The 113317-nt window shown below is 68.4% G+C and carries 106 protein-coding genes and 2 tRNA genes (2 of these 108 cut by a window edge); 36 read left to right on the top strand and 72 right to left on the bottom strand.

The features are described from left to right. Both ACSVC7_RS04965 and ACSVC7_RS04960 read right to left on the bottom strand, forming a co-directional pair. Positions 1–389, bottom strand: partial view of an ABC transporter permease gene (locus ACSVC7_RS04965; RefSeq protein ID WP_448203315.1) — the 5' portion only. The gene continues 415 nt to the left of window position 1, outside the view; 389 of the gene's 804 nt are visible here — the first part of the coding sequence; it begins with the start codon at positions 387–389; its stop codon lies off the left edge, out of view. Between the two features lie 234 nt (positions 390–623). Next, positions 624–1214: an ABC transporter ATP-binding protein gene (locus ACSVC7_RS04960; protein WP_448203314.1), complete on the bottom strand. Its 591-nt coding sequence runs from the start codon at positions 1212–1214 to the stop codon at positions 624–626. A 145-nt stretch (positions 1215–1359) separates the two neighbouring features. Between ACSVC7_RS04960 and ACSVC7_RS04955 the strand changes: the two genes are divergently transcribed. After that, the gene (locus tag ACSVC7_RS04955) at positions 1360–2904 is read left to right on the top strand and encodes an MDR family MFS transporter (RefSeq protein WP_448203313.1); all 1545 of its coding nucleotides are present in this window, start codon (positions 1360–1362) and stop codon (positions 2902–2904) included. Positions 2905–2906: 2 nt separating this feature from the next. Here ACSVC7_RS04955 and ACSVC7_RS04950 read toward each other — a convergent pair whose 3' ends face one another. The 8 genes from ACSVC7_RS04950 to ACSVC7_RS04915 form a co-directional block, all read right to left on the bottom strand. Beyond that, entirely contained in the window at positions 2907–3998 is a 1092-nt protein-coding gene (locus tag ACSVC7_RS04950; RefSeq protein WP_448203312.1) for an AI-2E family transporter, read from the bottom strand. A gap of 239 nt (positions 3999–4237) precedes the next feature. Continuing rightward, complete coding sequence (locus ACSVC7_RS04945) at positions 4238–5689, bottom strand: sensor histidine kinase (protein ID WP_448203311.1); 1452 nt, start codon at positions 5687–5689, stop codon at positions 4238–4240. A 10-nt stretch (positions 5690–5699) separates the two neighbouring features. Further along, positions 5700–6377: a winged helix-turn-helix domain-containing protein gene (locus ACSVC7_RS04940; protein WP_448203513.1), complete on the bottom strand. Its 678-nt coding sequence runs from the start codon at positions 6375–6377 to the stop codon at positions 5700–5702. 119 nt (positions 6378–6496) lie between these two features. Then, complete coding sequence (locus tag ACSVC7_RS04935) at positions 6497–8023, bottom strand: DegQ family serine endoprotease (RefSeq protein ID WP_448203310.1); 1527 nt, start codon at positions 8021–8023, stop codon at positions 6497–6499. Between the two features lie 108 nt (positions 8024–8131). Then, the gene (locus ACSVC7_RS04930; protein WP_448203309.1) at positions 8132–8656 is read right to left on the bottom strand and encodes a tetratricopeptide repeat protein; all 525 of its coding nucleotides are present in this window, start codon (positions 8654–8656) and stop codon (positions 8132–8134) included. 211 nt (positions 8657–8867) lie between these two features. Next, the gene (gene fusA / locus ACSVC7_RS04925; protein ID WP_448203308.1) at positions 8868–11012 is read right to left on the bottom strand and encodes an elongation factor G; all 2145 of its coding nucleotides are present in this window, start codon (positions 11010–11012) and stop codon (positions 8868–8870) included. A 229-nt stretch (positions 11013–11241) separates the two neighbouring features. Beyond that, positions 11242–11589, bottom strand: coding sequence for a RidA family protein (locus ACSVC7_RS04920; RefSeq protein ID WP_448203307.1), 348 nt, complete (start codon positions 11587–11589; stop codon positions 11242–11244). A 123-nt stretch (positions 11590–11712) separates the two neighbouring features. Next, complete coding sequence (locus ACSVC7_RS04915) at positions 11713–12504, bottom strand: trypsin-like serine peptidase (protein WP_448203306.1); 792 nt, start codon at positions 12502–12504, stop codon at positions 11713–11715. 21 nt (positions 12505–12525) lie between these two features. Here ACSVC7_RS04915 and ACSVC7_RS04910 point away from each other — a divergent pair, with 21 nt between their 5' ends. The 5 genes from ACSVC7_RS04910 (at position 12526) to ACSVC7_RS04890 (ending at position 17168) form a co-directional block, all read left to right on the top strand. Continuing rightward, entirely contained in the window at positions 12526–14763 is a 2238-nt protein-coding gene (locus ACSVC7_RS04910; RefSeq protein ID WP_448203305.1) for a DNA topoisomerase, read from the top strand. 253 nt (positions 14764–15016) lie between these two features. Next, positions 15017–15469, top strand: a complete 453-nt coding sequence (locus ACSVC7_RS04905; RefSeq protein ID WP_448203304.1) for a hypothetical protein — start codon at positions 15017–15019, stop codon at positions 15467–15469. A gap of 70 nt (positions 15470–15539) precedes the next feature. Further along, positions 15540–16004 (top strand): hypothetical protein, encoded by a 465-nt coding sequence (locus ACSVC7_RS04900; RefSeq protein WP_448203303.1) that lies wholly within the window; start codon positions 15540–15542, stop codon positions 16002–16004. Positions 16005–16038: 34 nt separating this feature from the next. Further along, positions 16039–16257 carry a DUF1150 family protein gene (locus ACSVC7_RS04895; RefSeq protein ID WP_448203302.1) on the top strand — a complete coding sequence of 73 codons (219 nt, stop codon included), beginning with the start codon at positions 16039–16041 and terminating at the stop codon, positions 16255–16257. Positions 16258–16355: 98 nt separating this feature from the next. Then, entirely contained in the window at positions 16356–17168 is an 813-nt protein-coding gene (locus tag ACSVC7_RS04890; RefSeq protein ID WP_448203301.1) for a hypothetical protein, read from the top strand. A 66-nt stretch (positions 17169–17234) separates the two neighbouring features. Here the strand turns inward: ACSVC7_RS04890 and ACSVC7_RS04885 are convergent, their stop codons facing one another. After that, a complete protein-coding gene (locus tag ACSVC7_RS04885) occupies positions 17235–19880 on the bottom strand; it encodes a glycosyltransferase (RefSeq protein WP_448203300.1) in 2646 nt (881 codons plus the stop codon). A gap of 180 nt (positions 19881–20060) precedes the next feature. On the opposite strand from ACSVC7_RS04885, the gene ACSVC7_RS04880 reads away from it, so the two are divergent. Both ACSVC7_RS04880 and ACSVC7_RS04875 read left to right on the top strand, forming a co-directional pair. Next, positions 20061–20318, top strand: coding sequence for a hypothetical protein (locus ACSVC7_RS04880; protein WP_448203299.1), 258 nt, complete (start codon positions 20061–20063; stop codon positions 20316–20318). A 26-nt stretch (positions 20319–20344) separates the two neighbouring features. Then, positions 20345–20569: a hypothetical protein gene (locus tag ACSVC7_RS04875; protein WP_448203298.1), complete on the top strand. Its 225-nt coding sequence runs from the start codon at positions 20345–20347 to the stop codon at positions 20567–20569. Positions 20570–20740: 171 nt separating this feature from the next. Here ACSVC7_RS04875 and ACSVC7_RS04870 read toward each other — a convergent pair whose 3' ends face one another. The 5 genes from ACSVC7_RS04870 to crtI form a co-directional block, all read right to left on the bottom strand. After that, the gene (locus tag ACSVC7_RS04870; RefSeq protein WP_448203297.1) at positions 20741–21472 is read right to left on the bottom strand and encodes an endonuclease III domain-containing protein; all 732 of its coding nucleotides are present in this window, start codon (positions 21470–21472) and stop codon (positions 20741–20743) included. Further along, positions 21469–22494, bottom strand: coding sequence for a glycosyltransferase (locus ACSVC7_RS04865; RefSeq protein WP_448203296.1), 1026 nt, complete (start codon positions 22492–22494; stop codon positions 21469–21471). Before ACSVC7_RS04865 ends, ACSVC7_RS04870 begins: the two co-directional genes overlap by 4 nt. Before the next feature lie 200 nt (positions 22495–22694). Beyond that, a complete protein-coding gene (locus ACSVC7_RS04860; protein WP_448203295.1) occupies positions 22695–23408 on the bottom strand; it encodes a lysophospholipid acyltransferase family protein in 714 nt (237 codons plus the stop codon). 170 nt (positions 23409–23578) lie between these two features. Then, complete coding sequence (locus tag ACSVC7_RS04855) at positions 23579–25111, bottom strand: phytoene desaturase family protein (RefSeq protein WP_448203294.1); 1533 nt, start codon at positions 25109–25111, stop codon at positions 23579–23581. Next, positions 25111–26661 (bottom strand): phytoene desaturase family protein, encoded by a 1551-nt coding sequence (gene crtI, locus ACSVC7_RS04850; protein ID WP_448203293.1) that lies wholly within the window; start codon positions 26659–26661, stop codon positions 25111–25113. The genes ACSVC7_RS04855 and crtI overlap by 1 nt, the downstream gene beginning before the upstream one ends. 87 nt (positions 26662–26748) lie before the next feature. Here crtI and ACSVC7_RS04845 point away from each other — a divergent pair, with 87 nt between their 5' ends. Next, positions 26749–28236: an aldehyde dehydrogenase family protein gene (locus ACSVC7_RS04845; RefSeq protein ID WP_448203292.1), complete on the top strand. Its 1488-nt coding sequence runs from the start codon at positions 26749–26751 to the stop codon at positions 28234–28236. Here the strand turns inward: ACSVC7_RS04845 and ACSVC7_RS04840 are convergent. The 6 genes from ACSVC7_RS04840 to ACSVC7_RS04815 all read right to left on the bottom strand — a co-directional run bounded on the left by ACSVC7_RS04840 (position 28202) and on the right by ACSVC7_RS04815 (position 34659). After that, positions 28202–28741, bottom strand: coding sequence for a DUF2141 domain-containing protein (locus tag ACSVC7_RS04840; RefSeq protein WP_448203291.1), 540 nt, complete (start codon positions 28739–28741; stop codon positions 28202–28204). The genes ACSVC7_RS04845 and ACSVC7_RS04840 overlap by 35 nt on opposite strands. Beyond that, positions 28741–29259, bottom strand: a complete 519-nt coding sequence (locus ACSVC7_RS04835; protein ID WP_448203290.1) for a DUF1499 domain-containing protein — start codon at positions 29257–29259, stop codon at positions 28741–28743. Before ACSVC7_RS04835 ends, ACSVC7_RS04840 begins: the two co-directional genes overlap by 1 nt. Continuing rightward, on the bottom strand, positions 29256–29801 hold the full coding sequence (locus ACSVC7_RS04830; protein WP_448203289.1) for a hypothetical protein: 546 nt from the start codon (positions 29799–29801) through the stop codon (positions 29256–29258). Before ACSVC7_RS04830 ends, ACSVC7_RS04835 begins: the two co-directional genes overlap by 4 nt. A gap of 109 nt (positions 29802–29910) precedes the next feature. Further along, positions 29911–33225: a DEAD/DEAH box helicase gene (locus tag ACSVC7_RS04825; RefSeq protein ID WP_448203288.1), complete on the bottom strand. Its 3315-nt coding sequence runs from the start codon at positions 33223–33225 to the stop codon at positions 29911–29913. A 258-nt stretch (positions 33226–33483) separates the two neighbouring features. Continuing rightward, positions 33484–34140: a phosphatase PAP2 family protein gene (locus ACSVC7_RS04820; RefSeq protein WP_448203287.1), complete on the bottom strand. Its 657-nt coding sequence runs from the start codon at positions 34138–34140 to the stop codon at positions 33484–33486. A gap of 33 nt (positions 34141–34173) precedes the next feature. Further along, on the bottom strand, positions 34174–34659 hold the full coding sequence (locus tag ACSVC7_RS04815; protein ID WP_448203286.1) for a hypothetical protein: 486 nt from the start codon (positions 34657–34659) through the stop codon (positions 34174–34176). 224 nt (positions 34660–34883) lie between these two features. Here ACSVC7_RS04815 and ACSVC7_RS04810 point away from each other — a divergent pair. Continuing rightward, a tRNA-Arg gene (locus ACSVC7_RS04810) sits at positions 34884–34960 on the top strand. 289 nt (positions 34961–35249) lie between these two features. Here ACSVC7_RS04810 and modC read toward each other — a convergent pair. Genes modC through ACSVC7_RS04790 form a run of 4 tightly spaced genes read right to left on the bottom strand, consistent with a single transcriptional unit; the run spans position 35250 to position 38604 of the window. After that, positions 35250–36356, bottom strand: a complete 1107-nt coding sequence (modC, locus tag ACSVC7_RS04805) for a molybdenum ABC transporter ATP-binding protein (RefSeq protein ID WP_448203285.1) — start codon at positions 36354–36356, stop codon at positions 35250–35252. Then, on the bottom strand, positions 36353–37021 hold the full coding sequence (modB, locus tag ACSVC7_RS04800) for a molybdate ABC transporter permease subunit (RefSeq protein WP_448203284.1): 669 nt from the start codon (positions 37019–37021) through the stop codon (positions 36353–36355). The genes modC and modB overlap by 4 nt, the downstream gene beginning before the upstream one ends. Before the next feature lie 22 nt (positions 37022–37043). Further along, a complete protein-coding gene (gene modA / locus ACSVC7_RS04795) occupies positions 37044–37790 on the bottom strand; it encodes a molybdate ABC transporter substrate-binding protein (RefSeq protein ID WP_448203283.1) in 747 nt (248 codons plus the stop codon). A 22-nt stretch (positions 37791–37812) separates the two neighbouring features. Then, positions 37813–38604 (bottom strand): TOBE domain-containing protein, encoded by a 792-nt coding sequence (locus tag ACSVC7_RS04790; RefSeq protein ID WP_448203282.1) that lies wholly within the window; start codon positions 38602–38604, stop codon positions 37813–37815. A 164-nt stretch (positions 38605–38768) separates the two neighbouring features. Between ACSVC7_RS04790 and ACSVC7_RS04785 the strand changes: the two genes are divergently transcribed. The 3 genes from ACSVC7_RS04785 to ACSVC7_RS04775 are packed head-to-tail and all read left to right on the top strand — an operon-like array spanning position 38769 to position 42254. Continuing rightward, the gene (locus ACSVC7_RS04785; protein ID WP_448203281.1) at positions 38769–41330 is read left to right on the top strand and encodes a PAS domain-containing protein; all 2562 of its coding nucleotides are present in this window, start codon (positions 38769–38771) and stop codon (positions 41328–41330) included. A 16-nt stretch (positions 41331–41346) separates the two neighbouring features. Then, the gene (locus ACSVC7_RS04780) at positions 41347–41721 is read left to right on the top strand and encodes a response regulator (protein WP_448203280.1); all 375 of its coding nucleotides are present in this window, start codon (positions 41347–41349) and stop codon (positions 41719–41721) included. Beyond that, on the top strand, positions 41721–42254 hold the full coding sequence (locus tag ACSVC7_RS04775; RefSeq protein ID WP_448203279.1) for a DUF533 domain-containing protein: 534 nt from the start codon (positions 41721–41723) through the stop codon (positions 42252–42254). The genes ACSVC7_RS04780 and ACSVC7_RS04775 overlap by 1 nt, the downstream gene beginning before the upstream one ends. A 14-nt stretch (positions 42255–42268) precedes the next feature. Here the strand turns inward: ACSVC7_RS04775 and ACSVC7_RS04770 are convergent, their stop codons facing one another. The 8 genes from ACSVC7_RS04770 to ACSVC7_RS04735 form a co-directional block, all read right to left on the bottom strand. After that, positions 42269–42700 (bottom strand): CBS domain-containing protein, encoded by a 432-nt coding sequence (locus tag ACSVC7_RS04770; RefSeq protein WP_448203278.1) that lies wholly within the window; start codon positions 42698–42700, stop codon positions 42269–42271. A 20-nt stretch (positions 42701–42720) separates the two neighbouring features. After that, on the bottom strand, positions 42721–44493 hold the full coding sequence (locus ACSVC7_RS04765) for an SLC13 family permease (RefSeq protein WP_448203277.1): 1773 nt from the start codon (positions 44491–44493) through the stop codon (positions 42721–42723). A gap of 177 nt (positions 44494–44670) precedes the next feature. Next, positions 44671–45204: a translation initiation factor IF-3 gene (gene infC / locus ACSVC7_RS04760; RefSeq protein ID WP_448203512.1), complete on the bottom strand. Its 534-nt coding sequence runs from the start codon at positions 45202–45204 to the stop codon at positions 44671–44673. Positions 45205–45336: 132 nt separating this feature from the next. Next, a complete protein-coding gene (locus tag ACSVC7_RS04755; RefSeq protein ID WP_448203276.1) occupies positions 45337–45546 on the bottom strand; it encodes a cold-shock protein in 210 nt (69 codons plus the stop codon). A 253-nt stretch (positions 45547–45799) separates the two neighbouring features. Continuing rightward, positions 45800–45875 (bottom strand) — tRNA-Ile (locus ACSVC7_RS04750). A gap of 128 nt (positions 45876–46003) precedes the next feature. After that, positions 46004–47971 carry an RNA polymerase sigma factor RpoD gene (gene rpoD / locus ACSVC7_RS04745; RefSeq protein ID WP_448203275.1) on the bottom strand — a complete coding sequence of 656 codons (1968 nt, stop codon included), beginning with the start codon at positions 47969–47971 and terminating at the stop codon, positions 46004–46006. Between the two features lie 156 nt (positions 47972–48127). Beyond that, positions 48128–50044 carry a DNA primase gene (gene dnaG, locus ACSVC7_RS04740; protein ID WP_448203274.1) on the bottom strand — a complete coding sequence of 639 codons (1917 nt, stop codon included), beginning with the start codon at positions 50042–50044 and terminating at the stop codon, positions 48128–48130. A gap of 110 nt (positions 50045–50154) precedes the next feature. Further along, the gene (locus ACSVC7_RS04735; protein ID WP_448203273.1) at positions 50155–50616 is read right to left on the bottom strand and encodes a GatB/YqeY domain-containing protein; all 462 of its coding nucleotides are present in this window, start codon (positions 50614–50616) and stop codon (positions 50155–50157) included. A gap of 305 nt (positions 50617–50921) precedes the next feature. Here ACSVC7_RS04735 and carA point away from each other — a divergent pair, with 305 nt between their 5' ends. Beyond that, on the top strand, positions 50922–52097 hold the full coding sequence (gene carA, locus ACSVC7_RS04730) for a glutamine-hydrolyzing carbamoyl-phosphate synthase small subunit (RefSeq protein WP_448203272.1): 1176 nt from the start codon (positions 50922–50924) through the stop codon (positions 52095–52097). A 98-nt stretch (positions 52098–52195) separates the two neighbouring features. Here carA and ACSVC7_RS04725 read toward each other — a convergent pair whose 3' ends face one another. Both ACSVC7_RS04725 and ACSVC7_RS04720 read right to left on the bottom strand, forming a co-directional pair. Further along, positions 52196–52465 carry a hypothetical protein gene (locus ACSVC7_RS04725; RefSeq protein ID WP_448203271.1) on the bottom strand — a complete coding sequence of 90 codons (270 nt, stop codon included), beginning with the start codon at positions 52463–52465 and terminating at the stop codon, positions 52196–52198. Positions 52466–52515: 50 nt separating this feature from the next. Further along, complete coding sequence (locus tag ACSVC7_RS04720) at positions 52516–52839, bottom strand: hypothetical protein (RefSeq protein WP_448203270.1); 324 nt, start codon at positions 52837–52839, stop codon at positions 52516–52518. A gap of 178 nt (positions 52840–53017) precedes the next feature. Between ACSVC7_RS04720 and ACSVC7_RS04715 the strand changes: the two genes are divergently transcribed. Further along, the gene (locus ACSVC7_RS04715) at positions 53018–56113 is read left to right on the top strand and encodes a response regulator (RefSeq protein WP_448203269.1); all 3096 of its coding nucleotides are present in this window, start codon (positions 53018–53020) and stop codon (positions 56111–56113) included. Positions 56114–56120: 7 nt separating this feature from the next. Further along, positions 56121–56429, top strand: coding sequence for an HNH endonuclease (locus tag ACSVC7_RS04710; protein ID WP_448203268.1), 309 nt, complete (start codon positions 56121–56123; stop codon positions 56427–56429). 110 nt (positions 56430–56539) lie between these two features. Here ACSVC7_RS04710 and ACSVC7_RS04705 read toward each other — a convergent pair whose 3' ends face one another. From ACSVC7_RS04705 to serA, 7 genes are all read right to left on the bottom strand, one after another. Then, positions 56540–57055: a GNAT family N-acetyltransferase gene (locus tag ACSVC7_RS04705; RefSeq protein ID WP_448203267.1), complete on the bottom strand. Its 516-nt coding sequence runs from the start codon at positions 57053–57055 to the stop codon at positions 56540–56542. Continuing rightward, on the bottom strand, positions 57048–57866 hold the full coding sequence (locus ACSVC7_RS04700; RefSeq protein WP_448203266.1) for a hypothetical protein: 819 nt from the start codon (positions 57864–57866) through the stop codon (positions 57048–57050). The genes ACSVC7_RS04705 and ACSVC7_RS04700 overlap by 8 nt, the downstream gene beginning before the upstream one ends. After that, positions 57863–58900: a GNAT family N-acetyltransferase gene (locus ACSVC7_RS04695; protein ID WP_448203265.1), complete on the bottom strand. Its 1038-nt coding sequence runs from the start codon at positions 58898–58900 to the stop codon at positions 57863–57865. Before ACSVC7_RS04695 ends, ACSVC7_RS04700 begins: the two co-directional genes overlap by 4 nt. After that, entirely contained in the window at positions 58900–59955 is a 1056-nt protein-coding gene (locus ACSVC7_RS04690) for a glycosyltransferase (protein ID WP_448203264.1), read from the bottom strand. Before ACSVC7_RS04690 ends, ACSVC7_RS04695 begins: the two co-directional genes overlap by 1 nt. Continuing rightward, positions 59946–60791 carry a PIG-L deacetylase family protein gene (locus tag ACSVC7_RS04685; protein ID WP_448203263.1) on the bottom strand — a complete coding sequence of 282 codons (846 nt, stop codon included), beginning with the start codon at positions 60789–60791 and terminating at the stop codon, positions 59946–59948. Before ACSVC7_RS04685 ends, ACSVC7_RS04690 begins: the two co-directional genes overlap by 10 nt. 109 nt (positions 60792–60900) lie before the next feature. Beyond that, complete coding sequence (locus ACSVC7_RS04680; RefSeq protein WP_448203262.1) at positions 60901–61614, bottom strand: hypothetical protein; 714 nt, start codon at positions 61612–61614, stop codon at positions 60901–60903. 68 nt (positions 61615–61682) lie between these two features. Then, positions 61683–62930: a phosphoglycerate dehydrogenase gene (gene serA, locus ACSVC7_RS04675; RefSeq protein WP_448203261.1), complete on the bottom strand. Its 1248-nt coding sequence runs from the start codon at positions 62928–62930 to the stop codon at positions 61683–61685. A gap of 220 nt (positions 62931–63150) precedes the next feature. Between serA and ACSVC7_RS04670 the strand changes: the two genes are divergently transcribed. Genes ACSVC7_RS04670 through prmB form a run of 3 tightly spaced genes read left to right on the top strand, consistent with a single transcriptional unit; the run spans position 63151 to position 65505 of the window. Then, a complete protein-coding gene (locus tag ACSVC7_RS04670) occupies positions 63151–64179 on the top strand; it encodes a DUF3298 domain-containing protein (RefSeq protein WP_448203260.1) in 1029 nt (342 codons plus the stop codon). Between the two features lie 39 nt (positions 64180–64218). Further along, positions 64219–64560, top strand: a complete 342-nt coding sequence (gene arsC, locus ACSVC7_RS04665) for an arsenate reductase (glutaredoxin) (RefSeq protein ID WP_448203259.1) — start codon at positions 64219–64221, stop codon at positions 64558–64560. Then, positions 64561–65505: a 50S ribosomal protein L3 N(5)-glutamine methyltransferase gene (gene prmB, locus ACSVC7_RS04660; RefSeq protein WP_448203258.1), complete on the top strand. Its 945-nt coding sequence runs from the start codon at positions 64561–64563 to the stop codon at positions 65503–65505. It abuts the gene before it with no gap. A 46-nt stretch (positions 65506–65551) separates the two neighbouring features. On the opposite strand, the gene ACSVC7_RS04655 is transcribed toward prmB, so the two are convergent. Beyond that, positions 65552–66142: a GNAT family N-acetyltransferase gene (locus ACSVC7_RS04655; protein ID WP_448203257.1), complete on the bottom strand. Its 591-nt coding sequence runs from the start codon at positions 66140–66142 to the stop codon at positions 65552–65554. 221 nt (positions 66143–66363) lie between these two features. On the opposite strand from ACSVC7_RS04655, the gene ACSVC7_RS04650 reads away from it, so the two are divergent. Beyond that, positions 66364–66702 carry an ACT-like domain-containing protein gene (locus tag ACSVC7_RS04650; protein WP_448203256.1) on the top strand — a complete coding sequence of 113 codons (339 nt, stop codon included), beginning with the start codon at positions 66364–66366 and terminating at the stop codon, positions 66700–66702. A gap of 31 nt (positions 66703–66733) precedes the next feature. Here ACSVC7_RS04650 and pssA read toward each other — a convergent pair whose 3' ends face one another. Together pssA and ACSVC7_RS04640 are read right to left on the bottom strand one after the other, a co-directional pair. Further along, a complete protein-coding gene (gene pssA, locus ACSVC7_RS04645) occupies positions 66734–67648 on the bottom strand; it encodes a CDP-diacylglycerol--serine O-phosphatidyltransferase (protein ID WP_448203255.1) in 915 nt (304 codons plus the stop codon). Continuing rightward, positions 67645–68343 (bottom strand): phosphatidylserine decarboxylase, encoded by a 699-nt coding sequence (locus tag ACSVC7_RS04640; RefSeq protein ID WP_448203254.1) that lies wholly within the window; start codon positions 68341–68343, stop codon positions 67645–67647. Before ACSVC7_RS04640 ends, pssA begins: the two co-directional genes overlap by 4 nt. 127 nt (positions 68344–68470) lie before the next feature. On the opposite strand from ACSVC7_RS04640, the gene ACSVC7_RS04635 reads away from it, so the two are divergent. Next, positions 68471–68935: a hypothetical protein gene (locus ACSVC7_RS04635; protein ID WP_448203253.1), complete on the top strand. Its 465-nt coding sequence runs from the start codon at positions 68471–68473 to the stop codon at positions 68933–68935. Between the two features lie 183 nt (positions 68936–69118). On the opposite strand, the gene ACSVC7_RS04630 is transcribed toward ACSVC7_RS04635, so the two are convergent. Next, the gene (locus tag ACSVC7_RS04630) at positions 69119–70189 is read right to left on the bottom strand and encodes a LysM peptidoglycan-binding domain-containing protein (RefSeq protein ID WP_448203252.1); all 1071 of its coding nucleotides are present in this window, start codon (positions 70187–70189) and stop codon (positions 69119–69121) included. A gap of 248 nt (positions 70190–70437) precedes the next feature. Between ACSVC7_RS04630 and ACSVC7_RS04625 the strand changes: the two genes are divergently transcribed. The 4 genes from ACSVC7_RS04625 to ACSVC7_RS04610 all read left to right on the top strand — a co-directional run bounded on the left by ACSVC7_RS04625 (position 70438) and on the right by ACSVC7_RS04610 (position 73722). Next, complete coding sequence (locus tag ACSVC7_RS04625) at positions 70438–71058, top strand: LOG family protein (RefSeq protein ID WP_448203251.1); 621 nt, start codon at positions 70438–70440, stop codon at positions 71056–71058. Positions 71059–71298: 240 nt separating this feature from the next. Continuing rightward, positions 71299–72522: an NADP-dependent isocitrate dehydrogenase gene (locus tag ACSVC7_RS04620; protein WP_448203250.1), complete on the top strand. Its 1224-nt coding sequence runs from the start codon at positions 71299–71301 to the stop codon at positions 72520–72522. A 137-nt stretch (positions 72523–72659) separates the two neighbouring features. Then, positions 72660–73040, top strand: a complete 381-nt coding sequence (locus ACSVC7_RS04615) for an oxidoreductase (protein WP_448203249.1) — start codon at positions 72660–72662, stop codon at positions 73038–73040. Positions 73041–73113: 73 nt separating this feature from the next. After that, positions 73114–73722 carry an exopolysaccharide biosynthesis protein gene (locus tag ACSVC7_RS04610; protein WP_448203248.1) on the top strand — a complete coding sequence of 203 codons (609 nt, stop codon included), beginning with the start codon at positions 73114–73116 and terminating at the stop codon, positions 73720–73722. 123 nt (positions 73723–73845) lie between these two features. Here the strand turns inward: ACSVC7_RS04610 and ACSVC7_RS04605 are convergent, their stop codons facing one another. From ACSVC7_RS04605 to ACSVC7_RS04560, 10 genes are all read right to left on the bottom strand, one after another. Continuing rightward, complete coding sequence (locus ACSVC7_RS04605; RefSeq protein ID WP_209767466.1) at positions 73846–74214, bottom strand: GcrA family cell cycle regulator; 369 nt, start codon at positions 74212–74214, stop codon at positions 73846–73848. A 176-nt stretch (positions 74215–74390) separates the two neighbouring features. Beyond that, entirely contained in the window at positions 74391–75194 is an 804-nt protein-coding gene (locus ACSVC7_RS04600) for an anti-sigma factor family protein (RefSeq protein WP_448203247.1), read from the bottom strand. Then, complete coding sequence (locus tag ACSVC7_RS04595; protein WP_448203246.1) at positions 75194–75727, bottom strand: RNA polymerase sigma factor; 534 nt, start codon at positions 75725–75727, stop codon at positions 75194–75196. Before ACSVC7_RS04595 ends, ACSVC7_RS04600 begins: the two co-directional genes overlap by 1 nt. Positions 75728–75805: 78 nt before the next feature. After that, on the bottom strand, positions 75806–77251 hold the full coding sequence (locus ACSVC7_RS04590) for an NADP-dependent isocitrate dehydrogenase (RefSeq protein WP_448203245.1): 1446 nt from the start codon (positions 77249–77251) through the stop codon (positions 75806–75808). Positions 77252–77352: 101 nt separating this feature from the next. Then, a complete protein-coding gene (locus ACSVC7_RS04585) occupies positions 77353–77871 on the bottom strand; it encodes a DUF2867 domain-containing protein (RefSeq protein ID WP_448203244.1) in 519 nt (172 codons plus the stop codon). 20 nt (positions 77872–77891) lie between these two features. After that, positions 77892–79850 (bottom strand): O-linked N-acetylglucosamine transferase, SPINDLY family protein, encoded by a 1959-nt coding sequence (locus tag ACSVC7_RS04580; protein WP_448203243.1) that lies wholly within the window; start codon positions 79848–79850, stop codon positions 77892–77894. Between the two features lie 131 nt (positions 79851–79981). Beyond that, positions 79982–80215, bottom strand: a complete 234-nt coding sequence (locus ACSVC7_RS04575) for an ATP-binding protein (protein WP_448203242.1) — start codon at positions 80213–80215, stop codon at positions 79982–79984. 141 nt (positions 80216–80356) lie between these two features. Beyond that, complete coding sequence (locus ACSVC7_RS04570; protein ID WP_448203241.1) at positions 80357–82795, bottom strand: FG-GAP-like repeat-containing protein; 2439 nt, start codon at positions 82793–82795, stop codon at positions 80357–80359. Between the two features lie 550 nt (positions 82796–83345). Beyond that, positions 83346–85259, bottom strand: coding sequence for a sensor histidine kinase (locus ACSVC7_RS04565; protein ID WP_448203240.1), 1914 nt, complete (start codon positions 85257–85259; stop codon positions 83346–83348). Between the two features lie 12 nt (positions 85260–85271). Continuing rightward, entirely contained in the window at positions 85272–86465 is a 1194-nt protein-coding gene (locus ACSVC7_RS04560; protein ID WP_448203239.1) for a vWA domain-containing protein, read from the bottom strand. A gap of 70 nt (positions 86466–86535) precedes the next feature. On the opposite strand from ACSVC7_RS04560, the gene ACSVC7_RS04555 reads away from it, so the two are divergent. Together ACSVC7_RS04555 and ccoG are read left to right on the top strand one after the other, a co-directional pair. Next, positions 86536–87087, top strand: a complete 552-nt coding sequence (locus ACSVC7_RS04555) for an HD domain-containing protein (RefSeq protein ID WP_448203238.1) — start codon at positions 86536–86538, stop codon at positions 87085–87087. Between the two features lie 121 nt (positions 87088–87208). Further along, positions 87209–88678: a cytochrome c oxidase accessory protein CcoG gene (gene ccoG, locus ACSVC7_RS04550; protein ID WP_448203237.1), complete on the top strand. Its 1470-nt coding sequence runs from the start codon at positions 87209–87211 to the stop codon at positions 88676–88678. Positions 88679–88726: 48 nt separating this feature from the next. On the opposite strand, the gene ACSVC7_RS04545 is transcribed toward ccoG, so the two are convergent. The 3 genes from ACSVC7_RS04545 to ACSVC7_RS04535 form a co-directional block, all read right to left on the bottom strand. Next, entirely contained in the window at positions 88727–89224 is a 498-nt protein-coding gene (locus ACSVC7_RS04545; RefSeq protein WP_448203236.1) for a DUF6803 family protein, read from the bottom strand. Between the two features lie 89 nt (positions 89225–89313). After that, entirely contained in the window at positions 89314–89721 is a 408-nt protein-coding gene (locus ACSVC7_RS04540; protein WP_448203235.1) for a hypothetical protein, read from the bottom strand. Positions 89722–89800: 79 nt separating this feature from the next. After that, a complete protein-coding gene (locus ACSVC7_RS04535; protein WP_448203234.1) occupies positions 89801–90649 on the bottom strand; it encodes an AAA family ATPase in 849 nt (282 codons plus the stop codon). Between the two features lie 113 nt (positions 90650–90762). Between ACSVC7_RS04535 and ACSVC7_RS04530 the strand changes: the two genes are divergently transcribed. Beyond that, a complete protein-coding gene (locus tag ACSVC7_RS04530) occupies positions 90763–91140 on the top strand; it encodes an Mpo1-like protein (RefSeq protein ID WP_448203233.1) in 378 nt (125 codons plus the stop codon). Here ACSVC7_RS04530 and ACSVC7_RS04525 read toward each other — a convergent pair. Together ACSVC7_RS04525 and alaS are read right to left on the bottom strand one after the other, a co-directional pair. Beyond that, positions 91103–91519 carry a bacteriohemerythrin gene (locus ACSVC7_RS04525; RefSeq protein ID WP_448203232.1) on the bottom strand — a complete coding sequence of 139 codons (417 nt, stop codon included), beginning with the start codon at positions 91517–91519 and terminating at the stop codon, positions 91103–91105. The genes ACSVC7_RS04530 and ACSVC7_RS04525 overlap by 38 nt on opposite strands. Before the next feature lie 170 nt (positions 91520–91689). After that, positions 91690–94371 carry an alanine--tRNA ligase gene (gene alaS, locus ACSVC7_RS04520; RefSeq protein WP_448203231.1) on the bottom strand — a complete coding sequence of 894 codons (2682 nt, stop codon included), beginning with the start codon at positions 94369–94371 and terminating at the stop codon, positions 91690–91692. Positions 94372–95015: 644 nt separating this feature from the next. Between alaS and ACSVC7_RS04515 the strand changes: the two genes are divergently transcribed. Next, complete coding sequence (locus tag ACSVC7_RS04515) at positions 95016–95870, top strand: transporter (RefSeq protein WP_448203230.1); 855 nt, start codon at positions 95016–95018, stop codon at positions 95868–95870. A 178-nt stretch (positions 95871–96048) separates the two neighbouring features. Then, positions 96049–96687, top strand: a complete 639-nt coding sequence (locus ACSVC7_RS04510; RefSeq protein WP_448203229.1) for a hypothetical protein — start codon at positions 96049–96051, stop codon at positions 96685–96687. A gap of 73 nt (positions 96688–96760) precedes the next feature. Here ACSVC7_RS04510 and recA read toward each other — a convergent pair whose 3' ends face one another. The 8 genes from recA to flgB form a co-directional block, all read right to left on the bottom strand. Beyond that, positions 96761–97840: a recombinase RecA gene (recA, locus tag ACSVC7_RS04505; RefSeq protein WP_448203228.1), complete on the bottom strand. Its 1080-nt coding sequence runs from the start codon at positions 97838–97840 to the stop codon at positions 96761–96763. Between the two features lie 244 nt (positions 97841–98084). Continuing rightward, the gene (locus ACSVC7_RS04500) at positions 98085–100622 is read right to left on the bottom strand and encodes a PAS domain-containing hybrid sensor histidine kinase/response regulator (protein WP_448203227.1); all 2538 of its coding nucleotides are present in this window, start codon (positions 100620–100622) and stop codon (positions 98085–98087) included. A 49-nt stretch (positions 100623–100671) separates the two neighbouring features. Further along, a complete protein-coding gene (gene flhB, locus ACSVC7_RS04495; protein ID WP_448203226.1) occupies positions 100672–101754 on the bottom strand; it encodes a flagellar biosynthesis protein FlhB in 1083 nt (360 codons plus the stop codon). A 9-nt stretch (positions 101755–101763) separates the two neighbouring features. Then, positions 101764–102534: a flagellar biosynthetic protein FliR gene (gene fliR / locus ACSVC7_RS04490; RefSeq protein ID WP_448203225.1), complete on the bottom strand. Its 771-nt coding sequence runs from the start codon at positions 102532–102534 to the stop codon at positions 101764–101766. Continuing rightward, entirely contained in the window at positions 102531–102860 is a 330-nt protein-coding gene (locus tag ACSVC7_RS04485) for a flagellar biosynthetic protein FliQ (protein WP_448203224.1), read from the bottom strand. Before ACSVC7_RS04485 ends, fliR begins: the two co-directional genes overlap by 4 nt. 233 nt (positions 102861–103093) lie before the next feature. Continuing rightward, positions 103094–103393, bottom strand: a complete 300-nt coding sequence (gene fliE / locus ACSVC7_RS04480; protein WP_448203223.1) for a flagellar hook-basal body complex protein FliE — start codon at positions 103391–103393, stop codon at positions 103094–103096. A gap of 73 nt (positions 103394–103466) precedes the next feature. Beyond that, positions 103467–103877, bottom strand: a complete 411-nt coding sequence (gene flgC / locus ACSVC7_RS04475) for a flagellar basal body rod protein FlgC (protein ID WP_448203222.1) — start codon at positions 103875–103877, stop codon at positions 103467–103469. A 35-nt stretch (positions 103878–103912) separates the two neighbouring features. Continuing rightward, positions 103913–104317 (bottom strand): flagellar basal body rod protein FlgB, encoded by a 405-nt coding sequence (flgB, locus tag ACSVC7_RS04470; RefSeq protein ID WP_448203221.1) that lies wholly within the window; start codon positions 104315–104317, stop codon positions 103913–103915. Positions 104318–104502: 185 nt separating this feature from the next. Between flgB and ACSVC7_RS04465 the strand changes: the two genes are divergently transcribed. From ACSVC7_RS04465 to ACSVC7_RS04440, 6 genes are all read left to right on the top strand, one after another. Continuing rightward, entirely contained in the window at positions 104503–105063 is a 561-nt protein-coding gene (locus tag ACSVC7_RS04465) for a copper chaperone PCu(A)C (RefSeq protein ID WP_448203220.1), read from the top strand. 81 nt (positions 105064–105144) lie between these two features. Continuing rightward, positions 105145–105477 carry an EscU/YscU/HrcU family type III secretion system export apparatus switch protein gene (locus tag ACSVC7_RS04460; protein ID WP_448203219.1) on the top strand — a complete coding sequence of 111 codons (333 nt, stop codon included), beginning with the start codon at positions 105145–105147 and terminating at the stop codon, positions 105475–105477. After that, complete coding sequence (locus ACSVC7_RS04455; RefSeq protein ID WP_448203218.1) at positions 105474–105824, top strand: hypothetical protein; 351 nt, start codon at positions 105474–105476, stop codon at positions 105822–105824. The genes ACSVC7_RS04460 and ACSVC7_RS04455 overlap by 4 nt, the downstream gene beginning before the upstream one ends. Positions 105825–105826: 2 nt before the next feature. Continuing rightward, a complete protein-coding gene (locus ACSVC7_RS04450; protein ID WP_448203217.1) occupies positions 105827–106153 on the top strand; it encodes a FliO/MopB family protein in 327 nt (108 codons plus the stop codon). Next, complete coding sequence (gene fliP, locus ACSVC7_RS04445) at positions 106150–106923, top strand: flagellar type III secretion system pore protein FliP (protein ID WP_448203216.1); 774 nt, start codon at positions 106150–106152, stop codon at positions 106921–106923. The genes ACSVC7_RS04450 and fliP overlap by 4 nt, the downstream gene beginning before the upstream one ends. Positions 106924–107110: 187 nt before the next feature. Continuing rightward, complete coding sequence (locus ACSVC7_RS04440; RefSeq protein ID WP_448203215.1) at positions 107111–109009, top strand: potassium transporter Kup; 1899 nt, start codon at positions 107111–107113, stop codon at positions 109007–109009. 152 nt (positions 109010–109161) lie between these two features. Here the strand turns inward: ACSVC7_RS04440 and ACSVC7_RS04435 are convergent, their stop codons facing one another. Further along, positions 109162–112692 carry a tetratricopeptide repeat protein gene (locus ACSVC7_RS04435; RefSeq protein WP_448203214.1) on the bottom strand — a complete coding sequence of 1177 codons (3531 nt, stop codon included), beginning with the start codon at positions 112690–112692 and terminating at the stop codon, positions 109162–109164. 5 nt (positions 112693–112697) lie between these two features. Further along, on the bottom strand, positions 112698–113317 hold the 3' portion of the coding sequence (locus tag ACSVC7_RS04430) for an OmpA/MotB family protein (protein ID WP_448203213.1). The gene runs 124 nt beyond the window's last position; 620 of the gene's 744 nt are visible here — the last part of the coding sequence; the start codon falls outside the window, past its right edge; it ends in the stop codon at positions 112698–112700.

Below are 113317 nucleotides of genomic sequence, written 5' to 3'. Positions count from 1 at the left end.
ATGGCGTAGCGCGCGTCCCACCAGGGCTGCGGCCGGATGGCGGTGGTCAGCGCCAGGATCATCACCAGCGTCGCCGCGAAGCCCATCGCCCCGGTGCCGAGCCCATAGGTCCACCAGCCCGCGAACCGCCGCTCCTGCCGGGCCACCGCCTCCTGCCCGGCGAACAGCAGCATGCCCAGCGCCGCCGCGAGCGTGAGCCAGGGCGATTCCAGCGCAAACAGCCGGGCCAGCACCAGCCCGACCAGCGAGAGCTGCACGACCATGCGCACCGCGGCGATGGCAAGCGGCCGTTCCAGCCCCAGCGCCATCCGCATCGACAACCCGCCGTTCACCAGCAACAGCAACGCCGCCAGCACAAGGTCGGTGTAGTGAAGCGGGATCAGCGGCATGGACACCTCATCCGAGCGGCCCAATCCCCTCGCCCGCCTCCGGCGGGAGAGGGAGGGGCCCGCGCCAACGGCGCGGGAGGGTGAGGGCAAGGTTTTCCGGGCAGGCATCGCTGCGCGTCGCCAGGATTCTCGGGGCAACCTTGCCCTCACCCTCCCACCGCTTCGCGGTGGGTCCCTCCCTCTCCCATCGGGGATGGGAGAGGGGGTTAGGGACCGCATCGATTCGGAAAGCCCTCATGCCTCCCTCACCTCTCCGGCGTCCACATGCAGGCGGCGGTGCGCCAGACGATCGGCCTGCGCGGCAGCGTGGGTGACGATCAGCACCCCCACCCCACGCGCCAGCTCGTCGCGCAGCAGCGCCTCCACGCGCTCCGTCGCCTCGGGGTCGAGAGCGCCGGTGGGTTCGTCCAGCAACAGCACGCGCGGCTCCTGCACCAGGGCGCGGGCAAGCGCGAGGCGCTGCCGCTCCCCGGTGGACAGGCGGGCGACGGGCCAGTCCAGCGCGCCGCCGGGAAGGCCCAGCGCCTCGATGACGCGGGCAGCACGGTCCGGTTCCGTGAAATGATCCCCCACCCGGTCGGCCCACCAACCCGACTCGGCGGCGAGGTAGGTGACCCGGCGGCGCCAGTCCGGCGCGGGCATGTCCTCGCGCAGGGCGCCGTCCAGCCGCACCTCGCCCGACGCGGGGTCGAGATCCGCCACCGCGCGCAGGAGAACGGACTTGCCGGCGCCGGACGGTCCCTGGACGGCCACGCACTCCCCATCCCCCAGCTGGAAGGAGGCCGGCTTCAGCACGCGGTTGGACAGGCCGTGGACGGTCAGCATCGGACGGGAAACGGCTGCTGCGAATGTCTGTTGCGAGGGTAGCAGCCATTCGCAGCGGAGTCCTTGCGCGGAATGTCCCGGTGTCTATGGTGTGCGCGACGCGATCCACCGTTCGAACCACGAAGCCGAGCCCCAAGGCTGCCCCATGACCGACCAGACCGCCGATCCCGCCGCCGAGCACGCCGTCTTCACCCATCGTGAAATCCTGCGCGTGTTCAGCGGCGTGGCGCTCGCCATGCTGATGGCGGCGATGGACCAGACGATCGTCGCCACGGCCCTGCCGACCATGGCCCACGACCTCGGCAGCCTGGAAGACCTGCCCTGGGTGGTCACGGCCTATCTGCTGGCCTCGACCTCCACGACGCCGATCTACGGCAAGCTGAGCGACCTGTACGGGCGCAAACGCATCCTTCAGGTCGCGATCTTCCTGTTCCTGATCGGCTCGGTCCTCTGCGCGGTGGCGCAGAGCATGGGGCAATTGATCCTGTTCCGGGGCATCCAGGGCCTGGGCGGCGGCGGGCTGATGGCGCTGGCCTTCACCATCATCGGCGACGTGGTCGCCCCGCGTGAGCGCGGGCGCTACCAGGGCTACATCGGCGGCGTCTTCGCGCTGTCCAGCGTGGCCGGGCCGCTGCTGGGCGGCATCTTCACCGAAAAGCTGAGCTGGCACTGGATTTTCCTGATCAACATCCCCCTGGGCATCGCCGCGCTGGCGATGACCGCCCGCGCGCTCGACCGCCTGTCCACCGGCCGCGCGCACCCGAAGATCGACTTCCTGGGGGCCGGCCTGCTGATGGGAACGGTGACGACGCTGCTGTTCGTGGTGTCGCGCGGCGGCGTGACGGTGCCCTGGACCTCCCCGCTCATCCTCGGCCTGTCGGCGCTGGGCGTGGCGCTGTTCGCCGCCTTCCTGATCCACGAACGGCGGGTGGAGGAGCCGATCCTGCCGCTGCACCTGTTCCGCCAGCCGGTGGTCGCCATCGCCAATCCGGTGGTGGCCGTGTCGGCCATGGTGCTGTTCTCCGGCATCGTCTTCCTGCCCCTGCGCTCGCAGCTGGTCAGCGGGACCAACGCCACGGCGTCGGGCCTGCTGCTGCTGCCGATGGTGCTGGGCATGGTGCTGGGGGCCGGCGGCGGCGGGCGCCTGATCGCGCGCACCGGCCGCTACAAGCGCGTTCCGCTGGTCGGGCTCGCGCTGGCGGCGGGGATGTATCTGGCGCTCGCGCTGTCGCCGTCGGTGTCGGAGAACGGGCTGTGGTCCACGCTGATCCTGGTGCCGCTGGGCATCGGGCTGGGGCTGGTCATGCCGGTGATGACGGTGGCCGTGCAGAACGCCGTGGACCGCCGCGACCTGGGCGCCGCCACCGCCTCGGTCGGCTTCTTCCGCTCGCTCGGCGGGTCGGTGGGTGTGGCGGTGTTCGGCGCGGTCTTCGCCGCCGACGTGGAGGCGCGGCTGAACGCCGCCGGCCTGCCCGGCATCAACGGCCGCGAGGTGATGGAGCGCGGCACCGCCGCCCTCGCCTCCCTGCCGCAGGGCTCCCGCGCCGCCGCCCTGACCGCCTTCGAGCACGGCTTCTCCACCCTGTTCCTGCTGGCGGCGGCGCTGGCCGTGGTGTCCTTCGCGCTGACCCTGTTCCTGAAGGAACTCCCCCTGCGCTCCGCCGCCGAGATCAAGGCGGAGGCGGTGTAGGGTCATTTGCTCGCGGCCTCATCGCTCGGGAAGTGGCGCCCCTCGCCCAGCTTGTCCTCGATGTAGAGCAGGTTGACGAGCACCAGCGCGACGATGGCGAGCGGCGTCGCCAGGAACATGCCCAGGATGCCGAACAACACCCCGCCCGCAGCGATCGCCCCGATGGTGATGACGGGCGGCAGGTCCACCACGCGCTTCTGCATCAGGGGGGTGATCAGGTTGCCCTCCGTCTGCTGGATCGCGAGGTAGAGCAGCGCCACCCAGATGGCGTCCTGCGGCGACTGGGCAAAGGCGATCAGGATGCCCGGCACCGCCGACAGAACCGGCCCGATCAGCGGAACGAACTCCAGAAGGCCGGCGAGGAACCCCAGGGCCGGCGCGCTGGGAATGCCGAGCAGCAGCAGCCCAACCGTCGTCAGCACGCCGACGATCACCATGGCGGCGATCTGCCCGATCAGCCATTTCCACAGGGAGTCGCCCATGACGTCCAGCACCTCGTGGGCGCGCTCATGCCCGCGCGGCGGCACCAGCAGCACGACGCCCCGCCGGTAGATGGCCGGCGAGGCGGCCAGATAAATGGCCGTGAAGGCCACCACCACGGCATCGCCCAGGAAGAAGATCACACTGGAGGCCACCGTCCGCAGCCGGCTGAGCCAGGAGGTGGCGTCGCGCCCCTGCTGAAGCAGCTGATCCCGCAGCGGATGCGGCAGCTGGTCGATGCCGCGGTTGATCTGCTCCGTCAGTTGCGTGAACTGCGAGACGACGGACTGGCCGAGCAGGTAGCCGCCCCCAACCAGCATGGCCGTGATGCCGACCAGCACCACCGCCAGCGCCCACCCCTGCGACAGGTGAGTATAGCGTTCCACGATGCCGGCGACCCGTTGCAGCAGGATCGCGAACAGCACGCCGGCGAAGACCAGCAGCAGCGCGTCGGCCACCTGCCAGGCCAGGAAGCACAGACCGAAGATGCCGACGGCGATCAGCACCTTCCAGGTGAAGACCTTCAGTTCGGTGGAGATGGCGCGCCCGCCCGTTCCGGCGGGTGCCCGTTCGATGCGGGCCGCCGCTTCGGCCGCCTGTCGGGTGGAGTCCATGGCGTCTTCCCATCTGCGCGTCCCGGATGAAACGCCGCGCGAGGGGAAGTGTTGCGCCGTGCGCGCTCTACGCCTTTCGATGTACCACACTTATCCGAATGCGCGACGACTGTTGGCTCCCCATATCATGAGGGACGCCAAGGAGTCATTCTCGCTGATGTCACCTAAAGCCCGCCGGAAACGGCGGGCTCTTTTCTTGGGTGAGGTGGACACCGCCGTCTTCCTTTGGGTGGAACGGTTCAGCCGGTCGCGGGCGCGAACGTTCCGGCCTTTTCCCGCGGGCTGCCAGCCGGCACGGCGGTCGCCGGGAAGACGAGGCTGATGCGCAAGCCCGGCCCGTTGTCTTCCAGCACCAATTGCGCCCCGTGAAGCCGCGCCACCGCGTCCACGAGGCTGAGCCCCAGCCCGTTGCCGGGCGAGGCCCGCGCGGTGTCGAGCCGTACGAAGCGCTGCAGCACCTTCTCCCGCATGTCCTCGGGGATGCCCGGACCGCTGTCCGCCACCGTCACGCGGGCGGCCCGCCCCGGCCCGGCCCCCTCCAGCAACAGCGCGATGCGCCCGCCCTCCGGCGTGTATTTGATGGCGTTGTCGAGCAGGTTGGACACCGCCTGGGCCAGCAGCTGCTCATTCCCGCGCACGGTCGCCTCGCCCAGAACTTCGGTGGAGAGGGTCTGGCCCTTTTCCTCGGCCACGGGCTCGTAGAGGTCGGCGGCGAGCCGCACCACCCCGGCGAGGTCCACCGGCTCCAGATCGGTGCGCTTGGCGCCGGATTCCGCCTCGGCGATGGACAGCAGCGCGGTGAAGGTGGCCAGCAGCCGGTCCGCCTCCGTGATCGTGTCCTGAAGCACGGCGCGGTAGACCTCCGGGTCCTCCGTGTCGTGGATCAGCGCCAGCTCGACACGGGCGCGCAGGCGCGACAGCGGCGTCCGCAGGTCGTGGGCGACGCTTTCCGTCACCTGCCGCATGCCGGTCATCAGCCGCTCGATCTGGTCGAGCATGGCGTTCAGGTTGCCGGCCAGACGGTCGATCTCGTCGCCCCCGCCGCCGCGCGGGACACGGCCGGACAGGTCGCCGGCCATGATCCGGAGGGTGGTTCGGTTGATCGCCTCGATCCGCCGCATCGCCCCGCGCGCCACCAGCAGCCCGCCGCCCAGCCCCAGCACGACCGTCACGGCGAAGACCCAGCGCAGCGAGACCAGCATGCGCCCGCGCAGCTGGTCGATCTCGCTCATGTCGCGGCCGACCAGCAGGCGGAACTGGCCGGGCAGCGTGAAGGTGACGGCCATCGCCGTGGATGGCCGGTCGTCCGCCCCGCCGTAGTCGGCGACCTTGAAATGCAGCCATCCGTCGTCCCCTGGCGCCGCATCGGGCCACGCCGACAGGTTTCCGGCCAGGGTGACCCCACCCGGCGTGGTCAGCAGGTAGACGGAGTTGGTGTGCGGCATCGCGCTGCGGTCCCGGACCGCATCGACCAGCCCGCGCAGCCCGGTGCTGCGGTACTGGTCCTGAAGGCCGGCGACCTCCAGCGCGATGGTCTCGCCGATCTCCCCTTCCAGGAAGCCGGCGGTGCTGCGGTAGACGACCAGCAGGATGACGCCCACCGACAGAATGAACAGGGCAAGATACAGAAGGGCCAGCCGGAAGGGCGTGGTGTGCACCAGCCGCAGGAGGGAGGTGGCGAGCGCGCTCACGCCCCCGGTCTCACTCTGGCGCCCGCAGGCTGTAGCCGGCCCCGCGCACCGTGTGGATCAGCGGCGCCGGAAAGTCCTTGTCGATCTTCTGGCGCAGCCGGGCGATGTGCACGTCGATGACGTTGGTCTGCGGATCGAAGTGATAGTCCCAGACATTCTCCAGCATCATGGTCCGCGTCACCACGCTGCCGGCGTTGCGCATCAGGTATTCCAGCAGCGCGAACTCGCGCGGCAGCAGTTCGATGGGCTTGCCGGAGCGCTTGACGGTGCGGGACAGCAGGTCCAGCTCCAGGTCGCCGACGGCCAGCTTGGTCTGCGGCTGGGCCGCCGTGCGTCGGCGCACCAGCACCTCAATGCGGGCGAGCAGTTCGGAGAAGGCGTAGGGCTTGGTCAGATAGTCGTCGCCGCCGGCCCGCAGCCCCTTCACCCGGTCGTCCACGCTGCCGAGCGCGGAGAGGAACAGCACCGGCGTGTCGTTGCCGGTGGCGCGCAGGATCTCGACCAGCGACAGCCCGTCGCGGCCCGGCAGCATCCGGTCCACGACCATGACGTCGTAATGCTCCGACCCGGCCAGGAACAGCCCGTCCTTGCCGTCGTGGGCGAGATCCACGACGTGCCCGGCCTCCTTCAGCCCCTTCGCGAGGTAGGAGGCGGCCTGTTGATCATCTTCGATCACGAGGACTTTCATGAGCATCACAATACCGCATCCTTGGCAGGGGCCATAGATCCCTCGACGCATCCCTCGATGCATCCCTTGATGGGAGCGCCGCTCCCTCTCCCTGGACGGGGGAGAGGGAGGCGCATCGCTCACGCCTTGCCGAGCTTCAGCGGGACGAAGCTTTCGCTGCCGTGGCGGTTGACCAGAAGCAGGACCGCCTTGCGCCCGTCCTTCTCGGCCTCAGCCAAGCTTTTGGTGACGTCCGCCGGGGAGGTCACCGTCCGGTCGCCGACCTTGACGATCACGTCGCCGGGACGCACCGGGACGTCGCCGGCCTTGGGCGAAACCGCGGTCACCACCACGCCCTTCACCCCGTCCTCAAGCCCCAGCCGCTGGCGCGCCGCCTCGTCGAGCGGGGCGAGTTTCAACCCCTTCACCGTCTCCACGGCTTGGCTGTCCGCCGGCGCGCCCTCGTTGGAGGCCACCTGCTGTTCGGCCGGCAGGGGAGCGATGTTCGCGGAGACGGTCGTCTCCTTGCCCTGGCGCATCACGGTCATGTCGACCTTGTCCCCGGCCTTGGTCTCGGCGACGCGGCGGGTCAGGTCGCGCAGGGTGTCGACCGGCTTGCCGCCGTAGGCAAGGATCACGTCGCCCTGGCGAAGGCCGGCCTTGGCGGCGGGGCTGCCGGGGGTCACCTCGGCGACCAGCGCGCCCTTGGGCTGCGACAGGCCGACGGTGTCGGCGATGTCCGGCGAAACCTCCTGGATCTTCACGCCGAGCCAGCCGCGCTCCACATGGCCGCTGTCCTTGAGCTGGGCGACGACCTGCTTGGCGATGTTGGACGGGATGGCGAAGCCGATGCCGACCGAGCCGCCGTTCGGCGAGTAGATGGCGGTGTTGATGCCGATGACCTGACCGTTCAGGTTGAAGGTCGGGCCGCCCGAGTTGCCGCGGTTGATGGCGGCATCGAGTTGGAGATAGTCGTCGTACGGGCCGCTGTGGATGTCGCGGCCGCGCGCGGAGATGATGCCCTTGGTCACCGTGCCGCCGAGCCCGAAGGGGTTGCCGACGGCCATCACCCAGTCGCCCACGCGGGAGGCGTCGCTGTTGCCCCAGTCCAGCGCCGGCAGGGGCTTGTCCGACTTCACCTTCAGCAGCGCGATGTCGGTCTTGGCGTCGCGCCCGACCAGCGTGGCCGGCAGCGCCGTGCCATCCTGGAGGGTGACGGTGATCTCCTGCGCGCCGTCGATGACGTGGTTGTTGGTGACCACGTAGCCCGACGGATCGACAACGAAGCCGGAACCCAGCGAGCCCATCTTGCCCTTGGGCTGCGCGTCCTCCCCGTCGCCCGGGCCGAACTGGTCCTGGAACTGGCGGAAGAACTCCTCGAAAGGCGAGCCCGGCGGGACGTTCGGCAGGCGCGGTGCACCGCGCTCGGCCTTCACCTCCTGGGTGGTCGAGACGTTGACAACGGCGGGCGACACCTTGGCGGCAAGGTCAGCGAAGCTTGCCGGGGTGTCCTGCGTCAGGACGGCCGCGGCGGCGGCGTGCGGCGGGTTGGCGATCAGGAACGGCCCGGTCAGCACCGTGGTGCCGAGCAGCAGGGCGGCAATTGTCCGGCGCATCCCCGGCCGGCGCGAACGTCGAGTGCGGTCGGTGTTGGGGGAGGTGGTCATCGATGGCTCTCCGTGGCTGGCAAGCGCGGTTCGTTGCCCTAGAGGTAGCGAACGGCGGCTCACGGAGGCCTTGCGGCCGGATTAAATGATTTTCAGGGTTGGAATGGTCTACAGCGCCAGCCCGGCCATCTGATGGCGGAGCTTCATGGCCTGCTCGCGCACGCCGTCCAGATGCGGGTTGATGGCCAGCGCCGCGTTGAAGGCGCGCAAGGCGCCCTCCGGCTCGTCGATGGCGAGATAGACGAGGCCCAAGCCGGCCAGCGCCGCGAAATGGCGCGGCTCCAGGGCCAGCACGCGGCGGATGTCCTGCACGGCGGCGTCGTAGTTGCCCAGCAGATACTCGGCGTTGGCCCGCTTGTCCCAGCCCTCGACGTAGGTCGGGTCGGTGGCGACGACCCGGTCGAAGAGGGCCAGCGCCTCGTCATACTGGTCGTCGTTCAGCTTCTGGACGCCGTCCCGCATCAGGGCCAGCACGTCCTGGCGCGGATTGTCCAGCCAGATTTCCCAGATCCGGTCCTCGACGGCTTCCGCCGCGACCTGATCGCTGGTGCCCAGCAGGTCCCGGAACAACGGATCGAGGCGCGAATCCTCCGGACCCGCCAACGCTGGGGCCGCGAGGAGCGACAGGGCCATAAAGGCCACGAGCAAGCGAATTCGTCGGGTCATTCCCAAAAATTGGGATGCGTCGCCCGCGAGCAACACTCGCCTTTAAGGCGATCATCCGCTCGGCCCTCTTCCACCCGAATGGGCATCATCCGAACGGCTGGTGCTATTACGTACACAAAGAAAAACGGCCGGCGGAGCAATCCGCCGGCCGTTTTTCTTAGACAACAAACCCTGGACCTTAGGCAGCCTTGCTGCTGCGGCCGGCCACGATTTCGTCGGTGACGTTGCGCGGCACCGGCTCGTAGTGGCTGAACTCCATCGTGTAGGACGCACGGCCGGAGGTCATGCCACGCAGCTGGCCGATGTAGCCGAACATCTCGTTCAGCGGCACATGGGCCTCGACGGCGATGTTGGTGCCACGCTCCAGCTGGCCCAGCACCGTGCCGCGGCGGCGGTTCACGTCGCCGATCACGTCGCCCAGATAGTCGTCCGGGGTGACGATCTCGACCTTCATCACCGGCTCCAGCAGGATCGGAGCGGCGAGCTTCAGGGCCTCGCGGAAGCAAGCCTTGGCGGCGATTTCGAACGTCAGGGCGTTCGAGTCGACGTCGTGGTACTTGCCGTCCACCAGGCGGGCGCGGAAGTCCACAGTCGGATAGGAGGCGAGCACGCCCTCTTCCTTCTGCATTTCCAGGCCCTTGGCCACCGACGGAACGTATTCGCGCGGCACCGAGCCGCCGACCGTCTCGTCCTTGAACTCGAAGCCTTCACCACGCTCGCGCGGCTCGAACACGATCTTCACTTCGGCGAACTGGCCCGAACCGCCGGTCTGCTTCTTGTGGGTGTAGGTGTATTCGACCGGCTTGGTGATCGTCTCGCGGTAGGCCACCTGGGGCTTGCCCATGTTGCCTTCCACGCCGAACTCCGTGCGCATGCGGTCGAGCGTCACTTCGAGGTGCAGCTCGCCCATGCCGCGCAGGATGGTCTGGCCGGTTTCACGGTCGGTCTCCAGACGGAGCGACGGATCCGCGCGGACCATCTTACCCAGCGCGATCGAGAACTTCTCCTGCTCGCCCTTGGTCTTCGGCTCGACCGACACGCTGATGACGGGGTCCGGGAAGCGCATGCGCTCCAGGATCACCGGCGCGGAGGCGTCGCAGAGCGTGTCACCGGTCTCGGTCTCCTGCAGGGAGACGAGCGCGATGATGTCGCCGGCGCGGGCTTCCTCGATCGGGTTGGCTTCCTTCGCGAACATCTCGACCATGCGGCCGATCTTTTCGCGCTTGCCGCGGGTCGAGTTCAGGATCGACATGCCCTTCGTCAGCACGCCCGAGTAGACGCGGATGAAGGTCATCGAGCCGTAGGTGTCGTTCAGCACCTTGAACGCCAGCGCCGAGAAGGGCGCGTCGTCGGAGCTGAGACGCTCGCCGTTCGGGTTGCCGTCCTCGTCCACCGTCTTGATCGCCTCGACGTCCGTCGGGGCCGGCAGGAAGTCGACGACCGCGTCCAGGACCTGCTGCACGCCCTTGTTCTTGTAGGACGAGCCGCAGAGGACCGGGGTAAAGGCGCTGGTGATCGTGCCCTTGCGGATGCAGGAGCGCAGCACGTCGGCCGACGGCTCCTCACCGCTGTCCAGGTAGGCCTCCATCGCGGCCTCGTCCTGCTCCAGGGCGGTGTCGACCAGCTCGGAGCGGAGCGCCGGGATGCTCTCGATGTTGTCGAGGTCTTCCTTGACGGTCAGGTTGAGCTTCTGGGCGAGATCATCGGTGATCTCCCAGATCTCCCACTTGCTGTCCTTGTCGTCGGAGAACCAGACGTAGGCCTTCATCTCGATCAGGTCAACCATGCCGCGGAAGTTGTCTTCCGAGCCCAGCGGAACCTGCAGGCAGACCGGGCGGGCGCCCAGGCGGTTCTTGATCATGTCGACGCAACGACGGAAGTTCGCGCCCGAACGGTCCATCTTGTTGACGTAGCACATGCGCGGGACGTTGTAGTTGTCCGCGAGGCGCCAGTTGGTCTCGGACTGCGGCTCCACGCCGGCCACGCCGTCGAACACGACGACCGCGCCGTCGAGCACGCGGAGCGAGCGGTTCACCTCGATGGTGAAGTCCACGTGGCCCGGGGTGTCGATGACGTTGATCTTCTTGCCGCGCCAGAAAGCCGAGACGGCAGCCGACTGAATCGTGATGCCGCGCTTCTGCTCCTGCTCCATGTAGTCGGTCGTGGTCGAAGTCTTCAGATCCTTCGTCTCGTGGACGTCGATGATCGTGTGCTTACGACCCGTGTAGTACAGGATGCGCTCGGTGGTCGTCGTCTTACCGGCATCGACGTGGGCGATGATGCCGATGTTTCGGATGTCAGAAAGAGGCGTTTGGCGCGGCATGTTGCGGATCCATTACTGTAACGCGGCTATCGAAGCGCAACGACGGTCGTCCGCTCCGGCGGCAAGGTTGGTCGGGGTTTTACGGGTGATCTGTTAAGGTGTGATTAACGTTCTGTAAATCCGGAAGGTCATGCCCTTCCGGATTTTTTCGAAGCGCGAGGCCCTCACAGACAGTGGGCCACGCCGGCAAACCCCAACCGAGGGAGCCGGGTCGCCCCGTTCACGCAGCTTATTTAGCCGCGATCACCTGAATTTCAACGAGATACTGCGGCGCGGCGAGCTTCGCCTCCACGGTCGCGCGGGCGGGCGTGTTGGCGGTGTCCACCCACGCTTCCCACGCCTTGTTCATGGCGCCGAAGTTGGCGATGTCCGTCAGGTAAATGGTGGCGGACAGGATGTTGCTCTTGCTCGTACCGGCCTCCGCCAGCAGGGCGTCGATCTGGCCCAGGATCTGGCGGGTCTGCGTCTCCACGTCCGGAGTCGGCTCATCCGCCACCTGGCCGGCCAGGTAGACCGTCTCGTTGTGGATGACCATCTGGCTCATGCGCGGTCCGGAATGGAAGCGCTGGATCGACATGGGTACGGCTCCGGTTACGGGAATTTAGACGCGCGTACGTCTATGCGATTCAGGTCGAAGCACATAGCAAAAAATGCGGTGCAACCGCTCAAACCTGCCCCGCGCCACCCCAGCGCCTCCGCCTCACCGCAAAGAAGGCGTATTTCCCCGGATCGCGGTCCCCCCGATTGCGGCGGAGAAGGCGGCGGCCGGAACGGCGACGGCGCGCGGGGCCGGGCCGGTGGTCGCGGCAACGGCGATTCCCGCGATCCGCCAGCCCTCCCCGTCCCTGACCAGCAGCGCGGCCCCGCTGACGCCGCGCGTGCCGGCGCAGTCGTGGACCAGCAGCGGCCCCTTGGCCGAGGCGACCGTCCCCAGCGCCGCGCAGGCGGTGTCCGCCGTGATGATGTGCGCCTTGTCCTGGCTGTAGCCGCCGAGCATCAGCGGCGTCCCCTTCGGTGGCAGGGATCGGGCGAGCGGCAGCGGTTCGACCCCGGCCGGCGCGTCGCCGTCGAGCGTCAGCACCGCCCAGTCGCCGGCGAGTCCCTCCGGCTTGCGCTCCGGGTCGTAGGGGCCGCCAATGGTCAGCGCGGTGATGGTGCGGTGCTCCTGATACTCCCCGCGCGCGTAGCCGAACAGAACGTGCAGGGAGGAGGCCGGCAGGTACTGCCGCGCGCGGTTCAGCAGGCAGTGGGCCGCCGTCACCACACGGCGCGGCGCCACCAGCACGCCGGTGCAGCGCCCGCCGAGGTTGTTCTGCACCTTGACGAGGCTGCGCCAGGGCGCCTGGGGCAAGTCAACCGGGGTGCGCCGGTCCTCCGCCCCGATACCGGGCAGCGCCGGCTTTTGCGCCAGATTCTGGGCCAGGGCGGGTGCGGCGATCAGCGCCACCGAAAGCGCCAGGAGGCCGATCAGACGTTCTTGATACGTTTTCATCTTCGTCTTATCCTAGGCCCCATGGGCACGCTGATCATCACGGAAAAATCCAGTCAGGCAAAGGACCTGCGCGCCGCGCTCGGCGAGCGCTACGGGCGCATCCTGCCGGCCGAGGGACATCTGTTGCGTCTGGCCGAGCCGGACGAGGTGAACCCGGACTGGAAACGCTGGTCGCCGACCCTGCTGAAGCCGGACGGACTCTACCCGACGCGGCCGGACAGCGGCGGTAACAAAGCGGCGAAGCTGGCCGCCATCAAGGCGGCGCTGAAGGGCTGCGACCAGGTGATCCTCGCCACCGACTGCGACCGTGAAGGGCAGCTGATCGGGCAGGAGATCCTGGAGCATGTCGGCTATCGCGGCCGGGTGCAGCGCGCGCTCTTCACCGCCCAGGACCCCAAGACGATCCGCGACGCCTTCGCGAAGCTGAAGCCGAACAACGAACTTCGTCCCCTGTACGAGGCGGCGGTGGCGCGCCAGCAGGCCGACCAGATCTTCAACCTGTCGCTGACCCGCACGGCGACCAAGACGCTGCTGGCGCCGGGCACGCGCGGGGTGATCGGCATCGGACGGGTGAAGACTCCGACGCTCGCCATCGTCTGCCTGCGCGAACTGGAAATCCGCAACTTCAAGCCGGAGGATTATTTCGAGGTCGTGGCGACGGCCACCGTGGAGGCCGGCTCCTTCCAGATGCGCCACGCTCCTCCGCCGAAAGACCGCATCAAGGACCGCGCCCGCGCCGAGGCCATCGCCCGCGCCGCCGCCGGCCACAGCGGTCCGCTGTCGGTTGAGGTGGAGGAAAAGCGGCAGGCCCCGCCGAAGCTCTACGACCTGCCCTCGCTCCAGAAGACCTGTGGCCAGCGCTGGGGCTGGACCGCCGACCGGACGCTGTCGGTGGCGCAGGAGTTGTACGACGGTGAGGGCAAGAAGCTGATCACCTACCCGCGCGCGGAGGCGCGCTACCTGTCGGAAAACCAGATCGCCGACGTGCCGGCCATCACCGGCGCGCTGACCCGCCTGCGCGGCTTCGCCCATCTGGATCTCTCGCGGCCGGTGATTCGCAAGGGCAAGTCCGGCCATTTCTGCGACAAGGCGCTGGAAGGCGTGTCGCACCACGCCATCGTCCCGAACGTCAACGTGCTGGACGACCTGGAAACGCGGCTGAACCGGCTGACCGACGACGAAAAGCGGCTCTACGCGCTGATCTGCCGCTCCTATCTGGCGGCCGTGATGCCGGACTACGAATACCGGCAGACGACGGCGACCATGGACGTGCCGCCCCTTGATAAAAATGGTGACGGCAAGCCCGTGCCGTTCCGCGCGGTCGGGCGCATTCCGCTGAAGCTCGGCTGGAAAGCCGCCTTCGGCTCAGCCGAGAACGACGGCAAGCCGGAGGACGAGGCGGAGCAGACGCTTCCCCCGCTCACCCACGGCGAATCGGCCACCCTGTCCGACCCCAAGGTGGAGGCCAAGCGCACCCAGGCGCCGCCGCGCTACAACGAAGGCACGCTGGTGGACGCCATGCAGAACGCCTGGCGTTTCGTCGAGGATCCGGCGCTCCGCGACCGGCTGAAGGAGGCCAAGGGCATCGGCACCCCCGCCACCCGCGCCGAGATCATCAAGGGTCTGCGCCGGCAGAACCTGCTGGACGCCGACGGCAAGTGGCTGACGCCGACCCCGGCCGGGCTGCAACTGTTCGAAACGCTGCGCGCCGCCGCCCCGACGCTGGTTGATCCGGGCACGACGGCGCTGTGGGAGATGCGGCTGGACGAGGTCGTCACCGGCCGCGCCGACTTCCGCACCGTGATCGACGGCATCGCCGACGAGGCCGGCCGGCTGATCGGCGTGCTGGTCGGCAACCGGGGACCGGCGGTGGATCTCGGCGTGAAGGCCACCTTCCGCGCCGGGCGCGGCGGAACCGGCCGAAGGCGGGCCAGCACCGGCACGACCGGAACCACTAAGGGAACACGCACGCGCAGCCGTGTCCGCAAGACCGCAACGGAGGCCGAGGACGGCGCCCCGCCCAAGCCGCGCCGCGCCCGCAAGGCCAAGGCCACGGCGACGGTCGCACCCTCCATCGCTCCGGTTTCCGAAACGCCCCCCTCCCCTCCGCCTTCCAGCGGGGCACGCCGCAAGTCCCCGACCGACAAGATGGTCGCCTTCGCCCGCAGCCTCGCCGAGCGCAAGGGCGTGGAGTTGCCGGAAGCTGTCGTGCAAGACTTCGACTCCTGCCGCCAGTTTCTGGACCAGCACGCGCGGTGACGTTCCCTTTCTCCCTCTCCCCTCTGGGGAGAGGGTCGGGGTGAGGGGGTCCCGCCACCCTGGTACGTCCGGCACACGCGCATCCCCCTCACCCTAACCCTCTCCCCGGAGGGGAGAGGGAAGTAGGAAAGCAGCAATCCTCCCCGAACTGTGGCGCAGGCCACAGCGGCCCGCGTTGCATCCGCCTACCTTCCGGCCATCGACACCGCCGCGGCTGACGCCCGGCGCCACATGTCCGAAGGAGATTCGCCCCATGCGCCGCCTGACCCTGATCGCCGCCGCTGCCGCTGCCCTCTGCACCGCGCCGGCTTTTGCTTACGACCTGCAAACCGGCGGGATGCCGCTCGGCCCCGCGATGGGGAAGCCGGCCTTCGGCAGCTCCTACGCGGGCGTGGCGCCGCTGACCAACACCAACGTCGGCGTGAACACGAACCTCGCTGCCGGCATCGGCAACAAGGCCAAGCAGCAGGTGTTCGGGCTGCAACAGGGGCCGGGGTTCGGCTCGTCGCTGGTGAACACCAACGTCGGCGTGAACACCAACGTCGCCGCCGGCATCGGCAACAAGGCCAAGCAGAGCGTCACCGGAGTCACGTTCGGCTTCGGCAAGGGCGGGCTTCTGGACACCAACGTCGGCGTGAACACGAACGTTTCCGCCGGCATCGGCAACCTCGCCGGCCAGAAAGTGTTCGGTCTGCAAGCCCAGTGACCCGTGTGGGCGCCGCCGCCCCGACCGGCGGCGCCCCGCCTTCCGCGATCCTCACCGGAGGACTTTCGCCATGCTCCGTTTCGCCCTGTCGGCCCTCGGCTCCGCCGTCGCCGTCCTGCTGCTGACCGCCTCCCCGCAAACCGCGAGCGCGGAGAACCTCGCCTGCCAGACGGTCAATGGGAAGACGGTGTGCAGCCGCGGGCAAGGCTCGCTGGCCTGCCAGACGGTCAACGACAAGACCACCTGCATCACCGGGCCGGGTACGCTGACCTGCGAGACCATCAACGACAAGACGACCTGCCGCCGCGGGCCGGCGCCGCACGACCTGAAGCCGATGCCCATGCCGCCGATGACTATGCCGTCCCTACCCCCGTTGCCCCACGAGGCCAAGCCAACCCCCGACCAGCCCTTCGGCCGCAACTTCCCCTTCGAGGAGGACGCCCGCGCCGAACCCAATTTCCTGGGGCCCGACGCCCTCGGGGGGGCGCATGGACTGACCGTGCGCGTCGGCACGCTGGTGGTTTCCATCGACTGACCCCGGAATCAGGGACATTCACCGAGGACATTCCATGCACGACCCCGAATCCCTGGACACGTTCGTCCGCGACCGATTCGCCCAGCTTGGGCTGCTCGACTGCGCCTACGTCAAGAAGACCGTGAGCCGCTGGGGACGGACCCGCTACGTCGCCTATGGGGCGGACGGGACGCGGCTCTGGCAGTTCCGCAGCCGAGAACTGGCCGACGCCACCCTGGCGCAGCAGGACATGCGCGCGCTCAGCGTGCACTGACCGGAGCGCAACCGCCGCCAAATGTGGCCCGCCTCACAGCGGGCCGCGGGGCTTTCCGACACATTGCGCGGCGAAACACCGAACAGGAGGAGCCTGCCATGCCCCGCACCGCTCTGCTCTCCGGCTTCGCCGCCCTGGCGCTGTTGAGCGGGACCGCCGCCGCGCAGGACGCGGGCGGCTTCTCCGTCGATCCACGGCTGGGGGCCACGGTCGGCATGTCGATGGGCATGGGGATGGGCATGCCGCCCTTGCTGCCGCGCCAGCCGGTCTTCGTGAACGCCGGCCCGCGCGGGGCGCCTCCGGGCGCCACGGTCACCAACCCCGCCGTCAGCCGCAAGCAGGTGCACCAGCAGGCCATCGCCAAGATTCGCGGCGACGCCGGCTTCCTCGGCGGCTTCAACAAGGGGCAGGCGCTGGCCGCCAGCCGTCAGCCGCCGCCCGAGCCGGTCGTCCCGGTCTTCCCGACCTTCAACTTCATCGACGCCCCGTTCACCGTGAACAACGTCGACAGCTCGCTGTCGCTGACCTTCGGCGACGGCAACGTTTCCAGCCAGGGGGTGCTGCAAAACACCGAAATCTCCGGCAATCCTGGCGGCGGCGCGCCGCAGGCCCAGGCGCCCCCACAGGGTCCCTCCGCCACGGCCCCGGCGCAGGCTCACGCCCCGGCGCCGCCCCCGAAGCCGGTGCCGGTCGCGGCGCCGAAGCCCTCCGGGAACAAGGGGAGCTTTCCCTTCGGCGGCGACATCGACCCGGTCATGTCCAATTTCGGTCCGCTGCCGCACCTTCCGGCGGCGCTCGCCAACGGCGGTGTTCAGTTCAACAACGTCAACAGCACCTTCAACGCCGCCATCGGCCAGGGCAACGTCGCATCGCAGCAGGTCATCAGCATCCAGAAGCTGGGCAAGAAGTAGTGTCGCGGCAAAAAGGAAAGGCCCCCTTCCCGCGTGGGAAGAGGGCCTTTTCGTGCGCGTGGACGGTTACGCGGTGACCGCGTCGCGGGTGGCCGGCTGAGCGGCCGGCTGGGCGGCGGTCTGCGGGGCCGGCAGTTCCACCGGACGCGGGGCGCGGGCCGGCAGCATGTCGCCGACCGCAAAGCCCACCGCCATCAGGTTCGGCACCGCCATGGCGAACAGCAGGGCCGACCAAAGCTCCAGCGACAGGGTGCCCAGCGGGTTCACCAGGGCCGCCGTGGCCGAGGCCGCCAGCAGCGCGCCGGACAGGTAGGCTTCCGGCTTGGCGCAGAAGCGGCTGGGCGCCCGCTTGCCGCCCTTGGCGGTGACGCGGAAGGCGTCGCGCTTGCGGATCACACCGCGGAGCGCCGCCATCGCCACCGTGGTGGACAGGGCCATGCCGACCGCACAGGCGCCGACGCTGTCCTTCCACGAGTTGCCCGAGGCGTAGCGCGAGGCCAGCAGGCTCGACCCGGCGCGCAGGACCAACGCACCCAGCACGGCGGCGGTGGCTTCGACCGGCGGCAGGTGCAGCGGCAGAACCAGCGAGGCGAAGGTCCAGGTCACCGCCGCGCCGGCGGCGATCACGCCCACCGCGTCCGACCACCAGCGCGCCCAGTTGGTCAGGTAACCGAGCTTCTGCGCGGCGCTCAGCTCCGCCGCACCCGGCAGGAACTTCTTCCAGTGGGCGCGCAGGATCTGCGTGGAGCCGAAGACCCAGCGGTCGCGCTGCTTGCGGAACTGCATGAAGTTGTCCGGGGCAAGGCCCTCGCCCAGCCGCTCGTCCGTGTAGGCGGCGCGGTAGCCGGCCGACAGGATGCGGATGCCAAGCTCGGTGTCCTCGCAGATGCCCTCCTCCGACCAGCCGCCGACCTGATCCATGGCGGAGCGGCGCAGCATGATCATCGTGCCGTGGCAGATGAAGGCCTGGGTCGCCAGACCCTCCTGCATGCCGACATCGAAGAAGGGACGGTACTCGGCCGTCATGGCGGCCTTCAGGCCGGTCTCGCGGCCGTCGCGGTGCTCCTGCGGGGCCTGCACGATGCCGACGCTGGGGTCCGCGAAGGTCGGGGCCAGCTTGTTCAGCCAGTCCGGCGACACGGTGTAGTCGGCATCCAGAACCGCGACGATCTCGGCGGCCGGGTCGGTGTGGCGCAGCGCCGCGTTCAGGGCGCCGGCCTTGAAGCCGCTGATCTTCTTGTACCAGTGGAACTTGAACTTCGGTCCCAGCTCCGCGCACAGCTCCTCGACCGGGCGGACCAGCTCCTCATCCTCGGTGTTGTTGATGAGGACGACGACCTCATAGTTCGGATAGTCGAGCCGGGCGAGCGAGGTCAGCGTGGCGGCCAGCACGTCCGGCTGCTCGCGGCAGGCGGCGACGTGGATGGAGACCATCGGCTTGTGCTCCGGCACGGCCGGAATGGACGGCAGCAGCTCCGGCGCGCGGCCGGTGAACAGGCGCCGCACCACCTCCGTCAGGTCGGCGAAGGCCACGCCCATCATCAGCGCGCCCAGCAGGAAGGCGGAGCCCCAGGTGGTCACGGCGCCGAAGGTCAGATACTCGCCATAGGCGCCGGCCACCGCCGAGCCGACCGCGAAGCCGATCACGTTGGCGCCGACCGAGGCGGCCAGCGCGTAGGACAGGCTGGTCCGGCGGCGGAAGGCGACGAAAGCCGACAGGGCGAGGCCGAGGCCCAGCGCCACACCGGCGCCCACCCGGTCGCCGTAGGGGGCCGGCACGTCGCCCTTCAGCGGCCACTTCGGCGCGCGGTCGGCGTCCAGCACGCCCCAGGTCGGGCCGGGCGAGCCTTCGATGGTGGACTTCCACACGCCGTCGAACGCCTCGACCACGTTGTAGTCGATGCCCAACATGCCGGCCTCGGCCGCGAAGTTGCGGACCACCCAGGCCTGCGACTGCGGCGTGGCGTAGGCGTCGTGGAAGTTCTCGCCGCCCGACGGCCAGCCCACCTCGCCCACGAACAGCGGCTTGCCCGGATGCGCCTTGCGCACGGTGTCCAGCCGGTCGCGGATCCAGGTCAGCGCCTTGTCGGCCGGCACGCCTTCCCAGTAGGGCAGGACGTGCACGCCCATGTAGTCGGACGCCTTGATGGTCTCCTTCGCCTTCACGACTTCCGACCACACGTCGGCGGTGCCGACCTTGATGTGCTTGGGCACGGCGGCGCGGACCCGCTTGACGTAGCTGGCCAGCTCCGCGTCGGTCAGGTCGGCGCGCAGCAGCGTTTCATTGCCGACCACGATGCGGGTGATGCCGCGCACCGTGCGGGCCAGCGTTATGGCGCGGGCCACTTCCTGCTCGTTGCGGGTCTTGTCCTTGCTGAGCCACACGCCCAGCGAGACGTCCAGCCCGTGCTTGGCCGCGATGGCCGGCACCTGCCCTTGCGAGCCGAGCGTGGAGTAGGTGCGCACCCCGTCGGCGAAGCCGGCGATGGCCGTCATGTCCTTGTCGATCTCGGTCTCCGGCACCACCGGCTGGTGGTTTGGGTCGTAGTCGCGGCCCGAGGGCGAATAGGACACGGATTCGATGCGCCCCGGCTGCGCGTCCACAGGAGTGGGCGCGTTGCGCCAGGACCAGAAGGACGCATGGCCGGCAGTCACGGCCAGCATGGCGGCGGCCAGGGCCGCCGACCGGATCGAACGCTTCGGGTTGCTCATGTGGGGAGGTTCGCAAGCCTGGAAGGAAGGTGGCGGGCGCCACCGGACACTCAGACGAACGTGCACCGCAAAAAACTATTCCCGGACCTTCGCCAAAATTTTGATCCGGGAACGGCCGGGCCATCCGCCCTGTTGGCTGGACCGACTGCGAAGACCGGAAAGACGACCGGAGAAGCGAGGATGACGGACAAGAAAGTCGACGTGGACGCTCTGGAGGAGACGATGGAGGAGGTGGTCGAGACGCTCGACCTCGCCGAACAGGCGGCCGAACTCGTCAAGGCCAAGAGCCCCGACCCCATGGACCGCGCCCGCGCCGCCGCCGTGCAGAAGCAGGCCGAAGCGATGCTGGACGCCGCAGAGGAAGCGGGCGGCGGTGGCGGACGGACCGCCCCCGCCATCATGCCCGGCCCGCGCCGCCCCAACGGCCTGCTGAACTGACGCAACACAGGAAAAAGGAGACACCCATGGCCGGCCAGCACGAAAAGAGCCCGGAACACCGCAAAGCCCACGACCTCGCCGAGCAGGCCATCGAAAAAGCCGCCGACGGCGACACCCGCAAGGCGAAGGACTTGGCCGACCAAGCCAAGGACATCGACCCTAAGATCGGCGAGGAAATGGCCCGCGAGATCGAAGAAGACCGCAAACAGGCCGACAAATACAAGGGGCAGTCCGGCTCGGACCGTTCGTGAACACCCCTTCATAGTCCCCTCTCCCCTCCGGGGCTCGGAGCCGCCCGCGAAGTGGGATGAGCGCCGAAGGCGATCATAGGCGGAGAGCGGTCGCGAGACTTGCGAGCGACCGGGTTCAGGATGAGGGGGCGGCCGAAGGCCGGAAAAGCCCTGCAATGAGCCGGCGCCCCCTCACCCCGTCCCTCTGGCCCGCTCCGGCCCCTCCATGCGGGCCTGCCCCGTGGGGCACAGGGTCAGCAGCACGCAGCGGTCGCACGCCGGGTTGTGGTGGAAGCACACCCGCTGCCCGTGCAGCATCATCACTTCATGGTTGTCGTAAATCTGCTGCGCGGTCCAGTCGCGGGGAAGCTGCGCCTCCAGGATGCGGTGCGACGGGCCGACCGCGACCTTCGCCGGGATCAGGCCTGTGCGCACCGCCACGCGGTGGTGATGGCTGTCCACCGGCAGCGCCGGGCGACGCAGACTGCTGAAGCTCATCACGGCCGCGCTGGTCTTCGGGCCGACGCCGGGAAGGGATTGCAGCCACGCCCGCGCCTCCTCCACCGACAGTTCCGCCAGGAAATCCAACGACAGTTCGCCGCGCAACTCCGTGACCCGACGCAGGATCGCTTGGATGCGCGGGGCCTTCTGTTCCGGCCAGGTGACGCCGGCGATGGTGCCCTCGACCTCCGCCGGGTCGGCGTCGCGCACCGCCGCCCAATCCTCGCCCCAGCGCGCCCGCAAGGCACGGAAGGCCGCCCCCGACGCGGCGTTGCGCGTCCGGTGCGACAGCAGTGAGGACACCAGCTCGCTCAACGGGTCGAGCGCGCGGAAATAGGCCACCGGGCAGCCGAAGACGAGGCAGAGCCGGCGGTGGATCTCCAGCAGCTTGTCGGACGGGGGCTCCTCGAACAGGTCTTTCATCCATTACTCCCATGCGGGGATGGATAGGCGCGGCCCCGCCACACCGCCGGATGGCCGAGCGCCGAGCGGACCAGCGCGGTCCACTGAATCGCCAGCATCACCAGCACGCCCAACGGGTGGAGCAGCACGCCGAGCAGGCTCTGCCGGAAGCGGGTGGCCAGGATCAGGCGCGTCGCCAGCCCCGTCCCCGCCGCCAGGGCCGGCAGCCATTCCGGCGACAGGACCAGAAGCAGCCAGGGCAGGACGTGCCCGCCGAACAGCAGGACGGTCCATACGGGCAATGCCGCAGAAGTCGCCATGCCCTCCGTCGCGTTCTTGGAGAAGCCGGCCCAGACCTCGGCGAAGCCCCGGTACATGCGGCAGCGGGCGAATCCGGTGGCGTCGAACAGGTCGGTCATGATGTCGGCGCGGCGGAAGGCGCGCGGAAGCGTCACGCCGTCGTGCAGCGAGGTCCGGATGGCCGCGTGCCCGCCGGCCCTCGCGTAGGCGTTCCGATCCACCAGGATCAGTTGCCCGCAGGCCGCGCCGTAGCCCGGATGCACACTGCGCCGCATGCGCGCCATCGGCAGATAGCCGAGCAGAAGGAAATGGATCAGCGGAATGACCAGCGCCTCCCCCAGCGTTCCGGTCGCCTGCCGGGGAAAGCCGCTGACCAGCCCGGCGCCGCTGGCGCGCAGGAAGGCCGCCATGGGAGCGACCGCGCCGGGCTCCAGCCGCACGTCGGCGTCCTGGAACAGCAGGATCGGGTGCCGCGCCAAGCCCGCCAGGACATGGCAGGCGTGCTGCTTGCCCGACCAGCCCGGTGGCAACGGCGGGGCGCGCTCCAGGCGGACGCGCGGGTCGCGGGCGGCGATGGCGCGGACGATCTCGGCAGTGCGGTCGGTCGAGTGGTCGTCGAGCACGACGACCTCCAGTGCAACGTTTGGGTTGGCGAGCGTAGCCTCGACGGCGTCCGCGATGCTGGCCTCTTCATTGCGGGCCGGGATGAGGATGGAGACGGCGCACTCGGCCCCGCCACTCAATCCCCTCTCCCCTCCGGGGAGAGGGTTAGGGTGAGGGGGTCCGGCAATTGCCGAACCTTCGCGTCCCCCGACATCCCCCTCACCCCGACCCTCTCCCCGGAGGGGAGAGGGAGAAAGTGGCCGGTACAGGGAAAGATTCCATACCATCATTCCCAACGGCAGCGCCGCCAAGCTGAGCGCCGCCCATTCCACCCACGCGCTCACTCGGCACCCCCATGGCCGGGGTCGAAGCGGCGGCCCGTCGCCCAGGCCCGACCCCGCCGCCACAGGTCGTAAACTCCCCCCACCCCGACCGTTCCGCCGATCACCCGGATGAAGCGCTCCGGGTCGCGGCTCTGCGCGTCCTCGGCCAGGGAGTCCATGGTGTCCTCCAGCGCGTGGGTCAGGTGGGCGTTCAGGGTCTCGACGCGCCAGCCTTCGAACAGGGCGGCGTCCACCAGCGTTCCGAAGCGGGCCAGGGCTTCGGGCGTGCGCTCGTCCCAGAACGGGTATTCAAAGGCCATCGGCACGACCACCGCGTCTGGCACGCGCCGCACCAGATGGGCGAGGCCGGGGCGCAATTGCACCGGACGACGGCGCGGATCGGTGAAGGCGCCCTCCGCCGTGATCCACAGCATGGCGTCGGGGACGTCCAAAATTCGGCGGGCGGTGCGCAGGAAGGTGGCGGCGCCTTGGGCGGAGTGCGGCTCGATCCCGAACAGGCCGATGCGGCCCAGGAACGGGTAGCGCGTCAGCCCCGCCACGTCGATGGGACCATAGCCGGGCCGGGCGGCGAAGCGCGTCGTGCCCATCACAATCATGAAGGCCGGATCCCACCAGGAGGGGTGGTTCGTGTAGACGATCACCGGCCGCCCGGCGGGCAGGTTCGGCCAGCCGGGCTTGGCGAGCCGGACGGCGTGGAAGCTCCGCCGCATGGCCCGCGCCATCACCCGCCCGAAGAAGCGGACCAGGAGTGGGGAGCGTGGTGGAAGCGGGTCGCCGTGCCCCCACCCAACCCTCCCCCGCTGGGCGGGGGAGGGCTTTAAATTCCCTCCCCTGCGAAGCGGGGGAGGGTTAGGGAGGGGGCTCGTTTCGACCACGTCGCCTACGCCACCTCCCGCCGGCTCGCCCCGCCCAGGTCCGCGTCCAGCGTGTCGGCGGCGATCCAGCCGGACATCAGAACCATCGGCATGCCAGGACCGGGATGCGCCGCTCCGCCCGCCAGATACAGCCCTGCCACCTCGCGGGAGCGGTTGCCGGGCTTGAAGGCGCCCATGAAACGCCCATGGCTGGCCAACCCGTAGATGGCGCCGTTCAGCACGTTGTAGCGGTCGTGGATATCCTGCGGGGTCAGGTGGCGTTCCACGCGGATGCGGTCTTCCAGGTCGGCCATGCCCGCCGTGCGCTTCAGCTTGTCGAAGACCACGCGGCGGTAGTCGGGCAGCATGCGCGTCCAGTCGTGGTGCGGGCGCAGGTAGGGGGTGTGGACCAGCACATACAGCGCCTCGCCGCCCGGCGGGGCGACGCCCGGTTCGGTGCGGGCGGGGGCGGCGATGTAGCAGGTGGGATCGGGCGCCGGCTCGCCCCGGCGGTAGATCCAGTCGAACTCTTCCTCGGGGTCGCGGGAGAAGACGAAGTCATGGTGCAGCAGGTGGTCGTAGGCACGGTCGAGACCCAGGTAGAAGACCACGCCGGAACAGGCGGGCTCATGCCGTTTGCGCTTCCGGAAGCGTTCGGCCGGCGCGCCGCCGACCAGTTCGTCATACATCCGAACGGAGTCCATGTTGGAGACGACGGCTGAGACGGGCACGCGTTCGCCTGTCCCGGTCTCCACGGCGACGGCACGGCCATTCTCGACGACGATGCGCCGGACGCCGGTGCCAGTGCGGATCTCAACGCCCAGGTCGTTCGCCAGCCGCTCCAGCGCGGCCGGCACGGCGCGGGTGCCGCCATGCGGATACCAGACCCCGTCGTTGGTCTGCATGTGCGCGATGGCGCAGAGCACCGCCGGGGAGCCGTAGGGCGACGACCCCACATACTGCGTGAAGTGGTCGAGCATCTGCGCGACCCGCCCGTCGCTGACCTTGCCGCGGATGGTGCCGGCAACCGTCGCGCCCATGCGCAGCGCCAGCACGTCGGACAGGGTGGCGGCGTTCAGGCTGCGTTTCAGGTCCATGGTGTCGGCCAGATCCTCGACCGGCTTCCAGAAGAAGAAGCGCTCCGAAATGCCGTGCAGCCGTTCCGACAGGGCGAGGAAGCGGCGGTAGCCCTCCCCCGCCCCCTTACCGGGCGCGAAGCGGTCGAGCGTCGCCGCCATGGCGTCCACATCCTCGGACAGGTCGAGCACGCTGCCGTCCTCGAAGAAGCAGCGCCATTGCGGGTCGAGCCGGATGAGGTCCATCTCCTTGTCCAGGTCGCGCCCGGCCTCAGCGAAGATGCGGCGCAGCACGCGCGGCACGGTCAGGATGGTCGGCCCCATGTCGAAGCGGTAGCCGCCCTCCTCCAGCACCGCCGCCTTGCCGCCGAGCCAGCGGTTGCGCTCGAACAGCGTCACGGCATGCCCCCGCGCCGCCAGCACGACGGCTGACGCCAGACCGCCCAGCCCGCCGCCGATCACCGCGATCCGATCCTTCTTCATTATGCCGCCTCCCCAGACAGGGCTTCCTTGACAACACCACCGATGCCGGACAGGTCCGCGGTCCAGGGGACCGGCAGGCCCAATTCCTCCGCCAGCAAACGGGCGGAAATGCGCGCACCCTCGAAGATCACCGGCAGGCCGCTGCCGGGGTGGGTGCCGCCGCCGACCAGATAGACGCCGTCCAGATCCTCGAACCGGTTGCGCGGCCGGTTGTGGAGCATCTGGTCCAGGCTGTGGGCGAGGTTGAAGGTGGCGCCCCGGTGGATGGCGAAGTCGTCGGCCCAGTCGGCGGGGGTGATGACGCGCTCCACCCGGATGCGGCGTTCGAGGTCGCGCACGCCCAACGCCTCCAGCCGCTTCAGCACCAGCGCGCGGTAGCGCGGCGCCTCCGCCGTCCAGTCGATGTGGCCGCGCTGGTGCCCGACCGGGACCAGCACGTAAAGGGTGGAGCAGCCGGGCGGCGCCATTTCCGGATCGGTGGCGCAGGCGTTCTGGACGTAGAGCGACGGGCGCCGGGGCAGTTCCCGGCAGGCCTCGATCTCCGCAAGGTTGCGGGCATAGTCCTCCGCCAGCAGAATCGTGTGGTGGTCGAGGTCCACCCGCCCCTCGATCCCCAGATAGAGCATGAAGGTAGAGCAGGAGAATTTCTTGCGCGCGATCCGCGCGTCGCTCCAGCGCCGGCGCAGGTCGTCGGGCACCAGCGTCGCCATGGCCTTGGCGAAGTCGGCGTTGATGACCAGCGCGTCGGACGGATGGTCGCCCTGCGCGGTCCGCACGCCGACCGCGCGGCGCCCCCGGAACTCGATGTGGCGCACCGCCTCGCCCAGCCGGATCTCCACGCCCAGCTCGCGGGCCAGCTGCGCCATCGCCCCCATTACCGCGCCGCAGCCGCCGCGCGGGTGGTAGACGCCATGTTCATGCTCCAGGAAGGACAGGATGGTGAACAGGCTGGGGCAGCGGAAGGGCGACATGCCCAGGTACTTGCTCTGGAAGGAGAAGGCCAGACGGACGCGCGGGTCCCGGAAATAGCGCGCCAGTTCCGCGTCCACCGACCGGTGCGGGCTGAGCCAGCGCAGCGCCTTCAGGATGGGGCCGGACAGCAGGTCCAGAGGACTGTTGAAGGGCCTTTCCAGAACCGGCCGGAAAAACTCCAGCTTCGCGCGATTGTCCGCCAGGAAACGCTTCAGGTTGCTGGCGTCGCCAGGAGCGAAGCGGTCGATTTCCGCCGCCAGCCGGTCGGGATCGGCCTGCACCCTCAGGTCCCCGCCCCCCTCGAACATCAACCGGTAGAGCGGGTCGAGGCGAACCAGCTCCACCCGGTCGGACAGCCGGCGCCCGGCGGCGGCGAAGATCTCCTCCAGAATGCGGGGATAGAGGAAGAAGGTCGGGCCGGTGTCGAAGCGGAAGCCGTCCGTTTCCATCAACGCGGAACGGCCGCCAACCCGCGGCTTGCGCTCCAGCACCGTGACCTTGGCGCCGGTCAGCGCCAGAAGGATGGCGCTGGCCAGACCGCCCGGTCCCGCGCCGATGATGACCACGCGTCGATGCATGCCGGTCCTTTCTTCCTGAGGGAAAGCGCCCTTGGCAATCGCGCCCGATGAACAAAAGTCTGGTTTGGTTACGGAGGGCGCTCGCCGATGGATCACACTCGAAACCAATTCCAAACGGATGAGGCCGCCCTCGCCGAAAGGGTTGCGCGCGCGCTGGCCACCGCCCGCACGGCCCAGGCGGAGTGGGCCACACGCCCCGTCGCGGAGCGGCTGGCGCCCATCGCGGCCTTGCGCCGCCGGATCGCGGATGAGGCCGAAACGCTGCTCGACACGCTGTCCACGCGCCCCGGCCGGACGCGCGCGGAAAGCCTCGCGGCAGAGGTGCTGCCGCTGGCCGACGCTTGCCGCTTCCTGGAGAGGGAGGCCGGCGCGTTGCTGAAGCCCCGCCGCCTCGGCGCGCGCGGACGGCCCGGCTGGCTGTTCGGCGTGACGGCGGAGGTTCGGCGGGAGCCGTTCGGGACCGTGCTCGTCATCGCGCCATCCAACTACCCTCTGCTGCTGGCCGGGGTGCAGGTGGTCCAGGCTCTGGTCGCCGGCAACGCCGCGCTGGTCAAGCCGGCCCCCGGCTGCGCCGCCCCCATGGCCGCGCTGGCGCACTGGCTGAGGGAGGCCGGCTTGCCGGAGGGGCTGTTCGTGGTGCTCGGTGAAAGCCCGGCGGAGGCGGAAGCGGCCATCGAGACCGGCGTGGACAAGGTGGTGCTGACCGGCTCCGCCGAAACCGGGCGGCGGGTGATGGCGCGGTTGGCGGAAAAGCTGATTCCCGCGACCATGGAACTGTCGGGCAATGACCCGGTGTTCGTCCTGCCCGGCGCGGACGTGGAGTTCGTCGCGGGGGCGCTGGCTTTCGGGCTGCGCTTCAACGGTTCAGCCACCTGCATCGCACCGCGCCGGGTCTTCGTGACCCCCGCGCAGATGCCGGAGCTGGAACGTGTCCTGAGTCAGCGCATCGCCGTCCTGCCCCCGTCCCCGGTGCCGTTGCCCGTGCGCGCCCGGCTGGCCCGGCTGGTGGAGGAGGCGCTCACCAAGGGCGCCCGCCTGATCGGCCCGCCGCCGGCCACCGACGCACCGCTGCTGGCGCCCTTCGCCGTGGCCGACGCGCGGCCGGACATGGGGTTGCTGTCGGAAGACGTGTTCGCCCCGGTGCTGGCGCTGGTCGCTGTGGCGGACATGGAGGAGGCGTTGCGGATGGCGGCGCTTTCCCCCTACGCGCTCGGCGCCTCGATCTTCGGACCGGAGACTGATGCCCGCGCGCTCGCCTTGCGGGTGGAGGCCGGATCGGTGACGATCAACGATCTGATCGCCCCCACCGCCGACCCGCGCCTGCCCTTCGGCGGACGGCGGCGCAGTGGCTGGGGTGTCACGCGCGGGGCGGAGGGCCTGCTGGAGATGACACAGGTGAAGACCATTTCCGTCAGCCCCAGCCGATTCCGTCCCCACCACCAGCCAATGGGCGAAGCGGACGAGGCGCTGCTGATGGCTTGGCTGCGCGTCGCCCACGGCAATCGGTCGGGGGGCCAGCGGGGGGCGTGGCGGTCGCTGCTCAGCGCGATGAGGAACCGCTTCCGCTCTCGATGAAATAGCGCAGCGCCAAGTTGGTCCGCCCGCCCGCCGGCCCGATGGCGAGTGCCGCGTCCGCGTAGCGCGGCGGGCCGAAGCGCATCGGCGCGTCGTTGCCGAAGCCGATGCCCTCCTCCGGCAGGCCAAGGAAGTTCCGGTCGATGTCCAGGTTCTGGTTCTCGTCATGGAACGCCTGCACCGCGTAGGTGCCGGGCGGAACGTTGCGCACCGTGACGGTGACTTGGCCCGCGCGCGCCGGCTCGCCGGCGGTGTAGGGGCAGCCGGCCTTCAGGAAGGTGTCCGGCGTGCAGAGGGCGACCAGCACCTTGCCACGGTCGTTGCGCACGTTGGTGACGGTGACCGAGAGGTCGGCGGCGTGGGTGGGGGTGGTGAGGAGGATCGTGAGGAGGAAAACGGCTGCACCGATGCCCCCACCCCGACCCTCCCCCGCTATCGCAGGGGAGGGAGATTGGTTCCCTCCCCTGCGAAGCGGGGGAGGGTTAGGGAGGGGGCATCGCAGCATCACGCCCCCGCCCCGGCCCGCACCCCCGCCTCCACCTCCGCCACCCAGGCCTTCACCCGCGCGGCGTTCACGCCCATGTCGGAATAGCCGTAGAGCGAGCGGCTGTAGACCGCGAAGGAGGACCGGCCATCCGCCTCGGGGATGATCCGGACGGTGACGAGGTCGGGGAAGCGCAGCCATGGGGTTCGAACCTCCGCTTCGATCTGCTCGCCGCCGCTGGAGAGTACGTTCGCCCTGTGCTTTTCGATCACCCCCAGCCACGCGGCGCGCAAGCGATCCGGCGGCACCGGATAGACGGGGCTCTCCGCGTCGGCGCGGGTGCAGGCGCGCGGCGGGCAGACCAGGTACCGGTTCGGGCTGTCGGGCGGAACCAGAGTCGCAAAGTCCACCGGCGCCCGGCTGCCGGGGCCGAACAGCGTCGCCCACACCCCGTCCCGCCCGACCACTGCGGCCAGCACCAGATAGGCCAGCACCGGCACGGCCAGCACGATCAGCAGGACCCGGAGGAACCGCTTCATGGAGCGGTCACCCGCCCCGGCGGATGATGGCCGCGCAGCGGCGGACCTTCCGTGTCGGCGAGCGCGCGGGCATCCGGATCGGTCTCCACGGCACGGGCCGTCGCGCGGGCGCGGTCCTGGGCGAGGCGGAAGGCGCGGATCAGAGACTGCGCCTCCGCCCGTTCCTGGGCGTCACGGCGCACTTCCGCCTCCTCCGCCGCGGCGATCTTGCCGGCGGTGGAGCGTTGCGTCTCGCTGTAGCCGAACAGGCCCGGTTCCCAGCGTTTCAGGGTGGCGTAAGCCGCCACGCGATCCGCCCCCGTCATATCCTGCACCTGCGCCTGTGCCCAGGCGGCGCGGGCGGCGCGCAGTTCGTCGGCGAGCACCTGTTCGGGACTGCGGGGCCTGGGCGGCGGCGGTTGATGCAGGCGGTTGCGGGCGGCCTTCAGCGCCGCCGCGCGTTCCGGATCGTCACGCCAGCGCCGCGCCTCGGCGGCGGCCTCGCGCCATGCCTCGATGAGCCGTTCCGGATCGGGTGCGGTGTCCCGCTGCGTCGATGCCATGGCCCCTCCCTGCCGAAAGGATCCCGTGGGAGATCCCTTATCGAAGGCATTTAGGCCATATTCCGCCCAGGGCCAGCCCCGGAAGCGGCGGTAACCCCGAGGACTCCGGCTACCCTTCGACCTTACCCAGCAGATAGTCGATGTCGCCGCCGTCCAGCGCGCTGACCAGACCGGTGCCCTCGATGGTCGCGTCGGACAGGTTGCCCTTGCGCCGTTGCAGGTCGAGGATGCGTTCCTCCACCGTGTTGGCGGCGATCAGCTTGTAGACGAAGACCGGCTTGTCCTGCCCGATGCGGTAGGCGCGGTCGGTCGCCTGATCCTCGGCCGCCGGGTTCCACCACGGGTCATAGTGGATGACCGTGTCGGCCGCCGTCAGGTTCAGGCCGCGCCCGCCGGCCTTCAGGCTGATGAGGAAGACCGGCACCTCGCGGTTCTGGAAGCGGTTCACCGGCTCCGCCCGGTCGAGCGTGCGGCCGGTCAGCTCCACATAGGGGATCTTCGCGTCCTCCAGCTTGACCTTGATGAGGTCCAGCATCGAGGTGAACTGCGAGAAGATCAGGATGCGCCGCCCCTCCGGCACCATCTCCTGCACCATGTCGGTCAGCGCGTCGAGCTTGGCGCTTTCCTTCACCTTGCCGGCGGCGGGAATCTTGACGAGGCGCGGGTCGCAGCAGACCTGCCGAAGCTTCAGCAGCGCGTCGATGATGGTGATGGCGTTGCGCGACACGCCGCTGGCGGCGAGTGCTGCGCGCACCGTCTCGTTCACCGACAGGCGGATGGTCTCGTACAGGTCGCGCTGCGCCGGTTCCAGGTCGATGCGGACCACCACCTCCGTCTTGGGCGGCAGTTCCTTCGCCACCGCCTCCTTCGTGCGGCGCAACAGGAAGGGGCGGATGCGGCGCATCAGCATCTTGGCGCGGGTGCCGTCGCCGCGCTTCTCGATGGGCAGGCGGTAGCGCTTGCCGAACTCCTTCCGGTCGCCCAGCAGGCCGGGCATCAGGAAGGCGAACTGGCTCCACAGCTCGCCCAGATTGTTCTCCACCGGCGTGCCGGACAGGCAGAGCCGGTTGCGGGCGTTCAGCGCGCAGACGGCGCGCGTGGCCTTGCTGTCCGGGTTCTTGATGGCCTGCGCCTCGTCCAGGATCAGCATGTGCCAGGTCTGGCGCTTCATCATCTCCACGTCGCGGGCGACCACGCCGTAGGTGGTCACCACGATGTGGGCGCGGTCCACGTCGCTCAGCCTCTCATGCCGGTCGAGGCCGTGCAGCACGACGACGCGCAGGTGCGGGGTGAAGCGCTGCGCCTCCGCCACCCAGTTGGGCACGAGGCTGGTCGGCACGACGACGAGGCAGGGCTCGGTCAGCCGCCCCTCCGCATGCTCCGTGGCGATGTGGGCCAGCGTCTGGGCGGTCTTGCCCAGGCCCATGTCGTCGGCCAGGATGCCCGCGACCTTGTTCGACCGCAGCCCCTGCATCCAGGCGAGACCGACGCGCTGGTAGTCGCGCAGCGTGCCCTTGAAGGCGGCGGGCGGGTCCATCTCCGCCGGCAGTTCCTGCTCCTGAATGGTGCGCAGGTAGCGGTCGATCTGGGCGGTGTCCTCGGTGCGCCGGGCGATCAGGTCGTCGATGTCCAGCAGCGAGTCCGCCTCGGCCATCGGCACCTTGAGGGTGTCGTCCACGCGCCGGCCGCTGCCGAGCATGGCCTCCAGCACGCTCAGCAGCCGCTCCACCCGCTCCGCCGGCAGGGCCAGCACGTTGCCGTCGTCCAGCACGAGGTGGGCGCGGCCCTCGATGACGCGGGTGGCTTCCATGCCGCCGCGCTCGATCAGCGTGGCCAGGATGGGCAGCAGCGCGCGGCGCTGGCCGTCGATCTCCACGCCCACGTCCAGGTCGAACCAGCCGTCGCCCGCGTCACGGACGGCCACGGCCACCTCGTCGTTGGCCTCCACCACCTTGGTGCCGAAGTCGGCGCCGATCTCCAGGACCCAGCCGGCCTCGCGCAGGGCCGGAACCTCGGTGGACAGGAAGGTGGCCCAGCGCTCGTCGGCGTCGCGGCCGGTCAGCCAGTGCACGCGGGTGCCCCGCGCGTTGAGCTGCCCACGCGGCGGCTCGATGCGCCCCTGGGCAAAGCCGAAGGCGGCGAGGCGTTCCAGCGCGCCCTGCTCCAGCGCCTTGTCGCGGCGGACGAAGACGGCGCCGCCGGGCTCCTCCACGCGGGCGAACTGGCGCTGGTCGTCGGGTTCGATCTCCGACGGCGAGCCCTCCTCCCCATAGTCGAAGGCGAGGCGCAGCACGTCCACCAGCCCGCCGTCTGGCGACACGACGCGGCCCAGCCGCGCGACGATGCGCGGGTCCCGCTCCACGATGGTCGCCGCCGTTTCGGACCCCATGCGGATGCCCGCCGGCAGAGATGCCGGCGGCATGGCGATGGTCGGCCGCTCCGGCGCGGGCGGACTCTTCTTCGCGAGACCCGCCTTCAGGGACGCTGCGGCGGGTGCGGGCGCCGCCCCCTTGGGCTTGGGCACCTCGACCACCTGCAATTCCACCGGCGAGACGGTGCCGCCCTTGGGATCGACGCACCAGTAGGTCTGGCCCTTGATGAGCGTCCCGCCTTCCGGCAGGCCGGTCGGGCGCAGCTTGCGCGTGGCCGGGTCGCGGAAGGCGCGAATCGTGCGCGACGGCCCCTCGGCCAGCAGCGCGCCGCCGCGCCAGCGCAGCCGGCCGGTGCCGAGCAGGCGGCGCAGGATGCGGTCCACGGCGTCGCCCCGGCTTTTCGCAACCGGCGTGCGCACCACCCCGCCCCCGCCGAGCAGCCGGGCGACCGCGCGATCCACGTCGCCGTCCATGCTGCGCGGCGCGCGCGCCAGCACGTCGCGCGGGCTGGCGGGAGTCGAGGTCTCTTCTCCCTCCACCGCGATCACGGCGGAGACGAACATGGCCGCGTCCTCCTTCCCCGGCTCCAGCGTCCAGCGGACGCTCAGCACCGGCTCGGGCGGCGGAGGCGGCGGTGGCGGTGGCGGTGGCGGTGGCGCAACCACCCGGACCGGTGGAGGCTCCTCAACCGTCCGTTCGGGAGGCGGCTGTTCCGAGGGCGGCTGTTCCGGCTTCGGGTCGCTGGGCGGCAGATCGAACAGCGACATCTGCCGCCATTCCGGCCGCGCGTCGAGCGCCAGCAGGGCCGCCGCCGCCATGTGGGCGCAGGCGTTGCGCCCGCAGGTGCAGCTCTTGTCGAAGACCACCCGGCTGCGGCCCCGCACCGGCGTGACGGAGACGGTCAGGTGACGGCCGAGGTCGGCCACCGTCGCCTCGATCCGGCCATCCGTCTCCGACAGCGTGACGGACTTCGCCATGATGAGCGTGCGCCCGCGCTGCAACGTCTTCGCATCGAAGACGCGCGTCAGATCCTCCTGGGAATAGGGGACCACGGCGTTTCCCGGTGCCGTGGCGCGCGGGAGTGAGTCGAAGAGCGACATGTCCGGAAAAAGGCAGCGGAACGGAAGGCGGCGGGTCGGCGGCAGAAAGGCGGGCGAAGAATCAGAACGAGGCGTGAACGGGGGGCGTGGGTATAGTCGCTCACCATGCCGTGCCGCAAGCCCGCTCTCAACCCCGAACCGACCGTCTAACAGAAACATTCCGGTTGCCAAGTCACGGCGGGGCAAGAACGGCGCGGCCCGAACACCCCATCAATGAACGGGCAGCATCGCCAAGACATCGTCGCGCGAAGGCGGCGCCGCCGGTCCGCACAAGAGGGATTCCTCATGCAGAAACGCGACGGCGTGCCTCAGGAACGGCTCGGCGTAGGAGCGGTCGCCCAGCGTGACCGTGATCGAACCGAACAGGATCACCACCGCGACCGCCAGCGGGTTCAGGTTCAGGTGCGCGCCGGCGAAGCGGGACAGGCTCTGCGCGAAGGCCGCCACCGCCAGCCCGCCCAGCGCAAGGCCGGCCAGCACCTCCGCCACCGAATGGCGGTGCAGCGTCACCCTGGACACGGCCACGCCCGCCACCACCCCGAAGACGGCGAGCAGGAAGCCGTTGCGCCGCCAGCCGTCGAGATGGCGCGACGCCAGCACGCCCGCCGTTCCATAGACGGCGGCGCTGAGGGCCGCGTGCCCGCTGGGGCTGTTCATCCGCTCATCGAACAGGTGAACGTCGCAGGCTCGCCCGCCGACCTTCAGCAGCAGGACCGCCATGACCAGCAGTGCCAGCGCGGTCAACCAGCGCGCCGCGGCCAGCGTCGAATGCCGGCGCCACAGCACGGCGGTCAGGACGCCGGACACGGGCAGCACGAACGGCGCGCTGCCCAGCAGGGTGACGGCCTTGCTCAGGGTCACAAGCATACGGTTCTACGGTCCTGTTGATGAGCCGGGAGGTCAGCGCAGCCGGGTGAGGCGGCCGTCCAGATAACTCCAGGCGGCCGTGGCTTTCCCGCCGGCGCCGCCGGGGATGGGCATGGAAACGGTGAGGGCGCGGTCGGCCGTGGCGACCTCCGCCGCCTCACTGCAGGTCCCGAAGGGAGGCGACACGCCGGGCTTCGCCCCGGAGAGGTCGAGCACGCGGTACCGCGCGGCGCAGCCGCCTTCAGCCCCCTGCTGAAGCAGGACGAGCCAGCGCCCCTTGACGTCGTAGGCGTTCACGAAGGACAGGGCCGGGCCGTCGTGCTCCTCGAACACCACGCGGTCGTTGACGACGACCTGGGTGACCTTCGGCGCGGGCTCGACCAACTGGACGACCTCGTTGCCGACCGCCGCCGTCACCCGGACATCTCCGGTCAGGGGCCCGGCCAGCGCCCCAGCGGAACCGGACGCCAGGGCCAGCGCCGCCACCGCTGTGGCAAGTCCCAGAAGCTTCGTCGCCACGCCATCCCTCCGCGTTCCCGTGCCGGCCCGAAGGTAGGCGCCTTGTCCGCCGATCGAAAGTCCGCCGAAGGGCGGAAGCGGCCGGTCTCCAAAAAGTCCTGGCCCGGCGGGAGCGCGGCCAAAAAAATCGCGCCGGTCGCAAAATTTTGGTTGCCTTCCGGCCGGAGCCAATCTAAAAAGCGCGCCTACCGCGGACGGCAACGCCAACGCCGCGACAGAGGGAAGCGCCCGTAGCTCAGCTGGATAGAGCACCAGACTACGAATCTGGGGGTCAGGAGTTCGAATCTCTTCGGGCGCGCCACTCTCTCACAAATCTCCTTGAAAATTCGCACAGCAAGACGCGCAGCCAGCGGAGCGATGCTCCGGGCTTTTGCGCGTTTTTTGATTCTGCCCTCGAAGCGCGTTTTCCCCTCGCCCATCTCCGATGGGAGAGGGAGGGGCCCGCGCCGAAGGCGTGGGAGGGTGAGGGCAAGGTTACCCCGAGAATCCTCGAACCACATTCCCTGTACTCTCGGCAGAACCTTGCCCTCACCCTCCCATGCTCCGCATGGGCCCCTCCCTCTCCCGCCGGAGGCGGGCGAGGGGTGTGTTTAAGAGACCAGCGCCGCGCCTTTGATCTGGGCGAAGACCGGCTGGCCGGGGGCAAGGCCCAGCATGTCCCAGGACTTGCGCGTCACGCGGGCGAGCATGCGGGCGCCCTGCCCGTCTTCCCCCAGCGCCACGACCGCCATGACCTGCACCTCATCCTGCCGCTCGGCGGCGACGATGCGGGCCGGCAGGGCGTTCAGGATGGTGCTGCCGCTCGGCGGCTGGCGGGCGAGGCTGACGTCTGTGGCGGCGATGCGGACGCGGCGCTCCGCCCCGGCCTCCCCAAGATTGCCGGGGACCATCAGCCGGCCGCCGGGCAGAGCCAGCGCCGTCAGCCCGTACTCGGGTTCATGCTGTTCGACGGTCGCCGTCAGGGTCACGCCGGCTTCCGGCATGCGGGCGATGGGCAGCGATGGGTCGGCTTGCAGGTCCTGGAGCGGGCCGGAGGCCACCACCCGCCCCTCGCGCAGCAGGACCAGATGGTCGGCCAGCCGCTCCACCTCCGCGATGTCGTGGCTGACGTAGAGCACGGGGATGGGCAGCACGCCGTGCAGCCGCTCCAGATAGGGCAGGATCTCCTCCTTGCTGAAGCGGTCGAGCGCGGCCAGCGGCTCGTCCATCAGCAGCAGGCTCGGCTGCGACAGCAGCGCCCGTCCCACGCCCACGCGCTGGCGCTCGCCGCCCGACAAATTCTCCGGCGAGCGGTCGAGCAGCCGGCCGAGCCCCAGCAGGTCCACCACCTCCTCCAGCCGGATCGTCTCCGGCACGCCCCGCCCGACCGTGCGGCGGTGGCCGTACAGCAGGTTAGAGCGCACCGACAGGTGGGGGAACAGGCTCGCCTCCTGGAAGACGTAGCCGATGGGGCGCTTGTGCGTCGGGCGGAAGCTCCGGCCGTCCTGCCAGACCTCGCCGTTCAGGACGACGTGCCCGCCAAGCCGCTGAAGCCCTGCCACGCAGCGCAGAACGGAGGTCTTGCCGCAGCCGGACGGGCCGAACAGCGCCGTCACCCCGCGCGCCGGCGCGGCGAAGGCGACGTCCAGGGTGAAGGCGCCCAGCGCGCCGTGGAAGCGGGCCTCCAGCCCAGCGCCGAGGGTTTCGGACGGAATCATCGCCGGGCGCGCCCGATGCGCTTCTCCAGCGTCATCATGGCGAGGATCACGGTGAAGGAGAACACCAGCATCCCGCCGGCCAGCCGATGCGCTTCCGCCCATTGCAACGTCTCGACGTAATCGTAGATGGCGACCGACAGCACCTTGGTCTTGCCCGGGATGTTGCCGCCGATCATCAGCACCACGCCGAACTCGCCCATGGTGTGGGCGAAGCCCAGCACCGCCCCGGTCAGGAAGCCGCGCCGGGCCAGCGGCACGGCCACGGTGACGAAGGTGTCGAGCGGCGATGCACGGAGCGTCGCCGCCGCCTCCAGCGGGCGGTCGCCGAACGCCTCGAAGGCGTTGCGGATCGGCTGCACCACGAAGGGCATGGAATAGAGGACCGAGCCGATCACCAGCCCTTCGAAGGTGAAGGCCAGCGACCGGGCGCCCCACAGGGAGGCCACCCAGCCGCCCGGCCCGTCCGGCCCCATCAGCGTCAGCAGGTAGAAGCCCAGCACCGTCGGCGGCAGGACCAGGGGCAGCGCCACCACCGTGGCGACCGCCTCCTTCCACCAGGCGCGGGACCGCGCCAGCCACCAGGCGAGCGGCGTGCCGATGACCAGCAGGATCGCCGTCGTCAGCGTGGCGAGCTGCAAGGTCAGCAGAATGGGCTGCCAGTTCATCGGCTACAGTCCCAGTAGGCGATCAGTTCGACGCAGCGGTACCATAGCCGTATTTGGCGATCACCGCACCGGCCTCCGGCCCCTTCAGGAAGGCGAGGAAGGCCTTGGCCGCCTCGTCCTTGGCGCCCTTGGCCAGCAGCACGGCGTCCTGGCGGATCGGGTCGTGCAGCGTCTCCGGAACGACCCAGCGCGAGCCCTCGGCCTTGTCGATCACCTGCGACAGGGCGACGAAGCCGACCTCCGCGTTGCCCGTTTCGGCGAACTGGAAGGCCTGGGCGATGGTGTTGCCCTGCACGATCTTGGGCTGGAGCGCGTCGTGGACGCCCAGCTTCTTCATCACCTGCACGGCGGCGGCGCCGTAGGGGGCCAGCGCCGGGTTGGCGATGGCGATCTTCTCGAAGGCGGCCTTCGTCAGCGTCTCCTCGCCGGTCACGGCGGCGGGAGTCTTGCTCCACAGCACCAGCTTACCGATGGCGTAGGTGAAGCGGGTGCCGGGCACGGCCAGCCCCTCCTGCTCCGCCTTCTTCGGGGTCTCGTCGTCGGCGGCCAGCAGGACGGCGAAGGGAGCGTCCTGCTTGATCTGGGCGTAGAACTGCCCGGTCGCACCAAAGCTCAGCACGGCCTTGTGGCCGGTCTTCTCCTCGAAGGCCTTGGCGATCTCCTTCGCGGCGCCGGTGAAGTTGGCGGCGACGGCGATGTTGGTCTCATCGGCCCGCGCGGCGGAGGCGGCCGACAGCAGAGCGAGGGTGGCGATCAGCAGACGCTTCATTCCTTGGACTCCTTCTTGTCGGTCAATCGACCGCGAGCACGATGTGCGAGGCGTCGATCAGCGCGCAGGCCGGGTTGCCGACGGCCAGCCCAAGATCCTCCGCGCTGCGCAGGGTGATGATGGCGGTCAGGGTCTTGGCCCCGCCGATGTCCAGAGTGATCTCGGTGTTGACGGCCCCATCCTCGCGCCGGGCGACGGTGCCCTCGATGCGGTTGCGCACGGAGGTGCGGCGCGCCTCGTCCGCCGGGGCCAGGATCACGAAGGGCGCCTTGATCAACGCCGTCGCCTCACGCCCCGGGAACAGGCCCAGCTCGCGCACGCTGTCGCGGGTGATGATGGCGGTCAGGGTCGTGTCCCCCGCCAGGGACAGCGTGACCTCGGCGTTCACCGCGCCGTCGGCGATGGCGGTCACCGTCCCGCGGAGCGCGTTGCGTGCACTGGTGCGCATGAAGAACCCCCACATCAGACTTGCCGCGGAAATGCCGGTGCCGGCGAGGTCCGGCTCCAGCGCCTGGAAGGCGCGCGCCAGCTCCCCCTCCAGGCGGTGGAAGGTCTCCACCAGCTTCACGCCCTCGGGCGTCAGCCGGGTGCCGCCGCCGCGCCTGCCGCCGGCCTGCCCTTCCACCAGCGGGCGGCCGAACAGGTTGTTCATGGCGTCGATGCCGTCCCACGCCGCCTTGTAGGTGATGCCCACCGCCCGCGCGGCGGCGGAGATGCTGCCCTCCCGCGCCACCGCCTCCAGAAGGCGGATGCGCTCCGCCCCGATGGGGGATGCACTGGACCCGGCGAACGAAACCTGGGGGCGAACGGTCATGCCCGACCTCTTCCGAACCGATATATACACAGACCATATAACGATCGCCCCACGGAGGGAAACAGCGAATTTTTTGCATCGCACACAAAAGCGTCCGCCGTGGATCATCGCCGCGCCCCGGCTGTTGGACTTGCGTCCGCATCCGCCCCGGAGCACCCGCCCCTATGCCGACTGTCCGCCTCGCCGACGCCCTCTCCCGCCGGGAGCACCAGCACGAGCTGCTCGCCCGGTTCGGCATGACCGCCCTGAAGAGCACCAGCATCGGCGACCTGTTGCAGGAAGCGACGCGCCTGTGCGCCGAAGGGCTGCGGACGGAGCTGTGCAAGGCGCTGGAATGGATGCCGGGGCCGGACGGCGAGGACCGGCTGCTCGTCCGGGCGGGGGTTGGGTGGAAGCCGGGCGTCGTCGGGCAGGCCTTCGTCGGAGCCGACCTCGCCTCCCCCGCCGGCTACGCGCTGAAGACGGGGCAACCGGTCATCTCCAACGACCTCGGCGGCGAATCCCGCTTCCGCCTTCCGAGCCTGCTGGCTGAGCACGGCGTCCGGCGCGCCATCAACGTCATCATCCGGGGCGAGGGCCGGCCCTTCGGCGTGCTGGAGGTGGACAGCCGCGAGGACGGCGCGTTCAACCCCGCCGACGCCGCCTTCCTGCAAGGCTTCGCCAACCTGCTGGGCAGCGCCATCGACCGGGCGCGCGCCGAGGAGGCCCTGCGCGAGAGCGAGGAGCAGTTCCGCACGCTGGCCGATTCCATCCCGCAGCTCGCCTGGATGGCCGACTCGACCGGGGCGATCTACTGGTACAACAAGCGCTGGTACGACTACACCGGCGCCAAGCCCGGCGAGACGGAGGGCTGGAACTGGCGCGGCCTGCACCACCCCGACCATGTGGACCGCGCGACGGAGGAGTTCAGCCGTTCCGTCCGCACCGGGGAACCGTGGGAGGACACTTTCCCCTTGCGCGGCCGGGACGGGCGCTACCGCTGGTTCCTGTCCCGCGCCATGCCGGTCCGCGACCGCTACGGGCGCGTGCTGCGCTGGCTGGGCACCAACACCGACGTGACCGAACAGCGGGAGGCCGAGGCGCGGATCAGCGAGGCGGAACGCCGCCTCCAGCTCGCCCTCAGCAGCGCGCGGATCGGCACATGGTCCTGGGACCTGGAGAGCGACCGGATCGAGGCCGACGCGCGGCTGCGGGAGATCTTCCGCTTCGACCCGCACGAACCGATCCAGGGCGCGCACGTCGTGGACCGCGTGCACCCGGAGGACCGCGACCGGATCGAGGAGATCATCGAAACGGCCAAGCGGAAGCGCGGCGAGTACGACGCGGAGTTCCGCATCCTGCTGCCCTCCGGCGAGGTGCGCTGGGCGGTCGCGCGCGGCGTCGTGACCCGAAGCCGGGCCGACCGCAGCCTGACGCTGATCGGCGTCACCTGGGATACCACCGAGCGCAAGCGCGCGGAGGAGGAGCTGGAGGCCGCCCGCGACACGGCTGAAGAAGCCAACCGCGCGAAGAGCCTGTTCATCGCCAACATGAGCCACGAGCTGCGCACGCCGCTCAGCGCCGTCATCGGCTACACGGAGATGCTGGAGGAGGAGCTGTCCGACCTCGGCATGGACAGCATGCTGCCCGACCTGGAGAAGATCGAGGCCAACGCCCGCCACCTGCTGAACCTCATCAACGGCGTGCTCGACATCTCCAAGATCGAGGCCGGCAAGATGGAGGTCCACGGTGAGGACGCCGACGTGGCTGCCCTCGCCCGCGAGGTCGCCGCGACCGTCCAGGCGCTGGTGGAGAAGAAGGGAAACCGGCTGGAGGCGCAGATACCCGGCGGGCTTGGCCGCATCCACACCGACGTGGTGAAGGTGCGGCAGTGCCTGTTCAACCTGCTGAGCAACGCCGCCAAATTCACCGAGAACGGCACCGTCACCCTGGCCGTCGAGCGTTTTGGGGAGGATGGCGACGTGGCCTTCCGCGTCAGCGACACCGGGATCGGCATGACCACGGAGCAGGTGGAACGGCTGTTCGAACGCTTCATGCAGGCCGACAGCTCCACCACCCGGCGTTTCGGCGGCACCGGCCTTGGGCTGGCGATCACCAAGGCCTTCGCGGAGATGCTGGGCGGCGACATCGCCATCGAGACGGCGCCGGGCAAGGGCACCAGCTTCACGCTGCGCCTGCCGGCCGACCTGCGCAAGGCCTCCGTCGCCGGGCTCGCCGCAACGCCCGTGTCGGTCGCCGACGGGCCGCTGCCGAAGGACGGCGACCTCATCCTGATCATCGACGACGAGCAGGCCATGCGCGAACTGCTCGCCCGCTTCCTGCACCGGGAAGGGTTCGGGGTGGCGGTCGCCGCCGACGGCCGGGCGGGGCTGGAGCTTGCGCGGAAGATCCGGCCGCGCGCCGTGCTGCTGGACGTCATGATGCCGCACACCGACGGCTGGTCGGTGCTGTCGGCGCTGAAGGCCGACCCGGAACTGGCGGACATCCCGGTCTTCGTCGTCTCCGCCCGCCGCGAAAAGGGCCTCGCCCTGTCGTTGGGGGCGGCGGACTACTTCACCAAGCCGGTGGACTGGCAGCGCCTGCAACGGGTGCTGGAGGAGATACCAACGGAAGAGAATGGACCCGATGAGGGTGCGGACGGGTTGAAAGGGGAAGCGTTGAACGAAGCGATCGCGCGTCTGAGATCGCCGCCCCAGCCGTCCTCGGACAAAACCGGCGGCGGATAAGAAACGGGAGGAAGGGATGGCCAAACTGCTGCTGGTTGAGGATCATGAGGAGATCTGGGACTTCCTGTCCCGCCGGCTGAAGCGGCGGGGGTTCGAGGTCGTTCTGGCCTTCGACGGGCGCCAGGGCGTGGACATGGCCCGCGCGGAGCGGCCGGACGTCATCCTGCTCGACATGAACCTGCCGGTTATCGACGGCTGGACAGCGGCGCGGGAACTGAAGGCCGACGCCGGGACCGCACCCATCCCCATCATCGCGCTGACCGCCCACGCCATGTCCGGCGACCGCGAGAAGACCTTGCAGGCGGGCTGCGACGACTATCACCCGAAGCCCATCGACTTCTCCCGCCTCCTCACCCAGATCGACACGGCCATGCAGCGCCGGAGCGCGTGATGGCCACGACCGCCCCAAGCGATGAACCGGACGCCAATGGGCTGGGAAACAATGGGCTGGGAACCCGGCTCGGCCACCTGCCTGCGCTGCACGAGGTGCTGGCGCGGCACATCCTGAACGCCCATCTGCGCAACCGCCACCAGCTCATGGATCCGGCCCCGTCGGACCTGCGCACGGCCAGCGCGGAGGAGGCCCGCCTGCTGATCCGCGCCATGGCCGCGGCGGCCCACGCGGACGGCGGCCTCGACCAGCTGGAGCGCGGGCGGATCCGCAGCGTGCTCCGCACCAGCGCGCTCGACGAGGAGGACCGGCGCGAGTTGGAACGCCTCGTGGAGGAGCCGCAATGCCTGGAGGAGCTGGTGCGGCAGGTCGGCACTCCCCGGATGGCGGCGCGATTCTACGCGGTCTCCCTGGCGGTGCTGGACAAGAACGAGCCGGTCAACCGGGCCTATCTGCGGTATCTGGCCCAGAGGTTGGGGCTGCCGGGGGATCTGGTGGTGCGGCTGAACCGGAGATTGGGGATGCGGGTTTAGGGCACTTCTGCCCCCTACCCCTCGCCCCCGCTCGCGCTCAGTTCGCTCAGCGCCTCGCGCACGGCACCCGTCTCCAGCAGAAGGCGCCGCGACACGTCGGTCAGCGTCACCCACCCCACCACGAGTCCCGCCTCGTTCAGCACCGGCAGGCGGCGGACGTGGTAGGAGCCCATGATGTCCATGGCCGTGGCCAGCGTGTCGGTCTCCCGGCAACTGAACACCGTCGTGGACATCACGTCGCGCACGCGGGTGCGGGCGTTGTCGCCCCCTTCTGCCACCACGCGGAACAGGATGTCGCGGTCGGTGACGATCCCCTGCAAATCCTCCGGCGAGCCGACCGGCAGGGCGCCGACGTCCAGTTCGCCCATCAGCACGGCGGCCTCCTGAACGGTGGCGTCGGGGGCGATGAACTCCAGCGCCTTCGCCATGATGTCGGACACGAGCATGCTTTCCCCTCCCCCGCTCTTCAGTGCCCGCCGAGCGGCCAGACCATGACGATCAGCCAGGTCCCCAGCACCAGGATGATCAGCGACAGCGGCCCGCCCAGCCTGGAATAGTCGCCGAACCGGTAGCCCCCGGGGGCCATGACCAGCGTGTTGCACTGGTGGCCGATGGGCGTCAGGAAGTCGCTGCCGGCGCCGACCGCCACAGCCATCAGGAAGGGATCGGGGCTGAGCCCAAGCTGCTGCGCCACGCCGGCCCCGATGGGCGCCATGACCAGCACCGTCGCCGCGTTGTTCAGGAACGGCGTGACCGCCATGGCCGCCGCCATGATCAGCGCCACGCAGGCCACCGCCGGCAGGTTACGCGCCGCGTCGGCCAGAAGGCCGGAGATCACCTGTGTAGCCCCGGTGCTCTCCAGCGTGCCGCTGACCGGGATCAGGGCGGCCAGCAGGATCAGGATCGGCCATTCCACGGCGTGGTAGGCCTCGTCCACCGTCAGCACGCCGGTCACGACCATGGCCGTCGCGGCAGCGAGAAAGGTGATCGGCAGCGATGCCAGATGGAAGCCGACGACCAGCATCGTGACGACCACGATGCCCACCGGAACCCAGGCCGGCCGGCGGCGGCCCAGTTGCAGGTGACGCTCCGCCAGCGGAATCAGGTTGGCGTCGGCCAGCGCGTCGGGATAGCGCTCCGCCGGGACCTGGAGCAGCAGAAGGTCCCCCTCCCGGAACACGACATGGTGCAGGCGCTGGGTCAGCCGCTCCCCGCTTCGTCCGACCGCGAGAAGGCTGAAGCCGAACCGGCCGAGCGGGTCGAGCCGGCGCACGGACTGGCCGACCAGCGGCGAGTCGGGCGTCACCACCGCCTCGACCACCAGCAGTTCGCCGCCGTCCGTGGCCGCGAAGCTGCCGACCGGCTCCAGCTCGGCGCCGCGGACGATCTTCTGCAAGGCCGGCGCGTCGCCTTCCAGAACCACCACGTCGTCGGACAGAAGCGTCCAATGGGCGTCGGGCACATAGCGGCGGAACCGCTCGCGGATCAGGCCGATGACCTTCGCCTCGGCCTCCGCCAACGCTTCCAGGTCGCGCACGGTGCGCCCGACGAAGGGCGAGTCGGCCGGCAGCCGCATTTCGCTGCCGTAGTTCTCGACCGCAAAGGTCTCCTCCGCCGAGCGGGTGCCGCTGCGGTGCTCCGGCAGCAACCGCCAGCCGACGGTGAGGAAGGCCAGACCGGCGATGGTGATGCCCAGCCCGACGGGAAGATAGTCGAACATCGCGAAGGGCTGCCCGATCATCTCGGTCCTGACACGCGACACGATGATGTTCGGCGAGGTCCCAACCAGCGTCATCAACCCGCCCATCAGCGAGGCGAAGGACATGGGCATCAGAACGCGGTGCGCCCCCGTGCGGTGCCGGCGGGCCAGCTGCATGGTGATGGGAAGGAAGATCGCCAGCGCCCCGATGTTCTTCATCAGCGCCGACATGAAGGCCACGGCCCCGCAGAGGAAGGCGATCTGGCGGGTGGGCGTGTTGAGCTTCGGCGCCATGGGCCGCACCAGCGCGTCGATCACGCCGGACCGCGCGATGCCCGCGCTGACGATCAGCGCGGAAGCGATGATGATGACGATATCGTCGGCGAAGCCCGAAAAGGCCTCCTTCGCCGGAACCAGCCCCAGGGCCACCGCGGCCAGCAGGGCGAGCAGGGCCACGACATCGTAGCGCAGCCTATTCCACACCAGCATCGCCACGACGGCGGCGACGAGGGCGAAGGCCATGAACTGCGGCAATGTCATGCGACGATCCGTGCTGCCACCGGGGAAATCCGTGGGAGCGTAACCGCGCATCTTAGGGTGATGTTCCCGCGAGCGGCGTTTTCCGCCGGGCCGCCTCACTGGGAAGGTGCCGGACCGCCGGTCGGAAGCGCAGGATCGCGCTCCGCCGGCGTCTGCGGAAGAGGAGGATGGAAAGGGTCAGCGCGGCGCGATGACCATGACCATCATACGCCCTTCCATGCGGGGCATCTGCTCGACCTTGGCGATGTCCTGGAACTGGTCCCGGACACGGATCAGCACGTTCATGCCCAGATCCTGGTGCGCCATTTCGCGACCTCGGAAGCGCATGGTCAGCTTGACCTTGTCGCCCTCTTCGAGGAAGCGCTTCGCGGCCCGCATCTTCACGTCGTAGTCGTTGTCATCGATGTTCGGCCGGAGCTTCAGCTCCTTGATCTCGATGATCTTCTGCTTCTTGCGGGCCTCGTTAGCCTTCTTCTGCTCCTCGAACCGGTACCGGCCGTAGTCGAGGATCTTGCAGACAGGAGGCTCCGCCTGGGGCGCGACCTCAACGAGATCGAGTTCGGCATCCGCCGCCGCGTCGAACGCGTCCCGCAGCGAGACGACACCGATCATCTCCCCGTTGGCGCCGACGAGACGCACCGTGCGCGCGGTGATTTCCCGATTGATGCGCGGACCTTCGCGGACCGGATCCGCATCGTAGAGCTTGGCTATGTCCAGTCTCCAATATCAAATGCCCGGAACGGCCCGGGGCGGCCTGACGGCACGGTGATCGTCCGTCCTGTTCGATTGATGAAAGAGCCGCCCTTTCGGAACGGCCCTTTCCGGTCAGTGATCCTGCGGCGCTCAGAGCGCGCGCAGGTTCTCGGCCGAAACCTTGCCCCGGCGCGGGTCACGAACGGCTTCGAACGACAGCTTCTGGCCCTCGTTCAGGTTGCCCACCCCGGAACGCTCGACGGCGGAGATGTGGACGAACACGTCCGCAGTGCCGTCTTCCGGCTGGATGAAGCCATAACCCTTGGTGCTGTTGAACCACTTCACGGTACCGATAGCCATGGGTCTGTTCCCTTTCTGGCGTTGCCCAACCCGACATGAGAGGGGCATCAAACTCACTTCAGGAAGAGACCCAGACCCACGGATGGGCCGGAGAGCGCATACCCCAGAGCAACTTCGATCGTTTCAAGATGGGCCTAGTGAGAGTGGCATACAAGAAGAAACGCACGCCTCTCGACCATTTTGCGGCGACCGGGGGCCTTCCCATCCGATGCGCGGCGCCAAGCCTTCAAGGAAAAAGAAGGATGGAAGAGGATGGTGGGCCCGGCCGGATTCGAACCGACGACAACACCGTTATGAGCGGCGCGTTCTAACCGCTGAACTACAGGCCCTATCCCGAGGGAGCCAGAATGTGCTCCAGAACCGGGGTCCGGTGCAACCCCGTTCGACAACCGCGACGTGCCGAAACGAAAAACGGGGACCCGAAGGCCCCCGTTTTCCATTCGATCGTATTCCCCGCTCAGGTATCGAGGAAGCTGCGCAGCTTGCGCGACCGCGAGGGGTGCTTCAGCTTGCGCAGGGCCTTCGCCTCGATCTGGCGGATGCGCTCGCGCGTCACGTTGAACTGCTGACCCACCTCTTCGAGCGTGTGGTCGGTGTTCATGCCGATGCCGAAGCGCATGCGCAGCACGCGCTCCTCGCGCGGGGTCAGCGAGGCCAGCACGCGGGTCGTCGTCTCGCGCAGGTTCGCCTGGATGGCGGCGTCGAGCGGCAGGACCGCGTTCTTGTCCTCGATGAAGTCGCCGAGATGCGAATCTTCCTCGTCGCCGATCGGCGTTTCGAGGGAGATCGGCTCCTTGGCGATCTTCAGGACCTTGCGCACCTTCTCCAGCGGCATCATCAGACGCTCGGCCAGTTCCTCCGGGGTCGGCTCGCGGCCGATCTCGTGCAGCATCTGGCGGCTGGTGCGGACCAGCTTGTTGATCGTCTCGATCATGTGGACCGGGATGCGGATGGTCCGCGCCTGGTCCGCGATGGAGCGGGTGATCGCCTGGCGAATCCACCACGTCGCGTAGGTCGAGAACTTGTAGCCGCGCCGGTACTCGAACTTGTCCACCGCCTTCATCAGGCCGATGTTGCCCTCCTGGATCAGGTCCAGGAACTGCAGGCCGCGGTTCGTGTACTTCTTGGCGATGGAGATGACGAGGCGCAGGTTGGCCTCCACCATCTCCTTCTTCGCGCGGCTCGCTTCCTTCTCGCCCTTCTGGACGGTGGAGACGATGCGGCGGAATTCGCTGATCGGCAGCTTGGCTTCGTCCGAGATACCCGCAACGCCTTCACGCGTCTTGCGGATGTCGTTCTCGTACTTGTCGTAGAACTTGCCCCAGGTCTTGGGGTTCAGCCCACGGATGCGCTCCAGCCAGTTCGGGTCCAGCTCGTGGCCGAAATACTGGTTCAGGAAGTCCTCGCGCTTCACGCGGCAGTCGGTCGCCATGCGCAGCAGCTTGCCTTCGAAGCCGGTCAGCTTGCGGTTCAGGGCGTAGAGCTGCTCGACAAGCTGCTCGATGCGCTGGTTGTTCAGGCGCACCGTGTTCATCAGCTCGACCATCTCGGTCTTGAGCTTGTCGTACTTCTTGTCCGACTGCTTGGCGACGTCCTCGCCGCGCTGGATGGCCGCGATGCGGCCCTCGTGCAGCTTGTGCAGCTTGTCGTAGGTCGCCTTGATCTTCTCGAAGGTCTCGATGACCTGGGGCTTCAGCGCGGCTTCCATGGCCGACAGGGAGAGGCTGTTCTCGCCGTCCTCGCCGTCCTCTTCCTCGCCCTCGCCCTCGGGGCGCGGCGGACGCTCCTCCTCGGACTCCTCTTCGCCGCCGGTGGCTTCGACCACCTCGGCCAGACCCTCGGGCATCTCCTCACCGTCCGGGCCGCCGCCGTAGGTGGCGTCCAGGTCGATGATGTCGCGCAGCAGCATCTTCCCTTCCATGAGGGCGTCGTGCCACTCAAGGATCGCGCGGATGGTCAGCGGCGATTCGCAGATCGCGCCGATCATCATCTCGCGGCCGGCCTCGATGCGCTTGGCGATCGCGATCTCGCCTTCGCGGGACAGCAGCTCGACCGAGCCCATCTCACGCAGGTACATGCGCACCGGGTCGTCGGTGCGGCCGATGTCGTCGTCGTCCAGGTTGCCCGCCGAACGGCCTTCGCCCTCGCCATCGGCGGCGGCGTTGCCTTCGTTGTCCTGCTCTTCCGATTCGACGATGTTGATGCCCATTTCCGAGAGCATGGCCATCGTGTCTTCGATCTGCTCGGAAGACGACGTATCCTGCGGCAGGGCGGCGTTCAGCTCGTCATAGGTGACGTAGCCGCGCTCCTTGCCGCGTGCGATCATCTTCTTGACGGCAAGACCCATGCCGTCCATGAGCGGACCATCACCGGACTCTTCCCGGGCTTCCGAAACTTCAACGCTGTTCGCAGCTTTCGTGGCCATGCGATCGATGCCCCCGCATTACCCCATAAGAACAATAAAAAAGCACGCACCACAGCGGCCCCCCGCCGTCGATCCGCACCTGCTTAACCCGGTCGTGCACGCCCCCGAACCCTGTCCGGCTCGGCCCGTTCGTTCGATGCCCGGTCGCCATGGCGTCTAGGCATCGTCGAGATCCTCGTCATCCGTCATTCCCATTCCGGACCTGATGACCTCCTGTTGAAGGGCCACGACCCGCGCGAAATTCGCTTCGCTGTTGTCACGCGTCAAAGCCGCCTCCGCTTCCCGCAAATCGGCCATCACCTGCCGGTGATGCAGATGCCTCCATGTCGGCCACCACCCCCTTTTGGCTTCCAAAGCGGAAGCTTCCGGTCGTGCGAAGCCAGCATGGACATAGGTCGACTCGCTTAGCAGAGAGCCGACAATGGTATCAAAGCCGGCGGATGACAAGTGGCGACAAAGCGATGCTGCGTCAAGTCCCGAGTCGTTTTGCGGATGTCCGGCCAGCGATTCGATCACCGCACGACGCAGTTCGTCGAGCGCCGGATCGGCGAACGGGAGCATGCCGAGCGGCTCTCCCAACTCGTCAAACAGCTCAGGGTGGTTGATAATCACGGCCAAAAGAACACGTTCCCGCGCGGAGGCCATATTTCCCGGATTCCGGCGCTTGTGGCCCGGCGGGGGTGCCGTCCGCTGGCCCGGCAGGCCGGGAACGTGCCGACGCTGCGGTTGCCCCGGCCATGAACCCGAGCGCTGGCCCGGCTGCCAGGGTCCCCGCTCGAAACGGGGGCGCGGCGGCGGCGCAAAGGCCTCGTCCACGCGGCGGCGCATCTCCGTGCGATAGAAGATCTGCACGTCGCGGTCGGCAATCTGTCCCACCCGCGCCTCCAGCGCGGCTTTGACGGCCGCCTTCGATTCGGGGGTGTCGGTGGGCTTGCCTTCCGTCTCCATGCGCCAGACCGCCTCGGACAGCGGAATGGCCTCGCCCAGCACCTCCTGCATGGCGCGGGGGCCGTGGACGCGGATCAGGCTGTCGGGATCCTCCCCTTCCGGCAGGAAGGCGACGCGGGCGGAATGGCCGGGCGCGAGGTGCGGCAGGATGCGGTCCACCGCCTTCCAGGCGGCGCGCCGCCCGGCGTTGTCGCCGTCGAAGCAGAGGAAGGGCACCTTCTCCGCGTCGGGGATCAGCTTCCACAGCTCCTGCACCTGCGTCTCGGTGAGCGCGGTGCCGAGCGGCGCCACGGCGCCCTCGAAGCCGGCGCGGACCAGCGCGATGACGTCCATGTAGCCTTCGGCGACGATCACCGGCTTGCCGTCCGCCGCCGCCTGCCGCGCCCGCGACAGGCCGTAGAGCAGCGTGCCCTTGTGGAAGAGCGGCGTGTCGGCGGTGTTGACGTATTTCGGGCCGTCACCCTCCAGGATGCGGCCGCCGAAGGCGACCACCTGCCCGCGCCGGTCGGTCACCGGGAAGATGACGCGGTTGCGGAAGAAGCTGTAGGGCGTCCGCCCGTCCTCCGGCCGCTTCAGCAGGCCGGCGGTGACCATGTCCTCTTCCGCGAAGTTCAGCTTCAACAGATGCTGGCGCAGCGCCCCGGAATCGCCGGGGGCGAAGCCCAGGCGGAAGCGCGCCATCGTCTCCATGTCCAGGCCGCGGCGCTGGAAATACTCCAGCCCCGCCCGGCCCGCTGGGGCGTAGAGTTGCTGCTCGAACCAGCGCGCGGCCTGCTCGATGAGGTCGTGGAGCGTCTTGCGCCGCTCGTAACGCTGCTTGTCCTCTTCGGTGGCGCGGGGGACCGGCAGCCCCGCCTCGCCCGCCAGCGCCTCCACCGCCTCCGGGAAGGCAAGGTTGTCGTGGCGCATGACGAAGCCGATGATGTCGCCGTGCGCGCCGCAGCCGAAGCAGTGAAAGAAGCCCTTCTGGTCGTTGACGTAGAAGGACGGGGTCTTTTCGTTGTGGAACGGGCACGGGGCCTTGTACTCGCGCCCGGCGCGGATCAGGCGCATGCGCTTGCTCACCACGTCCGACAGCGCCAGACGGGTGCGCAACTCCTCCAGGAATTGGGGCGGGAAGGCCATGGGCGGGCGACACCGGTGACGGGATGGGCGAAACCCTATAGCAGAACGCCGCCGGCCACACCAACGGCTCCGCCCGCATTTGGCCTAATACCCCTGAAACTTTAAGAGGTTCAGCCGCCGGAAAGCTGCTGCTTCACAACACCGCTGACCTTGGCGAAGTCCATCTGGCCGGCGTAGCGCGCCTTCAGCTCCGCCATGACCTTGCCCATGTCCTTGACGCTGGCGGCGCCGACCTCGGCCGCGACGGCCTTCACGGCGGCGGCGACCTCCTCGTCGGACATCTGCGTGGGCAGGAAGCCCTCGATGACGGCGATCTCCTCCCGCTCCTGGTCGGCCAGTTCCTGGCGGCCGCCCTGCTCGTACATCTTGATCGATTCGCCGCGCTGCTTGATCATGGACTGGAGCATCGACAGCATCTCCGTCTCGTCGATACCGTCCATGACGCCGCGCGAGCGCGCCGCGATGTCCCGGTCCTTCAGCGCCGCCAGGATCAGGCGGACGGTGGAGACCGCGCGCTGGTTCTTGGCGCGCATGGCGTCCTTCAGGGCGTCGTTCAGCCGCGTGCGCAGCATGGTTGCTTCCTCGTGTTGAGTGGGGCCGGAGATTATTCCAGAGGCCAATCCCGCCGTCCACGGCGGAAGCATCGCGACCATGCAAACGGACCGCTGGAAATCGGACTGCCAATCGTCATATAGAGTGGGCCGGCCCACCCGACCCGACCAATCGACCAGGCTCCGACCGACCGCCCGAACGGGCCGGATCGGCAAGACCCCGGTGCGATGGTCTTCGCGTGCGCCTAAGCGGGACGAACGCGCCGTCGCCGTTCCGCGAATGAGGGATTTCGTGGCCCGCGGCGGCTCTTGATAAGGTCTGAAGGATGGCTCAATCGACTCTCCCGGCGGGCGATGCCGGCGCTTACACCGGTGTCCTGGTTCTGGCCGACGGCACCGTCTTCAAGGGCCGAGGCATCGGTGCTGTGGGAGATTCGGTGGGTGAGGTGTGCTTCAACACCTCGATGACCGGCTATCAGGAAATCCTGACCGACCCCAGCTACGCCGGGCAGATCATCACCTTCACCTTCCCGCACATCGGCAACACCGGCGCCAACCTGGAAGACATCGAAACGGTGACCCCCGCCGCGCGCGGCCTGATCCTGCGCGCCGACATCACCGACCCGTCGAACTGGCGCGCCACCCGGCACCTGGACGACTGGCTGAAGAGCTACGGCCTCGTCGGGCTGGCCGGGGTGGACACCCGCCGCCTGACCCGCCGCATCCGCGACCTGGGCGCGCCCAACGGCGTCGTCGCCCACGCGCCGGACGGCAAGTTCGACATCGACGCGCTGGTCGCCAAGGCCAAGGGCTGGCCGGGGCTGGAGGGCATGGACCTCGCCAAGGACGTCTCCTGCCGCCAGACCTACGGCTGGGACGAGAGCGCCTGGACCCTCGGCCAGGGCTACGGCAAGCAGGAGACCCCGCGCTTCCACGTCGTGGCGATGGACTTCGGCGCCAAGCGCAACATTCTGCGCTGCCTCGCCGCCGCCGGTTGCAAGGTCACGGTCGTGCCGGGCAACGCCACGGCCGAGGACGTGATGCGCCACAAGCCGGACGGCGTCTTCCTGTCCAACGGCCCCGGCGACCCCGCCGCCACCGGCGAGTATGCGGTTCCGACCATCCGCAAGCTGATCGACACCGGCCTGCCGATGTTCGGCATCTGCCTGGGCCACCAGATGCTGTCGCTGGCGCTGGGCGCCAAGACGAAGAAGATGGCGCTGGGCCACCGCGGCGCGAACCACCCGGTGAAGGACCTCGCCACCGGCCGCGTGGAGATCACCAGCCAGAACCACGGCTTCGTGGTGATGGAGGAGACCCTGCCCGCCGACGCCGAGGTGACCCACGTCAGCCTGTTCGACGGCAGCAACGAGGGCATCCGCCTGAAGGGCAAGCCGGTCTTCTCGGTGCAGTACCACCCGGAAGCCTCGCCCGGCCCGCAGGACAGCCACTATCTGTTCGACCGTTTCGTCGCCCTGATGGACGGCAAGGCTCAGGCCTGAGCGCTAGACGTTTGAACGCTAGGCATCTGAAAGCCGGAAAAGAAAAGGAGCCGCTCGCGGCTCCTTTTCGCGTTTCGGGGCTCATGACCCGGGGATCGCTATTTCTGCGTCCGGGGCTGCACCCGTTTCACCCCGCCGTAGGGGGTTGTGCCCCCACGGCCGCCGGGCGAACCAGCGGCTTGGGCAAAGTGCGTGTCGTCGCATTCGCCCTTTTGGCCGGCCGGCTTATCGCCCTCCTTGTCCGCGGCCTTCCGATCGCTGGACTGCTGCGGGCGCGGCGTGGTCATCGGGCCTTCGCGCTCGTCGAACGGTGCTTGGCCGGTGGTCTGCCAGTCGGCACCGCTCCGCTCATTCTTCTTGTCGGACATAGACTCTCCTCCTTGCACGCTTCCCCAAGGCAACCTCAGGGTGGGCAGTCTCAGAGGATCAGGGCCATCAGCGCCAGGATCACCGCCACGACCAGCAGGGCCGGAATCGCCATGCCGCCCGCGGACCAACCCGTTCGGGTGGAGGACGGGGTGACGGTGGACCGGATGGCGTTGCGCGAGGCGGCGTTGCTGGCGGGGCCGGGAATCGGCTCGCCGGCGCGGTCGCCCACACCTTCCACGCGGGCGTGGGACCGCAACATGCCGTCCCGCACATCGACCGGCGATCCGCCGGGATAGTCTGGGCGCGGATCTCCCGTTCCGGGGCCGGCACCGACGTTGTTGGCGCGGCTGCTGTTCGGGGCACGGTCATCCATGCTGGCCACCCACATCGTTTGGTTGCCTCATCATCCGCCAACAGACGGGGCTCCGCGCGGTTCCGCGCCTTCCTTCACCGATCGGTCGCGTTGTACGAATTAAGTCGTGTTCATCGCATGCGAACTCTGCGATGGTAACGCGTTGTCCGTTGCCATTAATACGGGAGTATGCGCACCCGTGCCCGCGCAAGAGCAGGTTGCCGACGCACAGGCCAACAAGAAACGGCATTCCCGCATTGGCCGCGCCTCGACCGAAGGACTGTCGCTCCGGTCGGGGTTGGTCCTGCTGGTCATGGCCGCGATGCTGCCCATGCTGGGGTTCGCCGGTTGGACCGTGATCCGCATGGCCGAGACGCAAAGCGCCGCCATCGAGCGCTCCGGGCAGGATCTCGCCCGAACGCTGGCGGTCGCCATCGACCGCGAGCTGTCGTCGATGGCCGCGGCGCTCCAGGTGCTGACAAGCTCTCATTATCTGGCGATGGACGACTTCGCGGGATTCCACCGGCAGGCCAACGAGGTTCTGCGCAACAAGGACATCCGCCGCGAAGGCATCCACATCGTGCTGACCGACGCGCACGGCCAGCAGATCACCAACACGCGCCGCCCCTACGGCGAACCCCTGCCCGTGGCGGCCGTACCGGGCATGATCCGGCGGGCGGCGGACACCGGCCAGACCCAGGTGTCGGAGGTGTTCAACGGCGCCGTCGCCGGGCGCCCGCTGGTCGCCATCGCCGTTCCGGTCCTGCGCGAAGGCCAGCCCCGCCGCGTGCTGGCGCTGAGCGTGCCGACGGAGGTCCTCGCCAGCGTGCTGAAGCGCCAAGGGCTGCCGGACGGGTGGATTGCCGGGATCTGGGACCGTCAGGGCATCTTCGTCACGCGCACCGAGGCGGCGAGCGCCTTCACCGGCACGCCGGTGTCGCCGGAGGTGTTCCGGGTGACCTCGGCCGCGCAGGCCGGCACCTTCTCGGGCACCACGCGCGAGGGCGTCGCCCTGTTCAGCGCCTACGCCCGGTCCGAGCTGTCGGGCTGGACGGTCGCGGTCGGCGTGCCGCAGACCATCATCGCCGAGCCGATGCGCCGCTCCGTGCTGCTGGTGCTGACCGGCGGCGGCATCATCCTGATCTTTAGTCTGATGATGGCGCTGGTGGTCGGGCGGCGAATCGCCGGGCCGGTCGCCGCGCTGGCCGATTCGGCGCTGGCGCTCGGAAGCAACGATCCGTCGGCCACCCTGGGCATGATCGAGCGCACCCCGGTCCGCGAGGTGAACGAGGTCGCCGGCGCGCTCCGCGACACCGCGCAGCGCCTGCGCGACAGCGAGGCGCAGCAGCGGCTCGCCATGGACGCGGTCGGGCTGGGCGTCTGGCGCTTCGATGCCCGCCGGGGGCGGTTCCAGGGATCGGAGCGCACCGCGGAACTGCTTGGGATGCCGATGGACGCCGGCTCCTCGCTGGAGGCCTGGATCCGCAACGTATCGGCGGAGCACCGCGACGCCGTGCGCAGCGCCCTCTACCGCGAAGGCCCCGCCACCGGCGAATTCGAGGTGGAGTTCCCGGTCGGATTCCCCGATGGGCAGGTCCGCTGGCTGGTGATGCGCGGCGCCTTCCTCGCCGACGCCGCCCCCACGGCGGCGCGGGCCGTCGGCCTGCTGGAAGACGTGACCGAGCGCCGCCGCGCCCATGAGGAGCAGCTGGGCGAGCTGGTGGACCGCCACGCCGCCGACCGCCGGCTGTTCGCCGCGATCATCGAAAGCTCCACCGACATGATCGTCGCGGTGGACCAGGACCTGCGCTTCATCCTGTTCAACGGCGCCTACCAGCGCGAGATCGAGGCTCTGTACGGCCAGCGGCCGGAGATCGGCCATTGCCTGCTGGACACCATGCGCGGCCTTCCCGGCTCCGAGGAAAAGGCGCGGGCGTTGTGGGGCCGCGCGCTGGCCGGCGAGCGCTTCACCGTGGTCGCCAAGGTCGGCAACCCGGCCCTGAGGCGGCAGCGCTACGAACTGGCCTTCGGCAGCATGGTCGATTCCAGCGGCCGCCGCATCGGCGCCTTCCTCGTCGCCCGCGACGTGAGCGAGCGCGAGCGCACCCAGGAAGCCCTGCGCCAAGCCGAGGAGACGCTGCACCAAGTCCGCAAGATGGAAGCCATCGGCCAGCTGACCGGAGGCATCGCGCACGACTTCAACAACCTGCTGCAGGCCATCGGCTCCGCCCTTTACCTCATCCAGATGCAGGGGGAACGTGACGGCGTGAGCCCGCCAACCGCGCGGGCGCTGGACATGGCCACCAAGGCCGTGGAGCGCGGCGCCACGCTGACCCAGCATCTCCTGGCCTTCTCGCGCCGCCAGCGGCTGGAGCCGAAGGCAGTGGACATTGGCGCCCTCGTCCAGGGCATGGGCGGGCTGCTGGAGCGGACGCTGGGCGGCACCATCCGCATCGTGACGGAGACGGAGCCCGGCCTGTGGGCCGCGCGGGTGGACCCGAACCAGCTGGAAATGGCCATCCTCAACCTGGCCATCAACGCGCGCGATGCCATGCCGGACGGCGGCACGCTGACCATCGGCACCGGAAACTGCCCCGACCTCAGCGAGGGCCGCCCGCTCGACCTCGCCGCCGGGGACTGCGTGCGCATCACCGTCGCCGACACCGGCAGCGGCATGAGCGCGGAGGTCGCCGCCCGCGCCTTCGAACCCTTCTTCACCACCAAGGGCGTCGGGCACGGCACCGGTCTCGGCCTGTCAATGGTGCATGGACTGGCCGCTCAGTCCGGCGGCACGGTGACTCTCGACACCCGGATCGGCGCCGGCACCACCGTAGCGCTCTACCTGCCGCGCGCCGAGGCCGAGGACGCGCATGCGGAAGCCGAGAACGCAGCGGCGGACGCCCTGCCGCCCTGCCGCGCCGCCACCATCCTGGTGGTCGAGGACGAACCGCTCGTCCGCATGGCCACCGCAACGGTTCTGGAGCAGGCCGGTTTCCACATCATGGAGGCCTCCAGCGGACCGGAGGCGCTGGAGGTGTTGGGCCGTGCACCGGATGTGGACCTCGTGCTGACCGACTACGCGATGCCCGGCATGACGGGCCTGGAACTGATCCGCGAGCTGCGCGCAACGTGGCCGGATCTGCCCGTCCTGATGGTCACCGGCTACGCCGAAATCCCCAAGGCGGCGGCGGTGGAGGGGCTGGTCATCATTCAGAAGCCTTATATGGCCGACGATCTGGTGCAGCGCATCCAGGCGGCGCTCTCCCCTCCATCCGCCGTCGCCGCCGCGCAATGACGGCTCCATGCCGCCGCAGGAGTCGTCCCACCCGCCCTGTCCGCTGTGCAGCCGGCCGATGGTGCCGGGGCCGAGCCTGAACGAGCACCACCTCGTTCCCCGAACCTACGGCGGGCGCGAGACGGTGACCATGCACCGCATCTGCCACGCCAAGATCCACGCGGTGCTGAGCGAGCAGGAACTGCGGGACCACTATCACACCGTGGAAAGCCTGCGCACCCACCCGCAGATCGCCGCCTTCCTGCGCTGGGTCGCCCGCAAGCCCCCCGAATTCATCGACCGGCACAATTCCGGCCGGGGGAAGAAGAAACGGTAAGTGTTATACCGTTTCGAAATTCGTAGGTTGGGTTGAGCGCCAGCGAAACCCAACAGACACGGTACAGGGAAGATGTTGGGTTGCGGCTTCGCCTTAACCCAACCTACGCTTCAAAGATCCTTGACCATCAACCACTGCTCCAAAGTTTCTTCCATCACCTGCCCTTGCGACGTCGTGAAGCGGAAGGCTTCGTTCAGCGGCCCCGTCACGCGCCAGCCGTTGCGCTCGTAGAAGCGCCGCGCCGCGTCGTTGGCACGCTCGACGCCCAGTTCCGCGCGCGCGATGCCGCGCTCCCGCAACAGCCGCTCGGCGGCAGCCAGGAGGTGGCGGCCGATGCCGGCGCCTTGCAGAGGGTAGAAGGTCCGCACCGCCCACAGGACCGCCGTCCCTTCCCCCCGTTTGCGGGCGAGGTCGATCCACACCTGCCCGACCGGGAAGCCGGCGGTGACGCCCAGCAGCATCAGCCCGTCGCCGCGTTGCTGCGCGTCGAACGCCGCGCGGATCACCGCCCGGTGCGGGCTGTAGAGCCCCATCCATTCGAGCGCCGGCAGGTCCGCCTCGGTGCAGAGGCGGATGGTCATGGGGACGGCCAGGGTCGCCCGCCCAAGCTCCTCCAGCTCATCCATCGGACAGCGCCGGTTCGGTCAGGCCGACGCGGCGGTACAACTCCGGTCGGTGGCGCTGCCAGTTCTCGATGACGCACTCGGTCGCCGGGCGGTCGTAGTAGGTCCAGGGCAGTGAGCGCGCGTTCAGCCCGACGAAATGCGCGCCCCCCCGCCCCAGCTCCGGCGTCTTTGGCCAGAAGGGCGAGCAGAGCGACACGTCCGCCAGCGAGACGACGTGCGCCGGCCGTCCGACGTCGAGCGCCACCACCTGGAGGCCCTGCTCGTCCAGCTCCGACTGCAACGGGACGGGATGCCGGGTCAGCACCTCGCGGACGGCGGCGCCGAGGTCGTGGCCCGGGGGCAGGCCACGGATGCCGGCGTTGCGCGGCTCCTCGCGGGTCAGGTGAGTAAAGGCACCGTGGGCCAGAGTCACGTCGGCGGCGATCAGGCAGCGCGGCTCATCCTCCCCCAGCCAGGCGCGCATGGCGTCGGGCAGGTCCCAGAGGATGCAGTCGTTGTCCAGCGACAGCTCGTACCGGTCGGGGAAGCAGCGCATGGGGGCGAACTTCCAGGCCACCCCCTCCGCCATATCGGCGCCGAGGTGGTCGCGCAGGAAGTCCGGCAGCCCGCCCGCCGGCTGCCAGTCCACGGCGTCGGGCACCGGCCCCGTGCGCTTCCGCGCGGTGTCCGGGGGCATGGCGTTGACGACGACGGCGTAGCGCGCCTCCGGCCCGAACAGCCGCCACGCGCCCCAGATGGACAGACGCAACGCCTCGAACCCGCGCGGGCTGACGTCTCCGATGGTCCAGCGGACCCCGATGGGGCGGTTCATGCCTCGTCTCCGGCCGAGAAGCGCTGGGTCATGCTGGGCTGGTCCATGGCGCCCCAGCGGTACTTGTAGGGCTCCCGCCCGCGCAGGAAGTGGAACTCGGCCGCCCCCTCGCGCAGGGCCTCGGCGATGGCGTGACCGACCGCCAGCACGCCCGGCCCCTGCGGCGCAAAGTCCGGGTCGAAGCCGCCGAGGTAGTAGTAGGACCGCCGACCGTCGCCGAGCCCGTAATGCACGGCGGCCAGCCGCCCGCCGATGCGCAGCCGGTGCATCCGCAAAAGCCCGGCCTGGGCCAGCGCCGGCACCGCAGCCCGGTGGAAGCTCTGCACCGCCGGGTCGGCGAGCACGCCGGGCTCGCCCCGGCTGGACCAGCGCGCCGCGTGCAGGCGGAACAAATCCTCCAGCATGCCGCCGGCGGTGTGCGGCGTGGCCGTCTCCACCGTCACGCCGCCGGCCCGCTCCGCCCGACGGGCCGTGTGGCGCAGGTTCCGCAGCTGCCCGGCGGGGAGCACGGCTTCCAGGCTGCCGGCGGTCGGCGGCAGGGGCAGCACAGGGCAGACGTCCGACGCCCCGCCCTCCGCGCTCCAGCCCGGCGGGGGATCGAGGCGAAGCAGCGGCGACCAGGGCGGCAGCGCCGGAAACTCGACGGTGCCGCAGCCGGTCAAGCCGGGGATGGCCGCCAGCACCGGGGCGAGCGGCACGTCCGGCTCCACCAGCGCGTCCAGCAGGTCGGTGACGCCGACGCCCACCGGCAGCAGGCGGTCGCCCTCCCGGTAGAGCGGCAGAACGCCGACCAGACGGACCCGGCGGTAGAGTCCCAGCACCCATAAGTCCCCATGGGCGAAGGCGCGCCACCAGGGGATCAGCCACGCCGGATGCTGGAACGGCGTGGCGTCGGGCACGCGCCGCCACAGGCCGGCCCAGGGTGCGGCCAGCGCCTCCAGCGCCGCGTCGCTGCGCGCGGCAATGATGCGGATGCCGGTGGCGTCGATGCCGGGGATGGTGGGGACCAAACCGTGACCAAGGCTTGCGTGCATCACGCCGCTCCCGCGTTGACGGCCCGGCCGGACAGCCGGGCGTAGAGGTCGAGATAGGCGCCCGCCATGCGCCGCGCCGAGAAGCGCGCCCGCGCGGCGGCGCGGCAGGCGTCGGGGTCGAGGCGCCCGGCCTCGGCGATGGCGGCGGCCATCTCCGCCGCGTCCCGGACGATGAAGCCGGTGACGCCGGGTTCCACGATGTCCGGAAGGGCGCCGTTGGGGAAGGCGACCACCGGCGTGCCGCTGGCCATCGCCTCCATGGCGACCAGGGAACTGGTCTCCGGCGCGAGGCTCGGCACCAGAAGGCAGCGGGCCGCCGCGAGCAGCCGGCGCTTGCGGGCGCCGCCGACCGGGCCGAGGAAGCGGCTGCCCCCGCCGAGGCGCGGCCGGACCTCCTCCGCGAAGTAACGCTCGTGCGCCTCGTAGGGAAACACCCGCCCGCCGATCAGCAGCGGCACCCCGGCGCGCCCGGCGGCGTCGAGGGCGAGGTGGATGCCCTTCTCCGGGCAGACCCGGCTCATCGCCAGGGCGAAGCGGCGCTTGGTCAGGCGGGCGGCGAAGCGCTCCACCGCGACCCCGTTGGGGATGGGCGGCAGCAGCCGGACGCCCGGCGGGCAAGCCCGATGCTGGGAGGCGGAGACGCAGACCAGATGCGTGTCCGGACGGCGCGTGGCCAGGGCTTCCGGCGCGTACCAGCCCGGCGGCAGGTGCAGCGTGACCAAGGCCGGCACGCCCGGCGGCGGCAGGCACTGGGCAAAGTCGATCCCGTGCAAATGCACCAGATCGACGGGATGGCGCGCCAGCGCCACGCGGACGGTGCGGCGCACGGCGGCGTGGACCGCGCCGCGCACCGCCTCGTCGATACGCCCGTGCACCGCCGGCACCGGCAGCAGCGTCCCCGCGACTGACGATCCCTCGCACGCCACGACCAGGGAGCGATGGCCGGCGGCGACCAGCGCGCGGTCGAGCGTGCTCAACACCTGCTCCGCCCCGCCGACCGCGTCGGGACCGACGGGGGCGAAGGGATAGGCGACGCTCAGCACGGTCAGAGGCATCCGGCGCCCTCCAGCCCCAGCGTGCGCAGGGCTTCGGTGGCGAGCGCGCGCCAGCGCTCCCCCGTCATGCCCCAGGAATAGCGGTCGTAGTGCAGCATCCCGTCGTGCGGCGGCCGCGTGAAGTCGTAGGCCGGGGCGCGGCGGAACCGTTCCACGTCGTCGCAGAAGGGAGCGAGCGTGCGGGCCTGGCTGGCGTGCGCGTCGAGCATCCGCCGCTTCAGCGACCGGCCGGCCTCGTCCAGGGCGACCGTGCAGACGGGGATCCCGGGATAGGGAAGGAAGTCCTGATAGGTCGTGTGCCCCTCCCCGCCCCCTGGCCCACCATGATACCCCGCCATCTCCACGATCTCCGGAGCCGCCTCGTCGAAAAGAGCGCAGGCGGCGTGCACGGCGAAGGCGGTGGCGTCGTGGTCGGGATGGCCGCCCTCGTAGGCGTGGGTCAGCACCACGTCCGGCCGCCAGTCCTCGATGCGGTGCATCACCAGCCGGGTCAGCGCCGCCAGATGGAAGGAGGCGTCCTGGTCGGCGAAGCCCAGCCCGTCGAGCCGGTCCTCCGCAAGGCCCGCCACGGCCAGCGCCCGTTCCAGCTCCGTCCGGCGCAGGGCGGCGTAGTCGGCGGCGGAAGCGCAGCCGGCGGCCTCGGCGTCCAGCCCGGTGCGGGGGGCGCCGTCGGTCGTGTGCAGGATGCGGATCGCGGCGAACCGGCCGAGCTGCGCGCCGGCCCCTATGGTCTCGTCATCGGGGTGGGCCACGACGACGAGCGCGCGCTGGCGATGGTCGAAGGGCAACTGCTGGCGGGACGCGGATGGCGCCTCGTCGAGGCAGGGGAAAGGCATGTCGGCTCTTCGCGGTTTCGGACGGTGCGAGAGCCAAACAGACCCGCCGGAGCGCGGTTCCGGAACTCCGGAGCGTTAGCCAATGCTACAGAGGCGGTTCAGGAGCCGGTCAGAGGCGCCCCTTGCCCTTGGGGATATACCGGTTGATTTCGCCGTCGCAGGACCGGCTGACCCGTTCGTATTCGGCCACCGTATCCACCTGGGCCTGCCGCCGGTCGCGCTCCTTGCCGAACTCCGCCATCATCTGGCGCAGGGCGGCGTCCACCGGCTGCCGGAGGACGTTCATCGCCTGATCCTTGGACCGGGCGCGCACCGGTCTGGTCTGCGCCAGCACGCCTTCGAGCCGGTGCTTGATGGTCGGCCCGAACTCCCGCAGCAACTGCTCGTCCACGGCGATGTGCTTCATCTCATGGTTCAGCACCTCGCGGTGGATGCAGCTGCCCTGCGGCAGCTCGCGGGCGACATAAATGATGCGTTCCTGAAAACCGAAAGTGACGGTCAGCGCGTTGGCGCCGCCGCAGTAGGTGCCGTCGCCCATCGGCTGGACCAGCGCACCGAGCTGCGACTGCTCCCCATAGCGGGCGTGGGCAAGGCCCAGGATGTGCCCGCCGGACGCCCCCGCCGGCCCCGGCGCCCGACCGGGCATGGAGGCGAGCTGTGCCAGCGAGCGCCCATAGTCGCGCTTGAGCTGCGCGACCTGGAACTCGACCTTCACCTCGATGGGGCCGAAGCGCGGACAGGCCCCGCCGGCCTGGGCCGCGGCCGGCGATGCTGTGAGCATCCCGGCCCCGGCCAGGGCCAACACGGCAGACAGCAAGGACATCCGACGAAGCGCCATCCCGCAAATGTCGGCATTTCCGCCGAAAACGGCAAGGGCCGCGCTTTACGGCCTCAGCCGCGCTTGCCGGGGTAGAGGAAGCGGGCCTTCAGCGTGCCTTCGATGGCGCGCAGGTCGTTCGCCACCTCGTTCTCGTCCACCTCGCCGTCCACGTCCACCACGACGTAGCCCAGCTCCGGGTCGGTCTGGAGATACTGGGCGGCGATGTTCAGGTTGCGGCCGGAGAAGACCTCGTTGATTTTGCGCAGCACGCCCGGACGGTTCTCGTGAACGTGCAGGAAGCGGGTGCAGCCCTCGTGCACCGGCAGGCCGACCTGCGGGAAGTTCACGGCCCCCATGGTCGAGCCGTTGTCCGAATACTCGATCAGCTTCTGCGCCACTTCGGTGCCGATGTTCGCCTGCGCCTCCATGGTCGAGCCGCCGATGTGCGGGGTCAGGATGACGTTGTCCAGGCCGCGCAACGCGCTTTCGAACACCTCCTTGTCGCCGCCCGGCTCCTTCGGGAACACGTCGATGGCGGCGCCGATCAGGTGCCTGTCCTTCAGCGCCTGGGCCAGCGCCTCGATCACCACGACCTGGCCGCGGGCGGCGTTGATCAGGTGGGCACCCTTCTTCATGCCGCGGACCTGCGCCTCGCCGATCATGTTGCGGGTCTGCGGGGTGTCGGGGACGTGCAGCGTGACCACGTCGGACACGGCCAGCAGCTCCTCCAGCGAGTGGCAGGGCTGCGCGTTGCCGAGCGCCAGCTTGTTCACGATGTCGTAGTAGCGGACCTTCATGCCCATGGACTCGGCCAGGATCGACACCTGCGTGCCGATGTGGCCGTAGCCGACGATGCCCAGCGTCTTGCCGCGGATCTCGTAGCTGTCCTTGGCCGACTTCATCCAGCCGCCGCCGTGGACGAGGTTCGACTTCGGGAAGATGCCGCGCATCAGCATGATGATCTCGCCGATCACCAGCTCCGCCACCGAACGGGTGTTGGAATACGGGGCGTTGAAGACGGGAATGCCGAGTCGGCGGGCCGCCTTCAGATCCACTTGGTTGGTGCCGATGCAGAAGCAGCCGACGCTGAACAGGCGGGTCGCCGCCTCCAGCACCTTGGCGGTCAGATGGGTGCGCGAGCGGATGCCCAGCATGTGGACCGAGCCGATGCGCTCCAGCAGCTCCGATTCGTCCAGCGCGTGCGGCAGGCGCTCCACGGTGGCGTAGCCCCCATGCGCCAGCTCGTTGATGGCGTTGTCGTGAACGCCTTCCAGCAGCAGGATGTTGATCTTGTCCTTGGAGAGCGAAAGCTTCGTCACGGCCGGCATCCGTCCATCTGGTGGCCCCGCCTCGGCGGGCCGTCGTAGAAAGAGAGCGCGCAAGGTAATACCAAGAGGCGACCTTGTCACGCGAGGGATGTTGCGCCGCGGCACCTCCTTTCGCATGGCGGCTTGGCGCGACGCGCGGGGCGGGTGTATGTCTGGTTCCGAACCAATTGGCGGAGGATCGGGCATGGCGTCGGGCGGCAGGGGTCTTCTCATGGCGGTCACGCTCGCCGTTCTGGCCGGTTCGCCGGCGGCGAGGGCCGCCAGCTTCGACTGCACCAAGGCGAAGACCCCGGACGAGATCCTGATCTGCGCCGACCCGGATCTGTCCCGCGCCGACGAACGCATGGCGGCGGCCTACAAATCCCTGATGGAGGCCGTGCAGGCACAGGGACTCGATGCCGGGGTCCGCGACCGGCTGCGCGGCCAGCAGCGCGCCTGGGTCACGCTGCGCAACAGCCGTTGCGACCTGAAGTCCTCCACGAAGATCGGCCCGGACAACCGCGCCACGCTGGTCGACTGCATGCGCTGGTCGGTGCTGGCGCGCATCGACGATCTGGAGCTGGTGCGCGACGGTCTGCCGATCACGGCGCTGGCCGAGCCGAAGCGCATCGCCGAGACGAACAAGGCCAAGCACTACCAGATCGACGCCAGCTATCCGGTGCTGCCGGCCTCCATCGCCGGCGCGGACGCCTTCAATCCGCTGGCGGAACGGCAGGTCCGCACGGTGGTCAACCAATTCCTGAAGGAGACGGTCTCCGACGACGTTCCGGAGCCCGACATGATGTCGACCCTCGACATCGGTTACCGGATCACCCTCGCCACGCCCCGGCTGATGTCCGTGCAGTTCGACTTCTACGAATACGGCGCCGGGGCCGCGCATGGGACCGGCACCGCGTCCGCGCTGCACGTCGATCTCCAGCGGCGCAAGGCCCTGACCGCGGCCGACGTCTTCGCCGCGGGCAGCGGGTGGGAAAAGGCGGTCGCGGCGCACGCCATGGCCGACCTGAAACGGCAAGCCAAGGCCGACGATTTCGAACTGGACGAGGGCGCCGGGGAAAATGTGGCCGCTCTCGTCCCCGACCTCGTCCACTGGCGGCTGGAGCCCGACCGCGCCGTGATCGTCTTCAACGCCTACGAGGTCGCCGCCTACGCCGTAGGCCCGCGCGAGGTGGCCGTTCCCTACGCGCTGCTGACTCCCTATTTCAAGCCGGACAGTCCGCTGCCGCCGAAGCGCTCCTGATCCGCCCCCAACCAACAGCAAGAAACGCGAGGCTTTGCCGTGTCCGACGTGACCATCTACCACAACCCGCGCTGCACCAAGTCGCGCCAGACGCTGGAGCTGCTGCAGTCCAAGGGCATCGCGCCGACCGTCGTCGAATATCTCAAGACCCCGCCCTCGGCGGAGGAGCTGAAGGCCATCCTGGGCAAGCTGGGCAAGGGGCCGCGCGACATCCTGCGCAGCAAGGAGGCGGCGGAGGCCGGGATCGCCAAGGATCTGGACGGCGACGCCCTGATCGCCGCCATGGTTGCCAACCCCACCGCCATCGAGCGTCCCATCGTCGTCAAGGGCGACAAGGCCCGCGTCGGCCGCCCGCCGGAAAGCGTTCTGGAGATCCTGTAAGTGACCGAAAAGACCCTGGGCCTCACCGCCGAGACCGCCGCCGCCGAGCTGCGCACGGTCCGCGACCTGATCCGCTACGGCGTCAGCCGCTTCAACGAGGCGGAGATCGAATACGGCCACGGCACCAGCACCGCCTTCGACGAGGCGGTCTTCATGGTGCTGGAAGGGCTGAACCTGCCCATCGACCAGCTGGAGCCCTATCTGGATGCCCGGCTGACCACGCCGGAGCGCCGGCGGGTCGCGGAGCTGCTGCACGCCCGCGTGGAGACGCGCAAGCCGGCCACCTACCTGCTGAACAAGGCCTACATCCAGGGCATCCCCTTCTATGTGGACGAGCGGGTGATCGTGCCGCGCTCCTACATCGGGGAGATCCTGTTCTCCGACCTGATCGGCGGCGACGACTTCACGCTGGTGGAGGACCCGACGGAGGTGGAGCGGGTGCTGGACCTGTGCACCGGCTCCGGCTGCCTCGCCATCCTCGCGGCGCGGATCTTCCCGGAGGCTCAGGTGGACGCGGTGGACCTGTCCGCCGACGCGCTGGAGGTCGCCAAGCGCAACGTCGCCGACAGCGGCTTCGAGGACCGCATCACCCTGCACCAGGGCGACCTGTTCGCGCCGCTGAAGAACCGCAAGTACGACGTCATCATCACCAACCCGCCCTATGTGGACGCCGAGGCGATGGCGAACCTGCCGCCGGAGTTCCGGCACGAGCCGGAACTGGCGCTGGCCTCGGGCGAGGACGGGCTGGACATCGTGCGCCGCATCCTGAAGGAAGCGCCGAAGCACCTGACGCCGGAAGGCGGCCTGCTCTGCGAGTTCGGCACGGGACGCGAGATCCTGGAAGCCGAGTATCCGGACCTGGACTTCTTCTGGGTGGAGACGGCCAACAGCTTCGGCGAGGTTTTCTGGCTGACCCGCGACCAGCTGAAGGCCGGCGGGAAATAAACTGCCCCCTGCTTCCCCTCTCCCATCCCCGATGGGAGGGGGCTTTCTACACCCGCCGCCGCATCAGAATGCTTCCGCCCTCGTGCGGCAGGCGTTCGTGCCAGGGAACGGCAGCGCGCGCAACCTCCTGGAAGCCTTCCTTGAGGTAGAGGCACTGCGCCGGCGCGTTGTCGGCCCAGACGTGCAATGTCACCCGGTCGAAGCCGCCGCTGCGCGCCCGGCCGTACACCCACGACAGGAGGCGCGCGGCGATGCCCCGGCGGCGCCAGGACGGATCGACGGCCAGCGCCGACAGGAAGTAGCTGCCCCAGTCCTGTGTCCCGTTGAAATCGGTGATGTGGGCCAGCCGCTCGGGGGGAAGACCGGTGTAGTCCTGGGACTTCATCCAGTCCACCGGATAGGCGTGCGCAACGCCGACGATTTCGCCCCTCACCTCCGCCACGCCGGAATGGCGGTGGGAGAAGGATCCCGCCGTACCGGCCAGCCCCGGCACCAGCATCTCCGCCGCGGTGAGGCCGGGTACCAGCCCGTCCAGCAGGAACTCGTAGACCCCGCCGCCGGCCATGTCGATCAGCCGCGCCATATCCGGCGCGTCGTCGGGCAAGGCTGGGCGGATGATGACGTCCGGTTGCGGCATGATGGTCGTCCTGAGTTCCGTTTTCTCGTTTGTTTTTTTGCGTCTGGTCTTTTCGCGTCTGGGATGGGCCGTTGACCGCCCGCCCGTCCCGACCTATCCTGCCGGGCATGATGGGACGTCACCTTACCCTGGGTCTGCGAATTAGCAGCCCGGTTCTCGCGTGAGAGCCGGGATTTTCGTTCGCCTGCTGTTTCCGACCCATAAAACGGTAAGAGTGCATCATGTCCACCGTCGTCCTGGCGGCACCTGCCGCTGAATCCCGCCCGATCGATCCCAACCGCTGCGTCGCCTTCGCCGTCCAGGCGGACGCCGATCCCGGTACCCTGCCGCGCGTGCTGGAGCTGTTCGCCAAGCGCGGCCTCGTGCCCCTGTCGCTGAACAGCCGGCTGCTCGGCGATGCGCTGGCCGTGGAGGTCGAGGTCACCGGCATGGTCGCCGCCGAGTCGAACCACGTCGGCAACTGCCTGCGCCAGATCCCCATGGTCACGCGGGTCACGGTCACCGACCGCACCCTGCCCGCCGACCTGCCGGTCGCCGACCTGCCGGCCGCCGCCGAATAGGCGGACGGCAGCCGGCGGCACGTCCCGACCGTCACTCGGTGGCCGGCTTCGCCTCCGCGGAGGAGGAGTCCGGCACGGCTGGCGCCTCGCCGGGGACGCCGGCAGCGGCCGGCTCCTCCGCTTCCTGCATCATCTGGGCGGCGCGCTGCAGCTTGCGGAACTGCGCCACCGAGAAAGGCAGGCTGGCGAGGTAGGCGATGCCCACGAAGGCCAGCGTCCACCAAGGCTGGCTGACCAGCGAGGCGGCGAGCAACCCGACCCCGACCAGTCCGGGCACCACATAGTGGGTCGGCACCCGCATGCCCTTGAAGGAGAAGGTGGGGAGCGTGCTGACCATCAGCCCGCCAATCAGCAGCGTCCAGGGCACCACGATGGCCGGGTGGCCGGCGATCTCGGGACCAGCCTCGAAGCCGATGACCATGGGCAGCATCGCCAGCCCCGCGCCGGCCGGAGCCGGCACGCCGGTGAAGTAGTTGAAGGCCCAGGGCGGCAGGTCCACGGCGCCCAGCCGGGAATTGAACCGGGCGAGCCGGAGCGCGGCGCAGACGGCATAGGCCATGGCCGCGATCCAGCCCAGGCTGCCCGCCGCGTTCAGCGCCCACAGATACATCATGAAGGCCGGGGCGACGCCGAAGCTGATGACGTCGGACAGGCTGTCCAGCTCCGCCCCGAACTTGCTCTGCCCGTTCAGCAGGCGGGCGATGCGGCCGTCCAGCGCGTCGAGGATCGCCGCGATGACGATGCTGACCACCGCCTGCTCCCACCGCTCGTGCATGGCGAAGCGGATTGCCGTCAGGCCGGAGCACAGCGCCAGCACCGTCAGCACGTTCGGCAGAAGATGGTTGATCGACAACCCCTTCAGCCGCGGGTGCGGACGGCGCGGCCGGCGCTTGCGGAAGACGCCCGGCTTGAAGACCGGCTGCTTGAAGACGGGCGGCCTCTTCATCGGCGGACATCCCCCTGCCGTTGCGGCTCCGTGCTCGTCAGGTCGGCCAGGATCGTCTCGCCGCCGATGGCCGTCTGCCCGACGCAGACCAGCGGCATCACGCCGTCCGGCAGATAGACGTCGGTGCGGCTGCCGAAGCGGATCAGGCCGAAGCGCTCACCGGCCTTCACCTCCTGCCCGGCCTTGACCCAGTAGAGGATACGGCGGGCGACGAGGCCGGCGATCTGGACGTAGGCGATCTCGCGCCCGTCCGGCAGGCGGTGGCGGAAGGCGGCGCGCTCGTTCTCCTCGCTGGCCTTGTCCAGCGCGGCGTTCACGAAGGTCCCCTTGTGGTATTCCGCCGCAACGACCGTGCCGTCGGCCGGCACGCGGTTGACGTGCACGTTGAAGACGTTGAGGAAGATGCTGATGCGCGTGCGCGGCTGGTCGCCCATGCCGAGTTCCGGCGGCGGCACGGCGGGTACGATCATGGTCACGCGGCCGTCGGCCGGGCTGACCAGAAGGCCGGGCCGAGTCGGCGTCACGCGGTCGGGGTCGCGGAAGAAATACGCGCACCACAGGGTGAGGACGAGACCCAGCCAGCCCAGCGGCGCTGCGACGGCGAGCCCGAGAATGAGGGAAACCACGGCGAAGGCGGCGATGAAGGGCCAGCCGGCGCGGTGGATCGGAACGACTACGGTATCGATGGCGGACATCGCCGGTTACTTTACCCTCGGATCGTTTGGAGCGGCGCATTCTAGACGCCCTCCCCCGCCCTTTACAGAATTTTAGCAGGCTGGGCCGGAGACTCCCGCGAACTCCCACAGGAATGAGCGTGCCGCCGTGTCTGTTCCCGCCGCCCGCCTTCAGGCCATGCCGTCGCTCGCGGAGGTCGCGCAGACCGCACTGCCGTTCAGTCCCGACTCGTTCGTCATGACACCGGAAGGCGTGCTGGGCATCGCCAAGCCGCCGCGCCCGGCCCGCCTCCATTTCGTGGCGGACGACCTTCCTTTCAACATCGCGGTCAGCTTCGACGGCGAACGCTCGCGTTCCCAGATCTGGGCGGAGGTCGGGCACATCCCCTACACGGCGCAGTCGCCGGAACGCCGGCGTCAGCTGCTGGGTATCCTAAGGGCCATCCAGACCTTGAAGCACGCCAAGTTCCTGGTCCAGGAGGGTCAGAAGATCCTGCTGTTCTCGGAGTCGCAGTTCAGCGGTCAGGCCTCGCCGGAGGATTTGATCCACCAGACGATCCTGGCCCTGCAGGAAGCCCGCCCGTTCCTGCGCCTGCTGGCGCCGTATTTGTAAGTGGTGCCGTAGGTTGGGTTGAGGCGCAGCCGAAACCCAACACTCCTGCACGGCAACGTGCNGGGGGGGGGGGGGGGGGGGGGGGGGGGGGGGGGGAGGAAAACCAAAACCCCACCACTCCTGCACGGCAACGTGCGTTGGGTTTCGCGTGCGCTCAACCCAACCTACGGGCATTTGTGTTGCTCAGTTCGAGACGGGAAGGGCGAAGATCTGGCCGGGATAGATCAGGTCCGGGTCGCGGATCTGGTTGCGGTTGGCCTCGTAGATCAGCGTGTACTGCACGCCGTTGCCATAGGTGGCGCGGGCGATCCGCCACAGGCTGTTGCCGGGCTGGACGACCATCGAGCGTCCTTCCGGAAGGTTGGCGGGGACCTCCGACACCTGGACCGGCAGTTCGACCCGCGCGGTGACCTTGCCCGAGTCGGTCACCTGGTCCGCACGCATGGTGTAGACGCCCGGCGTGATCGCGCGTTCGGGGCTGAGCCGCCAATGGCCGTCCGGATCGGTGTGGGCGCTGCCGACCAGCAGGTTGTCGAGGTAGAGCTGCACCGCGCTGCCCGGCTGTGCCCGGCCGCCCATGGCGACGTGGCCCGCGGCGTCGTAGTCCATGCTTTCCACCGACACGCCGCCGGGCGGAGGGGGCGCGGCCACGCCGCGCGTCGCGGGGGCCGGGGCTCCCTTCGGGGCCTGGAGGACGGTGCTCGGCCCCACGCCCTCGCGCGGGACGGCGACCGCGAGCGGTCCGCTCGGCTGGTTGGACGAGGCCCCGCCGGGGGACGGCGCCGGTTCCGGCACCATCACCACGACGACCCGCTCGGACGGAGTCGGCTCGGCGGCGCCGGCGGCCTGTTCGGACAGGTTCAGCTCGCGCGTGCCGGGGGAAAGCGGCTGGTCGGGAAGCAGCACCCACTCGCCCCGCCCGTCCGCGGTGACCGAGCCCAGCGGACGCTCCCCGTCACGCACGGTGACGGAGGCGCCGGGCGTCGCGCGTCCGGCCATGACCGCCGCGCCGTCGGGCGCCACGCGCAGGATGTCGAAACGCGGCCCGGCCGGGTCCGTGGCCTTCTGATCCGCCGGAGTCTTCAGATCGGCGCGCTTCTGCGCCGGAGGCGTGACCGGTCCGGGGCCGAGCGCGACGGTGGCGCCGGTGTCCTTGGGCGTGGGCGTCACGGACGCTGGACCAAACGACACATAGGCGGCCGCCCCGACGGCCAGAACCGCCGCGACACCGCCGAAAAGAAGAGCCTGGTTCACGGGAGCACCGCCGCATCGCCGCCGGCCGACACGCCGGCATGCTGCACAATAGCAGATCACACTCCCCGATCAGAACACCGCCGAAGGGTCGCGGCCATACCCGCAAGGGCGGCTCACACCGCCTTCGCGCCGATCCCGCCGTCTAAGCGTTGACGGGTGCGGGCCGATGTGATCCCTCCGGTGGATCGGCTGGCCGGTTGTCCGGCTGGACGACATGCCCGATGCTGGTGTTCCATGGCTGGTGTTCCATGATGGCACGCACCACCGACGTGAAAGGGAGAGCGATGAAGGCCCCGAAGTCCGTCTGCGTCTACTGCGGCGCCTCCAGCCGCGTCGCCGATGTCTACAAGGACGCCGCCCACGCGCTGGGCGAGGGGCTGGCCCGCCGGGACATCCAGCTCGTCTATGGCGGTGGCCGGGTGGGACTGATGGGCATCATGGCCGACGCGGCGCTCGGCGCCGGGGGCCGCGTCGTCGGCATCATCCCGGAGCACATCCAGTCCGCCGAGGTCGAGCATCTGGGCGTGACCGAACTGCACGTCGTCGACAGCATGCACACGCGCAAGCGCATGATGGTGGACCGGTCGGACGCCTTCGTCGTGCTGCCGGGCGGGTTCGGCACCATGGACGAGGCGTTCGAGATCCTGACCTGGAAGCAGTTGCGCCTGCACGACAAGCCGGTCGTCCTCGTGGACGTGGACGGTTATTGGCGCCCGCTGCTGGGCCTGATCGACCACATGATCGCCCAGGGCTTCGCCCAGGACACGCACCGCGCCCTGTTCACGATCGTGGACGAGGTGGACCACGTCTTCGACGCCCTGGCGAACGAACCGGAACCGTCGTTGAAGATTCGCTCGCAAAAGCTCTGAAAAGGGCAAGTGGTAGGACCAGATCCGCCCAGTTCCGTCATTTTCCGTGCGACATTGGGTGCTTTGGCCCCCACCGGTCCTTTCTTTCGGCCGCGGCCCAGTGCTATATAACGCCGAGCCGTTTCCGTCCGGGGAGTCGGGAACCGTCGCCAGACGGGAACCCGGCCATCGCGCCCGAAACAGCGCGCCCGACGTCCAAAGATAAAGCAACCCCTACCCGTTCGGGGAGATCTCGCACCCATGACGAAGATTAAGGTAGCCAACCCGGTCGTCGAACTCGATGGCGACGAGATGACGCGGATCATCTGGCAGTTCATCAAGGACAAGCTGATCCTGCCGTATCTCGACATCGACCTGAAGTACTACGACCTGGGCATCGAGAATCGCGACAAGACGGACGACAAGGTCACGGTCGAGTCCGCCAACGCGATCAAGCAGTATGGCGTCGGCGTCAAGTGCGCGACCATCACCCCGGACGAAGCGCGGGTGAAGGAATTCAACCTCAAGAAGATGTGGAAGTCGCCGAACGGCACCATCCGCAACATCCTGGGCGGCACCGTCTTCCGCGAGCCGATCGTCTGCTCGAACGTTCCGCGCTACGTGCCGGGCTGGACCAAGCCGATCATCATCGGCCGCCACGCCTTCGGCGACCAGTACAAGGCCACGGACTTCGTCGTTCCGGGCAAGGGCAAGCTGACCATCAAGTGGACGCCGGAAGGCGGTGGCGAGCCGATCGAGCACGAGGTGTTCGACTATCCGGGCGCCGGCGTCGCCATGGGCATGTACAACCTGGACGAGTCGATCGAGGGCTTTGCCCACTCCAGCTTCATGTACGGCCTGGAGCGCGGCTACTCCGTCTACCTGTCCACGAAGAACACGATCCTGAAGGCCTACGACGGCCGCTTCAAGGACATCTTCCAGAAGGTCTTCGACGAGACCTACGCCGCCCAGTTCAAGGCGAAGGGCCTCGTCTACGAACACCGCCTGATCGACGACATGGTCGCCTCGGCCCTGAAGTGGGAAGGCGGCTTCGTGTGGGCCTGTAAGAACTACGACGGCGACGTGGAATCCGACGTCGTGGCGCAAGGCTTTGGCTCGCTGGGCCTGATGACCTCGGTTCTGGTCACGCCGGACGGCAAGACCGTCGAGGCCGAGGCCGCCCACGGCACGGTGACCCGCCACTACCGCGAGCACCAGAAGGGCAAGGAGACCTCGACCAACCCGATCGCGTCGATCTACGCCTGGACGCAGGGTCTGGCCTACCGCGGCAAGTTCGACAACACGCCGGACGTCATCAAGTTCGCCCAGACGCTGGAGCGCGTCTGCGTCGAGACCGTCGAGTCGGGCTTCATGACCAAGGACCTCGCCATCCTGATCGGTCCGGAACAGCCGTGGCTGACCACCAAGCAGTTCCTCGACAAGCTGGACGAGAATCTGCAGAAGAAGATGGCCGCCTGGGCGTAAAAAACCGCAGGTGCGACTTCGCGTCCCGGTCAAATGGGATGTATCGTCGATGTAAGGTTGCGGCGGGGAGCTTCGGCTCCCCGCTTTTTTCTTGCCCTCACCGCAACCGACACAAACCGGGACCCAGAGAAGACACAATGGCCAAGGACACCTTCCGCATCGCCGTGATCGGCGCCGGCGAAACCGGAACGCCCCTGCTGGAAAAGCTGCTCGACGCACCTTTCGTGGAGATGCTGGGCGTGGCCGACCTGGACGCCGACGCGCCCGGCATGCGCCTTGCCCGCGCCCGCGGGGTGACGACCACCACCGACTTCATGGACCTCGCCCGGCTTGGCGAGACGCTGGACGTGCTGATCGACGTGACCGGCGTGCCGAAGGTGCGCGAGGCGCTGCGCCAGCACATGCAGGACAGCGGCAACCACCACACGCTGATCGTCCACGAACTGGTCGTCCAACTGATGCTGTCGCTGCTGAGCGGCCGTCTGGTGCGGCTGAAGCACGAGGTCGAGGAATACTGATCCCCTCTCCGCCCCCTTTCTCCACCGGCGCCGCGGCACCACATCGTCGTCGTGACAATGGTGGAGACAGGGCATGGAGGACCATGACCGGGCGAAGGCGTCTACGCTGCTGAGACGCCTGCGCGAGCGGATCACCGGGGACAAGCCGGCCCTGGGCGAGGTGTTCGGCCATCTCGGGGACCGGGCTCCCGGCTTCTTGCTGCTGGCGCTGGCGATCCCGGCCATCGTGCCGACCCCCGGCATTCCCGCCGGTATCCTGTTCGGCACGGTGCTGGCCCTCGTGGCGGCGCAGATGATCGCCGGGCGGGACCGGCTGCGGGTGCCCGGCTGGATCGCCCGGCGCCGCGTTTCCCGCGGCACCCTGCACCGGCTTGTCGAGAAAGCCGCCCCGATGATCGAGCGGGCGGAGCGAAGGCTGCGGGCGCGTCATCCGTCCGTGCTGCGGGCGGGCGTGCTGCGGTCGATCGGGGCCGTTATTTTGTTCTTGGGCGTGCTGATCGCGCTGCCCATCCCCTTCGGCAACACCTTGCCGGGGCTGGCGGTGATCGTGATCGCGCTGGGGCTGATCGCGCGGGACGGACTGGCCGTGATCGCGGGAATCGGTCTGGGCGCCGTGGCGACGGGCGTGTCGGTCGCCATCATCGCCGGCTCTTGGTGGGCCATCAAGGCCACACCGGTCTAGAAAAAAGCGGTTTAGGAAAGGCCGGTTTAGGGAAAAGCCCCTCCTCAACAGGCGGGAGAGGCGGCCGGCCGGGCGTTCGCCGTTGTCGGAACGCCCGGATACCAGAAGAAACGTCCGCGCCGGTTACGCGGCGCCGATGCTGCGGTCCTCGTCGCGCTTCTTGCCGGAGGAAGCCGGCTGGTAGGCCACCGCGGCGTGCTCCGCGCAGTAGGGCAGCCCCGGCAGGGACGGCTTGCCGCAGAAATGGAAATCCTGGTGCTTGGGATCGCCGACCGGCCATTTGCACATGCGCTCGGTCAGGGCGAGGATCGTCGCACCGCGGGTCGGCTTCTTCTTGATGGGCGAGGGCCGGCCCGACAGACCAAGGCGGTGGGCCTTCCCGATCACGGCGTTGCGGGTGATGTCACCCAGGATGTCTGCGATTTCGCTCGCGCTCAAACCCTGGCCCCAGAGGTCCTTCAGCTGCTGAACTCGTTCGTCCGTCCAACTCATCCCCTGTCTCCCGTGGTCCGGTAACCGGTGCCCTGGTTAACCAATATGCCTTTCGACCATGGCGGTCGTTTTCCATAAGGCGCAATATTTTGTGCCAACCGGGAGCGAAACTACCAGATGGCCCCATAGAGGGATAGAGGGCATGAACAACATTCCTGTGCATAAGTCTGTGGGTCTTATGAGTTCAACGCTCCATACACCTCCTCGGCTATACTCGAAAGGGTGACGCGATCGAGGTCACCCGTTACCGCCCACGCCAAGCCATTGTCCCGCCAGTAAAAAGCTTGGACGCTGCCGTCCTGGGCAAATCGGAAGGACGTGTCCGACGCGTTGGAGGACGGCCGGACGTAGAGGGTGATGCGGCGACCCGCCGCATCCTCGTACATGAGCTGCGCCGCCGGCCCCTGAGCGTCCGACAGCAGGCGGCCGCCCACCAGCCCATAGCCGCGGGACGCAAGATGTGGTGCCCGCAGGGGCTTGCCGAGCCGCTTGGACAGCCAGGCGACCAGATGCGCCTCCTGGTCCGCGCCGACCTCCACGGGGTGGCGCACCTCCACCGCGAAGACCCGGTGCGCGGCCACAGCCTCCGCCACGAAGGCGGCGCTTCCCGCCGGTCCGCCCCCCGTCCAGTCGCGAGCCAGCCAGCCGGTAGCCCCACCGGCGATGAAGACCAGCAGCGACGCCGCCAGCGCCCAGGCCCGAACCGGGGCACGCCCTCTTATGCCCTGCCCCGCTCTCGCCTTTGCGGATTCGGCAAAGGGAGGCTTCAGCGCGTCGGGCAGAGGACGGTCGATCAGCGGGCCGAAGGCGCGGCCGAGCAGGCGGCGCTGGGCGCGGTAGCGCTCGAACCGGTGGGCCAGTTCGGGGTTCCCGGCGAGGTGACGTTCGATCTCCGGGCGGCGCTCCTCCGGAAGTTCGCCGTCCAGCCAAGCGTGCAGGTCGGCCTCGTTCACGGGCGCTCCCTTTCCCGACACGGTCATCACTTCACTCTCCTCACCACCTGCTCCTCGCCGCCGTCCAGCAGGACGCGCAGCCGCTCCCGCGCGCGGGCCAGCCGGGACATGACGGTGCCGATGGGCACCTCCAGCACCTCCGCCGCCTCGCGGTAGGACAACCCTTCCAAGCCGGTCAGCAGCAGCACGGTCCGGTGCTCCTCCGACAGTCGGGCGAAGGCGCGGACGAAGTCCCGCACCTCGCCCCGGTCGGCGGGCTCAGCGCTCAGGGCCAGGTCGTCGGCCAGATCCTCCACCGGCACCTCCGCACCGCGCCGCTTGCGCCAGCGAAGGCCGGAGACGTGGAGGTTGTGCAGGATCGACAGCAGCCAGCCGCCGAGCCGGGACACGTCGCGCAGCGCGTGCCGGTTGGCCAGTGCCTTCTCGATGCAGTCCTGCACGAGATCGTCGGCGTCGGCGAGGTTGCCGACCAGCGCGGCGGCGTAGCGGCGCAGGCGCGGGACATGCGCGGCGATGGCCCGATCGTCCACGGGGTTGTCGGCGGAGTCGGGCAACGGCATGGCTGGCGCGCTCCCAGGGAAGGACGTCCTGCCCATGGGGACGCCCCGGAGGCGCCCATTATTCCACGGCTTCGCGCATCAGGTCGCCGAAAAGCCGGACTTGCCGTCGAAGTTGCAAAGGTTCTCCGTCTGGGTGAAGTCCAGCCCACCCTTGGCGAGGTTCGCCAGCAGTTCCACGATGTCGGCGTGGGTCACCGTGGCGCTGTTGCGCGCGGTGAAGCGGCAGCGCCAGTGGTCGGTGAAGAAGACGTCGGCGTTGCCGTCCGGCCAGACCTTCTGGGAACGGTTGGAGATGCTGGCCAGTTCCAGCGCCGGGGTGGACAGCGTCTGCACCCGCCCGGCCAGCTCGTCGGGGCTGCCGCCGTGCCAGTGCAGGAAGATGTCCACGCCCACCAGCTCCTTCACCGAGGTGCGGCGGGGGGAGAGGCGCACGCCGGACTCGTAGGCCGGGCGCGCGGTGACGGCGTAGCCGACGCTGGGCAGCGTCACGGGCATCTGGCCCAGCCGCTCCACCACCGCCTGGGCGAAGGCCTGGGTGCCGACCCGATGGCGGCTGACCCCGCGGTTGAAGATGTCCACCGTGTGGACGCCGTCCTCGATGGTCTTGAGCCAGGCGTTGTGGATGCGCGCGGCCACGTCGCCCTGCCCGATGTGGACCAGCATCATCACGGCGGCCATCAGCAGGCCGGAGGGGTTGGCGATCCCCTGCCCCGCGATCATGGGAGCGGAGCCGTGGATCGCCTCGAACATGGCGCAGGCGTCGCCGATGTTGGCCGAGCCCGCCAGCCCGACCGATCCGGTGATCTGCGCCGCGATGTCCGACACGATGTCGCCGTAGAGGTTCAGCGTGACGATCACGTCGAAGCGTTCGGGCTGGTCGGCCAGCCGGGCGGCGCCGATGTCCACGATCAGGTGGTCGGCCTTGATCTCCGGATATTCGGCGGCGATCTCGTTGAAGATCTTCAGGAACAGGCCATCCGTCATCTTCATGACGTTGTCCTTGACGAAGGCCGTCACCTTGCGCCGGTGGTTGGCGCGGGCGTGGTCGAAGGCGTAGCGCACGATGCGCTCCGACCCCGGCCGGGAGATCAGCTTCACCGACTGGATCACGTCGTCGGTCTGCCGGTGCTCGATGCCGGCGTAGAGGTCTTCCTCGTTCTCCCGGATGATCACCACGTCCATGCGCGGGTGCTTCGACCGGACGTAGGGGTGGTAGGACACGCAGGGGCGCACGTTGGCGAACAGCCCCAGCGTGGTGCGCGCCGTGACGTTCAGCGACTTGTTGCCATAGCCCTGGGGCGTGGTGATCGGCCCCTTCAGAAAGACGCGGGTGCGGCGGATGGACCCCCACCCCGCCGCGTCGAGCCCGCCGGCGTGGCCGCGCCGGTAGACCTGCTCCCCCGCCGGCACTTCCTCCACCTTCAGGCGGGCGCCGGCCGCGGCCATCACATAGAGCACGGCGTCCGTGATCTCCGGGCCGATGCCGTCGCCGGGGGCGACCGTGATGGGGGTGACTTCGCGCATCCACACACTCCTAGGGGAACGCGCGACCCTAGTCGAAAGACGGCCGGAAGTTCAACACGCGCGGTCCGCCACCGACCGGCGGCGCGGTGACGCGCCCCCGCTCACGAACGCAACAGGCGGGCGGTGTTGCGGGCCATGACGGTGACGATCAGGCGGTGGAAGGGCTTCACGACGGCGAAATAGCCCGTCCCCAGCCCGTTGTTGATCTTGACGACCGTCGAGATGGCGAGGCTGGTCCCGCCCTCCCCCCGTTGCAGCAGCAGCGAGGTCCGGAAGTCCAGATGCCGGTCATCCTCCCCGAACACGGCCTCGTCCTCGGTCAGCGCGAGGATGCGGAACACGCCGATGGACTGCCCGACCCGGAACGGCGGCGCGAGGTCCGGACCGCCCATCGGCCCGGTCTTCAGCCCGACCAGCTTGACCAGAGCGTTGCGCAGCGCGAGCAGCCGGTGGACCCACCAGGGGCTCGCCCGGAAGAAGGCCGGAATCACCTCGTCCAGGGTGATCGCCCCCGGACCGAGATCGACGACGTAGGAGTCCCGGTAGCCGTAGTGCGGCGCCTCGTGCACCAGGAGGGAGGTGGCCGGGATGGTGTCTTGCAGGGAGCCTGATTCAAACATGCTGCAATGTGCTCCTTCGGTCAGCCAGCCCTGTCGATGTTGCGCCGAGCATCACACGCGCGTTGCCAAAGCGCACGGTAAGCACCTTCGACCTGCTGGGCAAAGCCTTTGGCATCGCACAGCGGCGACGCCTGCACCGTCCCGCGCAAGCTGGCCCGAAGCGCCGCAAGCCGGTCGCGGTCGGAAGCCAGTTCCAACGCGAGGCGTACATACTCCTCGTCGTTCGGGGCGACGAGGTCGCCCAGCCCAACGGTGTTCAGAATGCTGGCGGCGACACGTCCCGCATGGCGGTTCCCAAGCCTTGCGATGACGGGGACACCCATCCACAGCGCCTCGCAGGTCGTCGTCGTTCCATTGTACGGGAACGGATCAAGCGCGATGTCAATCCGTCCGTAAGCGCCCAAATGGCCCCCAGTGTCCGGGATGATCGCGAGAAGGTCCAGACGATCCCGGCCGATACCCAGAGCCGCAAACTCCTCTGCCAATCGCGCACACGTGCCTTCATCCCCAAGCGAGCGACTTTTCAGCAGAAGCCGGCTGCCGGGAACGGCGTTCAGCACGCGCGCCCAAAGGGCGACGACATCCTGCGTCACCTTCGCAAGGTTGTTGAAGGAGCCGAATGTGACCACGCCAGAGGTCGCGGCCGGCAATGGCGCGACGTCGGGGGCATTCACCGGCGGCTCGTAGCACAGGAAGCTCGGCGACAGGCGCCGGAGCGTTTCGGATGCCAATTCGTCGGACGCGCCTTCCGGGTCGGCCATGGAATCGGTGAGCCGGGCCGTCATCGCGGAGAGACCGGTGGTGTTGGGGTATCCCAACCACGTCACCTGCACCGGTGCCGGACGGCGTGCGAAAGCCAGCAACCTGTGGCCTTCGGTGTGCCCGGCCAAATCGACCAGGATATCGATCCGATCCCGCCGAACCAAATCCGCCAACCGCTGATCGTCGAGTTCGACGACATCGCGCCACATGTCCGCCCGTTCGCGCAGCCGAGCCGTGAGCGAATCCGGATCCGCGACGTCCGAGTAGCAGACGACCTCCACCGCCTTACGGTCATGGGCTGCCAAAAGCGGTCCAACGAAGTACGCGACCGAGTGCTCACAAAAATCCCGCGAGACGTACCCGACGCGAAGCCGGCGACCGGCATCGAACTTGACCCGCCATTCAGGAGGCCTCGCCGACAACGCGTGGGCGTGGACGGAGTCGAAATGGCGGTGGTCCGCATACACCGACCCCGCGGACCGTTCCGCCTGATAGTTCAAGGACAGCAGCAGGTTCGAGTGGGCCGTGACATACTGTGGATCGACGGTGATCGCCCGACGGTAACCGGCTTCCGCACCGGCGTGCCGACGCTGATCGAGCAGCATCGATCCAAGGGCCGACCACGCGAAGGCATAGGCGGGCTGCAAAGCCAAGGCCCGCTGCAAGGCCATGATGGCGGCACCCGTCCGGCCGGTTCGGCGCAAGGCCGACGCGAGCGTGTAGAAGCTACGGGCAAGACCGGGGTTCAGCCGCACGGCACGCCGCCCGGCGTCCGCAGCCTCGTCCACCCACCCCAATTCCTGAAGCGTATCCGCAAGGTTGGCGAGCAGATCGGCGGAATCGGGTCGAAGGAGCATGGCGCGACGGTAACACCGCGCTTCCTCTTGCCGCCGCCCCGCCTCGCCAAGCGCGCGGCCGAGATTGTTGTAGGCTTCGAAGGAGTCTCCGCGCAATTCCACCGCTCGCGACAGCAGACGAATCGCTTCGGGCAGTTTGCCCGACTGTGCGGAAAGGACGCCCAAATAGTTCAGCGTATCGGCGTGGCGTGGGTTATGACGCAGCACCTTGCGGTAGAATTGCTCGGCGATGTCGAGCCGGCCGGACCTGTGCGCCTCGAACCCCTCGAAGAAGGCAGCATCCACCATGGCCTGAATCGACGGATTTCCTGAAACCGGAGTTCCGGCTTTCAGTGCAGTTCGCCGTTGTTTGCGGTTCATGGAGACGGCCGGCCTGTGTTGCTTGCGGGGTCGGGAACCATAGCGAAGAGGCGATTGATACGCCAGGGCACCCTCCAAACCCGGCGGACCCGCTTCCCCTCAAGGGGCCGTTGCACGTTGCGGACCTCCCCTTAGGCGGCGCCCAAGCTCTGCACTCCCTCCCCCATCATCGCCCCTTCCCGTTCCAGCGGCAGGGTCAGCACGAACACCGCGCCGCCGCCGTCCCTCGGCCGGTGGGCGATGCTGCCGCCGTGAAGGTCCGCGATGGTCTTGACCAGGTTCAGGCCGATTCCGGTGCCGGGCGGTTGCGGGGATGGTGTCTTGCATGGGGGTATCCGACAGTAAACAGAGCGCCGGTCGTGCATCGACCAATTGCCGCATGGAAGCGGGCGCTCCCAAGATTGCCTGATTCGGAGCGCGATTGCAGGTTTGCCGAACCTGATCGCTCCACCTTCGCCCAGCAATCCGACAGCGCCCACTCCAGCCGCGCTTCAAGAGACCCGCTGTTACAGGCCGGCCATATGGATGGTGGTCCAACCACTGCCGTTGCCGATGTCGGTCGGCGCTCCGAACAGGACGTGGCCGCTCTGAACCGACGACGTGGTCACGGAAAGCGAGCCGTTCGCGGTGTTTCGCCACAGTACGTCGTCGCGGCCGTCACCGTTGTAATCACCGATCCCATCAATGGCGCAGGCGTTGGACATGCTCCCCGACACCCACGCGTCGAGAACGTTGAAACCGTCCATGGTCCAGACCGCGGTTTGCTGATCGGTGTACTGACGCCAAATGATGTCCGTTTTGCCATCACCGTTCATGTCGCCCAAACCGGCGATCTGCCAGCCGCCGGAAGCCTGTAGCGTGGTGAGTTCTTCACGGAGCGCCGTGGCGCCGTCCATCTGCCAGATGGCTGTCTGCCCGGCAGTGTTGGTCCACACGATGTCGGCCTTTCCATCGCCGGTCGTGTCCCCGGCACCGACCACCGTCCAATCCAGGCCGACACGCTGGATGGTGGTGTCCTTGATGATCTGCGAGCCGTTCATCTGCCACATCCGGACATCGCCGGTCTGGAGATTGCGCCACAGGATGTCGGTCTTGCCATCCCCGTCGAAGTCAGCCGTGGCGGCAACCTTCCAATTCGCGTCGAGAGACACGGAAAGCACGTCGCAGGACCGCACCGACGCGCCGTTCATATACATGACATGCAGTTCGTTGCTGACCGAATTGCGCCAGAGCACGTCGGCCTTTCCATCGCCGTCGAAGTCGCCCTGGCTCTGGGACGTGCAACCGCCCGGGGCACTCATGGACAGCGTCGTCGACGTGACGGTTAAGTTCTGCATGCTCCAGACATTGATCTGGTTCGTCGCCCTGTTGACCAGCAGAACGTCGGACACATGGTCGCCGTTAACATCGAGACCATGCCATTCCTTGGCGGGTCCGGCCCCGTTCATCGTACCGGCCACCGTGACCGTATCCGTGCCGCTGGCGTTGGCATACTGCCCGGTGCTGGTGTTGTAGACGCTCGCCTGCGACACGGAGACGATCCCGCCATTGTCCACGGAACGCCATGCGTCCACGGCACCGGTTGCCTGATCGCGCCACAGTATGTCGCAACGGCCATCGCCGTCGTAGTCGCCCATTCCATCGACGATGGACTGGCTCGATTTCGATCCGACCACCCGGCTATCTGTGACACTGGCCCCGTTCATCGTCCAGACGGCGACCTGCCCGGACGAACGCTCACGCCACAGAATGTCGGCCTTGCCGTCGCCGGTCATGTCCCCAAGGCCGGCAATCTGCCAACCGCCCTTCGCCTGAATGCTGGTCCAGGGCTGATGAACCACCGTGGAACCGTTCATTTCCCACACCGCCGTCACTCCGGCGTTGCTGCTCCACAGGATGTCGGCCTTGCCGTCGCCGGTCATGTCGGCGGCACCGGCCACCGTCCAATCCAGACCGACCTGTTGAATGGTCGTGTCCTTGATGATCTGCGATCCGTTCATCTGCCACAGCCGGACGTCGCCGGTCTGCGTGTCGCGCCACAGGATGTCGGCGGTGCCGTTGCCGTCGAAGTCGGCGGTGGCCGACACGGTCCAGGTCACGCCGAGCGAGGCCGACGCCGAACCGGAGAGCTGGACGCAAGAGCGCGCCACCGCCCCGCTCATGAACGAGATGTTGAGGGCCCCGGTGGACGCGTCACGCCACAGGATGTCCGCGGCCCCGTCGCCGTCGAAGTCGGCCACGCTCTGCGTGCTGGAATTGACGGGAGCCGATGCAGACACCGACGACGACGTGATGTTGAAGACGCCGTTGAAGCTCTGCATGCTCCACAAGGTGAGCTGGCCCGAGGTGCCGCTGCAACGCAACACGTCCGCCCTGCCGTCGTTGTTATAGTCTGTACCGAGAGAAGACCTGAAATAGGAATTCAGATAAATGTCCGATCCAATCCCAAAGCTCAATTTCTCAATGACGCTTCCCGTATTCAAAAAATTGTTTACCACCGTAATCGAATCAACGCCGTACCGGATCAGAAGATTGCTTCCAACTCGCGAGACGCTGACGTTCTGGGACGATGCATCAGGAAGGTAGATGCGATCGTAGCCGCCGCCGTAGGTGCCGGCGTAACCGCTGTAGCTCGTGTAAACTCCACCGTTTTCGCTGATCGTATCCTGGCCAAATCCCTGATAAAATAAGTAGGTATCGTCGCCGAGGCCTCCGAAAAGAAAGTCGTTGCCGGGACCGCCGACCAGTGTGTCGTTCCCGTCTCCCCCCAGAAGCGTGTCAGCGCCATACTCGCCGTCGAGCCAGTCATTCCCCGTGCCACCATCAAGGACATCATCTCCGTCTCCGCCGTACAGGGTGTCATTTCCACCAGCCCCCTGGAGCACATCGTTGCCGCTCCCCGATGCAAACAAATCGTTAACCCAACTTCCTGTAAATGTACCCATCGAACTCTCCTCGTCTTTGAATTGCGTCCTGGAAAAGAATGACTCGACCCGCGAGACAGGGTTAGTTCATTCACCCCGCATGGTTGCCATCACCTTCTTCAGCACGCCCGACGAAAAATGTTGATAGGAAATAACGTCGCAGGCAAAGGAAGCTGCTCAAAAGAGGGCAAGGAACAGATTAAAAAAGCACTCAGCAAGCGAGCGAACAATACTTGGCAGCAACGCCTCCCTTCTTTCAAAGGCACGAGCATCATGTTGCAAGTTTCCGCCATGACAAGGCTGCACGGTTCAAGCGACTTGTCGGAGTGACGCCGGAGACTCGTTTTTTGCTCCTTCGTGCGGAGCGAACCGCAAGCCGAAATGGCGCGCCAAAATCAGCACCAGACCATCCGCAGAAACGGCCACGCCCGGCGCTTCGGCGTTCCCGGGCGGCAAAAACCGCATGAACCTCAGTGGTCGCGGATCTGTGGGGCGAAAGAGTGGCCAGGACCATCGGCGGTGAGGGCCACTGGTCCAAACCATCCCCTACCACGCCCTGGAGGGCAAACGGTCATGACGCCACCATCGCCCCTGCCCGCTCCAGCGGCAGGGTCAGCACGAACACCGCGCCGCCGCCGTCCCTTGGCCGGTGGGCGATGCTGCCGCCGTGAAGGTCCGCGATGGTCTTGACCAGGTTCAGGCCGATGCCGGTGCCCGGCGTGCCCTGGCCGTGGGTGCCGCGGTAGTATTTCTCGAAGATGCGCGTGGCCTCTTCCTCGGGCACACCCGGGCCGCGGTCGCAGACGCGGACGACCAGCGCCGGACCGTCCTGGCGGGCGATCAGGTCGATGGGTTCGTCGGGCGGGCCGTAACGGCGGGCGTTGTCGAGAAGGGCGTCGAGCGCGATGCCGAACAGTTCCGGGTCGGCGACGCACTGGGGCGGCAGGCCGGCGATGTCGGCGTTGACGAGGGCGCCGTGGCCGCTCTGGCGCTCCACCACCGTGCGGATCAGAGCCGCCGGGGCGAAGGGCTTGAACTTGACCGGCAGTTCCTCGTCGATGCGCTCCCCGGCGAGGCAGGTCTCCACAAGGTCGTTGACGCGGCGGACGGATCGGCGGATCAGCGACAGGCGGCTGCCCACGCCCTCGTGCTCCGTGTCCACCAGCAGGCCCAGCATCTGGGCGGAACTGTCGATAACCGCCAGCGGCGTCTTGAACTCGTGCGTCGCCATGTCGAGGAAAGTGCGCAGGCGCAGGCGGGCCGCCTGCTCGCCCTGCAGGGCGCGCTCGATGTCGCGGGTGCGCTCGGCAACCCGCTCCTCCAGCCGGCTGTTGGCTTCGCGCAGGGCCTTGGCGTGGCGGCCGCGCTGCACGAACAGCCCCAGGATGAGGATCAGCATCGCGCTGAGCACGCCGATGAAGGCGAAGACGACCATCGCCGCGAAGAAGTGATCCTCAATGATCGAGCGCTTGCGGAAGCGGACTTGCACCTCCGGCGGCAGGCTGCGCGGGTCGATGTCCCAGCGGCGCAATTGGCGCCAGTCCACCACGGCCTGGGAGGAGTAGTGGTTTCCGCCGGCCATCGCGCCAGCCAGGTCGCCGTCCAGCAGCTTCAGCGCCGCCAGGGCCGCGACGTGGCCGGCAACGTGGGAATCGTTGACGTCGCCGCCGACCGCCCCGCTGCCGATGTCGCCTTCGAACAGGACGTAGACTGGTGCTGCGGAGGCCTTCGCGACCCGCGCCACCATCTCGTCCGGCCGAAGCTGCCGCCCGGCCTTGTCCACCGCCATGTGGGTGTAGACGACCACGCTGTCGCGCGGCAACGCGGCCAGCCGGCTTTCCAATTCGTCCAGGCCGAGGCCGGACAGATGCTCCACCGCCGGACCGCGCTGTCGCGCCACCGCGCCCCGGATGACGCCGGCGAGGTGGTGGGACAGGCCGGTGTCGTCGGACACGATGACCAGCTTTTTCGCCATGGGCCAGTGGGACAGCGCCATCGCCACCGTGCGGTCGATGTGCGGGCCGGTGGTCACCGGCACGGTCACGGCCTTGGCCGCCCCGCCCAAGTCCCGGAAGTCGGGGAAGATGCCGACCACCGGCGCGTCGCCGAACAGGCCCTTGCCGAATTCGGCGAGGAAGGCGATGGCGGGGGCGCCGTCCGCAATGATCGCCTGCGGGTGTACGCCCCGGTATTTGGTGGCGAGAAAGGCCGCCCACGCCTCGTCGGTCGGCCGGTCCGGCAGGCGGGCGCGGTCGAGAAACTCGACATAGAGTTCGATGGACGCGTCGCGGTCGCCAAGGTCGCGCTTGATCGCGGCCAGCATCATCTCCGTCCAGCGGCCGGTCGGGCTGAAGGAGGACAGGAACAGCACGCCGCCGCCGTTCGCCGACTCGGTCGCCAACGCGGGCGGTACGGAACCGCAGAGCATCGCCAGCGCCAGCAGCACTGTCAGGGCCACCACCTTCCACATCGCAAGCCGGGTCATGCAGCGGCTCAATCAGCGCACCAGTTCGCGCATGGCGGCGTCCAGCCCTTCCAGCGTCAGCGGGTACATCCGGCCGCCCATCAGCCGTTGCAGGATGCGGGTGCTTTCCGTGTAGCCCCAGTATTGCTCCGGCGTGGGGTTCAGCCAGACGGCCTTGCTGTAGATGGACAGCATGCGCTGAAGCCAGACCTGCCCCGGTTCCTCGTTCCAATGCTCCACGGCGCCGCCGGCGTAGACGATCTCGTAGGGGCTCATGGCCGCGTCGCCGACGAAGACCAGCTTGTAGTCCGCCGGGTAGGTGTGCAGCACGTCCCAGGTGGGCGTGCGCTCGTCATGACGGCGGCGGTTGTCGCGCCAGACGCTCTCATAGACGCAGTTGTGGAAGTAATAGTGCTCCAGATGCTTGAACTCGGTGCGGGCGGCGGAGAACAGCTCCTCGACGAGGCGGATGTGGTCGTCCATGGACCCGCCAACGTCCAGGAACAGCAGCACCTTCACAGCGTTGTGCCGCTCCGCCACCATCTGCAGGTCCAGCCAGCCGGCGTTGTTGGCCGTGGCGCGGATGGTGCCGGGCAGGTCAAGCTCGCTGGCGGCACCCGTGCGGGCGAACTTGCGCAGGCGGCGCAATGCCACCTTGATGTTGCGGGTTCCCAGTTCGACCTGATCGTCCAGGTTCTTGAACTCCCGCTTGTCCCACACCTTGATGGCACGGCGTTGGCGGGATTCGTGCTGGCCGATGCGCACGCCCTCCGGGTTGTAGCCGTAGGCACCGAAGGGCGAGGTGCCGGCCGTGCCGATCCATTTGGAGCCGCCCTGGTGCCGGCCTTTCTGCTCCGCGAGACGCTGGGCCAGCGTCTCCATCAGCTTCTCCCAGCCGCCGAGCGCCTGGATCTGCGCCTTTTCCTCGTCGGTCAGGAAGCGTTCGGCCAGCTTGCGCAGCCATTCCTCCGGGATGTCGACGACCGGTATCTCGTCGGCCTCGCCGCCCTCCCCCTCCGACAGGCCCTTGAAGGTTTGGGAGAAAACGCGGTCGAAGCGATCCAGGTTGCGCTCGTCCTTCACCAGGCAGGCCCGGCTGAGGTAATAGAAGTCATCGACGCGGAAGGCGGCGACGCCGCGCTTCATGGCCTCCATGAGCGTCAGGTACTCGTTCAGCGAGACCGGTACGCCCGCCTTGCGCAGTTCGAAGAAGAAACTCGTGAACATGCCGCCTTCCCCTGGGGGCCGTCCCGCCCCTGCACTCACACCATCGTAGCGCCGACCCGGCAGGAACGCCATGACCGCACTCCTCGACTTCGCCCGCGCGCTGGATTTCGCCGCGCACAAGCACATCGACCAGCGCCGCAAGGGCGTGCGGGCCGAACCCTACGTCAACCACCTGTCGGAGGTGGCGTTGCTGGTCGCCGAGGCCACGGAGGGCAAGGACCCCGTCGTGGTGATCGCCGCCCTGCTGCACGACACGCTGGAGGACACCGACGCCAGCTACGAGGAGATCGAGCGGCTGTTCGGCGCGGAGGTGGCCGGCGTGGTGGCGGAGACCACCGACGACAAGCGCCTGCGCAAGGCGGAGCGCAAGCAGCGGCAAATCGACACGGCCCCCACCGCCTCCCCCCGCGCGAAGCTGGTGAAGCTGGCCGACAAGGTGTCGAACCTGCGCTCCATGGCGCACAGCCCGCCCGCCGATTGGACGCTGGGCCGCAAGGTCGAGTATTTCGAATGGGCCTACGCCGTGGTCGAGGGCCTGCGCGGCACCGACGCGAAGCTGGAGGCGCTGTTCGACCGCGCCTACCACGACGGACTGGCCGAGCTGCGCGGCGAGACGGTGTGAGGGGAAAGCGTGTAAGCGGTTGATTTGCCGCAATGTGACTCCATCACGGAAGTCTTATAAAAGAGGGACTACGGTTCGCTGCCGCGCATAACGCAAGGTCGCTCGCCCGAGGTCTCAGACCATGTCCCTCTCCTCCCAAGCTCCGTCCGCTGCCCCCGATGCTGAAGAGCCGGGACAGCGGTGGTTCGTCCAACGCCCCAAGGTCTATCCCGCCGACGTCCACGGCCGTTTCCGACGGCTGAAGTGGCTGGCCCTGTTGATCCTGCTGGGCATCTATTACGTCACGCCGTGGATCCGCTGGGACCGCGGGCCCGGCATTCCCGATCAGGCCGTGCTGGTCGACATGGTGGGCCGGCGCGCCTACTTCTTCTGGATCGAGATCTGGCCGCAGGAGGTTTATTACCTGACCGGCCTTCTCATCATCGGCGCCTTCGGCATCTTCTTCGCCACCACCCTGTTCGGGCGCGTCTGGTGCGGCTACGCCTGCCCGCAGACCGTCTGGACCGACCTGTTCCTGTGGGTGGAGCGCAAGCTGGAAGGCCCGCGCACCGAACGCATCCGCCTGGACAAGGCCCCCATGACCGCGCACAAGCTGGCGCTGAAAGCGTCCAAGCACGCGATCTGGGTGTTGATCAGCGTGGTCACCGGCGGGGCCTGGATCTTCTACTTCAACGATGCGCCGACCCTGCTGCGGGAGATCGTGACGGGCGAGGTGTCGTGGACGGTGCTGGCTTTCGCCGGGCTGTTCGCCGGCACGACCTACTTCTTCGCCGGCTGGGCGCGGGAGCAGATCTGCATCTACGTCTGCCCCTGGCGCAGCTTCCAGGCGGCCATGGTGGACGAGGACACCTACATCGTCACCTACCAGGACTGGCGCGGCGAAGGCCGGGCGCCGCTGCGCAAGTCGCAGAGCTGGGAGGAGCGGCAGGCCCATGGCCTGGGCGACTGCGTGGACTGCAAGCTGTGCGTCCACGTCTGCCCGACCGGCACCGACATCCGCAAGGGCCAGCAGATCTCCTGCATCGGCTGCGGCCTCTGCGTGGACGCCTGCAACGAGGTGATGGCCCAGATCGGCCGCCCCAGCGACCTGATCCTGTTCGACACCCGATCCAACCAGGTCGCCAAGGCGGAGGGCGAGGCGGCGCCGGTGCGCCTGCTCCGCCCGCGCACGGTCATCTACGCGCTGATCATCCTGATCGTGGGCGCAATCATGGCTGGTTCTCTGGCCATGCGGCCGAGCCTGGACGTGAGCGTGCTGCGCGACCGGGCGCCGCTGTTCGTCTCCCTGTCCAACGGCGACGTGCAGAACGCCTACACGATCAAGATCCTCAACAAGACGCACGGAGCGCGCAGCTACCGCGTTTCCGTGGAAGGGCTGAAGGACGCGGAGCTGTCCGTCGCCAGCGTGGACGGGCAATCCGGCCCGGCGCTGACGCTGGGGGCGGAACCGGACTCGGTCGCCACCTACCGCATCTTCGTCCGCGTGCCGAAGGGAGCCGCCGCTTCCGGCTCCACCGACGTGACCGTGCTGGCACAGGATGCCGGTTCGGGTGAGGTCGGGCGGCACCGAAGCGTGTTCATGGCGCCGTAGCCAGCAAAAGCCCCTCTCCCAACCTCGCTGGGAGAGGGGCTTTTCGCATCAATGCATGTGGGCGTCCATCGGAGCGGCAGCGCCGGTCAGGATGGTCGGGTCCAGCATGCCGAAGATCATGGCGATGTGCGCCACGATCAGGAACAGGCCGACCAGACCCGCGTGGATCGCCATGCGGCTGTGCTCGTCGCGGTTCTTCGCGATCACGCCCAGGTCCACCAGCGCGATGCCGCCCAGCGGCACGATGCCCGCCAGATAGAAGCCGACCGCCAGCATGTCCGCCGGCCCGCGCCAGCCGGCCCCGGTGGTCAGCGGGATGACGGCGTTCTGCATCAGATAGACGAAGACGCCCGTGAAATAGACGCCGACGACGATGCCGGCCCAGCGGTTCAGCACACGGGTCATGCTGTCGTAGTTGCGGGTGTAGAGCAGATACAGCTCGCTGATCGCGACGGTCTCCGCCAGGACGACGGGGACCGCCATGAAAAGCAGCAGGTTCCAGGGCTGGTTGACGGCCAGCAGTTCCATGTAGTGGGTCATGTTCATGATGTGACTCGCGCGTGTTCGGTGGGCGCGCCAGCGCGCAAGGCGGCGCGGCCCGTGTCAGGGAAAAAGATGACGGAACGGTGCGGGAGTCAGACGCGCGGAGGTGGCAGAGGCGGCGCGTGGACGATGGCGTCGGGCGACGCCTCGCCAGTCGGCAGGGCAACCGACAGACGGTGGGCGAAGGGCTGGCCCAAGCGGACCGGCAGGCCGGTCAGGTCGCAGGCCCCGGTCAGGCAGACGCACCCGGCCGCCCCATGGGCGTGGGCCTTGCCCGGCGCCGCGGGATCGGAGGAGTGATGATTCTCGCAAGGTGCGGCGTCGTTCTGAACCGCCGCCTCATCGCAGGACGGCGGAGCCTCGGCCCCGGCCAAATCACCGGCCAAATCATGAGTCGCGTGGTGATGGTGCCCCGCCGCCGCACGCACCGGCACCGCACCGCCGGCAAGAAGCCCGGCGGCCAGAACCAAAAGCGCGAGAAGGGAAACCAGACGGCTCACAAGGGCACCTTAATCGAGGCGATGCGACGGGGCACACGATACCCCCATCGCGCGCACACCGCCATGATGTTCATCAATTCTACGACCGCCCTTCCCGCTTCGCCAGGAAGGCCAGACGTTCCAGCAGGTGCACGTCCTGCTCGTTCTTCAACAGGGCGCCGCAGAGCGGCGGGATCAGGGTGCGGGCGTCCTTGGCGCGGAGCGTCTCGGGGTCCACGTCCTCGACCATCAGCAGCTTGATCCAGTCCAGAAGTTCCGACGTGGACGGCTTCTTCTTCAGGCCCGGCACGTCGCGCAGGCTGTAGAACAGCGACATCGCCTCGCGCAGGAGGTCCCGCTTCAGGCCGGGGTAGTGGACGTCCACGATCCGCTCCATGGTGTCGCGGTCGGGGAAGCGGATGTAGTGGAAGAAGCAGCGGCGCAGGAAGGCGTCCGGCAGTTCCTTCTCGTTGTTGGAGGTGATGATGACGATTGGGCGCTGCGCCGCCTTGACGGTCTGGCGCGTCTCGTAGACGTGGAACTCCATGCGGTCGAGTTCGAGCAGCAGGTCGTTGGGGAACTCGATGTCGGCCTTGTCGATCTCGTCGATCAGCAGGACGGGGGCCTCCGGCGCCTCGAAGGCTTCCCAGAGCTTGCCTCGCACGATGTAGTTGCCGATGTCGTGCACCCGCTCCTCGCCGAGCTGGCTGTCGCGCAGGCGGCTGACCGCGTCGTATTCGTACAGGCCCTGCTGCGCCTTGGTCGTGGATTTGATGTGCCAGGCGAGCAGCGGTTTGTTCAGCGCGCGGGCGATCTCCTGCGCCAGCACGGTCTTTCCGGTGCCGGGCTCGCCCTTCACCAACAGCGGGCGTTGCAGGGTGATGGCGGCGTTGACGGCCACCATCAGATCCTCGGTGGCGACGTACGAGTCGGTGCCGGTAAAGCGCATGGTCCCCGTCCCTCACGATTGGCGGCCCGCAGCTTCCGGAATCGGGGGCCTCAACGCAACCCTTTTGGAACCGCAAAGGACGATGCCGCGTTCCCGGAAGCAGGAGGCGCGCCATGACCGACCGGAACTTCTGGCCCGACTATCTGGAACAGCACCGGGACCCGGTGAACCGCGCGCTGCACGTCACCGGCACGCTGGCGGCGACCGCGCTGCTGGCGGCGGGCATCATGCGCCGCGACCGGCGCGCGCTGCTGGCGGCCCCGCTGGCCGGCTACGGATTCGCGTGGCTGGGCCATTTCCTCGTCGAACGGAACAATCCGAAGACGCTGGAGGCGCCCTTCTCTTCCCTGCTGGCGGACTACCGCCTGCTGGGGTTGGCGCTGACCGGGCGGCTGGCGCTGGAGTACCGGCGCTATGGCATTCCCGACCGACCAGACATCCATCTACGGTCGATTAAGCCACGGCGGACGCCCCAACGATACAGGGCATGAGCTTCATGTCCTCGATCAGGATGTGATGCACCAGCCAGTCGGCGGTGAAGGAATAGATGCGCTCCGCCGCCGCCTTCGAGGGATGCTCCATGAAATCAGAACTGACGTCCTGCAACGTTTTCTTGGCGCTGTCGTGCATCCTCTTGTGTTCTGGAAAGCCCGGAAACTCGACCGCGCGCATCAGCATTTCCTCGCGGTCGAAATGGTTTTTCGTGTACTCGAACAATCGCAGCAGGGTTTGAGCCGCCAGCTTCGGGTCGAAGCTGGTCTGGTTGATCGCGAGATCCAGGTCGTTCAGCAGGCGAATCAGTTGTTTGTGATCTTCGTCGATCCGCTCAATCCCGACGCTCATCCTGCTCCGCCAAACGATGTGCGGCATTGCGCGCTCCTTGGACGGGCATTTCCTCCACCGGGAAAGTAAATGTCCGAAGCCGGGACGCACAAGCGGTTGCAGCCGCAACAGGTTGCGACACGGAGTAGCAGCGGAACGCCAAAAGAAAAGCCCCCCTTCCCTGGGGAAGAGGGGCTTTTCGTCGGAAAACCAGACGGTTACGCCGCCTTGGCCGCGACCGCCTTTTCGATGGCCTCGACCGCCGCAGGGGCCAGCGAGGCGTCCGGGCCGCCGGCCTGGGCCATGTCCGGGCGACCGCCGCCGCCCTTGCCGCCCAGCGCCTCCGCACCGACGCGGACCAGATCGACGGCGCTGATCTTGCCGGTCAGGTCGTCGGTGACGCCCACGACGATGGACGCCTTGCCCTCGTTGGAGGCGATCAGGACCACCACGCCGGAACCGACCTGCTTCTTCAACTCGTCGGCCATCGGCTTCAGATCCTTGGCCGGAAGGCCGTCCACGACGCGCGCGGCGAACTTCACACCGCCGACGTCCTTGGCCTCGGAGCCGCCGTCGGCCTTGGCGCCGCCGCCCCCCAAACCACCAGAAAGGGCGACCTGGCGACGCAGTTCGGCCAATTCGCGTTCCATCTTCTTGCGCTCCTCGACCAGCGAGGCAAGACGGGTCGGGACCTCTTCCGGACGGACCTTGAGGACGGAGGCCGCTTCGGACAGCAGGTGGTCGCGTTCCGACAGCCACGCCTTGGCGCCGGTGCCGGTCAGGGCTTCGATGCGGCGGACGCCGGCCGCGACCGCGCCTTCGGCGACGATCTTGAACAGGCCGATGTCGCCGGTGCGGCGGACGTGGGTGCCGCCGCACAGCTCGATGGAGTAATCGCGGTCAAGCTCGCCGTGCGGGCCGCCCATGGAGACCACGCGGACCTCGTCGCCGTACTTCTCGCCGAACAGGGCCATGGCGCCGGCGCCACGGGCCTCGTCCGGGGACATCAGGCGGGTGATGACCTCGCTGTTGGAGAGGATGCGGCGATTGACCTCGTCCTCCACCGCGGCGATGTCGTCCTGGCTCAGGCCCGTCGGCTGGCTGATGTCGAAGCGCAGGCGCTCCGACGAGACCAGCGAGCCCTTCTGCGTGACATGCTCGCCCAGACGGTGGCGCAGCGCCTCGTGCAGCAGGTGGGTGGCGGAGTGGTTGGCGCGGATGGCCGCGCGGCGCTCCGTGTCCACGCGCAGTTCGACCACGTCGCCGACCTTCAGCGTGCCCTTGGTGACCGTACCGATGTGCGCCCAGACCGCGCCCAGCTTCTTCTGGGTGTCGCTGATCGCGACCTCCGTGCCCTCGGCGGAGAAGATCACACCGGCATCGCCGACCTGACCGCCCGACTCGCCGTAGAACGGGGTCTGGTTCACGATGACCATGACCTCTTCGCCCAGGCCGGCCTGCTCCACGCGGGCGCCGCCCTTGACGATGGCGGTCACCTTGCCCTCGGCGACTTCGGTGTCGTAGCCGAAGAACTCGGTCGCGCCGAGTTCGTCCTTCAGCTCGTACCACAGCGTCTCGGTCGCGGCCTCGCCCGAGCCGGCCCAGGACTCGCGGGCCTTGCGGCGCTGCTCGTCCATGGCGGCCTTGAAGCCGTCCTCATCCACCGGGCGGCCCTGGGTGCGCAGCACGTCCTGGGTCAGGTCCAGCGGGAAGCCGTAGGTGTCGTACAGCTTGAAGGCCACGTCGCCCGGCAGGGGCTGGCCCTCGCCCAGGCGGCCGACCTCGTCCTCCAGCAGGCGCAGGCCGCGCTCCAGCGTCTGCTTGAAGCGGGTTTCCTCCAGCTTCAGCGTCTCGACGATCAGGGCGCGGGCGCGGTTCAGCTCCGGATAGGCGTCGCCCATCTGCTGGATCAGCGCCGGGACGAGGCGGTGCATCAGCGGGTCGCGCGCGCCGATCATGTGGGCGTGACGCATGGCGCGGCGCATGATGCGGCGCAGCACGTAGCCGCGGCCCTCGTTCGACGGCAGGACGCCGTCGGCGATCAGGAAGGAGCAGGAGCGCAGATGGTCGGCGATGACCCGGTGCGACACGGCGTGCGCGCCGTCCGGCGCGGTCTTCGTCGCCTCGGCCGAGGCCACGATCAGCGCGCGCATCAGGTCGATGTCGTAGTTGTCGTGCTTGCCCTGCAGCACGGCGGCCAGACGCTCCAGCCCCATGCCGGTGTCGATGGACGGCTTGGGCAGCGCGATCAGGTCGTCCGGCCCCCGCTGCTCATACTGCATGAACACGAGGTTCCAGATCTCGATGAAGCGGTCGCCGTCCTCGTCGGGCGAGCCCGGAGGACCGCCGGCGATGTGCGGGCCGTGGTCGTAGAAGATCTCCGAGCACGGACCGCAGGGACCCGTGTCGCCCATGCGCCAGAAATTGTCGTCGGTCGGGATGCGGATGATCTTGTCGTCCGACAGGCCGGCGACCTTGCGCCAGATGCCCGCCGCTTCCTCATCCGAGGTGTGGACGGTGACCAGCAGCTTGTCCGCCGGCAGACCGAACTCCTTCGTGACGAGGTTCCAGGCGAACGCGATGGCGTCGTCCTTGAAATAGTCGCCGAAGGAGAAGTTCCCCAGCATCTCGAAGAAGGTGTGGTGGCGCGCCGTGTAGCCGACGTTGTCCAGATCGTTGTGCTTGCCGCCCGCGCGAACGCACTTCTGCGAGGTGGTCGCGCGCTTGTAGGGCCGCTGCTCCGCACCGGTGAAGACGTTCTTGAACTGCACCATGCCGGCGTTCGTGAACATCAGCGTCGGGTCGTTGCGCGGAACCAGCGGCGACGACTCCACGATCTGGTGACCGTTCTTCGCGAAATAGTCCAGGAACGTACGGCGGATGTCGTTGGCGGTCTGCATAGGAATGTCCAGGCTCCGGCTACGGTAGTCGGCGCGGCCCTCTCATGGCCGAACCGTGCTTTTAGCGTGACTTAGGCTGGCTGTCCACAGAACGGCGACGCGGCGTCCGGCCGCGCCGGCGCTGGGCGGAATACGGCTTCCCGGCGAGAACGACCGCAGAACGCCCGACAGCGGCATCCTCCTTAAGAACTATTCAAACGAAAGAACTATTTCCACACTCGAAAGATTTTTGCGCTGCACAATCATCAACATCAGCAGCTTAGCCGACCGAATCGGTCGCATGGTTCTTCCGTATAACACACATATACAGTTTCCTCGGGTTTTTATAAAAGACCTATTTATTCCAATATGATGCACTTTGTACTTTTGTCTATATGGGACATGATCAATCGGCAAACAACACCGTCGCAACCGGCACGGCACCGCTGAAATTTCGCAATTGCAGCATGACGATTTTTGAATATCCGTCAATTTGCGCACGAAAGTATTATTGCCGCCCAGCACCCGATCGATCGTATTAGTTCGCCGCGTATCGAGACGCCGGATCGGCTCTTGTCGTCGGCCTCCCTGTACTGGGCTCCCTGGCGTCGAAGGATGCTCCGGGACTTGCGGGGACGGCACTCCATAAGGAAAGAGCGAATACGATGCTGAATATTTTTGGCTCCAAGCTGCGTAAATCCATCGGCTCGCTGGCCATGAAAGGCGGCATCGCCGCGGCGGCCTGCGTGGCGGCGCTTTGCACCACGTCGACCCCGACGCTGGCCGGCTCGGTCACCCAGCCGGGTGAGACCGTCGGCTTGGCCGTTGGCGCGCCGCTGCCGGAAGGCGTCTATTTCGTCGATACGTTCGACTGGGGCGTTCGCGAGGGGCAGAACGGCGCGCCCGACACGACGCTGGCCGTGAACATCCCGGTGGTGGCCTGGGCGACGCCCGCGAAGGTGCTGGGTGCGCGCGTGCAGCTTCTGGCCGCCCTGCCGGCGCTTGCGGTCGGCGTCCAGGACAGCAATTACACCAGCGGCATCTACAACCCGTTCCTGGCCGGCCAGCTGGCCTGGGATCTGGGCAACGGCCTGGGCGTCAGCTACCTGCTGGGCGTCTACCTGCCGGTGGGCAACAAGCTGGGCTTCGACACGACGTCCATCAACCAGCGGCTGGGCATCAGCTACACCGCCGACGACTGGAACCTGACCGCCAACACCATCTACGGCATCAACACCCGCTCGGTGTCGCGGACGACCAACCCCGATTTCGTGAACCTCGACGTGACCGCGACGAAGAATTTCGGCAAGTGGACGGTCGGCCCGGTCGGCTTCGCGTCCTGGGACGTGAACAAGCCGACGTCGAACTATAAGAAGCAGGAGCAGGTCGCGCTGGGCGCCCTGGTCGGCTACAACTTCGACAAGGTGATCCTGCAGGGCTACCTGACCCGCACGGTCCACGAGAACAACTACGGCGGCGACGACACCCGCGCCTGGGGCCGCCTGATCCTTCCGTTCTAAGCGGACATCCATTTCGGAAGGCGGAGCCATCCCTCCACCTCCTCCGCAAGGAAAGCCCTTCTCCGCCGGAGAAGGGCTTTTTTCGTCGGTCGAGCACCACACCGGAGCGACAATAAGGCGCATCGACCAGCCTGCAAGCCGTCCGCCTTAATCAAAAAGACATTGCCTGGAGGCCGGTATGAAAAGAATGTTTTTTGTTTGCAGGCCATACTCAGAAGATGAACTGAAAGAGGCTTCGGAAAAATATTTTGGCGTATACAATATGTATTATATTGATGAGGATGACTTGAACATAAGAAAGTCTCTGCTGTCGATTTACAGAGGCAAAATCCCGAACAGCCATGCCGAATTCACAATATTGTTTGATAGCGTTTCAGTGTCACATTACCACAAAGGCGTTGTGAATTTTCATAAGGGACTCGATAGCCTGCAAATGATTGGACTGAAGAGCGAGCGCATCAGGAGAGGCCGGAAAGAGAGCATGAACAGCGAGATTGTCGGCGACGTTATGCTGCAGTTTTCTCAATCTGGGAGCGATTTATTCCGATCTCATTTCAATTTTGAAGGAATTATGATGTATTACACAGCCGGCAAGCATGACCTCAGGCCGGAGAGAGAAGACCATTTGACCGCCAAACGCTTCTGCCTGCGGAAGGTCACATCAAACCCTCACGCCACATCCTCCGAGATAAAGAAGTCGGACGCCGCGAAATGCTATCAGGAGTGCCGGGATAAAATTGCCGAGGACGAGAAACACATCTTTGATTATCTGTTGAACAGCCGACTGCGTTTTGGCGCGCTCACGATAGGCCTCTGACGTCACTTCAATAAAAAGCCCCTCCCCGGCAAACCGGGGAGGGGCTTTTTCGTCAGCGCAGGACTGCCGCGCCTTATTCCGGCGTGGCGGCGTCGCCGTCGGTTTCCGGGGTGCCCATCATCGCGTCGGCGACGAGGCCGGCGTTGCCGCGGATCTTCGCCTCGATGGCGTCGGCCGTGGCCGGGTTGTTGCGCAGGTAGGTCTTGGCGTTCTCGCGGCCCTGGCCGATGCGGGTGCCGTCGTAGCTGAACCACGCGCCGGACTTCTCAACCACGCCGGCCTGGATGCCGAGGTCGAGAAGCTCGCCCACCTTGGACACGCCCTCGCCGTACATGATGTCGAACTCGACCACGCGGAACGGCGGGGCCATCTTGTTCTTCACCACCTTCACGCGGGTCTGGTTGCCCACCACCGTCTCGCGGTCCTTGATGGAGCCGATGCGCCGGATGTCCAGGCGGACGGAGGCGTAGAACTTCAGCGCGTTGCCGCCGGTCGTCGTCTCCGGGTTGCCGAACATCACGCCGATCTTCAGGCGGATCTGGTTGATGAAGATGACCAGACAGTTCGACTTGGAGATGGAGCCGGTCAGCTTGCGCAGCGCCTGGCTCATCAGGCGGGCGTGCAGGCCGACGTGGCTGTCGCCCATCTCGCCTTCCAGTTCGGCGCGCGGCACCAGCGCGGCGACCGAGTCGACCACCAGCACGTCCACCGCGCCGGAGCGCACCAGCGTGTCGGCGATTTCCAGCGCCTGCTCGCCGGCGTCGGGCTGTGAGATCAGCAACTCGTCGACGTTCACGCCGAGCTTGCGGGCGTAGGCCGGGTCGAGCGCGTGCTCCGCGTCCACGAAGGCGCAGGTGCCGCCGTTCTTCTGGGCCTGGGCGATGGCGTGCAGCGCCAGCGTCGTCTTGCCCGAGCTTTCCGGCCCGTAAATCTCGATGATGCGGCCGCGCGGCAGGCCGCCGATGCCCAGCGCGATGTCGAGGCCGAGCGAGCCGGTGGAAATGACCTCCGTCTCGACCGTGTTCTCGCGGGCGCCGAGCTTCATGATCGAGCCCTTGCCAAAGGCGCGCTCGATCTGCGCCAGCGCGGCATCCAGGGCCTTTTGCTTATCCATGGAATCCTTCTCGACCAAACGAAGCTGTGCGGACGACATGCCCGTCTCCCCTTGTTAGACCACACGGTCAAAGGTCTTGCAACGGGGCACATCGTACCAGTTTTGTTCCTGCCGGCAAAGGCAAAAGTTCGCGAAACGTTCTCACTCTCGCTCTGCCTTCGTCCCTTGCTCGAACGCCACAGGGGGACTCTTGGTGGGGGACCCTTGGTATGGTGACGATGGACGGACCGGGCAAGGGGGAAAGCCCGGCGACCGTCGTTCTCCCGCCCCCCCTTCTCCCGCCCTACGACGCCTTCCCCTCCCGGATGACCTCCTTCACCTTGGAGGCGAGCTGCTTCAGCGAGAAGGGCTTGGGAAGGAAGTGGGCGACCTCCACCCCGTCGATGTCGCCCAGGCGGTCCTCGGCGTAGCCGGAAATGAAGATCACCTTCATGTCGGGCAGTTTCTGGCGGACGTGGCGGGCAAGCGTCGGGCCGTCCATCTGCGGCATCACCACGTCGGTGATCAGCAGGTCGATGCCGCTGCCGTCGTCGCCGATCTGCTGCAGGGCGGCCTCGCCGTTCTTGGCCTCCAGCACCTGATAGCCCTTGTTGCGCAGCGCGCGGGCGGAGAAGACGCGCACGGCGTCCTCGTCCTCCACCAGCAGGATGGTGCCGGAGCCGGTCAGGTCGCTGCCGCGCCGCTCGCGCGCCTCGCCCTGGTCGGGGCGCTTGACCTCGCCCATGTGGCGGGGCAGCAGGATGGTGAAGGTGGTCCCCTCCCCCACCACCGAATCGACGAGAACGAAGCCGCCGGTCTGCCGCACGATGCCGTAGACCGTGGACAGGCCGAGCCCGGTGCCCGACCCGACCTCCTTGGTCGAGAAGAAGGGCTCGAAGATGCGCTGGAGGTTTTCCTTCGGAATGCCGCAGCCGGTGTCGATGACCTCGATGGAGACGTACTCGCCGGGCGGGATGGTCTCGTGCTCGCGGCGCTGCGGGCGGTCCACGGAGTGGTTGGAGGTCACGATGGTCAGGCGCCCGCCCCCGGCCATGGCGTCGCGCGCGTTGACCACGAGGTTGATGATCACCTGCTCCAGCTGGTTCTGGTCCACCTTCACGTTGCCGATGTCGCGGCCGTGCAGCATCTTCAGCTCGATGTTCTCGCCGATCAGGCGCCGCATCAGGTTCGCCAGCTCCGCCAGCACGTCGGTGACGCTGAGCACGCGCGGCTGCAAGGTCTGCTGGCGCGAGAAGGCCAGAAGCTGCCGGACGAGGTTCGCCGCGCGGTTGGCGTTCTGCTTGATCTGCATGATGTCGCTGAAGGACTGGTCGCCCGGCTTGTGCCTCAGCAGAAGCAGGTCGCAGAAGCCGATCATCGCGGTCAGCAGGTTGTTGAAGTCGTGCGCGACGCCGCCGGCCAACTGGCCCACCGCCTGCATCTTCTGCGACTGGGCGAACTGCGCCTCCAGCCCCTTGCGCTCGGTCATGTCGATGAAGTGCAGGATCAGGCCCGACGCACCGTCCGCCCCCACCCCGCCGAGCCGGCGCGCGTAGAGCTGGGCGACCAGTTCCCGCCCGCCGGACAGCCGGACCTCCAGCGGCTCCGCCGGGTCGGCGCCGCCCTGCACGGCGGTCAGCCGCTCGGTCACCATGGCGCGCTCGGCCGGCACGATCAGGTCGGCCATGGGCCGGTTGATGACGCTGCCCGCCTGGCTGTCGATCAGGGTGAGGAATGCCTGGTTGCATTCGGCCAGCCGCCCGCCCTCGTCCACCAGCGCGATGCCGATGGGCGCGTCCTCGAAGAATCGCTGGAAACGTTGCTGGGACAGGCGCAGCGCTTCCTGCCACTCACGCTCCGGCGTCAGGTCGCGCACGACGGAGCGGGTGTGCACCGTGCGGCCGTCCTCGCCCACCACCACCGTCTGTGCCACGGACGCCTGGAAGCGGCGCCCCTGGAGCCCGCGCATGGTCACGTCGCCGCGCTGCTCCAGCCCGCCGCCCTCCAGCAGGTCGTAAGGCGCGGCACCGGCCGGCGGGTTGGCCAGCACCTCGTGCAGCCGGCGCCCGCCCTCCACGAGGTCGCCCGGCCCGCCGCCCAGCCATTTCGCCAGCGTGGCGTTCACGAACAGGAAGTGCCCATCCTGGTCGACCGAGAAGAAACCGACCGGCGCGTTGTCCATGAAGTCGGCGAGCTTGGCCTGCTCGCGCAGCATCACCTGCTCCAGCTCCCGCCGGGCGGTGATGTCCTCCACGCGCCAGAGCACCGCGCCGGGGTGCCCGTCGATGGGCTGCGCCTGGATGCGCCGCCATTCGGTGCCGCGCCCCTCGCCATGCACGGCCAGTTCCACGATGCCGCCCGCCCCGCCGCGCAAGCGGTCGAGCAGGCGGCGGAACTGCTCCGCGCAGTCCGGGTCGGCGGCGAACTGCCGCTCCAGCACGCGGATCGGGGCCTCCTCCTCGGTCCAGCCGGTCAGGGACCGGAAGGCGCTGTTCACGAAGACCGCGCGCCCCTCGGCGTCGCAGACCATCTGCCCGACGGGAACTCCTTCCAGCGCGCCGCCCAGCAGGGCGCCCACGCGGGACAGGCGCCGCCGCGCCGTGCCCAGCCGGAACGCCAGCCCCAGCGCGCCGGCTGCGGCCAGCGCCACGCCGGCCCAGCCCATCGGCTCCTGATGCAGCACCAGCCCGCCGGCCATGGCGGCCAGCCCGGCGAGGAGAAGCGCCGCCAGCCCGCCCGTGGCGAGCGCCCCGCCCGACCGGCCGCCGGGCAGGATTCCAGCGGCACCGACGGTGCCGCCGGCGCGGGCGCTTTCGATGAAGGATGAGGTTGCGTCGTCCACCAAGACCCCAAATCAGCCGTTCGCGCCTGACAAAAGGCGCCGGCCGTCCTCAGGTCCGGCCCATGCGCCCCTTCAGCTTGAAAACATAGGTAATGACTTCCGCCACCGCGCGATAGTGCTCGGACGGAACTTCCTCGTCGATATCGCATGCGGCGTAGAGCGCACGGGCGAGCGGCGGGTTCTCCATAACCGGAACGTCGTTCTCCTCGGCGATCTCGCGGATCTTGAAGGCCACGTGATCGACGCCCTTGGCGACGACCATCGGCGCCGACATCGTCTTGCTGTCGTATTTCAGCGCCACGGCGAAGTGGGTCGGGTTGGTCACCACCACGTCGGCGTCGGGCACCGCCCCCATCATGCGCTTGCGCGCGCGTTCCATGCGGATCTGGCGGATGCGGCCCTTGATCTGGGGATCGCCTTCGGCCTGCTTGTGCTCGTCCTTCACCTCCTGCTTGGTCATCTTCATCTTCTTGTTGAAGCTGAAGCGCTGGTAGAAGACGTCGGCGCCGACCAGGATGGTCAGGATCGCCAGCACCCCAGCCAACAGCCGGAAGGCCAGACCGTCCATTTCCTTCAGCAGCAGCATCATGTCGATGCCGATGAAGTGCTCGATGCCCAGGATCATCGGCTGAAGCGACAGATAGGCGACGCCGCCGACGACCGCGAGCTTCGCCAGGCTCTTCCCCAGCTCGACCAGCTTCTGGGTGCTGAACATGCCCATCAGGCCGGGCAGCGGGTTCAGCTTGGAGAACTTCGGAGAGATCAGCTCCCAAGAGACGTGCCAGCCCTTCTGGCCGAGCGTCGCCAGCACCCCGCCGGCCCCCAGGAGCAGGATGGGCAGCCACAGCGCCCAGAAAATGTCCTTCAGCGTCCGGAGCAGCAGGAGCCCCACCGACCCCTCGTCCATAGGAAGGCTGTCGATGTTCTCGAAATAGAAGGTCAGGCGCGGCACCATCCCCTTCATGGTCGCCGGCAGGGACGAGGACAGAAGAATCAGCGCGATCGCCACGATGAACCAGTTGGCGACCTCCGGGCTCATCGGGAATTGACCCTGATTGTGGGCCTCGTCGAGCTTCTTTTGCGTCGGTTCTTCTGTTTTGGAATCGTCATCCGCGTCTTCGGACACCGGCATTCCCCCCGATCAGGTCGGCTTCAGGAAATCGACGAAGGTGGACTCGAAATGGGTCAGCCAGAACATCATCATCGCCGCCAGGGTCAGGGCGAACATGAACAGGCCGATCGCCACCTGCATGGAGGTGAAAAGGAAGAAGACCTGGATCTGCGGCGCCAGCTTGTTCAGCAGGCCCAGCGCCAGCGCGAAGAGCAGGCCCGTGATGATGAAGGGCGCCGACATCTGCACGCCCAGCACGAAGCTCTTGGACACGAGCTGCCCGATCACGTTCGCCATGTCGTCGATGGGAATCGCGGCCCCCGGCGTGAAGGTCGCGTAGCTGTCCACCACCGCCATGATCAGCAGGTGGTGCAGGTCGGTGATGAAGATCAGCAGAAGCCCGAGCCAGCCCATCAGCGCGCCCGGCAGCGAGCCCTGGGTCGCCATCGCCGGGTTGAACATCTGCGCGTTGGACAGGCCCGTCTGCAACGCGATGACGGTGCCGGCCACCTCCAGCGCGCCCATGAGCATCCGCGCCACGGTGCCGAGGAAGATGCCCACCGCCATCTCCCCCACGATCAGGACGGCGAGGCGGAACACATCGTTCGGCATCGGCGGCAGGCGGGCGCCGACCACCGGGGCGACGAGCACGCTGACCGCCAGCGAGAACAGCAGGCGCGTCCGGACGGAGACGAAGGCGTCGCCGATGGTCGGCATCACGCTGAAGGCGGTGCCGATGCGCATGAACACGAGCAGCCAGACGAACAGCTGCTCCCCCAGCAATGTCTGAAGCAGGCTCATCCGCCGCTGCCGGGAAGGCCGGGCAGGTTGCCGGCGCCGGGCGCCCCGGTGACACCGGTGCCTATGGCGACGATGCGGTCGGCGATCTCATGCTGGAAGAACTGCCGCAGTTCGCCCAGCATGAAGGGCATCAGCAGGATCGACAGGCCGAAGACCAGCAGCACCTTCGGAACCATGGCGAGCGTCTGCTCGCTGATCTGGGTGACGGCCTGGAAGATCGAAATGACCGTGCCGACCGCCATCATGATGACAAGAATCGGCCCAGCCACCATCACCAGCGTGATGATGGAGGTGCGGCAGATCTCGATGACTTCGGTTTCATTCATGTCGGGCGGCGATGGTCGGCTTAATGCTCTGAAAAAGCCCTTCTCCCCTTGGGGGAGAAGGGTTGAGATGAGGGGTCTTTACCGCTCCAAGAGCGGGAAGAAGACCGGCCGGCCTTCGGCCGGCGCCACCCTCACCCCACCCACGCTTGCCTGCGAACGCCTTCGGCGTCCTCCGGCGGCGCGCCCCTCAAGGGAGAGGGGCCAAGGCAGGATATGGCAAGAGGGCCGCGCCGTCAGATCGGCATGCGCAGGATTTCCTGGTACGCGCTCAGCACCTTGTCGCGCACGGTGGTGACGGTCTGAAGCGTCACTTCGGCGTTGGTCACGGCCTGGACCACGTCGGTCAGGTCGGCCTGCCCCACCGCCGCCAGCGCGGTCATCTTTTCGCCCTGCTTCATGGTGCCGACGGCGTCCTTGGCCGCCTGCTCCATGATGTCGCCGAAGCTGACGCCGTCGCGCGGCGCCATACCCGGACCGGAGGTCTTGGCGGCCGTGTTGGCGTAGGCCGCCGCGGCGTTGATGGGGTTGACCATGGGACCGGCTTCCTTCCTCTAAACTCTTGCCCGCCAAGCGCCGTCAGGCGCGCAGGATATCACCCGAGCGCCGTTAGGCGCGGAGAATGTCAATGGTGCGCGACAGCATCTGGCGGGCGCTGTCGATCGCGTTCAGGTTGGCCTCGTAGGAGCGCTGCGCCTCGCGCATGTCCATCGCCTCGATGACTGGGTTGACGTTCGGCATCAGCACATAGCCGTCGGCGTCGGCCGAGGGGTGCGAGGGGTCGTAGCGCCGCTCGAAGTCCTTTTTGTCCACGTCGATCTTCGCGACGCGCACGGTGTCCACGCCCATCTGGCGGTCCAGCGCGTTCTGGAAGGTGACGACCTTGCGCCGGTACGGCAGATCGCCCGGCGTTTCCGCCGTTGTGTTCGCGTTCGCCAGATTCTCCGCGATGACCTTGAGACGGGTGCCCTGCACCTTCATGCCGGCCGCGGACACCGCCATCGACTTGTAGAGGTCCATGCCCTGTCTCCTGCAATTCCAACCGGGCCAAGCCGTCAGCCGCCGCTGCGGATGGCCGATTTGATCATGTTGACCTGCTTCTTGTAGAGGTTCGTGATGGTCTGGTAGTCCATGCCGGCCTGCCCGACCTTCATCATCTGCTCTTCAAGAATCACGTTGTTGCCGTCCGGCTTGGTCTCGTACGGGTTCCGCACCCGCTGCTGCTTGTCCATGCCGCCGACGCCCGCCGTACCCGACAGATGAGCGGCGTTGGTGGCCGTGGCCTGCAGGCGGCGGCTGTCGGACAGGGCGTCCCGAAAGGTGAAGGGCTTGAGATCCTGCCCCTTGTAATCCGGCGTGTTGGCGTTGGCGATGTTCTGCGACAGCACCTCCTGCCGCTGGGTCAGCCAGCCCATTTTGCGCGACATCAGCTTGAAGAGGCCGAGATTGCCGAGGTCCATGGCCAGATTCCGCTCAGGAGGCCCGCCGCAACGGCGCGGAGGCCCGGATGCACCCTCTCACGATGATGATCGGCGGTTTCAGTTAATGAAGCGTGAATGCACGCGGTCGGCGCATGGGCTGGACGGAGGGTTCGAACGTGCTAAGGTTGCGCGTGACAAAAACCTTCGCCGTTAGGCCGCCGACCATGACCTTGCTCGCCCGCATCGCCGCCGCCGCCCTGCTCCTCGCCGCCGGACCGGCCTTCGCCGACGGCGGCATCGCCGTGTCCGACGCCTGGGCGCGGGCCGGGACTCCGGGCGCGCGCACCGGTGCCGCCTTCATGACCGTCACCAACGGCGGGACCGAGTCCGACCGAATCGTCGCGGCGCAGTCTCCGGTCGCCGAGAAGGCCGAGTTGCACACCCATATGATGGACAACGGCGTCATGAAGATGCGCGCCGTGGACGCCATCGAAGTGTCGCCGGGCGAGCCCGCCGTGCTGCGCCCCGGCGGTCTGCACGTCATGTTGATGGGACTGAAACAGCCTTTGACCCAGGGCGGCCATTTCCCGGTGACCCTGACCTTCGCCAAGGCTGGCGCCGTGACGGTGGACGTGGCTGTCCAGGGCGCCGCCGCCATGGGTCCGGCCGGCGCGGAGGCGGCTCCCATGAACCATGGCGGAATGGACCATGGCGCCATGCACCAGCAAATGCACCAACAAATGAATGGGCAAATGCACGGGACGGCGCCACAGCCGGGCCAGTAAGCAGCCAGAATGGCTTCATGCTTCGTTAAGCATGTTCCTCCAGGATGCGCGGATCGACCTAGGCCATTCGGCAGGAAGCCCTTGTCCGCGCCGTCCTCGAACAATCGCCCTCTCCCGCGCCGCCCCGTGGCGGTGGCGCTGAAGTATGAGCTGGGGACGCAGTCCCTTCCCCGGATCGTCGCCACCGGCAAGGGCCATGTGGCCGAACAGATCCTGGAGTTGGCCTTCGCCAACGGCGTGAAGGTGCGCGAGGACGCCGACCTTGTGCAGATCCTGTCAGCGGTGGACATCGACAGCGAAATCCCCATCGAGGCGATCGCCGCCGTGGCCGAGATCCTGGCCTACGTCTACCGCGCCAACGGCACGGTCCCGCCCAACCCCGCCGAGCCCACACCCGACCGGGAGGCCCCGTGACCGCCGCCCTTCACCGCGACATCGCCGCCGTGGCCGCCGCGCTGGACGAGGCGCGTACCCAGGCCGACGCCGGCGCGCCCATCGACCTCGCCGGCCTGGAGGCGCGAGTCGCGGAGCTGTGCGCCGCCGCCGTGGAGACCCGCGACGCGACCGCCGCCCCTGGCCTGGAGGCGCTGCTTCGCGCGCTCCACTCGTTGGCGGAGTCGCTGACGCGCCAGCGCGACTCCATGGCCGCCGCCGCCGAGGGCCGGCCCGACCCGCACACCGCGCGCCAGCGCGCCGCCGCCGTCTACGGCCGCGGCGCCGCCCTGCCCGCTTCCGACACGACGCCTGAAGAGCCGTCCTGACCATGGGCCTCGACCAATACATCCAGTTCGTCTTCGCCCTCGCCTTCGTGATCGTCCTGATCGTGCTGGTGGCCTGGGTGATGCGCCGCATCGGGTTCGCCGGAATGGTTTCCAACCCGTCGCGCCAGCGCCGGCTGGGCATCGTCGAGGTGCTGCCGCTGGACGGCAAGCGCCGGCTGGTTCTGGTGCGGCGCGACGACCAGGAGCATCTGCTGCTGCTGAGCGCCGTCGGCGACGTGGTGGTCGAATCCGGCGCGCGCGGCGGCTTCCGCGGCGCGCTTTCGCTGGTGGACGCGCCGTCCGGCCGTTCCACGGAGGACAAGCCATGAGCCTGGGCAAGCGCCTTGCGCTGGCGGGCCTGCTCGCGCTCGTCATCGGCATCATCGGGGGCATCGCCGGAGGGCTGACCGCCGGGCCGGCGATGGCGCAGAGCATGACCTTCGACCTGGGCGATGCCGGCGGATCGACCACCGGGCGCATCGTTCAGATGATCGCGCTGATCACGGTGCTGTCGCTGGCGCCGTCGATCCTGATCATGATGACCGCCTTCACGCGCATCGTCATCGTGCTGTCCTTCCTGCGCTCCGCGCTGGGCGTGCAGCAGGTGCCGCCGAACACGGTGATGATGTCGCTGGCGATGTTCCTGACCTTCTTCGTCATGGCCCCGGTGTTCGAGCGCTGCTACACCCAGGGCATCCAGCCGCTGATCAACCAGGACATCGACGAGATGGAGGCCTTCCGCCGGACGGCCGCCCCCCTGCGCGAGTTCATGCTGAAGCACACCGGCGAGAAGGACCTGCGCCTGTTCATGGACATGGCGCGGATCGAGAACGTCGCCGACGAGGCCCAGACCCCTCTGCATGTCCTGGTGCCGGCCTTCATGATCTCGGAGATCAAGCGGGCGTTCGAGATCGGGTTCCTGCTGTTCCTGCCCTTCCTGATCATCGACATGGTGGTGTCGTCGATCCTGATGTCGATGGGCATGATGATGCTGCCGCCGACCATGGTGGCGATTCCCTTCAAGATCATCTTCTTCGTGCTGGTGGACGGCTGGTACCTGATCGCCGGGTCGCTCGCCCGCAGCTTCGGCACGCTGTAGCCCCCGCGCACTTCGTCGCAGGCGAAACCGGGCCGGGACGCGGGGTGCGGGTTCGGCTAGTATTGCCGACTGGAAACGCGTATGACGGTCGAACAGGTCATGCGCCATCCAACCGGCGCTGCTTCCATTGTTCGAGGCTTCTTCGTTCCCCGAACGGACCCATAACGGACCTCAGCCACTCCCCGACATGTCAGAAACGACCCTGAAAGCCGCGGCGCCCGACAAGGGCAAGCTGGCCGCGCTCACGCTCGGCGCCCTAGGCGTCGTCTATGGCGACATCGGCACGAGCCCGCTGTACACGCTGCGCGAATGCTTTTCGCCGGAACACGGTCTGGCGCTCACGCCGGAGAACATCATGGGCATCATGTCCCTGGTGTTCTGGGCGCTGATCATCGTCGTGACCGTGAAATACGTGTTCTTCGTCATGCGGGCGGACAACAAGGGCGAAGGCGGTATCCTGGCGCTGCTGGCGCTGGCGACCAACAGCCGCCCCGACGCCAGCGGAAGACTGTCCGGCCTGATGGCGATGGGGCTGTTCGGCGCCTCGCTGTTCTACGGCGACGGCATGATCACCCCGGCCGTGTCCGTGCTGTCGGCGGTGGAGGGGCTGGAGGTCGCGCAGCCGACGCTGGAACCCGTCGTGGTGCCGGTGACCGTCTGCATCCTGATCGCCCTGTTCGCGATCCAGAGCCACGGCACCGACAAGGTCGGCAGGCTGTTCGGCCCGATCATGGTCGCGTGGTTCGCGACGCTCGGCGTGCTGGGCCTGATCGAGCTGGTGAAGGAGCCGCAGGTGCTCCTGGCGCTCGACCCGCGCAATGCCGTGGCCTTCTTCCAGACGAACGGCTGGATCGGCTTCCTGGTGCTGGGTGCCGTCGTGCTGGCCGTCACCGGCGGCGAGGCGCTGTACGCCGACATGGGCCATTTCGGCCGCCTGCCGATCAAGGTGGCCTGGCTGACGGTGGTGCTGCCGTCGCTGCTGCTGAACTATCTCGGCCAGTGCGCGCTGCTGCTGAGCGACCCGGAGGCGGTGCGCAGCCCCTTCTACCTGCTGGCGCCGGAGTGGGGTCTCTACCCCATGATCCTGCTGTCCACCTGCGCCACCGTCATCGCCAGCCAGGCGGTGATCTCCGGCGTCTTCTCGCTGACCCGGCAGGCGGTGCAGCTGGGCCTGTGCCCGCGCCTGGACATCCGCCACACCTCCAACGAGGAAGGCGGCCAGATCTACATCCCGCGCGCCAACTGGGGCCTGCTGATCGCGATCATCGGGCTGGTGGTGATCTTCCAGTCCTCAAGCCGGCTGGCCACCGCCTACGGCATCGCCGTGACCGGCGACATGTGCATCACCACCGTCCTCGCGCTGGTCGTCGCGCACCGCCGCTGGGGCTGGGGCGTGCCGGTCTGCCTCGCGCTGGGCGCGCTGTTCCTGAGCGTCGACCTGTCACTGTTCATGGCGAACGCGGTGAAGATCCCGCACGGCGGCTGGGTGCCGCTGGCCATCGCGGCAATGGCGCTGGGGCTGATGTCCACGTGGCGGCGCGGCCGCGCCGTGCTGGCCCACCGGCTGGCCGAGGAATCGCTGCCGCTGGACAGCTTCATCAAGCGCCACGCGAAGTCCAGCGAGATCCAGCGTGTGAAGGGCACGGCGGTCTTCATGACCTCCAGCGCCGACACGGTGCCGATCGCCCTGCTGCACAACCTGAAGCACAACCAGGTCATGCACGAGCGCATCGTCTTCCTGACCGTGCTGGTGGAAGACGTGCCGCGCGTGCCCGCCAAGGACCGCGTGGTGCTGGAAGGGCTGGCCGACGGCTTCTACCGCCTGACCGTGCGCTACGGCTTCTCGCAGGAGCCGAACATCCCCAAGGCCCTGCGCCTGTGCAAGGCCTTCGGCCTGGAGTTCGACGTCATGTCGACCTCCTTCTTCCTGGGCCGCGAGACGCTGATCCCGCGCATCAACCCACACATGGCGCAATGGCGCGAGAAGCTGTTCGTGGTGATGTCCCGCACGGCGGTCAGTGCCACCGACTTCTTCAAGATACCGCCCAACCGCGTCGTGGAACTGGGCACGCAAGTGCAGCTCTGAGGCAAGAAAAAAGCCCCTTTCCAATGGAAAGGGGCTTTTTTGTATTTAGCTTTCGTAGGTTGGGTTGAGCGCACGCGAAACCCAACATCGCGGGCATGGGCACCGGGTGTTGGGTTTCGCAGCGTTCAACCCAACCTACGACGTTCCTTGACTCAATTGATCGCGGCGCTTTGCTTACCGCGGTAGTTCTTCAGGAACTTCTGGAACACGTCCACCTCGGCGACGCGGGAGCGGACCGTGTTCACGTCGATCAGGCCGAGTGCCTGTTCGGGACGCGTCAGGACGCGGAACGCGTCGGCGTCCGGGCCGGCGGCCATGGCGACGCCGAAGTCCTTGCGCAGCAGGCTCAGCCCCGTGCCGTCGCCGGCCAGCGCCAGGGCCACGGCCCGGTTCAGGACGAGCTGCGAACTGCCGGGGTCGAGCGGCTGGTTGCCGGTCGGGGCCGGGCCGATGATCTTGTTGAGCGCGAAGGCCGCCGCTTCCCACTTCTGGGAGCGCCAAGCGATGTCCACGCGCAGCAGGTTGGCCGGCTTGCTGTCGTCCTGGGCAAGCAGCAGCAACGCCTCATCGCCGCGCCCCATCTCGGCCAGCGCCTTGGCCTGCATCAACCGGCGCTCGCCGGCGAGGTCGGGCGGGATGTTCGGGACGTTGGACAGTTCCAGCGCCTGGAGCGCCAGCTCCGGCTTGTTGTCGAGCAACCGCACCGACGCCAGCCGCGTGCCGACGCGCGCCTTGTCCTGCCCGTTCAGGCGGTATTCCACCTGATGCTGGAGCAGGTCGGCGGCGCGGTTCAGCAGGTCCACGGCGATCAGCCGCTCGGCAAGCTGGCGGATCACCTCGTCGCCGGCCTCACCCACCGGGGTCAGTTCGCGGAACTGATCGTAGAGCTGGAGCGCGTCGATGGTCGGCAGCTTCTGCGCGCCGTCCTTGTAGAGATCGGCGAAGATGCGCGACATGTCGCGGGTGATGGCCTCGGCGCGCGGAGTGTCGGCGACCAGGGCGGCGGTCTCCTTCATGGCGTTGAAGCCGTCGGCGTACATGCCGGCGGCGATCAGCACCTCCCCCATGCGCTGGCGGACCTTCATTTCCAAATCGTCGCCGCGCCATGTGAAGGTCAGCCCGGCGAGCTGTTCGGCGGCCGCCGGCGGCGACATGCGCCCTTCCGCCAGTTGCAGGTTCACCAGCGCCAGCCCGGCCTTGGCCCGGTAATAGCGGTCCAGGCTGTTGAAGGACTGAGTCAGCTGCTCCAGCGCGCGGTCGGAGTCGCCGTTCTGGGCGTGGTAGAGGCCGCGCAGATACTGCACGTCCGGCCGCTCCTCCGCGTCCGACCCGCCCCGCTCGACGATGCGGTCGAGAAGGCGCTTGGCGAAGGGCGCGTCCTTGGTCTCCAGCGCGGCCTCGGCGGCACGGACCGCCAGCTTGGTCAGGATCGGGTCGGGGTAGCTGTTCAGGATAGGGGCGGCGGCTTTGAAGCCCGCCTGCGCCGCCGGCCAGTCGTTGCGGTCGGCCGCGATGGCGGCGCGCCACAGCGCGGCCTCGCTGTTGTTGGCGAGGTTCGGGTGGCCGAGGTCCTCCGCCGCGCCCTCCAGATTGCCGGCCAGCACGCGCGAGGCGCCGCGCAGGGCGCGGAACTCCGGCCAGCCCTCCAGGTCGGGCTGATTCTGCAGGAGCACGTCCATCATGCCCAGCGCCTCCTGCCCGAAGCCATTGGCGAAGTAGAAGCGCGCGAGGTCAAGCTGCGCCTTCGGCCGCTCCGAATCCGGGGCATTGACGATGGCGAGCTGAAGCTCCTGCCGCGCGTCGGTGTAGTGGTCGAGGTCGCCCTTGCGCCAAGCCGGCAGGTCGAACAGACGGCGCCCGGTGGGCGACGGCTTCGGGTCGGAGGGCGGAGTCAGGGCCGGCGTGACGGACGCGCCGCCCGGCTGCGGCAGCGCCGCCGTCCTGGTCGGCGCCGGAGGCTGGGCCGGGGGCGCGCCGGGGCGGACGCCGGTGTCGGCCATGGTGGACAGGTGCAGGCCGCCGGCCGTCGTCACCTCCACCCCCTCCTTCACCGGGCGAACGGTGACGTTGTCGGCGACAGGCCGCACGACGACGCCCTGGTAGGAGGGCAGGATCTCGACGTCGGCGTAGCGGTGCTGGTCGGGGATCGCGTTGCCGGGGACCGGCAGCGGCACGATCTGCAAACGGTCGCCCACGTCAGGGTCGGAGATCGTCACCACCGAGGCCGCGTCCCCCGCCCGCACGACCAGCCGCGCGCCGAGCAGGAAGTCCGGCTCCGGGTCGATGCGCAGTTCAAAGGGTGGCGAGCCGGTCAGGCGCGTCGTCGGCGTGATGCGCCACGTCGTGCCCTGGCGTTCGATGTTGGGCCAGATCATCTGGCCGATCTTGGTGCGGAAGGCGCTGCCGCCGGTCGCCGGCACCGGCTCGATGCCGCCCAGCATCTCGGTGCCGGTCCCGATGGCCTTGCCGGCGCCGATGGGCAGCGGCTTGTCGAAGACGATGTAGAGATGCCCGGCGCGCGGGTAGACGGCGATGGAGGCCGGGCCGCCCGCGTCGAAGACCAGCGCCGGTCCCTGCGTTGTTGCGGCCGGCGTCGGGGCCGCAGGCGCCGGGGCCGGCTTGGCCGCTGCGGCGTTGGCGCCGGTGGCGGTCGCGGCGGAGTTGGCCGCGACGGCGCTCCCCTCCTTCGGCGGCGGCGTGACGGGCGTCGGCGCGGGCGAGGCCGCCGGCTGCGGGCGCACGGTGGTCGTGGTGGCGCCGGGCGGCGGGGTCGCGGCCTGCTCCTGCGCCGGGGCGGGGTCGGTGGCGGGAAGCCCCTTGCGCGTGCCGGGGTTCAGCACCTCCAGCACCACCTGCTTGCCGTTTTTGCTGTCCTTGATCTCCGCGTCCGGCGGGGCGGCGAAGGTCACGGCCAGCGCGCCGTTCGGCTGGCGGTACTGCTCCACATTCTGGATGTTGCGCAGCTTCGCCTTGGCGACCGGCGCGAGGTCGGCGGCGCCGTTGCGGTTGAACAGCACCGTGACGGAGGAGCCGTCGCGCTGGACCGTGTAGTCCACCGCCGTCGGCCAAGTGAAGCTCATGCGGCTGTGCGACGCGTTGTCGTCCGCGCGCACCGCCACCTTGCCGGCGGACGGCAGGACGCCCTTGGCGTCGGCGCCCCCCGAGGATTCCGGCGCCGCCGGCTGGGAGGAGCCACGCAGCTGCGCCTGAAGCTCCGCCTGGGACGGCGCGGCGGCTTCGGCTTTTGGAGATTCGGGCCTGGAGGACTCGGCCTTGGCTGATTGGGGGGCCGCGGCGGAGGGCGTCAGGTCCAGGGCGACGGCGTTGCCGTTGCGGAAGCTCTTCAGCGCGACGGGACGCTTCAGGTCGAAGGTGACGGTCTTGCCATCGCCGCCGATGCGCACTCCGGACAGATAGTCGGGAAGCGCCGCCACGGCACGGTCCAGCGCCGCGTTGATCGGCTGGTCGAAGCTGATGACCAGGGCTTCGCCCTCGACCTTCGCGCTGTAGTCGACCTGCTGCGGCCAGTCGAAGACCACGCGCCCATAACCCTTGTGGGCGGCGGCACGCACGGGCACGTCGGCGGCCCGGGCTTCCGAAACGACGGCGGGCATGGCGGCAAGCAGCGCCGTGGCGGCCACGAAGCCGCACAGCCACCGCCGGTATGCCGGACCACCGCCCATCCGCCTCATTCCCCCGCCTTCACCCCGTCCGCCCTCGGCCCTTCGGTCCTGACCCCTTCGGCCTCGTCGCGCACGACGATGTCCACCCGCGCGCCGCCGGCGCTGACCGGCTCCGACATCATGCTGCGCGCCACGAGGTCGCGCTTGTACCCCGTTTCGCGCAGCGCCGCAGCTATCGCAACGGCGCGGGTCAGCGCCCGTTCCCAGGCCAGACCGTTGCCCTGGTCTTCCCGCTCCGCGTGGCCGACCACCTCGATCCGGTTGCCGATGCGTCCGACCGCAGCCCCCAGCAGGTACAGCACGCGCCGCCCCTGGTCGGTGAAGGTACCGCCGCTCGCGTCGAACATCACGACACCCGGAAGGCCAATGACCACCCGGTCATCCTCGCGCTGAACGTCCACCGACGCCAGATCTTCGTTCGCCGCCGTCTGCGTCCGCAGCAGCGCGCCGAGATAGTCCAGGTTCATCGCCGACAGCGATTCCACCGTGGCGGCGTTGAAGGCCGCCTTCGGCTCGGGCGCGGCGACGGACGGGGTCGTGGCGGTGGAGCGGGCCGACGCCGTCTGCGCCTGCGACAGCGCCTGCGACAGACCGGTCCAGCGCTGCGCCTCCGGCTCGCTCATCG

The organism is Azospirillum mesophilum (assembly GCF_053470405.2).
This window is presented reverse-complemented; position numbering and strand designations above follow the sequence as displayed.

Coding starts and splice junctions, on each gene's coding strand:
- ACSVC7_RS04835 (WP_448203290.1), bottom strand. CDS start 29,259: ATGAAGCGGTTCCTCCGGGTCCTGCTGATCGTGCTGGCCGTGCCGGTG.
- ACSVC7_RS04930 (WP_448203309.1), bottom strand. CDS start 8,656: ATGGCCCTGTCGCTCCTCGCGGCCCCAGCGTTGGCGGGTCCGGAGGAT.
- ACSVC7_RS04840 (WP_448203291.1), bottom strand. CDS start 28,741: ATGCTGCGATGCCCCCTCCCTAACCCTCCCCCGCTTCGCAGGGGAGGG.
- ACSVC7_RS04650 (WP_448203256.1), top strand. CDS start 66,364: ATGTCCACCGTCGTCCTGGCGGCACCTGCCGCTGAATCCCGCCCGATC.
- ACSVC7_RS04785 (WP_448203281.1), top strand. CDS start 38,769: ATGCCGACTGTCCGCCTCGCCGACGCCCTCTCCCGCCGGGAGCACCAG.
- ACSVC7_RS04910 (WP_448203305.1), top strand. CDS start 12,526: ATGGGCACGCTGATCATCACGGAAAAATCCAGTCAGGCAAAGGACCTG.
- ACSVC7_RS04780 (WP_448203280.1), top strand. CDS start 41,347: ATGGCCAAACTGCTGCTGGTTGAGGATCATGAGGAGATCTGGGACTTC.
- ACSVC7_RS04690 (WP_448203264.1), bottom strand. CDS start 59,955: ATGCCTCTGACCGTGCTGAGCGTCGCCTATCCCTTCGCCCCCGTCGGT.
- ACSVC7_RS04710 (WP_448203268.1), top strand. CDS start 56,121: ATGCCGCCGCAGGAGTCGTCCCACCCGCCCTGTCCGCTGTGCAGCCGG.
- ACSVC7_RS04565 (WP_448203240.1), bottom strand. CDS start 85,259: ATGACCCGGCTTGCGATGTGGAAGGTGGTGGCCCTGACAGTGCTGCTG.
- modB (WP_448203284.1), bottom strand. CDS start 37,021: ATGAACTGGCAGCCCATTCTGCTGACCTTGCAGCTCGCCACGCTGACG.
- ACSVC7_RS04755 (WP_448203276.1), bottom strand. CDS start 45,546: ATGGCTATCGGTACCGTGAAGTGGTTCAACAGCACCAAGGGTTATGGC.
- ACSVC7_RS04830 (WP_448203289.1), bottom strand. CDS start 29,801: ATGGCATCGACGCAGCGGGACACCGCACCCGATCCGGAACGGCTCATC.
- ACSVC7_RS04485 (WP_448203224.1), bottom strand. CDS start 102,860: ATGAATGAAACCGAAGTCATCGAGATCTGCCGCACCTCCATCATCACG.
- carA (WP_448203272.1), top strand. CDS start 50,922: ATGGCTCAATCGACTCTCCCGGCGGGCGATGCCGGCGCTTACACCGGT.
- ACSVC7_RS04765 (WP_448203277.1), bottom strand. CDS start 44,493: ATGACATTGCCGCAGTTCATGGCCTTCGCCCTCGTCGCCGCCGTCGTG.
- ACSVC7_RS04450 (WP_448203217.1), top strand. CDS start 105,827: ATGGGCCTCGACCAATACATCCAGTTCGTCTTCGCCCTCGCCTTCGTG.
- ACSVC7_RS04600 (WP_448203247.1), bottom strand. CDS start 75,194: ATGACCGTGTCGGGAAAGGGAGCGCCCGTGAACGAGGCCGACCTGCAC.
- ACSVC7_RS04920 (WP_448203307.1), bottom strand. CDS start 11,589: ATGTCGATCCAGCGCTTCCATTCCGGACCGCGCATGAGCCAGATGGTC.
- ACSVC7_RS04770 (WP_448203278.1), bottom strand. CDS start 42,700: ATGCTCGTGTCCGACATCATGGCGAAGGCGCTGGAGTTCATCGCCCCC.
- ACSVC7_RS04935 (WP_448203310.1), bottom strand. CDS start 8,023: ATGACCACCTCCCCCAACACCGACCGCACTCGACGTTCGCGCCGGCCG.
- recA (WP_448203228.1), bottom strand. CDS start 97,840: ATGTCGTCCGCACAGCTTCGTTTGGTCGAGAAGGATTCCATGGATAAG.
- ACSVC7_RS04900 (WP_448203303.1), top strand. CDS start 15,540: ATGCTCCGTTTCGCCCTGTCGGCCCTCGGCTCCGCCGTCGCCGTCCTG.
- fliP (WP_448203216.1), top strand. CDS start 106,150: ATGAGCCTGGGCAAGCGCCTTGCGCTGGCGGGCCTGCTCGCGCTCGTC.
- ACSVC7_RS04595 (WP_448203246.1), bottom strand. CDS start 75,727: ATGCCGTTGCCCGACTCCGCCGACAACCCCGTGGACGATCGGGCCATC.
- dnaG (WP_448203274.1), bottom strand. CDS start 50,044: ATGGCCTTCCCGCCCCAATTCCTGGAGGAGTTGCGCACCCGTCTGGCG.
- ACSVC7_RS04860 (WP_448203295.1), bottom strand. CDS start 23,408: ATGCGGCGGAGCTTCCACGCCGTCCGGCTCGCCAAGCCCGGCTGGCCG.
- flgC (WP_448203222.1), bottom strand. CDS start 103,877: ATGGACCTCTACAAGTCGATGGCGGTGTCCGCGGCCGGCATGAAGGTG.
- ACSVC7_RS04695 (WP_448203265.1), bottom strand. CDS start 58,900: ATGCACGCAAGCCTTGGTCACGGTTTGGTCCCCACCATCCCCGGCATC.
- ACSVC7_RS04870 (WP_448203297.1), bottom strand. CDS start 21,472: ATGAAAGACCTGTTCGAGGAGCCCCCGTCCGACAAGCTGCTGGAGATC.
- ACSVC7_RS04570 (WP_448203241.1), bottom strand. CDS start 82,795: ATGGGTACATTTACAGGAAGTTGGGTTAACGATTTGTTTGCATCGGGG.
- ACSVC7_RS04590 (WP_448203245.1), bottom strand. CDS start 77,251: ATGCGCGAAGTCACCCCCATCACGGTCGCCCCCGGCGACGGCATCGGC.
- ACSVC7_RS04705 (WP_448203267.1), bottom strand. CDS start 57,055: ATGGATGAGCTGGAGGAGCTTGGGCGGGCGACCCTGGCCGTCCCCATG.
- ACSVC7_RS04545 (WP_448203236.1), bottom strand. CDS start 89,224: ATGAACATGACCCACTACATGGAACTGCTGGCCGTCAACCAGCCCTGG.
- ACSVC7_RS04700 (WP_448203266.1), bottom strand. CDS start 57,866: ATGAACCGCCCCATCGGGGTCCGCTGGACCATCGGAGACGTCAGCCCG.
- ACSVC7_RS04725 (WP_448203271.1), bottom strand. CDS start 52,465: ATGTCCGACAAGAAGAATGAGCGGAGCGGTGCCGACTGGCAGACCACC.
- ACSVC7_RS04525 (WP_448203232.1), bottom strand. CDS start 91,519: ATGCCGCACATCGTTTGGCGGAGCAGGATGAGCGTCGGGATTGAGCGG.
- ACSVC7_RS04845 (WP_448203292.1), top strand. CDS start 26,749: ATGGATCACACTCGAAACCAATTCCAAACGGATGAGGCCGCCCTCGCC.
- ACSVC7_RS04790 (WP_448203282.1), bottom strand. CDS start 38,604: ATGACCGTTCGCCCCCAGGTTTCGTTCGCCGGGTCCAGTGCATCCCCC.
- ACSVC7_RS04560 (WP_448203239.1), bottom strand. CDS start 86,465: ATGTTCACGAGTTTCTTCTTCGAACTGCGCAAGGCGGGCGTACCGGTC.
- fliR (WP_448203225.1), bottom strand. CDS start 102,534: ATGAGCCTGCTTCAGACATTGCTGGGGGAGCAGCTGTTCGTCTGGCTG.
- pssA (WP_448203255.1), bottom strand. CDS start 67,648: ATGAAGAGGCCGCCCGTCTTCAAGCAGCCGGTCTTCAAGCCGGGCGTC.
- ACSVC7_RS04855 (WP_448203294.1), bottom strand. CDS start 25,111: ATGAAGAAGGATCGGATCGCGGTGATCGGCGGCGGGCTGGGCGGTCTG.
- ACSVC7_RS04905 (WP_448203304.1), top strand. CDS start 15,017: ATGCGCCGCCTGACCCTGATCGCCGCCGCTGCCGCTGCCCTCTGCACC.
- ACSVC7_RS04670 (WP_448203260.1), top strand. CDS start 63,151: ATGGCGGTCACGCTCGCCGTTCTGGCCGGTTCGCCGGCGGCGAGGGCC.
- ACSVC7_RS04620 (WP_448203250.1), top strand. CDS start 71,299: ATGACGAAGATTAAGGTAGCCAACCCGGTCGTCGAACTCGATGGCGAC.
- ACSVC7_RS04915 (WP_448203306.1), bottom strand. CDS start 12,504: ATGAAAACGTATCAAGAACGTCTGATCGGCCTCCTGGCGCTTTCGGTG.
- ACSVC7_RS04535 (WP_448203234.1), bottom strand. CDS start 90,649: ATGCGCTTTACCGGCACCGACTCGTACGTCGCCACCGAGGATCTGATG.
- ACSVC7_RS04955 (WP_448203313.1), top strand. CDS start 1,360: ATGACCGACCAGACCGCCGATCCCGCCGCCGAGCACGCCGTCTTCACC.
- modA (WP_448203283.1), bottom strand. CDS start 37,790: ATGAAGCGTCTGCTGATCGCCACCCTCGCTCTGCTGTCGGCCGCCTCC.
- ACSVC7_RS04950 (WP_448203312.1), bottom strand. CDS start 3,998: ATGGACTCCACCCGACAGGCGGCCGAAGCGGCGGCCCGCATCGAACGG.
- rpoD (WP_448203275.1), bottom strand. CDS start 47,971: ATGGCCACGAAAGCTGCGAACAGCGTTGAAGTTTCGGAAGCCCGGGAA.
- ACSVC7_RS04890 (WP_448203301.1), top strand. CDS start 16,356: ATGCCCCGCACCGCTCTGCTCTCCGGCTTCGCCGCCCTGGCGCTGTTG.
- ACSVC7_RS04735 (WP_448203273.1), bottom strand. CDS start 50,616: ATGCTGCGCACGCGGCTGAACGACGCCCTGAAGGACGCCATGCGCGCC.
- ccoG (WP_448203237.1), top strand. CDS start 87,209: ATGTCCCTCTCCTCCCAAGCTCCGTCCGCTGCCCCCGATGCTGAAGAG.
- ACSVC7_RS04960 (WP_448203314.1), bottom strand. CDS start 1,214: ATGCTGACCGTCCACGGCCTGTCCAACCGCGTGCTGAAGCCGGCCTCC.
- ACSVC7_RS04605 (WP_209767466.1), bottom strand. CDS start 74,214: ATGAGTTGGACGGACGAACGAGTTCAGCAGCTGAAGGACCTCTGGGGC.
- crtI (WP_448203293.1), bottom strand. CDS start 26,661: ATGCATCGACGCGTGGTCATCATCGGCGCGGGACCGGGCGGTCTGGCC.
- ACSVC7_RS04440 (WP_448203215.1), top strand. CDS start 107,111: ATGTCAGAAACGACCCTGAAAGCCGCGGCGCCCGACAAGGGCAAGCTG.
- fliE (WP_448203223.1), bottom strand. CDS start 103,393: ATGGTCAACCCCATCAACGCCGCGGCGGCCTACGCCAACACGGCCGCC.
- flhB (WP_448203226.1), bottom strand. CDS start 101,754: ATGCCGGTGTCCGAAGACGCGGATGACGATTCCAAAACAGAAGAACCG.
- ACSVC7_RS04940 (WP_448203513.1), bottom strand. CDS start 6,377: ATGAAAGTCCTCGTGATCGAAGATGATCAACAGGCCGCCTCCTACCTC.
- ACSVC7_RS04615 (WP_448203249.1), top strand. CDS start 72,660: ATGGCCAAGGACACCTTCCGCATCGCCGTGATCGGCGCCGGCGAAACC.
- ACSVC7_RS04530 (WP_448203233.1), top strand. CDS start 90,763: ATGACCGACCGGAACTTCTGGCCCGACTATCTGGAACAGCACCGGGAC.
- ACSVC7_RS04685 (WP_448203263.1), bottom strand. CDS start 60,791: ATGCCTTTCCCCTGCCTCGACGAGGCGCCATCCGCGTCCCGCCAGCAG.
- ACSVC7_RS04875 (WP_448203298.1), top strand. CDS start 20,345: ATGGCCGGCCAGCACGAAAAGAGCCCGGAACACCGCAAAGCCCACGAC.
- ACSVC7_RS04610 (WP_448203248.1), top strand. CDS start 73,114: ATGGAGGACCATGACCGGGCGAAGGCGTCTACGCTGCTGAGACGCCTG.
- ACSVC7_RS04625 (WP_448203251.1), top strand. CDS start 70,438: ATGATGGCACGCACCACCGACGTGAAAGGGAGAGCGATGAAGGCCCCG.
- ACSVC7_RS04435 (WP_448203214.1), bottom strand. CDS start 112,692: ATGGGCGGTGGTCCGGCATACCGGCGGTGGCTGTGCGGCTTCGTGGCC.
- ACSVC7_RS04585 (WP_448203244.1), bottom strand. CDS start 77,871: ATGTTTGAATCAGGCTCCCTGCAAGACACCATCCCGGCCACCTCCCTC.
- ACSVC7_RS04640 (WP_448203254.1), bottom strand. CDS start 68,343: ATGTCCGCCATCGATACCGTAGTCGTTCCGATCCACCGCGCCGGCTGG.
- modC (WP_448203285.1), bottom strand. CDS start 36,356: ATGATTCCGTCCGAAACCCTCGGCGCTGGGCTGGAGGCCCGCTTCCAC.
- ACSVC7_RS04775 (WP_448203279.1), top strand. CDS start 41,721: ATGGCCACGACCGCCCCAAGCGATGAACCGGACGCCAATGGGCTGGGA.
- alaS (WP_448203231.1), bottom strand. CDS start 94,371: ATGCAGACCGCCAACGACATCCGCCGTACGTTCCTGGACTATTTCGCG.
- ACSVC7_RS04575 (WP_448203242.1), bottom strand. CDS start 80,215: ATGCACGACCGGCGCTCTGTTTACTGTCGGATACCCCCATGCAAGACA.
- ACSVC7_RS04680 (WP_448203262.1), bottom strand. CDS start 61,614: ATGTCCTTGCTGTCTGCCGTGTTGGCCCTGGCCGGGGCCGGGATGCTC.
- flgB (WP_448203221.1), bottom strand. CDS start 104,317: ATGGACCTCGGCAATCTCGGCCTCTTCAAGCTGATGTCGCGCAAAATG.
- ACSVC7_RS04720 (WP_448203270.1), bottom strand. CDS start 52,839: ATGGATGACCGTGCCCCGAACAGCAGCCGCGCCAACAACGTCGGTGCC.
- ACSVC7_RS04885 (WP_448203300.1), bottom strand. CDS start 19,880: ATGAGCAACCCGAAGCGTTCGATCCGGTCGGCGGCCCTGGCCGCCGCC.
- ACSVC7_RS04510 (WP_448203229.1), top strand. CDS start 96,049: ATGAAAAGAATGTTTTTTGTTTGCAGGCCATACTCAGAAGATGAACTG.
- ACSVC7_RS04880 (WP_448203299.1), top strand. CDS start 20,061: ATGACGGACAAGAAAGTCGACGTGGACGCTCTGGAGGAGACGATGGAG.
- fusA (WP_448203308.1), bottom strand. CDS start 11,012: ATGCCGCGCCAAACGCCTCTTTCTGACATCCGAAACATCGGCATCATC.
- ACSVC7_RS04895 (WP_448203302.1), top strand. CDS start 16,039: ATGCACGACCCCGAATCCCTGGACACGTTCGTCCGCGACCGATTCGCC.
- ACSVC7_RS04515 (WP_448203230.1), top strand. CDS start 95,016: ATGCTGAATATTTTTGGCTCCAAGCTGCGTAAATCCATCGGCTCGCTG.
- ACSVC7_RS04820 (WP_448203287.1), bottom strand. CDS start 34,140: ATGCTTGTGACCCTGAGCAAGGCCGTCACCCTGCTGGGCAGCGCGCCG.
- ACSVC7_RS04465 (WP_448203220.1), top strand. CDS start 104,503: ATGACCTTGCTCGCCCGCATCGCCGCCGCCGCCCTGCTCCTCGCCGCC.
- ACSVC7_RS04555 (WP_448203238.1), top strand. CDS start 86,536: ATGACCGCACTCCTCGACTTCGCCCGCGCGCTGGATTTCGCCGCGCAC.
- ACSVC7_RS04580 (WP_448203243.1), bottom strand. CDS start 79,850: ATGAACCGCAAACAACGGCGAACTGCACTGAAAGCCGGAACTCCGGTT.
- ACSVC7_RS04655 (WP_448203257.1), bottom strand. CDS start 66,142: ATGCCGCAACCGGACGTCATCATCCGCCCAGCCTTGCCCGACGACGCG.